100 protein-coding genes, 3 tRNA genes and 1 other RNA gene (1 of these 104 cut by a window edge) are annotated in these 115067 nt (G+C 73.1%); 52 read left to right on the top strand and 52 right to left on the bottom strand.

Annotated elements, in window-relative coordinates; translation table 11 throughout:
* Window positions 1-265, top strand: partial view of a helicase HerA-like domain-containing protein gene (locus ASD06_RS15655; protein ID WP_056679772.1) — the 3' end only. Its footprint begins 1313 nt before the window's first position; 265 of the gene's 1578 nt are visible here — the last part of the coding sequence; the start codon falls outside the window, past its left edge; its stop codon occupies window positions 263-265.
* Window positions 266-403: 138 nt separating this feature from the next.
* Here the strand turns inward: ASD06_RS15655 and ASD06_RS15650 are convergent.
* Window positions 404-492 (bottom strand) — tRNA-Ser (locus tag ASD06_RS15650).
* Window positions 493-590: 98 nt separating this feature from the next.
* Here ASD06_RS15650 and ffs point away from each other — a divergent pair.
* The 7 genes from ffs (at window position 591) to ASD06_RS15620 (ending at window position 8036) form a co-directional block, all read left to right on the top strand.
* Window positions 591-687: signal recognition particle sRNA small type (gene ffs / locus ASD06_RS18625), an RNA gene on the top strand.
* A gap of 44 nt (window positions 688-731) precedes the next feature.
* Window positions 732-2816 carry a DNA polymerase III subunit gamma and tau gene (locus ASD06_RS15645; RefSeq protein WP_056679770.1) on the top strand — a complete coding sequence of 695 codons (2085 nt, stop codon included), beginning with the start codon at window positions 732-734 and terminating at the stop codon, window positions 2814-2816.
* Between the two features lie 68 nt (window positions 2817-2884).
* On the top strand, window positions 2885-3484 hold the full coding sequence (gene recR, locus ASD06_RS15640) for a recombination mediator RecR (protein ID WP_056679767.1): 600 nt from the start codon (window positions 2885-2887) through the stop codon (window positions 3482-3484).
* A complete protein-coding gene (locus tag ASD06_RS15635; protein WP_082538116.1) occupies window positions 3477-4106 on the top strand; it encodes a DUF5063 domain-containing protein in 630 nt (209 codons plus the stop codon). The genes recR and ASD06_RS15635 overlap by 8 nt, the downstream gene beginning before the upstream one ends.
* 170 nt (window positions 4107-4276) lie before the next feature.
* Entirely contained in the window at window positions 4277-5557 is a 1281-nt protein-coding gene (locus ASD06_RS15630) for an aspartate kinase (RefSeq protein ID WP_056679764.1), read from the top strand.
* A 30-nt stretch (window positions 5558-5587) separates the two neighbouring features.
* Window positions 5588-7546, top strand: a complete 1959-nt coding sequence (locus ASD06_RS15625; protein ID WP_056679761.1) for an alpha-amylase family protein — start codon at window positions 5588-5590, stop codon at window positions 7544-7546.
* Between the two features lie 73 nt (window positions 7547-7619).
* Window positions 7620-8036, top strand: a complete 417-nt coding sequence (locus tag ASD06_RS15620; protein ID WP_056679758.1) for a VOC family protein — start codon at window positions 7620-7622, stop codon at window positions 8034-8036.
* A 15-nt stretch (window positions 8037-8051) separates the two neighbouring features.
* Here ASD06_RS15620 and ASD06_RS15615 read toward each other — a convergent pair whose 3' ends face one another.
* On the bottom strand, window positions 8052-9113 hold the full coding sequence (locus ASD06_RS15615; protein WP_200942251.1) for a 5'-3' exonuclease H3TH domain-containing protein: 1062 nt from the start codon (window positions 9111-9113) through the stop codon (window positions 8052-8054).
* 71 nt (window positions 9114-9184) lie between these two features.
* Between ASD06_RS15615 and ASD06_RS15610 the strand changes: the two genes are divergently transcribed.
* Entirely contained in the window at window positions 9185-10228 is a 1044-nt protein-coding gene (locus ASD06_RS15610; protein WP_056679755.1) for a DUF2157 domain-containing protein, read from the top strand.
* Here ASD06_RS15610 and ASD06_RS15605 read toward each other — a convergent pair.
* Window positions 10158-11969, bottom strand: a complete 1812-nt coding sequence (locus ASD06_RS15605; RefSeq protein WP_056679752.1) for a prolyl oligopeptidase family serine peptidase — start codon at window positions 11967-11969, stop codon at window positions 10158-10160. The genes ASD06_RS15610 and ASD06_RS15605 overlap by 71 nt on opposite strands.
* Before the next feature lie 47 nt (window positions 11970-12016).
* A complete protein-coding gene (locus ASD06_RS15600) occupies window positions 12017-12934 on the bottom strand; it encodes a hypothetical protein (protein WP_056679749.1) in 918 nt (305 codons plus the stop codon).
* Between the two features lie 245 nt (window positions 12935-13179).
* Between ASD06_RS15600 and ASD06_RS19190 the strand changes: the two genes are divergently transcribed.
* Window positions 13180-13371: a hypothetical protein gene (locus ASD06_RS19190; RefSeq protein WP_162248092.1), complete on the top strand. Its 192-nt coding sequence runs from the start codon at window positions 13180-13182 to the stop codon at window positions 13369-13371.
* A gap of 60 nt (window positions 13372-13431) precedes the next feature.
* Here ASD06_RS19190 and ASD06_RS15590 read toward each other — a convergent pair.
* Together ASD06_RS15590 and ASD06_RS15585 are read right to left on the bottom strand one after the other, a co-directional pair.
* A tRNA-Pro gene (locus ASD06_RS15590) sits at window positions 13432-13508 on the bottom strand.
* 247 nt (window positions 13509-13755) lie between these two features.
* A complete protein-coding gene (locus ASD06_RS15585; protein WP_056679743.1) occupies window positions 13756-14685 on the bottom strand; it encodes a metallophosphoesterase in 930 nt (309 codons plus the stop codon).
* A 39-nt stretch (window positions 14686-14724) separates the two neighbouring features.
* Between ASD06_RS15585 and ASD06_RS15580 the strand changes: the two genes are divergently transcribed.
* Window positions 14725-15180: a GatB/YqeY domain-containing protein gene (locus tag ASD06_RS15580; RefSeq protein WP_056679740.1), complete on the top strand. Its 456-nt coding sequence runs from the start codon at window positions 14725-14727 to the stop codon at window positions 15178-15180.
* A 10-nt stretch (window positions 15181-15190) separates the two neighbouring features.
* Here ASD06_RS15580 and ASD06_RS15575 read toward each other — a convergent pair whose 3' ends face one another.
* Window positions 15191-17614 carry a transglycosylase domain-containing protein gene (locus ASD06_RS15575; protein WP_056679738.1) on the bottom strand — a complete coding sequence of 808 codons (2424 nt, stop codon included), beginning with the start codon at window positions 17612-17614 and terminating at the stop codon, window positions 15191-15193.
* A 304-nt stretch (window positions 17615-17918) separates the two neighbouring features.
* Between ASD06_RS15575 and ASD06_RS15570 the strand changes: the two genes are divergently transcribed.
* The gene (locus tag ASD06_RS15570; RefSeq protein WP_056681082.1) at window positions 17919-18239 is read left to right on the top strand and encodes a WhiB family transcriptional regulator; all 321 of its coding nucleotides are present in this window, start codon (window positions 17919-17921) and stop codon (window positions 18237-18239) included.
* Between the two features lie 97 nt (window positions 18240-18336).
* Here the strand turns inward: ASD06_RS15570 and ASD06_RS15565 are convergent, their stop codons facing one another.
* Genes ASD06_RS15565 through ASD06_RS15555 form a run of 3 tightly spaced genes read right to left on the bottom strand, consistent with a single transcriptional unit; the run spans window position 18337 to window position 21345 of the window.
* Window positions 18337-19515 (bottom strand): ArsA family ATPase, encoded by a 1179-nt coding sequence (locus tag ASD06_RS15565; RefSeq protein ID WP_056679734.1) that lies wholly within the window; start codon window positions 19513-19515, stop codon window positions 18337-18339.
* Window positions 19512-20525: an ArsA-related P-loop ATPase gene (locus ASD06_RS15560; protein ID WP_056679730.1), complete on the bottom strand. Its 1014-nt coding sequence runs from the start codon at window positions 20523-20525 to the stop codon at window positions 19512-19514. The genes ASD06_RS15565 and ASD06_RS15560 overlap by 4 nt, the downstream gene beginning before the upstream one ends.
* A 10-nt stretch (window positions 20526-20535) precedes the next feature.
* Window positions 20536-21345, bottom strand: a complete 810-nt coding sequence (locus ASD06_RS15555) for a S9 family peptidase (protein WP_056679727.1) — start codon at window positions 21343-21345, stop codon at window positions 20536-20538.
* Window positions 21346-21476: 131 nt separating this feature from the next.
* Here ASD06_RS15555 and ASD06_RS18985 point away from each other — a divergent pair, with 131 nt between their 5' ends.
* The gene (locus ASD06_RS18985; RefSeq protein ID WP_157371755.1) at window positions 21477-21626 is read left to right on the top strand and encodes a DUF4177 domain-containing protein; all 150 of its coding nucleotides are present in this window, start codon (window positions 21477-21479) and stop codon (window positions 21624-21626) included.
* 14 nt (window positions 21627-21640) lie between these two features.
* Complete coding sequence (locus ASD06_RS15550; RefSeq protein ID WP_157371803.1) at window positions 21641-22111, top strand: RidA family protein; 471 nt, start codon at window positions 21641-21643, stop codon at window positions 22109-22111.
* On the opposite strand, the gene ASD06_RS15545 is transcribed toward ASD06_RS15550, so the two are convergent.
* A complete protein-coding gene (locus ASD06_RS15545) occupies window positions 22092-22772 on the bottom strand; it encodes a MerR family transcriptional regulator (protein WP_056679722.1) in 681 nt (226 codons plus the stop codon). The genes ASD06_RS15550 and ASD06_RS15545 overlap by 20 nt on opposite strands.
* A 33-nt stretch (window positions 22773-22805) precedes the next feature.
* On the opposite strand from ASD06_RS15545, the gene ASD06_RS15540 reads away from it, so the two are divergent.
* Window positions 22806-23783, top strand: coding sequence for a hypothetical protein (locus ASD06_RS15540; RefSeq protein ID WP_235502368.1), 978 nt, complete (start codon window positions 22806-22808; stop codon window positions 23781-23783).
* A complete protein-coding gene (locus ASD06_RS15535; protein WP_056679716.1) occupies window positions 23780-24574 on the top strand; it encodes an MBL fold metallo-hydrolase in 795 nt (264 codons plus the stop codon). Before ASD06_RS15540 ends, ASD06_RS15535 begins: the two co-directional genes overlap by 4 nt.
* Here ASD06_RS15535 and ASD06_RS15530 read toward each other — a convergent pair.
* The 4 genes from ASD06_RS15530 to ASD06_RS15515 all read right to left on the bottom strand — a co-directional run bounded on the left by ASD06_RS15530 (window position 24558) and on the right by ASD06_RS15515 (window position 28691).
* On the bottom strand, window positions 24558-25466 hold the full coding sequence (locus ASD06_RS15530; protein WP_056679713.1) for an ABC transporter substrate-binding protein: 909 nt from the start codon (window positions 25464-25466) through the stop codon (window positions 24558-24560). The genes ASD06_RS15535 and ASD06_RS15530 overlap by 17 nt on opposite strands.
* The gene (locus ASD06_RS15525) at window positions 25463-27421 is read right to left on the bottom strand and encodes a bifunctional diguanylate cyclase/phosphodiesterase (protein ID WP_056679710.1); all 1959 of its coding nucleotides are present in this window, start codon (window positions 27419-27421) and stop codon (window positions 25463-25465) included. The genes ASD06_RS15530 and ASD06_RS15525 overlap by 4 nt, the downstream gene beginning before the upstream one ends.
* Window positions 27422-27515: 94 nt before the next feature.
* The gene (locus tag ASD06_RS15520) at window positions 27516-28193 is read right to left on the bottom strand and encodes a Crp/Fnr family transcriptional regulator (RefSeq protein ID WP_056679707.1); all 678 of its coding nucleotides are present in this window, start codon (window positions 28191-28193) and stop codon (window positions 27516-27518) included.
* A 129-nt stretch (window positions 28194-28322) separates the two neighbouring features.
* On the bottom strand, window positions 28323-28691 hold the full coding sequence (locus ASD06_RS15515) for a hypothetical protein (protein ID WP_056679704.1): 369 nt from the start codon (window positions 28689-28691) through the stop codon (window positions 28323-28325).
* Between the two features lie 98 nt (window positions 28692-28789).
* Here ASD06_RS15515 and nth point away from each other — a divergent pair, with 98 nt between their 5' ends.
* From nth to ASD06_RS15500, 3 genes are read left to right on the top strand one after another with little or no spacing between them, the layout of a single operon-like run.
* The gene (nth, locus tag ASD06_RS15510) at window positions 28790-29521 is read left to right on the top strand and encodes an endonuclease III (protein ID WP_369853780.1); all 732 of its coding nucleotides are present in this window, start codon (window positions 28790-28792) and stop codon (window positions 29519-29521) included.
* On the top strand, window positions 29518-30174 hold the full coding sequence (locus ASD06_RS15505) for a CoA pyrophosphatase (RefSeq protein ID WP_056679698.1): 657 nt from the start codon (window positions 29518-29520) through the stop codon (window positions 30172-30174). Before nth ends, ASD06_RS15505 begins: the two co-directional genes overlap by 4 nt.
* Window positions 30171-31364 (top strand): MarP family serine protease, encoded by a 1194-nt coding sequence (locus tag ASD06_RS15500; protein WP_056679695.1) that lies wholly within the window; start codon window positions 30171-30173, stop codon window positions 31362-31364. Before ASD06_RS15505 ends, ASD06_RS15500 begins: the two co-directional genes overlap by 4 nt.
* An 18-nt stretch (window positions 31365-31382) precedes the next feature.
* On the opposite strand, the gene ASD06_RS15495 is transcribed toward ASD06_RS15500, so the two are convergent.
* The 4 genes from ASD06_RS15495 to glpK form a co-directional block, all read right to left on the bottom strand.
* Window positions 31383-32306, bottom strand: coding sequence for an alpha/beta fold hydrolase (locus tag ASD06_RS15495; protein WP_056679692.1), 924 nt, complete (start codon window positions 32304-32306; stop codon window positions 31383-31385).
* A gap of 46 nt (window positions 32307-32352) precedes the next feature.
* A complete protein-coding gene (locus ASD06_RS15490) occupies window positions 32353-32811 on the bottom strand; it encodes a phage holin family protein (RefSeq protein WP_082538111.1) in 459 nt (152 codons plus the stop codon).
* 143 nt (window positions 32812-32954) lie between these two features.
* The gene (gene nhaA, locus ASD06_RS15485; protein ID WP_056681074.1) at window positions 32955-34220 is read right to left on the bottom strand and encodes a Na+/H+ antiporter NhaA; all 1266 of its coding nucleotides are present in this window, start codon (window positions 34218-34220) and stop codon (window positions 32955-32957) included.
* A gap of 136 nt (window positions 34221-34356) precedes the next feature.
* Window positions 34357-35865 (bottom strand): glycerol kinase GlpK, encoded by a 1509-nt coding sequence (gene glpK, locus ASD06_RS15480; RefSeq protein ID WP_056679690.1) that lies wholly within the window; start codon window positions 35863-35865, stop codon window positions 34357-34359.
* Between the two features lie 20 nt (window positions 35866-35885).
* On the opposite strand from glpK, the gene ASD06_RS15475 reads away from it, so the two are divergent.
* On the top strand, window positions 35886-37619 hold the full coding sequence (locus tag ASD06_RS15475; protein ID WP_056679687.1) for a glycerol-3-phosphate dehydrogenase/oxidase: 1734 nt from the start codon (window positions 35886-35888) through the stop codon (window positions 37617-37619).
* Window positions 37620-37745: 126 nt separating this feature from the next.
* Here the strand turns inward: ASD06_RS15475 and ASD06_RS15470 are convergent, their stop codons facing one another.
* The gene (locus ASD06_RS15470) at window positions 37746-39038 is read right to left on the bottom strand and encodes an SLC13 family permease (RefSeq protein WP_056679685.1); all 1293 of its coding nucleotides are present in this window, start codon (window positions 39036-39038) and stop codon (window positions 37746-37748) included.
* Window positions 39035-39601 (bottom strand): CBS domain-containing protein, encoded by a 567-nt coding sequence (locus ASD06_RS15465; protein WP_157371754.1) that lies wholly within the window; start codon window positions 39599-39601, stop codon window positions 39035-39037. The genes ASD06_RS15470 and ASD06_RS15465 overlap by 4 nt, the downstream gene beginning before the upstream one ends.
* 98 nt (window positions 39602-39699) lie before the next feature.
* Here ASD06_RS15465 and ASD06_RS15460 point away from each other — a divergent pair, with 98 nt between their 5' ends.
* The 3 genes from ASD06_RS15460 to ASD06_RS15450 all read left to right on the top strand — a co-directional run bounded on the left by ASD06_RS15460 (window position 39700) and on the right by ASD06_RS15450 (window position 41980).
* Window positions 39700-40242: a SigE family RNA polymerase sigma factor gene (locus ASD06_RS15460; RefSeq protein ID WP_200942249.1), complete on the top strand. Its 543-nt coding sequence runs from the start codon at window positions 39700-39702 to the stop codon at window positions 40240-40242.
* Window positions 40239-41627, top strand: coding sequence for a hypothetical protein (locus tag ASD06_RS15455; RefSeq protein WP_056679676.1), 1389 nt, complete (start codon window positions 40239-40241; stop codon window positions 41625-41627). Before ASD06_RS15460 ends, ASD06_RS15455 begins: the two co-directional genes overlap by 4 nt.
* Window positions 41628-41704: 77 nt before the next feature.
* Window positions 41705-41980 carry a YtxH domain-containing protein gene (locus tag ASD06_RS15450; RefSeq protein ID WP_157371753.1) on the top strand — a complete coding sequence of 92 codons (276 nt, stop codon included), beginning with the start codon at window positions 41705-41707 and terminating at the stop codon, window positions 41978-41980.
* 113 nt (window positions 41981-42093) lie between these two features.
* On the opposite strand, the gene acs is transcribed toward ASD06_RS15450, so the two are convergent.
* The 6 genes from acs to ASD06_RS15420 all read right to left on the bottom strand — a co-directional run bounded on the left by acs (window position 42094) and on the right by ASD06_RS15420 (window position 49343).
* Complete coding sequence (gene acs, locus ASD06_RS15445; protein WP_056679670.1) at window positions 42094-44064, bottom strand: acetate--CoA ligase; 1971 nt, start codon at window positions 44062-44064, stop codon at window positions 42094-42096.
* A gap of 208 nt (window positions 44065-44272) precedes the next feature.
* Window positions 44273-45913 carry a cation acetate symporter gene (locus tag ASD06_RS15440; RefSeq protein WP_056679667.1) on the bottom strand — a complete coding sequence of 547 codons (1641 nt, stop codon included), beginning with the start codon at window positions 45911-45913 and terminating at the stop codon, window positions 44273-44275.
* On the bottom strand, window positions 45913-46230 hold the full coding sequence (locus tag ASD06_RS15435; RefSeq protein WP_056681072.1) for a DUF485 domain-containing protein: 318 nt from the start codon (window positions 46228-46230) through the stop codon (window positions 45913-45915). The genes ASD06_RS15440 and ASD06_RS15435 overlap by 1 nt, the downstream gene beginning before the upstream one ends.
* Before the next feature lie 203 nt (window positions 46231-46433).
* Window positions 46434-48200, bottom strand: a complete 1767-nt coding sequence (locus ASD06_RS15430; RefSeq protein ID WP_200942248.1) for a cation acetate symporter — start codon at window positions 48198-48200, stop codon at window positions 46434-46436.
* A 1-nt stretch (window position 48201) separates the two neighbouring features.
* Window positions 48202-48603, bottom strand: a complete 402-nt coding sequence (locus tag ASD06_RS15425) for a hypothetical protein (protein WP_200942247.1) — start codon at window positions 48601-48603, stop codon at window positions 48202-48204.
* Complete coding sequence (locus tag ASD06_RS15420) at window positions 48600-49343, bottom strand: LytTR family DNA-binding domain-containing protein (RefSeq protein ID WP_056679664.1); 744 nt, start codon at window positions 49341-49343, stop codon at window positions 48600-48602. Before ASD06_RS15420 ends, ASD06_RS15425 begins: the two co-directional genes overlap by 4 nt.
* 122 nt (window positions 49344-49465) lie before the next feature.
* On the opposite strand from ASD06_RS15420, the gene ASD06_RS15415 reads away from it, so the two are divergent.
* The gene (locus tag ASD06_RS15415; RefSeq protein WP_157371752.1) at window positions 49466-49867 is read left to right on the top strand and encodes an ATP-binding protein; all 402 of its coding nucleotides are present in this window, start codon (window positions 49466-49468) and stop codon (window positions 49865-49867) included.
* A gap of 13 nt (window positions 49868-49880) precedes the next feature.
* Here the strand turns inward: ASD06_RS15415 and ASD06_RS15410 are convergent, their stop codons facing one another.
* Entirely contained in the window at window positions 49881-51152 is a 1272-nt protein-coding gene (locus ASD06_RS15410; RefSeq protein ID WP_082538110.1) for a histidine kinase, read from the bottom strand.
* A gap of 52 nt (window positions 51153-51204) precedes the next feature.
* Between ASD06_RS15410 and ASD06_RS15405 the strand changes: the two genes are divergently transcribed.
* A complete protein-coding gene (locus tag ASD06_RS15405; RefSeq protein WP_200942246.1) occupies window positions 51205-52035 on the top strand; it encodes an oxidoreductase in 831 nt (276 codons plus the stop codon).
* A 13-nt stretch (window positions 52036-52048) separates the two neighbouring features.
* Here ASD06_RS15405 and ASD06_RS15400 read toward each other — a convergent pair whose 3' ends face one another.
* Both ASD06_RS15400 and ASD06_RS15395 read right to left on the bottom strand, forming a co-directional pair.
* A complete protein-coding gene (locus ASD06_RS15400; RefSeq protein WP_056679658.1) occupies window positions 52049-53068 on the bottom strand; it encodes a hypothetical protein in 1020 nt (339 codons plus the stop codon).
* Between the two features lie 40 nt (window positions 53069-53108).
* Complete coding sequence (locus tag ASD06_RS15395) at window positions 53109-54134, bottom strand: hypothetical protein (protein ID WP_056679654.1); 1026 nt, start codon at window positions 54132-54134, stop codon at window positions 53109-53111.
* 595 nt (window positions 54135-54729) lie between these two features.
* Here ASD06_RS15395 and ssd point away from each other — a divergent pair.
* The 6 genes from ssd (at window position 54730) to ASD06_RS19460 (ending at window position 59302) form a co-directional block, all read left to right on the top strand.
* Entirely contained in the window at window positions 54730-55842 is a 1113-nt protein-coding gene (gene ssd, locus ASD06_RS15390) for a septum site-determining protein Ssd (protein WP_056679651.1), read from the top strand.
* Window positions 55839-57014 (top strand): TadA family conjugal transfer-associated ATPase, encoded by a 1176-nt coding sequence (locus tag ASD06_RS15385; RefSeq protein ID WP_056679650.1) that lies wholly within the window; start codon window positions 55839-55841, stop codon window positions 57012-57014. Before ssd ends, ASD06_RS15385 begins: the two co-directional genes overlap by 4 nt.
* Window positions 57011-57715 (top strand): type II secretion system F family protein, encoded by a 705-nt coding sequence (locus ASD06_RS18980; protein ID WP_157371751.1) that lies wholly within the window; start codon window positions 57011-57013, stop codon window positions 57713-57715. Before ASD06_RS15385 ends, ASD06_RS18980 begins: the two co-directional genes overlap by 4 nt.
* Entirely contained in the window at window positions 57712-58236 is a 525-nt protein-coding gene (locus ASD06_RS15375) for a hypothetical protein (RefSeq protein WP_056679647.1), read from the top strand. Before ASD06_RS18980 ends, ASD06_RS15375 begins: the two co-directional genes overlap by 4 nt.
* 72 nt (window positions 58237-58308) lie before the next feature.
* On the top strand, window positions 58309-58545 hold the full coding sequence (locus tag ASD06_RS15370; RefSeq protein WP_056679644.1) for a DUF4244 domain-containing protein: 237 nt from the start codon (window positions 58309-58311) through the stop codon (window positions 58543-58545).
* Window positions 58538-59302, top strand: a complete 765-nt coding sequence (locus ASD06_RS19460) for an Rv3654c family TadE-like protein (protein WP_200942245.1) — start codon at window positions 58538-58540, stop codon at window positions 59300-59302. Before ASD06_RS15370 ends, ASD06_RS19460 begins: the two co-directional genes overlap by 8 nt.
* Here ASD06_RS19460 and ASD06_RS15360 read toward each other — a convergent pair.
* Window positions 59287-59823: a hypothetical protein gene (locus ASD06_RS15360; protein WP_056679640.1), complete on the bottom strand. Its 537-nt coding sequence runs from the start codon at window positions 59821-59823 to the stop codon at window positions 59287-59289. The two genes, ASD06_RS19460 and ASD06_RS15360, sit on opposite strands and share 16 nt — an antisense overlap.
* Before the next feature lie 48 nt (window positions 59824-59871).
* Window positions 59872-62226 (bottom strand): DEAD/DEAH box helicase, encoded by a 2355-nt coding sequence (locus tag ASD06_RS15355; protein ID WP_369853778.1) that lies wholly within the window; start codon window positions 62224-62226, stop codon window positions 59872-59874.
* Between the two features lie 160 nt (window positions 62227-62386).
* Between ASD06_RS15355 and ASD06_RS15350 the strand changes: the two genes are divergently transcribed.
* The 10 genes from ASD06_RS15350 to ASD06_RS15305 all read left to right on the top strand — a co-directional run bounded on the left by ASD06_RS15350 (window position 62387) and on the right by ASD06_RS15305 (window position 77552).
* Window positions 62387-62743 (top strand): STAS domain-containing protein, encoded by a 357-nt coding sequence (locus tag ASD06_RS15350; protein ID WP_056679637.1) that lies wholly within the window; start codon window positions 62387-62389, stop codon window positions 62741-62743.
* 61 nt (window positions 62744-62804) lie between these two features.
* Window positions 62805-63200: an ATP-binding protein gene (locus ASD06_RS15345; RefSeq protein ID WP_056679634.1), complete on the top strand. Its 396-nt coding sequence runs from the start codon at window positions 62805-62807 to the stop codon at window positions 63198-63200.
* Between the two features lie 151 nt (window positions 63201-63351).
* A complete protein-coding gene (locus ASD06_RS15340) occupies window positions 63352-65751 on the top strand; it encodes a sodium-translocating pyrophosphatase (protein WP_056679631.1) in 2400 nt (799 codons plus the stop codon).
* 186 nt (window positions 65752-65937) lie between these two features.
* Window positions 65938-67464: a methyltransferase gene (locus tag ASD06_RS15335; protein ID WP_056679628.1), complete on the top strand. Its 1527-nt coding sequence runs from the start codon at window positions 65938-65940 to the stop codon at window positions 67462-67464.
* A gap of 154 nt (window positions 67465-67618) precedes the next feature.
* Window positions 67619-70438: a type I DNA topoisomerase gene (topA, locus tag ASD06_RS15330; RefSeq protein ID WP_056679626.1), complete on the top strand. Its 2820-nt coding sequence runs from the start codon at window positions 67619-67621 to the stop codon at window positions 70436-70438.
* A 165-nt stretch (window positions 70439-70603) separates the two neighbouring features.
* Window positions 70604-73204 (top strand): dTMP kinase, encoded by a 2601-nt coding sequence (gene tmk, locus ASD06_RS15325; protein WP_082538107.1) that lies wholly within the window; start codon window positions 70604-70606, stop codon window positions 73202-73204.
* Window positions 73201-74358 (top strand): DNA polymerase III subunit delta', encoded by a 1158-nt coding sequence (locus ASD06_RS15320; protein ID WP_056679623.1) that lies wholly within the window; start codon window positions 73201-73203, stop codon window positions 74356-74358. Before tmk ends, ASD06_RS15320 begins: the two co-directional genes overlap by 4 nt.
* Window positions 74359-74429: 71 nt before the next feature.
* Window positions 74430-75974 (top strand): alpha/beta hydrolase, encoded by a 1545-nt coding sequence (locus tag ASD06_RS15315; RefSeq protein WP_056679620.1) that lies wholly within the window; start codon window positions 74430-74432, stop codon window positions 75972-75974.
* 90 nt (window positions 75975-76064) lie between these two features.
* Window positions 76065-76141: transfer RNA gene (locus ASD06_RS15310), tRNA-Thr, on the top strand.
* Window positions 76142-76205: 64 nt separating this feature from the next.
* Window positions 76206-77552, top strand: coding sequence for an amidase (locus tag ASD06_RS15305; protein ID WP_056681047.1), 1347 nt, complete (start codon window positions 76206-76208; stop codon window positions 77550-77552).
* Here ASD06_RS15305 and ASD06_RS15300 read toward each other — a convergent pair.
* On the bottom strand, window positions 77546-77953 hold the full coding sequence (locus ASD06_RS15300; protein ID WP_056679617.1) for a hypothetical protein: 408 nt from the start codon (window positions 77951-77953) through the stop codon (window positions 77546-77548). The genes ASD06_RS15305 and ASD06_RS15300 overlap by 7 nt on opposite strands.
* Before the next feature lie 255 nt (window positions 77954-78208).
* Between ASD06_RS15300 and ASD06_RS15295 the strand changes: the two genes are divergently transcribed.
* From ASD06_RS15295 to ASD06_RS15285, 3 genes are all read left to right on the top strand, one after another.
* Window positions 78209-78985: a peptidoglycan-binding protein gene (locus tag ASD06_RS15295; protein WP_056681044.1), complete on the top strand. Its 777-nt coding sequence runs from the start codon at window positions 78209-78211 to the stop codon at window positions 78983-78985.
* Window positions 78986-79040: 55 nt separating this feature from the next.
* The gene (locus ASD06_RS18610) at window positions 79041-80000 is read left to right on the top strand and encodes a peptidase inhibitor family I36 protein (protein ID WP_082538197.1); all 960 of its coding nucleotides are present in this window, start codon (window positions 79041-79043) and stop codon (window positions 79998-80000) included.
* A 153-nt stretch (window positions 80001-80153) separates the two neighbouring features.
* Window positions 80154-81245, top strand: a complete 1092-nt coding sequence (locus ASD06_RS15285) for an NBR1-Ig-like domain-containing protein (protein ID WP_157371750.1) — start codon at window positions 80154-80156, stop codon at window positions 81243-81245.
* Window positions 81246-81310: 65 nt separating this feature from the next.
* Here the strand turns inward: ASD06_RS15285 and mgtA are convergent, their stop codons facing one another.
* The 3 genes from mgtA to ASD06_RS15270 all read right to left on the bottom strand — a co-directional run bounded on the left by mgtA (window position 81311) and on the right by ASD06_RS15270 (window position 87138).
* Window positions 81311-83935, bottom strand: a complete 2625-nt coding sequence (mgtA, locus tag ASD06_RS15280; protein WP_056679611.1) for a magnesium-translocating P-type ATPase — start codon at window positions 83933-83935, stop codon at window positions 81311-81313.
* 53 nt (window positions 83936-83988) lie between these two features.
* Entirely contained in the window at window positions 83989-86589 is a 2601-nt protein-coding gene (locus ASD06_RS15275) for a SpoIIE family protein phosphatase (protein WP_056679607.1), read from the bottom strand.
* A gap of 126 nt (window positions 86590-86715) precedes the next feature.
* Window positions 86716-87138 (bottom strand): ChaB family protein, encoded by a 423-nt coding sequence (locus ASD06_RS15270; RefSeq protein WP_056679604.1) that lies wholly within the window; start codon window positions 87136-87138, stop codon window positions 86716-86718.
* A 134-nt stretch (window positions 87139-87272) separates the two neighbouring features.
* On the opposite strand from ASD06_RS15270, the gene ASD06_RS15265 reads away from it, so the two are divergent.
* Window positions 87273-87710 carry a hypothetical protein gene (locus tag ASD06_RS15265; RefSeq protein ID WP_056679601.1) on the top strand — a complete coding sequence of 146 codons (438 nt, stop codon included), beginning with the start codon at window positions 87273-87275 and terminating at the stop codon, window positions 87708-87710.
* A 78-nt stretch (window positions 87711-87788) separates the two neighbouring features.
* On the top strand, window positions 87789-89402 hold the full coding sequence (locus tag ASD06_RS15260; RefSeq protein WP_082538105.1) for an FAD-binding oxidoreductase: 1614 nt from the start codon (window positions 87789-87791) through the stop codon (window positions 89400-89402).
* On the opposite strand, the gene ASD06_RS15255 is transcribed toward ASD06_RS15260, so the two are convergent.
* The 6 genes from ASD06_RS15255 to ASD06_RS15230 form a co-directional block, all read right to left on the bottom strand.
* Entirely contained in the window at window positions 89393-90442 is a 1050-nt protein-coding gene (locus ASD06_RS15255) for a diguanylate cyclase (RefSeq protein ID WP_056679598.1), read from the bottom strand. The two genes, ASD06_RS15260 and ASD06_RS15255, sit on opposite strands and share 10 nt — an antisense overlap.
* Before the next feature lie 12 nt (window positions 90443-90454).
* Window positions 90455-91852, bottom strand: coding sequence for an aromatic acid exporter family protein (locus tag ASD06_RS15250; RefSeq protein ID WP_157371749.1), 1398 nt, complete (start codon window positions 91850-91852; stop codon window positions 90455-90457).
* Window positions 91853-91922: 70 nt separating this feature from the next.
* Window positions 91923-93035, bottom strand: coding sequence for a ScyD/ScyE family protein (locus tag ASD06_RS15245; protein WP_056679593.1), 1113 nt, complete (start codon window positions 93033-93035; stop codon window positions 91923-91925).
* 220 nt (window positions 93036-93255) lie between these two features.
* Complete coding sequence (locus ASD06_RS15240) at window positions 93256-94533, bottom strand: MFS transporter (RefSeq protein ID WP_056679590.1); 1278 nt, start codon at window positions 94531-94533, stop codon at window positions 93256-93258.
* Between the two features lie 9 nt (window positions 94534-94542).
* The gene (locus tag ASD06_RS15235) at window positions 94543-94806 is read right to left on the bottom strand and encodes a PLD nuclease N-terminal domain-containing protein (protein WP_056679587.1); all 264 of its coding nucleotides are present in this window, start codon (window positions 94804-94806) and stop codon (window positions 94543-94545) included.
* Between the two features lie 13 nt (window positions 94807-94819).
* Window positions 94820-96622, bottom strand: coding sequence for a long-chain fatty acid--CoA ligase (locus ASD06_RS15230; protein ID WP_056679584.1), 1803 nt, complete (start codon window positions 96620-96622; stop codon window positions 94820-94822).
* A gap of 51 nt (window positions 96623-96673) precedes the next feature.
* On the opposite strand from ASD06_RS15230, the gene ASD06_RS15225 reads away from it, so the two are divergent.
* The 3 genes from ASD06_RS15225 (at window position 96674) to ASD06_RS19455 (ending at window position 99390) form a co-directional block, all read left to right on the top strand.
* A complete protein-coding gene (locus ASD06_RS15225; protein WP_056679582.1) occupies window positions 96674-97306 on the top strand; it encodes a hypothetical protein in 633 nt (210 codons plus the stop codon).
* Window positions 97307-97552: 246 nt separating this feature from the next.
* Window positions 97553-99154 carry a metallophosphoesterase gene (locus ASD06_RS15220; RefSeq protein WP_056679579.1) on the top strand — a complete coding sequence of 534 codons (1602 nt, stop codon included), beginning with the start codon at window positions 97553-97555 and terminating at the stop codon, window positions 99152-99154.
* 98 nt (window positions 99155-99252) lie between these two features.
* Complete coding sequence (locus ASD06_RS19455; protein ID WP_200942243.1) at window positions 99253-99390, top strand: hypothetical protein; 138 nt, start codon at window positions 99253-99255, stop codon at window positions 99388-99390.
* 22 nt (window positions 99391-99412) lie between these two features.
* Here ASD06_RS19455 and ASD06_RS15215 read toward each other — a convergent pair whose 3' ends face one another.
* The gene (locus ASD06_RS15215) at window positions 99413-100486 is read right to left on the bottom strand and encodes an ABC transporter permease subunit (RefSeq protein ID WP_056679576.1); all 1074 of its coding nucleotides are present in this window, start codon (window positions 100484-100486) and stop codon (window positions 99413-99415) included.
* Window positions 100483-101454, bottom strand: a complete 972-nt coding sequence (locus ASD06_RS15210; protein ID WP_056679573.1) for an ABC transporter ATP-binding protein — start codon at window positions 101452-101454, stop codon at window positions 100483-100485. Before ASD06_RS15210 ends, ASD06_RS15215 begins: the two co-directional genes overlap by 4 nt.
* A 228-nt stretch (window positions 101455-101682) precedes the next feature.
* Here ASD06_RS15210 and ASD06_RS15205 point away from each other — a divergent pair, with 228 nt between their 5' ends.
* Window positions 101683-102303 (top strand): DUF47 domain-containing protein, encoded by a 621-nt coding sequence (locus tag ASD06_RS15205; RefSeq protein ID WP_056679570.1) that lies wholly within the window; start codon window positions 101683-101685, stop codon window positions 102301-102303.
* A 44-nt stretch (window positions 102304-102347) separates the two neighbouring features.
* Window positions 102348-103307, top strand: a complete 960-nt coding sequence (locus ASD06_RS15200) for an inorganic phosphate transporter (protein WP_056681042.1) — start codon at window positions 102348-102350, stop codon at window positions 103305-103307.
* Between the two features lie 53 nt (window positions 103308-103360).
* Here ASD06_RS15200 and ASD06_RS15195 read toward each other — a convergent pair whose 3' ends face one another.
* The 8 genes from ASD06_RS15195 to mshD all read right to left on the bottom strand — a co-directional run bounded on the left by ASD06_RS15195 (window position 103361) and on the right by mshD (window position 112763).
* Window positions 103361-104389, bottom strand: a complete 1029-nt coding sequence (locus ASD06_RS15195; protein ID WP_056679567.1) for a hypothetical protein — start codon at window positions 104387-104389, stop codon at window positions 103361-103363.
* Window positions 104390-104522: 133 nt separating this feature from the next.
* Window positions 104523-105299 (bottom strand): phosphate ABC transporter ATP-binding protein PstB, encoded by a 777-nt coding sequence (pstB, locus tag ASD06_RS15190; protein WP_056679564.1) that lies wholly within the window; start codon window positions 105297-105299, stop codon window positions 104523-104525.
* Window positions 105300-105331: 32 nt separating this feature from the next.
* Window positions 105332-106246 carry a phosphate ABC transporter permease PstA gene (pstA, locus tag ASD06_RS15185; RefSeq protein WP_369853777.1) on the bottom strand — a complete coding sequence of 305 codons (915 nt, stop codon included), beginning with the start codon at window positions 106244-106246 and terminating at the stop codon, window positions 105332-105334.
* A gap of 5 nt (window positions 106247-106251) precedes the next feature.
* The gene (gene pstC, locus ASD06_RS15180; RefSeq protein ID WP_056679561.1) at window positions 106252-107256 is read right to left on the bottom strand and encodes a phosphate ABC transporter permease subunit PstC; all 1005 of its coding nucleotides are present in this window, start codon (window positions 107254-107256) and stop codon (window positions 106252-106254) included.
* 106 nt (window positions 107257-107362) lie between these two features.
* Window positions 107363-108478: a phosphate ABC transporter substrate-binding protein PstS gene (gene pstS / locus ASD06_RS15175; RefSeq protein WP_157371748.1), complete on the bottom strand. Its 1116-nt coding sequence runs from the start codon at window positions 108476-108478 to the stop codon at window positions 107363-107365.
* 138 nt (window positions 108479-108616) lie between these two features.
* A complete protein-coding gene (locus ASD06_RS15170) occupies window positions 108617-109594 on the bottom strand; it encodes an NUDIX hydrolase (protein ID WP_200942241.1) in 978 nt (325 codons plus the stop codon).
* Complete coding sequence (locus tag ASD06_RS15165; protein ID WP_056679558.1) at window positions 109591-111768, bottom strand: RNA degradosome polyphosphate kinase; 2178 nt, start codon at window positions 111766-111768, stop codon at window positions 109591-109593. Before ASD06_RS15165 ends, ASD06_RS15170 begins: the two co-directional genes overlap by 4 nt.
* Window positions 111765-112763, bottom strand: coding sequence for a mycothiol synthase (mshD, locus tag ASD06_RS15160; protein ID WP_200942240.1), 999 nt, complete (start codon window positions 112761-112763; stop codon window positions 111765-111767). Before mshD ends, ASD06_RS15165 begins: the two co-directional genes overlap by 4 nt.
* Before the next feature lie 163 nt (window positions 112764-112926).
* Here mshD and ASD06_RS15155 point away from each other — a divergent pair, with 163 nt between their 5' ends.
* Window positions 112927-114834 (top strand): bifunctional UDP-sugar hydrolase/5'-nucleotidase, encoded by a 1908-nt coding sequence (locus ASD06_RS15155; RefSeq protein ID WP_056679555.1) that lies wholly within the window; start codon window positions 112927-112929, stop codon window positions 114832-114834.
* The last annotated feature ends 233 nt before the right edge of the window (window positions 114835-115067 follow it).

The raw sequence follows: 115067 nt of genomic DNA, 5'->3' as shown, positions 1-115067 counted from the left end.
CCGCGAGTCGGCCTACGAGCTGCTCAACGCCCGGCTGGCCCAGGCGCCGGCCGCCGATCCCGCTTCACCCGCGCCCGCGCCCGCCCCGACACCCGCGCCGCGCGAGGAGGCGCCCCGTGCACCCCGCCCTCAGGCGCAGGAGGAGTCGATGGTGGAGAAGGTCGTGACGTCGTCCGCCTTCAAGTCGGCGCTGCGCTCGGCCGGCACGGTGCTGGGTCGCGAGATCACCCGCAGCCTCTTCGGCACCGCCCGCCGCCGCCGCTGACGAGAGCAGAGCAGTGGGGCACTGCACGGCCTCGCCGTGCCCCACTTCTCTGCTCTCGGCTTCTCGGCACTCGATTTCTCGGACCTCGGTGCCCGCTGACGCGCGAAGGGCCCGGACGTCGTCCGGGCCCTTCGCGGCTGGCGGAGGATAGGGGATTTGAACCCCTGAGGGTGATTAACCCAACACGATTTCCAATCGTGCGCACTAGGCCACTATGCGAATCCTCCGCGGGCGAGAATACCGGAGCCGCGCGTCACCCTCGACCACGCCGTCTTCACGGCGAGGTCGTGGTCGGAGTGGAGGCCCGGCTCCTTGTAGAGTGGATGCCGACCCCTCGTGCGGCGTCATCTCGCTGAACCCCCCCAGGGCCGGAAGGCAGCAAGGGCAGGCGGGCTCTGGCGGGTGCGCGAGGGGTCGCTGCTGTCCGCCCCTGCTCGCTGTCGGGAGGGCGGGCTAGGGTCGACCCGTGTCGACCGCCCTGTACCGCCGCTACCGGCCTGAGACCTTCGCCGACGTCATCGGGCAGGAGCACGTCACCGAGCCGCTGAGCCAGGCGCTGCGCACCGGCCGGGTGAGCCACGCCTACCTGTTCAGCGGCCCTCGGGGGTGCGGCAAGACGACGTCCGCGCGCATCCTCGCGCGGTGCCTCAACTGCGAGCAGGGCCCCACTGACAACCCGTGCGGCGAGTGCACCTCGTGCGTCGGGCTGGCCCGCGGCGGCCCCGGCACGGTCGACGTCATCGAGATCGACGCCGCGAGCCACGGTGGTGTGGACGACGCCCGCGACCTGCGCGAGAAGGCGTCCTTCGGGCCGGCGGTGAGCCGCTACAAGATCTACATCATCGACGAGGCGCACATGGTGACCTCGGCGGGCTTCAACGCGCTGCTCAAGGTCGTCGAGGAGCCGCCGCCGCACGTGAAGTTCGTCTTCGCGACCACCGAGCCCGAGAAGGTCATCGGCACGATCCGCTCGCGCACGCACCACTACCCGTTCCGGCTCGTACCGCCCGTGCGGTTGCAGGACTACCTGGGCGAGCTGTGCCAGCGCGAGCAGGTGCAGGTGGCCAAGGGCGTGCTGCCGTTGGTGGTGCGGGCAGGTGGTGGGTCGGTGCGCGACTCGCTGTCGGTGCTCGACCAGCTCATCGCGGGCTCGTCCGACGACGGGATCACCTACGAGCGGGCGGTGTCGCTGCTCGGCTACACGGACTCTGCGCTGCTCGACGCCGTGGTCGACGCCTTCGCGGCCGGTGACGGGGCGACGGTGTTCCGGGTGGTCGACCGCGTCATCGAGTCCGGGCACGAGCCGCGCCGCTTCGTCGAGGACCTGCTCGAGCGCTTGCGCGACCTCGTGGTGATCAGCGCGGTGCCCGAGGGCGCGGGTGCGATCTTGCGCGGCACGCCCGAGGACCAGCTCGACCGGATGCGCGACCAGGCCGCCCGGTACGGCGCCGCCGAGCTCTCGCGCGCGGCGGACGTCGTCAACACCGGCCTCACCGAGCTGACCGGGGCGACCGCCCCGCGCCTGCAGCTCGAGCTGCTGTGCGCCCGAGTGCTGCTGCCGGCGGCCGACGGCGCCGCCGGCTACGGCGCGCGGCTCGACCGGATCGAGCGGCGGCTGTCGGTCGCCGCACCGGCACCGGTGCCAGCGGCCGCGGCGCCCGATCGTGGTGCCCCCGCATCACCTGTGATGCCCACGCACCACGCTCAGCCGGTGGCCGCGGCACCCGAGGCCGAGCCGGCGTCCGAGCCCGAGCCCGAGCCGACCCAAGAGCAGCCGCCCGAGCCGGCGCCCGAGCAGTCGCCGGGTCCGCCGGCCAGGCCCACCACACCGCCCGCCCCCGCGCCGACGCCGGGCGCGCTCGACGTCGAGGCGATCCGGCACGCGTGGCCGGACGTCGCCACGCGCCTGTTCAGCATGAAGAAGGTGACCTTCATGATGGTCAAGGACGCCCAGGTGCTGGCGTTCGACGGCCGTCGGGTCACGTTGGGCATCGCCTCCGAGGGAGCCGCCGCGAACTTCCGGGCCGGCGCGCACGGTGAGTTCGTGCGGCAGGCGCTCATCGACGTCCTGGCGCTCGACGCCCAGGTCGAGGCGGTGCACGGCGACACGGTGCCCTCCCGGCCCGGTGCTCAGGCCACCGCACCGAGCGCACCAGCGCCCGCTCGCCCACCCGCCGACGAGTCCGGCGAGCCCGCCGGCTGGGGACGGGCGCCCGCGCCGGCAGCGCCCTCGTCCGAGCGTCCCGCCCAGCAGGCCGCTGCGCCGCCCGCTGGCGAGCGGCCGGCGCCGTCGTCCGAGAGGCCCCAGCGGTCGGACGCCACACCGCCGCAGCGTCCGGCACCCTCCGACGCGCGCGAGGCCGGTGCGCGCCCGCCGCGCGAGGCGCCCAGCCCTCCGGCAGCACCGGCTGCGCCGATCCCTCCCCGGGTCGCGCCGCAGGACGACCATCCCAGCGTCGACGATGACGACGCCGATGACAGCGACCTCGTCGGGCGGCCGGTCGTCGAGCGGCTGCTCGGGGGCGTCGTCATCGACGAGAGCGACGGCTGAGGGCGAGTCACCGCGCGTCGTACGCCGCCGAAGCAACCGCTGTCAGCCCGAGGACGTAGGGTGCTGGTGTGTACGAAGGCGTGGTGCAAGACCTCATCGACGAGCTCGGGCGGCTGCCCGGGGTCGGGCCGAAGAGCGCCCAGCGCATCGCCTTCCACCTGCTCGCGGCCGAGCCCGCCGACGTCCGTCGCCTCGTGCAGGCGCTGACCGAGGTCAAGGAGAAGGTCCGGTTCTGCGCCACCTGCGGCAACGTGTCGCAGGACGAGCTGTGCCGCATCTGCCGCGACCCGCGCCGCGACCTCGCCGTGCTGTGCGTGGTCGAGGAGCCGAAGGACGTCGTGGCGATCGAGAAGACGCGCGAGTTCCGCGGCCGCTACCACGTGCTGGGTGGCGCCATCAGCCCGATCGACGGCGTGGGCCCGGACGACCTGCGCACCCGCGAGCTCATGACGCGGCTCGCCGACGGCGTCGTCACCGAGGTCATCATCGCCACCGACCCCAACCTCGAGGGCGAGGCCACGGCCACCTACCTCGCCCGCCTGCTGCGCCCGATGGGCCTGCGGATCACCCGCATCGCCTCGGGTCTGCCGGTGGGTGGCGACCTCGAGTACGCCGACGAGATCACGCTGGGACGAGCCTTCGAGGGACGGAGACTGCTGGATGTCTGAGCCACCCCGCACCGAGGCAGACGTCGACCTGCGCGACGACGAGAACGCACCTGCGGAGACTGAGCGCCGCGAGCTGGTGCGGCTCGCCGCCGACACCGCGATCGACGTGCGGGCCTACCTCGAGGCGACCACCACGGTGGCCAGCGGCACCAGCCCGGACGTCGCCCTGCCCATCGTCCTGCTGGCCGTGAGCCAGGTGCTCGTGGCCGGCGCGCGGCTGGGGGCCATCGGCGACGTCGTCCCCACCGAGCGCTTCGAGCCCGACCCGGGCCCCGACACCGACGTCGACCCGCTTCACGGGGCGCTGGCCAACGTCCTCGAGGGGCTGGACGACTACGCCGACGTCGTCGACCCCATCGTGTCGGGCGAGGTCGTCTCGGGCTCGCTGTCCGGCGACCTGGCCACGGTGGCCGCCGACCTCTCGCACGGCCTGCGCCATTTCGAGAGCGGGCGGGTCGACGAGGCGCTGTGGTGGTGGCAGTTCTCCTACCTGTCGAGCTGGGGCGCCCGGGCCGCGGCGGCGCTGCGCGTGGTCCAGTCGATCCTCGCCCACCTGCGCCTGGACGCCGACGACGAGATCGTGGCCGACGCCGAGTTCGACGCGCTGCACCCGCCCCGCTGACGCAGGACGCTCCGGACTCTCAGGGCTCGCCGGACGTCGCACCGGCAGCGGCCGCGGCGTCTCGCGATCCGAGCGCCCGCGGTCACCCACCGGACGCTCGGTAGACTCGAGCAGGGAGCGCACGCGGCGTCGCACCGTGCTGGCGCCGTCGCACCCGGAGGAGGGTCACCGTGGGCTTGGTCGTGCAGAAGTACGGGGGTTCCTCCGTCGCGGACGCCGAGAGCATCAAGCGGGTGGCCCGCCGCATCGTCGACACGACGAAGGGCGGCAACCAGGTCGTCGTGGTCGTCTCGGCCATGGGCGACACCACCGACGACCTGCGCGACCTCGCCCAGCAGGTCTCCCCGCTGCCGCCGGCGCGCGAGCTCGACATGCTGCTCACCGCGGGCGAGCGCATCTCGATGGCGCTGCTGGCCATGGCGATCCACGACCTCGGCCACACCGCACGCTCGTACACCGGCAGCCAGGCCGGCGTCATCACCGACTCGGTGCACGGCAAGGCGCGGATCATCGACATCACCCCCGGCCGCATCCGCCAGGCCCTGGACGACGGCGCCATCGCGATCGTCGCGGGCTTCCAGGGCGTGAGTCAGGACACCAAGGAGATCACCACCCTCGGCCGTGGCGCATCCGACACCACGGCGGTCGCCTTGGCGGCGGCGCTCGGCGCCGACGTCTGCGAGATCTACACCGACGTCGACGGCGTCTTCACCGCCGACCCGCGCATCGTGCCCAGCGCCCGCCGCATCGCCCGCATCACCAGCGAGGAGATGCTCGAGATGGCGGCCTGCGGCACCAAGGTGCTGCACCTGCGGTGCGTCGAGTACGCCCGCCGCTACCAGATGCCCGTCCACGTGCGTTCGTCCTTCAGCACGCGCGAGGGCACCTGGGTCATCGACACGCCCCCGGACGACAAGGACGGTCAGACCATGGAGCAGGCCATCATCTCGGGCGTCTCGCACGACCGCAGCGAGGCCAAGATCACCGTCGTCGGCGTCCCCGACCTGCCGGGCAAGGCCGCCGCGATCTTCCAGGCGGTCGCCCGCGCCGAGATCAACATCGACATGATCGTGCAGAACGTCTCGGCCGCGGCCACCGCCCTCACCGACGTGTCGTTCACGCTGCCGAAGACCGACGGCGTCATCGCGATGTCGACGCTCGAGGGCATCAAGGACGCCGTCGGGTTCCAGTCGCTGCAGTACGACGACCAGATCGGCAAGGTGTCGCTCGTCGGCGCCGGCATGCGCACGCACCCGGGTGTCTCGGCCACCTTCTTCGAGGCGCTCGCGGACGCCGGGGTCAACATCGAGATGATCTCGACGTCCGAGATCCGCATCTCGGTCGTGACGCGTGCGGCGGACGTCGACGCCGCCGTCCGCGCGGTGCACACGGCGTTCGGCCTCGACGCCGAGGAGACCGAGGCGGTTGTTTACGGCGGCACCGGCCGCTGAGCCGAACTCGAGCGGCACGAGGGTCGGCTGATGCGCGCGCCGTCCCCGGCAGCGCTCGACGCCGCGGCGAAGGCGCTCGCGGACGTCGACCCTGCGGCGCGTGAGGTCTTCGACGTCCGCGTCGAGCGCTGGTGGGGCGACCTGCACGCCGCGCTGCGCACGGTGTACCCCGCAGGGGCCGACACGTTGGCCGCGCGACTCGTCGGGCTCGCCGCGGCGGCCTATAGCGAACGCGATCCCGACCTGCGCCGGCTCGACCTGGCGCGCACCCTGCGTCCGGGGTGGTTCCAGGACCCCGCCATGCTCGGTTACGCCGCCTACACCGAGCGCTTCGCGGGCGACCTGGCCGGCGTCCGAGAGCGCATCGGCTACCTGCGCGAGCTCGGCGTCACCTACCTGCACCTCATGCCGCTGCTGCTGCCGCGCGACGGTGACAACGACGGTGGCTACGCCGTCGCGGACTACCGCACCGTGCGGCCGGACCTCGGCACCGTTGACGACCTCGCTGCCCTCACCCGCGACCTGCGCGCCCACGGCATCAGCCTCGTGCTCGACCTGGTGCTCAACCACGTCGCCCGCGAGCACCGCTGGGCGGCCGCGGCGCGCCAGGGCGACCCGCGCTACCGCCGCTACTTCCACGTCTTCGCCGACCGCACTGAGCCGGACGCCTACGAGCGCACGCTGCCGGAGGTGTTCCCCGACTTCGCCCCCGGCAGCTTCACCTACGACGACGAGCTCGGCGGGTGGGTCTGGACGACCTTCAACGCCTGGCAGTGGGACCTCGACTGGTCGAACCCCGAGGTGCTGCTGGAGTTCGCGGACATCGTGCTCTACCTCGCCAACCAGGGGGTCGAGGTCTTCCGGCTCGACGCCATCGCGTTCCTGTGGAAGCGCCTGCGCACGACGTGCCAGAACCAGCCCGAGGTGCACGCCATCACCCAGGCCCTGCGTGCGGTGGCCCGGATCGCTTGTCCCGCAGTGGTTTTCAAGGCTGAGGCGATCGTCGGGCCGGACGACCTGCTCGCCTACCTCGGCGAGCGCGAGCACCACGGCAAGGTGAGCGACCTGGCCTACCACAACAGCCTCATGGTGCAGGTGTGGTCGATGCTCGCCGCGCAGGACGTGCGCCTCGCCGCGGCGGCGCTGGGCTCTCTGCCGCCGGCGCCGTCCACCACCGCCTGGATCACGTACGTGCGCTGCCACGACGACATCGGCTGGGCGATCGACGACCGCGACGCCGAGGCTGCCGGCGTCACCGGCCCGGGGCACCGGGCCTTCCTGTCGGACTTCTACGCCGGTGAGTTCCCCGGCTCCACCGCGAGGGGTCTGGTGTTCCAGGCCAACCCGGCCACCGGCGACCGGCGGATCAGCGGGACGGCGGCCAGCCTGGTGGGGCTCGAGGCGGCCCGCGAGGCCGCGCACGACGCCGTCGACGACCCCGCGGTGCGGACGGCGGTGAGCCGGCTGCTGCTCGCCCACGCAGTGGTCCTGGGCTGGGGTGGGATCCCGGTGATCTGGTCGGGCGACGAGCTCGCGCAGCCCAACGACCCGCTCTGGGCCGATGAACCGGGCCACGAGGGCGACAACCGCTGGGCGCACCGGCCCCGGCTCGACTGGGCGGCTGCCGAGCGGCGGCACGACCTGGCCACGGTCGAGGGTCGGGTCTTCGAGGGGCTGCGCCACCTGGCTCGCGTGCGCGCCGGCCTGTCGCACCTGGACGCCGCCGTCCCGGCGGAGGTGATCGACCTCGACGACCCGGTGGTGCTCGCGGTGGTGCGGCGCCATCCGGTCGGCCCGATGGTGGGCCTCTACAACGTCAGCGCGCGGCCGGCGCGGTTCGGTGCCTGGCGCCTGGCCGAGCTGGGTCTGGCGGCCGCCCACGACGCGATCAGCGGGGTCGACGTCCGGCCAGACGCTCACGGTGACCTCTGGCTGAGCCCCTACCAGGCGCTGTGGCTGGTCGAGCCCGGGGCGGGTGAGTCGGCCTGACCGAACTCGGTTGTGCCCCGGCCAGGGCAGGGCCAAGATCGGCGCCATCAGCAGCGAAGAGGGAAGGACCGTCATGGCGACGAAGCTCAACCCGTATCTCAACTTCCAGGGCACCACCCGCGAGGCGATGGAGTTCTACCGCGACGTCTTCGGCGGCGAGCTCACGCTGTCGACGTTCGGCGACTTCCAGGCGAGCCAGGACCCCGCCGAGCAGGACAAGATCATGCACGCCCAGCTCGTGAGCCCCGGTGGCCTCACGCTGATGGCCGCGGACTCGCCGAACGCCATGCCGTACACGCCGGGCAACAACTACTCGGTGTCGCTCAGCGGCGACGACGAGAGCGAGCTGCACGGCTACTGGGGCCGGCTCAGCGATGGCGGCACGGTCGTCATGCCGCTCGACAAGGCCCCCTGGGGTGACGCCTTCGGCATGTGCGTCGATCGCTTCGGCGTCTCCTGGCTCGTCAACATCGCGGGCAGCGCCGCCTGAGCGTGTGCGCGGTGCCTAGAAGAGCGTGAGCTCGGGCTCCGGCTCAAGCGCCTTCTGGGCGGGCACGACCACCGGCTCGACGAGGCGAGCCGGTGGCACGTCGTCCTGCTCGGCGATCGAAGCCCAGCTCTCGCTGCCCGGGGGCGCCGCGCCGGTGAGCGCCCACAGGGAGGGGCCGAGCCGGATGTCGCGCGTGGCCAGTCCGGCGTGCAGCCGCGGCACGTCCATCGGCACGCGCATGCTCATCAGGTCGGGTAGCGGCAGGTCGTGCCGCATCGCCATGAGCCGCAGGTTGCGCTCGACGTTCGCGCGGGCGGCCGGCTCGGCCAGGCGGCGGGTGGCGGCGCGCCCGACGACGGCCTCGACCTCACCGGCCCGGCCGGCGTCGATCGCGGCGTAGACCTCGGCCACGCCGGCGAAGGCGGCCAGCAGCTTGGCGGCCGTCTTGGCGCCGATGCCCCGCGCGCCCGGCAGGTTGTCGGACGTGTCACCGCGCAGCGCCGCGAAGTCGCGGTACTGGCCCGCCGCGACACCACACAGCGCGGGCAGCCGCGCGGGTGTGAGCAGCGGCGAGGCGTCGATGCCTCCGGTGATGAGCCGCAGCACCGCGGTGGAATCGTCGATGAGCGCGAAGGAGTCGCGGTCGCTCGTGACCACCGCGCAGCGCCACCCCGAGCGTCGGGCCAGCGCGGCCGACGAGCACAGCACGTCGTCCGCCTCCCACCCCTCGTGCTGGACGACGGCGAAGCCGGCCTCGCGCAGCAGCCCCGGTGCGCTCGCGAGCTGGTCGACGAGCTCGGGCTCCTTCTCACGGCGTCCGGCCTTGTACTCCGGGTACTCGTCGCGGCGGCGCGAGGCCACGGAGCAGTCGAAGCCGACGACCACGGCGTCCGGCGTGAGTCGAGCCGCCGCACCGGCGATCGAGGTGACCAGGCCGCGCAGGCCCCACACCGGTCGGCCGTCGGGGTCGCGGTGGCCGCTGTAAGCGTGCGCGTGGTGCGCGCGGTGCAGCAGGCTGTTGCCGTCGACCGCGAGCAGCAGCGGCGCTGTGGGCGGCACGGACGGCGCGAAGGTCACCGTCACACGCTAACCCGCGGGGGTGACTTCCGGCCCTGCCGCCCTCCCGGCGTGGCGGTGATCATGACCGCATGGATGACGTCCTGCACCGCGCGCAGCCGACGTCTGCGGCCGCCGAAGAGGTGGCGCTGCTCGAGCGGTGGGTGGCGGCCGGGTACATCAGCCGCAGCCAGGCCGAGCTGATCCGCGAGGCCGAGCGCGGGGAGACGCCGCCGGCCGCCGTCGAGCCGCACCCGTCCGAGCACGCGACGTCCCTGGTGCTGGAGGCGCTTGGCTACCTCGGCGGTGTCCTCATGGTCACGGCGTCCGCGCTGCTGGTGGGGCAGTTCTGGGACGAGCTCTCGCGCGGCGTCCGCACCGGGCTGATGCTCGCCGTGTGGATGGTGCTGGTCGGGGCGGGGCTCGCCGTTCCTCAGTGGCTGGGACGGCAGGGGTCCCGCGTGCGCTCGGTGCTGTGGCTCGCCGGTGCGATCGCGTTGGCCGTCGCGTTCGGTCTGGTCGCCGGCGAGTGGTGGCACTGGGGTGAGTCGAGCGTGGCGTCGTGGGTGGCCTGCGGCGTCACCGGGCAGCTCGCGGTGCTGTGGTGGCGCGAGCGGTCAGCGTTGCTGCAGGCAGGGTTGGTCGTCGGGGTCGTGGCGTCAGTGCTCGCGCTGCTGACGCGGTTCACCACCCTCGAGGGCCCGGGGCTCGGCGTGGCCGTGGGGTTGGTCGGTCTCGCGTGGTGGGTGCTCGGCGCTCGCGGGCTGGTCACCCCCCGGCGCGCCGCGACCGTGCTGGGGCCGGCGGTCACCGTGCTCGGTGCGGTCATGGCCTCGATGGCGGATTGGGGGCTGTGGCTCGGTTTGGCCACCGTCGCCGGCCTGGTCGTGCTTGCCGTCCGCTGGCGCGACCTGTGGCTGCTCGTGATCGCCGGTGCCGGCTCGCTCGAGCTCGTGCCGCGCGTGGTGGAGGAGTGGTTCCCCGGACGGCTCGCGGTGCCGGTGATCCTGCTGGTGACCGGGCTCGTGATGGTGCTGGCCGCCGTCCGGATCGCGCGCCGGGCCGCTACCCCTGCGGCAGGTGTCGCGCCGCGAAGTCGAGCTCGACGCGCATCTGGCGCACGCGCTCGTCGTTGACCAGCGAGCCGTGGCCGGCGTCGTAGCGGTAGACCTCGTGCGGCACCCCGCGTTCGGTCAGCCGCGCGAGGTAGTTCTCGATCTGGCGGATCGGGCAGCGCGGGTCGTTCTCGCCTGCCAGCACCAGCACGGGCACGCTGACCTGGTCGACGTAGGTGATCGGGCTGGAGTCGGCGTAGCGGTCGGGGACGTCGTCCGGTGAGCCGCCGAACAGCGAGCGGTCGAACGCCTTGAGGCCCTCCATCTCGTCCTCGTAGGCGGCGACGTAGTCGGCCACGGGGACGCCGGCGAGCCCGAGGGCCCAGGCGTCGGGCTGGGTGCCGAGGCCGAGCAGCGTGATGAAGCCGCCCCAGGACGCGCCCGCGAGCACGACGCGACGCGGGTCGGCGACGCCGGTGCCGACGAGGTGGTCGCGGACGGCGACGACGTCCTCGAGCTCGACGTGGCCGACGCGTTCCTCCAGGGCGTCGCGCCACGCCGAGCCGTAGCCCGTCGAGCCGCGGTAGTTGACCTGCACGACGGCGAAGCCGTGGTCGACCCAGGCGCTGGGGTAGGCCATGAAGGCGTCGATGTCGTGGTGCGTCGGTCCACCGTGCACCTCGACCACCAGCGGGAGGGGGCCGGGCGCGGCGTCGGCCGGACGGCGCAGCAGGGCGTGGATGCGGCCGCCGCGGCCCTCGACCCAGACGTCCTCGACCGCGACGGACGGCGGCGCCGCCGGCCCGGGCGGGGCCAGCAGCAGCTCGCCCTCGTCGGCGCGGTCAGGGTGCAGCACGCGCACGGACGACGGGCTCGCGGCGGACGACCAGGTGGCCCAGATGCTGCCGTCGTCGCGCACGGTGGCGGACGTGACCGTGCCGGTGGTCGGCCCGAACGGCTGCGTCGCAAGGGTTTCGAGGTCGACACGCACGAGCCGGGTGCGGGCTTCGTGCGACACGGCGACGACGACGGCGGTGGCGTCCGACCACCACTCGGCGTCCTCGACCTCGCCGGGGGCGTCGATGGCCAGTGGCGTCTCGGCGCCCGTGAGCGGGTCCCAGACCAGCAGCGCGGGGACGCCGTCGCGCTCGTGCACCACCAGCAGACGCTGGTCGCCGGCGACGGGGGAGAAGGCGGCGGGGTGCAGGCCCTTGCCCTCGCCGTCCCACAGCTCGGCGACCGTCGAGGCGTCGTCGACGCGCAGCACCCGCAGGGCGGGGTGGCGCGAGTCGCCGTGCTCGCTGTGGGCCAGGACGACGAGCGACTCGTCGCGCGACAGGTCGCCGACGTACGCCTCCTCCTCGTGCTCGTAGAGCAGGCGCGCGGGTGCGTCGGGGCCGGCGTCCGGGTCGACGACGTGCACGCGGACGCCGTAGCCGTCGTCCGTGCTGCCGACGACGGCCGTGCGGACTCCGAGCGCCAGGCCGCTGCTGTAGGCGGCGGGCAGGCTCGTGGCGGTGGTGTGGCTGCCGGGCGCGGAGCCGTACGGCTGGCGGCGCCACACGCCCTTCTCGTCACCCTTGCGGTCGTCGAACCACCACAGCTGCTCGCCGGTGGGGTCGAGCGTGCCGTCGCTGGTGCCCTCGGGGCGGTCGGTGGCCTGGATCAGGCCGTCGGCGCCGACGGTCCACCAGTGCAGCTCGATCGTGCCGTCGTCCGTGGTGGCGACGGCGACGGTGCGCTCGTCGCGGTCGCGGGCGAAGTCGGGCAGGCCGAGGCGGCGGGCGCGAAAGCGCGCCTCCCAGGCGGGCAGGTCGGTCATGGCCGAGAGCCTGCCACGCCAGCCAGACCGGCCGGTGGCCGGATGCCTCAGTGCAAGCCGAACGCGAGGAGGTCAGGGACACCGCCGGACAGCGCGCCGTTGGTCACGAGCATGGTGTCGGCGTCCGGGAAGAGCACCTGGGTCGGGTACGACAGGCCGTCCGAACGACCGGCCAGGTCGGTGAGCCGCCGCGTCGTGAGGTCGACGCGCCACAGGCGGTTGCTGCGGTTGACGGTGACGTACAGGCCGCCGTCCGGGCCGAAGGAGACGCCGTCGGCGCTGGCGAGCTGCTGCTGCTCGACGACCGCCGTGACGGTGCATCCGGTCGCGGTCGTGGTGATGCGCACGACGCGGCCGAAGTCCGACACCACGCCGTACAGGGCGCCGTCCGGGCCGAACGTGATGCCGTTGACGCCGAAGCCGTAATGGCCGGGCTTCAGCAGGTCGTCCGCGCACCAGGTGGCGACCGTGCCGGTGTCCGTCGACACCGTGCGGATCACGCCGGCAGCGGAGTCGGCGACGTAGATGCGACCGCCACGGGCGGCCAGCCCGTTGGGGAACCCGCCGTCGTCGGACAACGTCACCCAGGGCTGCGGCGCGACGTCCGAGGCGGTCACCGGCACGCGGTAGAGGTAGGACGGCCCGCCGGCGAAGGGAGCCCGCGCGACGTAGGCGTACCCGCCGCGAACGACGACGCCCGTGAGCAGCGAGGTGCCCTCGAGGTCGACGGTGGCGACGCTGCTCACCTGGCTGCCCGTCACCCGCACCAGCTCACCGGCGAAGCCGAGGGTGACCAGCTCGCTGCCCCCGGACAGGGCCATGGACTCGGGGAAGGAACCTGGTGCGAACCGGACGAGGGGCCCGGGGCCGTTCGGGCCGCCCGGCACGCCGGCTGCGGCGCCCAGGGGAGCGAGTCCGATGATCGCGGCCGCTACGGCCACCGACCTGAGCGCAGTGCGGAACATGTCGAACCCCCTCGGTGTCGAACTGGTCGTCGACACCCTGCTCTCGTGCGTCCAGCCCGCGACAGGGCCGCAGGTCCCGTGGACGAGTGAACGAGACCTGGCAGGCAGCAGGCGCATCAGCGGCAACCGGCGCGATGGTCGAACGTCTGGTTGGTCGGGGTAACGGTGTCCTGGCTCAGGACGTCTCACGACATCTGCAAGGGCGTGGTCGGTCATGCTCGCACGTGTCGAGAGCGAGGCTGGTCATGACCGCCGTCATCAGCCAGGGCCTGAGCCAGGCCGAGGCCGCCAGGACCTACCGGGTCTCCGAGGCCACGGTCAGCCGGCTGATGGCCCTACCGGCCGACGGCGAAGCCGCGTCGACCCGCGCCCGCGAGCCCCTCCGCGAGCTCACCATCGACACCACCAGGGACTACCAACCCCGAACCCAGAAATGACGAACGCCCGAACCTGCATCCTGCAGGTTCGGGCGTCCGGGATGTCCTGAGACATCACATTGGTCGGGGTGACAGGATTTGAACCTGCGGCCTCTTCGTCCCGAACGAAGCGCGCTACCAAGCTGCGCCACACCCCGTGGCTGCTCGCCGCCGTCCCTGCGGACGGCGAAGCCACGCCATCGTAGCCGAGGCCAGCCGCAAGTCTGAAACCGGATCCCCCGGCACCCACCCCCTCCCGCCACTCAGCCCGCCTTCCGCCGTCCGGGCCGGTTTGGCGCCGCCACATCCGGCCTGAGTAGCGCAAGCCCGTGGTGCCTGCGCCAACCAGACCGCTCCCTGGCCGCGCAAAGCGGCCTGGGTGGCGCAAAGCGATGGCGGGAAGGGTCAGGGGGCGGTGAGGGTGAGCAGGCTGGCCTCGGGGCGGCAGTTGAAGCGCACCGGGGTGTACGGCGAGGTGCCGAGGCCCGCGCTCACGTGCAGCCACGCGGCATCCGGCGGCGGGGGCGCCTGCGGCGGCTGGTGGGCGGCGCCGTCCCACCAGCGGCTGACGCCGCGCGCGCGGTGCCGGTCGAGGTCGCAGTTGGTGACGATCGTGCCGTAGCCGGGCAGGCGCAGCTGGCCGCCGTGCGTGTGCCCGGCGAGCAGCAGCGAGGCGCCGTCGCGCACCATGGCGTCGAGCACCCGCGTGTACGGCGCGTGGCTGACACCGATCGCCAGGGCGGCAGGTGCGGTGTGGTCCGGCGCGGGAAACCGGTCGTACCCGAGGTGCGGGTCGTCGACCCCCACGAACGACAGGTCGACGCCGGCGACGCGCAGCTGCCCGCGGGTGTTGGTGAGATCGAGCCAACCCTGCGCGGTCAGGCCTTCGACGAGCCGGTCGGTGGGCAGGCGGCGGCCGGCGATGCGCCGCCTGCCGCCATCGGGCAGCAGGTAGCGAGCGGGGTTCTTCGGCTTGGGCGCGAAGTAGTCGTTCGAACCCAGCACGAAGGCGCCCGGGCGCTCCAGCAGTGGCTCGAGGGCGCGCAGGACGTTCGGCACCGCGTCGAGGTGCGCGAGGTTGTCGCCGGTGTCGACGACCAGGTCGGGCTCGAGCGCGGCCAGGCCGCGGACCCACTCCCGCTCCAGGCGCTGGCGGTCGGTGAGGTGCAGGTCCGACAGGTGCAGCACCCTCAGCGTGGGCGTCCCCGCGGGGAGCACCGGGAGCTCGAAGCGGCGCAGGGTGTAGGCGCGGCTCTCGACGACGCACCCTGCGACGAACGCGAGGCCGAGGCCGCCGAGGCCCCCGAGTGCGGCGATGGTGCGTGCAGGCCTCATGGTGGTCCATCGTGCCAGGGCCTGACAGACTCGCGATCCATGAGCACCCTCAAGCAGACGCTGCGCGACGACCTCACCACCGCGATCCGCGAGCAGGACGAGGTGCGCGTCGCCACGCTGCGCATGGTGCTCACAGCCATCACGAACGAGGAGGTCGCCGGGGACGTCGCGCGCGAGCTCAGCGACGACGACGTCCAGGCCGTGCTGCGGCGCGAGGCCAAGAAGCGCCGCGAGGCGGCCACGGCGTTCGCGGACGGCGGGCGCCCGGAGCGGGCCGACCGCGAGCGCGCTGAGATGGCCGTGATCGAGGGCTACCTGCCGGCGCAGCTGGACGACGCCGCGCTGGCCGAGCTGGTGAGCGCCGCCATCCGCGACACCGGCGCCGAGGGCATGAAGGCCATGGGGCAGGTCATGAAGGCGGCATCGGCCGCCGTCGCTGGCCGCGCCGAGGGTGGGCGCGTGGCCGCCGAGGTGCGCCGCCAGCTCGCGCAGTAGGCCTCGCGGCCTACCCGCTCTTCGGCTTCTTGGGTGGCTTCGTCTTGCCAGGAGGCGGGGGTGGGGTGGGCGTCGGTGCGGGCGCCGTCGTCGTGGGCTGCGGCGCCGGGGCCGGGCCGCTGCTCGGGTAGATGGTGACCGAGCTTCCGGCACGCACCCGCGAGCCCGGCGACGGGTTGGTGGCGGCGACCAGGCCCTGGGCGATGTTCGAGCTCTGCGGCGAGCCCACCGACACCGAGAAACCCGCGTCCTCGAGCGTCTTGGTCGCATCGGCGATCGACTGGCCCGTCGTGCTCGGCACGCTGACCTTGTCTCCGTACAGAATCTTGTCACTGGGGTTGCCGAAGTTCTCGCGCGGCATGCCCTTGGTGGCGGACTCCATGAAGTCAGCCCACAGCGGTGCAGACAACGTCGCGCCGTACATCTGGCGCGGGTACTTGGCCTTGCCGGTGTCGATGCCCTTCATCTGCTTCGTCTTGTCGGGGTGCCCGAACCAGACGGCCGCGGCGAGCTGCGGCACGTAGCCCGCGAACCACAGGTCGGTGGACCCGTTGGTCGTACCCGTCTTACCGGCTGCCGGGCGCCCGATGCCGTTGCCGCGGGCGGTGCCGCTCGTGATGACCTTCTCGAGGGCCTGCGTGACACCGCGGGCGACGTTCTGGTCGAGGGCCTGGTCGCACTGCTGCTCGGGCAGCTTGATCTTCTTGCCGCCCAGCGCCGTCACGGCGGTGATGGACACCGGCGGGCAGTACAGGCCGTCAGCGGCGAACGTGGCGTACGCCGCGGCCATGGTGAGAGGCGCCACCGGCTCGATGCCGAGCGTGAGCGACTCGTAGGGCCGAAGGGCGGTGCTCATCTTGCCGTCGGCGCGATCCTTCTTGGACGGCGCCGCCAGGTGCATGCCGAGGTTGTCGGCGACGGCCAGCACCTTGCACAGGCCGACCTCGCCCTCGAGCTTGACGAAGGCGGTGTTGACCGACTTGGCGGTGAACTCCAGGAGGGTGCGGGTGCCGTGCTCGTTGCCCTCGCTGTTGCTCACGGGGTAGACCGGCGTGCGCAGGTCAGGGCAGCTGCCGTTGAGCTGGAAGTCGTCCTTCTTGAAGACGTGCCCGCTGACCGGCGCGTTCAAGGTGCTGTTGAGCGACTTGCCCTCCGACAGTGCGGCCGCGAGCGTGAACGCCTTGAAGGTCGAACCGGTCTGGAAGCCGTTGCCGCCGCCGTAGACGTTGTCGACGTTGTAGTTGACGACCGTCTGGCCCTTCTTGGGGTTGCGGCCGTACGGACGGCTCTGGGCCATGGCGCGCACGGCCCCCGTGCCCGGCTCGACCACGGAGATCGCCGCTGCCACGTTGCTCTTGTTGCGCGCGGCCACCTTCTTGGCCACGGCCTTCTCGGCAGCGGCCTGCATCTTCGGGTCGAGCGTGGTCTGGATGGTGAGGCCGCCGCGGAACACCAGCGTGCGGCGCGCCTGCTCGGTGGCGCCGAACGCCTTGTTGGTGAGCACCTGGCGGTACACGTAGTTGCAGAAGAAGGGGTAGCGCGACCCGTCGCAGCCGTTGCCGGCCGGCTTGATCTTCAGGCCCAGCTTGGTCTTCACCGCGGCGTCGTGCTGCTTCTGCGTGATCTTGCCGGTCTGCAGCATGCGCGCGAGCACGACGTTGCGGCGGTTCAGGGCGGACTTGGGATTGCGGCGGGGATCGAACGCGCCCGGCTGCTGCACGAGCCCGGCCAGCAGCGCCGCCTGCGGCAGCGTCAGCTTGGCGGCGGTGGTGGAGAAGAAGTGGCGGGCCGCCGTCTCGACGCCGTAGGCGCCGTCGCCGTAGTACGCGATGTTGAGGTAGCCCTCGAGGATCTGGTCCTTGCTCATCTTCTTCTCGAGCGCGACCGCGTACTTCATCTCCTGGATCTTGCGGGCGAGGTTCTTGTCGACGGCGGCCTTGGCGGCCTCCTCGTCGCCGGCGTAGATCGCGTTCTCCTGCAGCGTGAGCTTCACGTACTGCTGGGTGAGCGTCGACGCGCCCTGCGTGGAGTCACCGGAGGCGTTGTTGAGCGCGGCACGCAGCACGCCCTTGGGGTCGATGCCGCCGTGCTCGCGGAAGCGGGTGTCCTCGATCGCGATCTGCGCCTCGCGCATGATCGGCGCGATCTTCTTCAGCGGCACCACGACGCGGTTCTCGTTGTAGAACGTCGCGATCACGTGGCCGTCGGCATCGAGGATGCGCGACTGCTGCGCGAGCGGGCTCTGCTCGAGCTCGGCCGGCAGCGCGTCGAAGAAGTCGACGCCGGTGCGGGCCGTGGCACCGGCCGCACCCACCGCCGGCATGAACAACCCGGCCCCGACCAGCCCAGCCACCACGGCCGTGCCGATGAGGGCCGAGAGGAGGGTGAGGATGCTGACTATCCCGCTTCCGCGGTCGTCGGCCTGCCTCGTCATCCGTGCTCCTCCGCTGTGACGGACCTCGAACGGCCCTGGTCGCTGCGCGATCCGTGCGCGTGGGACTCCTCAGGGTAACCCGCGGACCTGACAAGGCGGCCAGTCACGCCTTGGGACGAACCCGATCGGGACGAAGGTCACGCCCTGTGACTAGTCACCGGTGGGCCAGGAATGGCCGGAACGGGTCATGGTCGCCACCCCCTCTCACTCCCTACCGTCTGTAGCGGGGAAAGGGTGGCGTCGTCGCACAGCCGGTGCCGGGTCGCCCGACGATTTTCAAGGGTGGAGACCGCCGATGAGCACCATGGCGAGCAACGCAGGGTGGGACCAGGACTGGGCGACGCGGGGGTCGTGCAGCCAGGGGGATCCGGACGACCTGTTCGTCCAGGGCGCGGAGCAGAACCGTGCCAAGGCGGTCTGCATGGGGTGCGTCGTGCGCACCGAGTGCCTGGCCGACGCCCTCGACAACCGCACCGAGTTCGGTGTGTGGGGCGGCATGACCGAGCGTGAGCGCCGGGCCCTGCTGAAGAAGCGGCCCAACGTGACGTCATGGCGGCGCCTGCTCGAGGCCGCCCGCACCGACCACCAGCGCACGGCCACGGACGACGGAGCCATCGCCATCTGAGGCGGCCCCTCGGCGGGCACTTCGGATCCGACGTGCACGCCTGGAGCGGTGGAACCGTGCACGTTGTGTACAAGGTGCACGGTTGGGGCGGTGGGGGTCAGGCGTCGCCGGCGAGGTCGGCGCCGATCTGGCGCAGGCCGGGCAGGTCGTGCACGTCCTGCGCGCAGGCCCGCACCCGGCGTACCGGCACCTCGCGGTGCGCGGCGGTGAAGTGGTCAGCGATCGCCTGCTCGCGCTCGGCGACGCGGACGCGGTCAGCGTGCAGGCGCAGCAGCGCTTGCGTGAGCGGGTGCTCCTTGCGCTCGGCGAGCGTCTCGGCGGCAGCGAGCGCCCGCTCGGCCGAGATGTCGACGTGGTCGGCGTCGTGCACGCGGTTGAGCACGAGGCCCGCGAGCGGCATGCGGTCGCGGTCGAGCCGCTCGACGAAGTAGGCGGCCTCGCGCAGCGCGTCGCGCTCGGGGGCGGCGACCACGACGAACGCGGTGCCGTCCGCCTGCAGCAGGCGGTACGTCGCGTCGGCCCGCTCGCGGAACCCACCGAACATCGTGTCCAGCGCCGCCACGAAGGTCTGCACGTCGCGTAGCACCTGCGCTCCGAGCACCTTGGTGAGCGTGTTGGTCACCACGTTGACGCCGGCACTGAACGCCTTGAGGTACGCCCGACCACCGGCCTTGGCCGGCGCCGCGAGCAGGCGGATGAACCGCCCGTCGAGGAACGAACCGAGGCGCTGCGGCGCGTCGAGGAAGTCCAGGGCCGAGCGAGACGGCGGGGTGTCGACGATGACGAGGTCCCACGTGCCCTCGCGGTCGGCCTGGCGGCGCAGCTGGCCGAGCTTCTCCATGGCCATGTACTCCTGCGTGCCCGCGAACGAGCTCGACAGCGCCTGGTAGAAGGGGTTGGCCAGGATCTGCTGGGCCTTCTCGGGCGAGGAGTGCGCCTCGACGATCTCGTCGAAGGTGCGCTTCATGTCGAGCATCATGGCGTCGAGCCGGCCGCCCGCCGCCTGGTCGACGCCCTTCACCGCGCGCGGGGTGTTGTCGAGCTCGACCAGCCCCATGCTCTGCGCCAGCCGGCGGGCGGGGTCGATCGTGAGCACGACGACCTTGCGGCCCTGCTCGGCCGCGCGCAGGCCGAGGGCCGCGGCGGTGGTCGTCTTGCCCACGCCGCCGGAGCCGCAGCACACCACGATCCGGGTGGCCGGGTCGCGCAGCAGGGCGTCGACGTCGAGGGCGGGTGGGCTGAGCGGCGGCACCTCGTGGCTACGGCGCGGGCTCATGCCATCCCCTGCTCGCGCAGGACGTCACCGAGTCGGCACAGCGCGCTGAGGTCGATGGCTTCGGCGAGGGCGGGCAGCTCGTAGACGGGCCGGTCGAGCGCGTCGATCTCGCCCCGCTCGCGCTGCTGCAGCGCGACGCGCTGGGCGTGCTCCTCGGCCTCGGAGAGCAGGGCGCGCACGGCGGTGTCGGTGTGGGGCAGGCCGGCGTCCGCGAGCCCGCCTGCCACCTCGGCGGCGTCGAGGCGTCCCTTGGCCGCCGCGGTGAGCCGACGGCCGGACAGCACCGGGTCGCGCACGAGGTTGACGACGATCCCACCCACGGGCAGTCCCGCCTCGTGCAGCGCGGCGACGCCGTCGACGGTCTCCTGCACCGGCATCTCCTCGAGCAGCGTCACCAGGTGCACTGCGGTCTGGGGCGAGCGCAGCAGCGTCGTGATGGAGTCCGCCTGGCCGCGGATCGGCCCCACGCGCGCGAGCCCGGCGACCTCGTTGTTGACGCCGAGGAACCGGGTGATGCGGCCGGTGGGCGGAGCGTCGAGCACGACGGCGTCGTAGACCGGACGCCCGTGCGCCCGGCGGCGGACGGCCTCGTAGACCTTGCCGGTGAGCAGCACGTCGCGCACACCCGGGGCGATGGTGGTGGCGAAGTCGATGGCGCCGAAGCGCTCGAGCAACCCGCCCGCGCGGCCCAGCTTGTAGAACATCTGCAGGTACTCCAGCAGCGCCGCCTTGGGCTCCACCGAGAGCCCGAAGACCTCACCGCCGCCAGGCGCCGTCGCGACCCGGTGCTCGTCGTACCCCAGCTGCGGGACGTCGAGCAGCTGGGCGATGCCCTGGCGGTCCTCGACCTCGGTGAGCAGCACCCGCTGGCCGTCGGTCGCGAGCGCGAGCGCGAGCGCGGCGGCGACGGTCGTCTTGCCGGTGCCGCCCTTGCCGGTGACGACGTGCAGGCGCACGCCCTCCCAGTCGCGGTCGCGGCCGGCGCTCGCCGCCCGAGCCGTGGTCGCCATGGTGAGGAGGCTACCGACCGGTACGGCCGGTCGCGTGGGCAAGGTGCTGCAGCACCACGGGCCACGCCGGCGACTGCGGGTCGATCAGGCCGAAGTGCTCGATCGCGGGCAGGACGACGACCGGTTGGCCGGTGCGGTCGGCGTAGGTGAGCGAGAGCGCTGGCGGCACGACGTCGTCGTCAGCGCCGTGCAGCGCGGTCACCGGGATCAGCGGTCGGCCGAGCGCGGTGGGGTCGCACGCGGCGTACAGCTCGGGCACGTCGGCGGGCCCGCCGCCGAGCAGCGCCTCGACCGCCGAGCCGCCCTCACCGGGGTCGAGCCCGAGGGCTGCCGCTTGGGCGAGGTCGAGCACGCCGCCGAGGCTGATCGCCCCGGTGGCTGCCGTGGTGGCCTGGGTGGCGGCCCAGGCCACCAGGTGGCCGCCCGCGCTGTGGCCCAGCAGCACGGTGCGCGCGGTGTCGACGGCGACGCCGGCGTGCTCGGCGGCCTCGGCGACCAGCCCGGGCACGCGCTCGACGGCAGTCGCGACGTCCTCGAGGGTGCCGGGGAAGCCACCGCCGTCCATGCCGGTGCGGCGGTACTCGATGGCGGCGACGGCGTACCCGGCGTCGGCCAGACCGGCGCACTGCGGGCCGGTGTGATGGCGGTCGAACTCGGCGCGCCAGAAGCCACCGTGCACGACCACCACGAGCGGCGCGGCGTCGTCCGAGGGGTTCGTCGGCCAGCGGACGTCGGCCACGTGCACGGGCAGCCGGCCGTACCAGACCGTGGCGTCGGGCGGCGGTGCCGGGCGGTCGAGGACGTCGCGGGGGTTGCTCACGCTGCCATCCTCGCCTGACGTGCGCTGCCGTGCATGATCACGCCCGAGGTAGGCGGCCCCTTCTGGCGTGATCATGCACGCCAGCGCACCCCGGTGGTGGGCGTGCGGCCGGGTGCGGCAGGATGCCAGCCATGGCCAAGTGGGAGTACGCGACGGTTCCGCTCATCGTGCACGCGACCAAGCAGATCCTCGACCAGTGGGGCGAGGACGGCTGGGAGCTCGTGCAGGTCGTCACCGGCGACGCCGGCAACCTGGTCGCCTACCTGAAGCGGGAGAAGTGAGCATGGGGGACGCCGTGGGTCAGGTCGAGCAGCGCCTCGCCGAGCTGGGCCTCAGCGTGCCGGACGTCGCACCGCCCGTCGCGGTGTACGTGCCCGCCGTCCGCGACGGCGACCTGGTGTGGACCTCCGGGCAGCTGCCCATGGTGGGCGGCTCGCTCGCCGCGACAGGCAAGGTCGGCGACGCGGCCGGCTGCGTCAGCCCGGACGACGCCAAGGAGCTCGCGCGCACCTGCGCCCTCAACGCCCTCGCCGCCGTGAAGTCGGTGGTCGGTGACCTCGACCAGGTCGAGCGCGTCGTGAAGGTCGTCGGTTTCGTGGCCAGCGAGCCGGGCTTCACCGGCCAGCCTGGCGTCGTCAACGGCGCCAGCGAGCTGCTGGGTCAGGCCTTCGGCGACGCGGGCATCCACGCGCGCAGCGCTGTGGGCGTCGCGGTGCTGCCCCTGGACGCGCCGGTCGAGGTCGAGATCACGGTTCGGGTTCGCTGATCCTGGCCGCGTCGCGCCGCTCCAGGGCGGCGGAGAGCGCGAGCCGGAACGCCGTCGAAGCCAGCTCCACCGCGCACGCCCGCACGTCAGCGGCGCTGGGCGGCGGGTCGTCGTCCGCGGGGGCGTCGGGCGCGGGCGGGTCGAGCTCGAGGGACGGCAGCCGCTCGGCCAGGGTGTGTGCGCACTGAGCCGTGCGCTCGCTGACGCGCGCGACGTCGAGGTGCGGCAACCCCATGGCCACGAGCAGGTTCGACATCGCCAGGTACGAGGGGTCGGCGGCGAAGCCGTCGTCGGTGCGCCGCCCCAGTCCGAAGTCGGCGAGGCGCCCGAGCAGGCCGGGTTCGGCGCCCTCGAGCACCTCGACCGTCGCGCTCGACACCGGCACCTCGCCACCCGGCGGGAGCTCCTCGCGCACCAGACGCGCCAGCTCGGTGTGGGCGACGCCGCGGTCGACCAGCTGGGCGATCACCGACAGACTCAGGCCGCGGCCCAGCAGGGCCTGGATCAGCCGGAGCTGCGCGAGGTGCTCCTGCGAGTAGTAGCCGACCCGGCCGCGCATGCGCGGCGGCCGGATCAGCCCGCGCGATCGGTAGGCGCGCACGTTCCGCTCGGTCATGCCGACTGCGGCGGCCACCTCGGCGAGGGTGTACTCCCGTCGCACCGTTCGTTCCTCTCGTGAGCCTACGATCGCGGCATGCTGCGTGAATTCCCGCTGAACCCGCGGTTGCTCGACCACGCTACGACGTTTAGCCAGCGCCAAGCGGGAGATCCTGCGCAGCCACGGCGTGCCTCGACGGTGATCTTGCTGCGAGACGGCGGCTCGGGCGGCGGTCCGGACGGCGGGCCGGGCGGCGGTCCGGGCGGCGGTCCGGGCGGCGGTCCGAGCGGCGGGCCGGGCGGCGGTCCGGGCGGCGGTCCGGGCGGCGGGCCGGAGGCGTTCGTCCTGCGCCGGACGTCGTCCATGGCCTTCGCGGCGCACATGCACGTGTTTCCCGGTGGCGGGGTCGACCCGCGCGACTGCGACGACGACGTCGCGTGGGGCGGGCCGAGCCTGACCGAGTGGGCGCGGCGGTTGCGCGTGCCGGCGCCCGAGGCGTCGGGGCTGGTGTGCGCGGCGGTCCGCGAGCTGTTCGAGGAGTGCGGTGTGCTGCTCGCCGGCCCGGCCGGCGGTGAGGTCGTGCGCGACGTCAGCGACGACTCCTGGGAAGCCGACCGCTTGGCGCTGCTCGACCGCTCGCTCGCCCTCTCGGAGCTGCTCGAACGGCGTGGCCTGCAGCTGCGCACCGAGCTGCTCAGCGCGTGGAGCCACTGGTGCACACCGGTGTTCGAGCCGCGCCGCTACGACACGTGGTTCTTCGTCGCGGCCCTGCCGCACGGGCAGGTGGCGCGGCACGTGAGCGGCGAGGCCGACCACTCGACCTGGTTGCCGGTGCGCGAGGCGGCCGAGGGGGGTCGCACGGGCCGCCTGGCCATGCTGCCGCCCACGCTCGTGACGCTCGAGGAGGTCGCGGCCTGCGGTGAGATCGCCGACGTGCTGGCCCAACCTCGCGAGCCGCGGTTGCTCATGCCCTGGCTGGTGCGGCGTCCGGACGGACTCGGCGTGCGCATCGACCTCGACGGCCGAGGCGGCGGAGAGCCCGGGCCGGCGTCGGGCATCGAGGACGCGCCGTGACCGCTGCCTGGCCCGGCGGAGCCGTGGGCCGGCGGGCTCGTTGCGTGCTCGCGCCCAACCCCTCGCCGATGACGCTCGACGGCACCAACACCTGGGTGCTGCTCGAGCCGGGCGCCCAGCGGGCGGTGGTCGTCGACCCCGGCCCGGACGACCCGGCGCACCTGGAGGCGGTGCTGGGCGTCGTCCGGGAGGCCGGGGCCGTCGTCGCGATGACGCTGCTGACCCACGGCCACCTCGACCACAGTGGCGGCGCCCGGCGGTTCCACGAGCTCACCGGCGCGCCCGTGCTCGCGCTGGATCCGTTGCAGCGCCTGGGTTCTGAGGGTCTGGCGCAGGGCCAGCAGCTCGACGTCGACGGCCTGGCGCTCGAGGTGGTGGCCACGCCCGGGCACACGTCCGACTCGCTGTCGTTCCTCCTCCCGGCCGACGCGGCCGTGCTCACCGGCGACACGGTGCTGGGGCGGGGCACCACCGTGGTGGCCCACCCGGACGGGCGGCTCGCCGACTACCTGGAGTCGTTGCGGCGCTTGGGTTCGCTCGCACGCGACGGACGCATCGGGACGGTGCTGCCCGGCCACGGGCCGGCGCTCGATGACGCCACCACCGTCATCGACCGCTACCTCGCCCACCGCGGCCAGCGGCTCGAGCAGGTGCGCGCCGCGGTGGCCGGGGGGGCGACCACCGCGCGGCGCGTGGTCGAGGTGGTGTACGCCGACGTCGACCGCTCGCTGTGGCCCGCGGCCGAGCTGTCGGTGCGCGCCCAGCTGGACTACCTCAGCGACCCGAGTTGACCGCCACCTCGCGCACCTCACCGCTGGCGACGTTCCAGTGGTCCATCACCTGCTGGTACGCCCCCGTGTCGAGCAGCGTCTCGAGTGCTCCCTGCAGCGCGTCGCGCAGCCCTTGCTCGCGCTTCGACACCGCGATGCCGTAGAGGCCGGGCTCGTACTGCGCCGTCGACGCCAGCTGGTAGTGGGCCTTGGTGCGCACGTCGCTCGTGAGGTAGCTCGCGGGTGGGTAGTCGTTGAGCACCGCGACCGCGCGGCCGGTGCGCAGCTGCACCAGCGCGTCGGAGTTGGTGGGGAAGGTCTTGATCCGGATGGGCTGCCCGGCGCAGTTGGCCTGGCTGCGCTTCACGAGGTCGACCTGGGTGGTGCCGTCCTCCACCGCGACGACCTTGCCGCACAGGTCCTTCAGGTCGGTGACGCCGTCGGGGTTGCCGCGCTGGACGACGATCGACGTCCCGGCGTTGAAGTAGTTGACGAAGTCGACCTCCTGCTCGCGCTCGGGGGTGTCGGTCACCGCCGAGATCGCGACGTCCAGCGAGCCGTCGGCGACGTGCGGCAGCAGCTCGGTGAAGTCGACGTTCCGGAACTCCAGGCGCACGCCCAGCACCGCCCCGATCTGCTGCGCCAGATCGGGCTCGATGCCGACGATCGTGCGCCCGTCGGGAGCGAAGAACGACATGGGTGCGTAGGAGGCGTCGGTGCCCACCCGCAGCACGCCGGACGCCTTGACCGCGTCGGGCAGGCGGTCGTGCAGCGCGCGGTCGACCGACACCGTCGGCCCGGCCGACTTCGCCGGCTCGGCGGACGGCGCGTCACCGCACGCGCTCGCGGTGAGCGCGGTGAACCCGAGGACGGCGGCCAGCAGTGCGGCCCGAGCGGAGCGGTGGTGCGTCATGTCAGGGACCTCTCGTGTGCGGCGGAGAACGCGGAGACGACCTCCGTCCAGGGAGCCGGGCGCATCCACAGGTAACCCTGCGCGCGGTCGCACCCGGCGTCCGACAACCAGCGGGCGACGTCCTCGGTCTCGACGCCCTCGGCGGTCACGGTGCAGCCGAGGCTGTGCCCGAGACCGATGACCGAGCCGACGATGGCGCGGTCCTGCTCGCTGCCGGAGAGCCCGGCGACGAACGTGCGGTCGATCTTCACCTCGGCGACGGTGAGCGTGCGCAGCTGCGACAGGCTCGTGAACCCGATGCCGAAGTCGTCGACCGAGATCTGGATGCCCTGCCGGGCGAGCTCGCTGACCACCGCTGCCGCCGTCTCGGGGTCGAAGGCCAGCGCCGTCTCGGTGACCTCCAGGTGCAGCTGCTCGGGCGGCGTGCCAGTCTCCTCGAGCAGGGCCGCGACGGTGCGCGCGAAGTCCAGCGAGCCCAGGTTGCGAGCCGAGACGTTGACCGCGACGGTCCAGGCGACGCCCTGCGCCGTCCAGCGCGCGTGGTCGGCCAGCGCCCGGCGCAGCACCCACACCGTGAGCGGCTCGATGAGCTCGGAGCGCTCGGCCACCGGCAGGAACTGACCGGGCTGCAACAGCCCGCGCTCAGGGTGCTCCCAGCGCACGAGCGCCTCCACGCCGTGCACCTCGCCGCTGCCGAGATCGAGCTTCGGCTGGTAGTGCAGCACCAGCTCGTCGCGCTCCAGGGCCAAGCGCAGCTCCTGCTGCACCACGAGGGAGTGCGTGGGATGGTGCTCGCCCGCGGGCTCGTAGACCACCACCCCGGTGGTGCCGTTCTTGCCCTGGTACATCGCGGCGTCGGCGTGCTGCAGCAGCTCCTCGAGGCTCTGCGCGTCGTCGGGGTAGAAGCAGACGCCGAAGCTGGCCTCGACGCTCAGCCGCACGCCGTGGATGACGATCTCCTCGGCCAGCTGACTGCGCACCCGGGCGAGCAGCGCCACCGTGCCGGTGCGGTCGGTGGCTCGGGGCAGCACGATGCCGAACTCGTCACCGCCCAGGCGCGCGACCGTGTCGTCGGTGCGCAGGGCGCCGTGCAGGCGCTGGGCCACCACCTTCAGCAGCTCGTCACCGGCGTGGTGGCCGAGGGTGTCGTTGACCTCCTTGAAGTGGTCGAGGTCGACCAGCACGAGCGCGCCACCCTCGCCGCGTTGCCCGTCCTGCACCGCGTCGCCGGCGACGCGGCGGAACAGCTCGCGGTTGGCGAGCCCGGTGAGCGGGTCGTGCAGCGCCTGGTGCTCGTGAGCGGCGGCGTGGCGCCGCAGCGCGCGCGTCGTCCACCACGAGATGAGCGCGAGCACCGCATACAGTGCGAGCAGGCTCAGGCCCAGGTGCCAGATGGCCCGGCGCGTCTCGGCCTGCACCTTGGCGGCGATCGCGTCGTAGGGCAGGTACACCTCGAGCACGCCGATCGCCTGGCCGCTCGCGGCGGCGATCACGGGCTGCAGCACGCGCACGGTGGCGCCGGGTGCCTGCTGAGGGTCGTCGACGATCTGGACGTCGGTGCCGCCGGCGGCGGCCGTCCGGAACGCCGGGTCAGTGGGTGAGACGGCGCCGAGCACGCTGCCGTCGTCGGAGAACGCGACTGCGCCGCCGAAGCTGCGCAGCCGCAGCCGCACGACCGAGCCGTGGAAGAGCGCGAGGTCGGTGGCCGAACGCAGCCGCTCGAGCTCGGTGTCGCTCAGCCCGGTGGCGAGGTCGGCGCCGGTGAGGGCGGGTCCGATCGCCATCTCGTCGATGACGGCGGCCTGCGCCCGGCCCTGCTCGCGCCCGCGCTCGAGGGCCTGGTCGTGGTACCCGCGCAGCAGGACGGCGCCGAGCACCGCCACCGGCACGAGGCTCGCGGCAGCGTAGACGACGAACAGGCGCGAGCCGGTGCGTCGTCTGCTGCGTGAGGTCATGCCGTCCTATCGGCACGCCTCCACGCGACATGAACCGCGTCTGTGGCCCGTCCCTGGCCCGTCTCTGGCCGGGCGCGATCAGGGCGCGGTGGGGTCAGCGCGCGCGGCGGCGCAGCCGCTCGACGTCCATGAGGACGACGGCGCGCGCCTCGAGCCGCAGCCAGCCCCGGGTCGCGAAGTCGGCGAGCGCCTTGTTGACGGTCTCGCGCGACGCCCCGACGAGCTGGGCGAGCTCCTCCTGCGTGAGCTCGTGGGCCACCAGGATGCCGTCGTCGGTGGGGCGGCCGAAGCGCGTCGACAGGTCGAGCAGCGCCTTGGCCACGCGGCCGGGGACGTCGGAGAACACCAGGTCGGCGAGCGTCTCGTTGGTCCGGCGCAGCCGGCGGGCCAGGGCGTTGAGCAGCGTGAGCGCGACCTCGGGGTGCTGGACCAGCCACGGCTTCAAGGCGTCGTGGCCGAGTCCGATGAGTCGGGTGTCGCCCACCGAGGTCGCGGTGGCCGTGCGGGGACCGGGGTCGAACAGGCTCAGCTCGCCGAACATCTCCCCGGGGCCGAGGATCGCGAGGAGGTTCTCCCGGCCGTCACTGCTCGTGCGGCCGAGCTTGATCTTGCCTTCGACGATGACGTACAGCCGGTCGCCCTGGTCGCCCTCGGCGAACAGGACCTCCGAGCGGCCGAGGCTGACCTCGAGCATCGAGCGGCGCAATGAGGCGGCCGACTCCTCGTCGAGTGCGGCGAACAGCGGGGCGCTGCGCACGATGTCGTCGTCCACGAGGTCTCCTTCGCCGGGCGGCGCGGAGCCGTCGACGCCCGCGTCCGGGGGAAGTCTGCCCTACCGTGACGTTCGACACTAACCACCGCCCCCCGGTGCAGCCGCACGGGGAGGGGCCGGTCCTGAGGGTCAGAGCCCGAGGCAGCGGGCAGGGTCCTGGGCGAGCTGGTCGAGCAGCTGCTCGGTGGCCTGCGCGAGCTCGGCCCGGGCCTGGTTCCCCGCTACGTCGAGGCCGCGGGCGGTGTCGGACAGCGACCGCAGCAGCTCGGGGCCGCGCACCTCGCCCACGACCAGGGCCGACCGCACGAGCGGGTCGAGCTCGCCGGGGCCGGTCAGCTCGTCGAGGCCGGTGAGCCGGGCGACCTCTAGGTCCGACCGCGCCTGCACCAGCCGACGCAGCCAGGACAGGCGCTGCACCTCACCCAGGAGGCGTCGACGCTCGGTGCGCAGCCGCTCGCACGGGGTGGCGTCGCGCTCGGCTGGCAGGGTGAGGTTCACCCCAGCGATGTCGGAGCGGCGGGAGCGGCGCTTGAGATGCTCCGGCCACGCTCACCCGACCGGATCATCGACCCGAGCTGTCAGCGGCGCCACGTACCCTGAAGGGCGTGTCGACACCGCCCGAAGCGCCACCCACTGCCCTGGTCCGCCGGGCCCGCAAGACCTACCGCGAGCTGCATGAGCTCTACCCGTACGCCCACTGCGAGCTGGACTTCGACAACCCCCTGCAGCTGCTCGTGGCCACGGTGCTGTCGGCGCAGACCACCGACGTCATGGTCAACAAGGTGACCCCGCAGCTCTTCGCCCGTTACCCCGACGCGGCCGCGCTGGCCGCGGCTGACCGCGACGACCTCGAGACGCTGCTCAAGCCGACCGGCTTCTTCCGCGCCAAGACCGACAGCGTCCTGAAGCTGAGCGCGGCGCTCGTCGAGCGGTTCGACGGCCAGGTGCCGCCCCGACTGGCCGACCTCGTCACCCTGCCCGGAGTCGGCCGCAAGACCGCCAACGTGGTGCTGGGTAACGCCTTCGGCATCCCCGGCATCACCGTCGACACGCACTTCGGGCGCCTCGTGCGCCGGTTCGGCTGGACGACGGAGACCGACCCGGTCAAGGTCGAGCACGCCATCGGTGCGCTGTTCTCGCGCAAGGACTGGACGATGCTCTCGCACGTCCTGATCTTCCACGGGCGCCGCACCTGCCACGCCAAGCGCCCGGCCTGCGGTGCCTGCCCGATCCAGCGGCTCTGCCCGGCGTACGGCGAGGGCGAGACCGACCCCGTCAAGGCCCGCAAGCTGCTGAAGTACGAGCGGGCGCAGGAGGCCTCGGCGTGACGCCGGCGCTGCCCAGCGACTGGCTGGACCGCCTGGCGAGCGTGCCGTCGACCGCGCGGCCCGAGCAGCTCTCGCGGTTCCTGCCGCCGGAGTCGGGTGGGCGGCCCTCGGCCGTGCTCATGCTCTTCGGCACCGACGACGCCGGCCAGCCCGACGTCCTGCTGACCCAGCGGTCCAGCTCGATGCGCTCGCACGCCGGCCAGGTGTCGTTCCCCGGCGGCTCGCTCGACCCGGACGACGACGGCCCGGTCGACGCCGCGCTGCGCGAGGCGCACGAGGAGGCCGGCGTCCTACGGGAGGGCGTCGAGGTGCTGGGTGAGCTGCCGTCGCTGTTCCTCCCGCCGAGCGGCTTCGTCGTCACCCCCGTGCTGGCCTGGTGGCGCGAGCCGTCGCCGGTCACCGCCGTCGACCCCGACGAGGTCGCCCGCGTCGAGCGCGTGCCCCTTGCTGACCTGCTCGACCCCGACAACCGCGTGACTGCCCGTCACCCGAGCGGATACCTCGGGCCGGCGTTCACCGTGCGCGGGCTGTTCGTCTGGGGGTTCACCGCCGGGCTGCTGTCGCGGGTGCTCGACCTTGCGGGACTCACGTTCCCCTGGCAGCGTGAGCGCGTGGTCGACCTGCCCGCCGACGTCCTGGCGCTGCTGCAGTGATCGACCTCGTGCTCGCGCTCGTGATCCTGGGGTACGCCGTGTCCGGCTACCGCCAGGGCGCTGTCGTCGGCTTCCTGTCGCTGGCCGGCTTCCTCGGCGGCGGTGCCCTCGCGATGTGGGGGCTGCCGCGCCTGCTCGACCGCTCGCTGGCGATGGACGGCACCGACCTGCGCCGCGTGCTGCTGCTCGTCGTCGGCGTGCTGCTCGCCGCCGCACTGGGGCAGGCGCTCGCCGTGGCGGTGGGCGTCCGGCTGCGCAACCGCGTGACCGCGCGGCCGGCCCGAGTGGTCGACGCCCTGCTGGGAGCCGTGGCCAGCGTCGTCGCGGTCTGCCTCATGGTGTGGCTCATCGCGGCGGCCGTGCGCGGCGGCCCCTCGCAGTCACTGTCGCGGGCCGTCGCGCAGTCGCGGATCGTCACCGCCATCGGCCAGGTCGTCCCGCCCCAGACCGGTCGGGTGTTCGCGGGCTTCCGCTCGCTGCTCGACGCCGAGGGCTTCCCCCGAGTGTTCGAGGGCTTCGGCCCCGAGATCATCCGCCCGGTCGCCCCGCCCGACCCGGCGGTCGTGCAGACCCCCGGTGTGCAGCGGGCGGCCGAGAGCATCGTCAAGATCACCGGCGACGCCAGCTCGTGCGGCCGGTCTCAGGAGGGCAGTGGCTGGGTGCTCGACCGGGGCGTGGTCGTCACGAACGCCCACGTCGTGGCGGGCGTGCGCGAGCCGACGGTGCGCGTGGGCGGCGCGGGCCGCTCGTACACGGCCCGCGTGGTGGTCTTCGACCCTGTGCGCGACCTCGCGGTGCTCGATGTCGACGGGCTGACGGCGCCGGCTCTCACCCGGGCCGACGACCTGTCGCGAGGCGACCAGGCCGTCGTCGCGGGATTCCCGCTCAACGGGCCCTACCGCCTCGACTCGGCGCGCGTCCGCGACGTCATCACCGCCCGCGGTGAGGACATCTACGGCAGCAAGCCCTCGGTGCGCGAGGTCTACTCGCTCTACGCGCGGGTGCAGCCCGGCAACTCGGGCGGACCGCTGCTCGACCCGCAGGGGCACGTGGTCGGCGTGGTCTTCGCCAAGAGCCTCGACGACGACTCCACCGGCTACGCCCTCACGATGGATGAGGCGCGCCCGGTGCTGCAGAGGGGGCTCACGGCCGACCGGACGGTGTCTACCGGCCCCTGCGCCGCCGGCTGAGCCGTCAGCCGGCCGAGGTCACGGCAGCGTGGCGAGCCACTCCAGCAGCAGGGCGGTGACGTCGTCCGCGCGTTCCTCGGGCAGGAAGTGGCCGGCGCCCTCGAGCTCGAAGTAGCGGTAGGAGCCCTGCACCCAACGGGTCGACTCGCGCACGGTCGAGGCGAGCACCGCGGGGTCGCGCGAGCCCTGGATGTGCAGCACCGGCACCGTGACCGGCTGGTCGACCCGCTCGACGAAGCGGCGACCGTCCGAGCGCACCGACGAGCGCACCACCCACCGGTAGTACTCCATGGCCGAGTGGGCGACGAACGGCACCTGCATCGCCTCGGTGTAGGTGCGCACGATGTCGCGGCCCTCGTCGTCGACCCCGGGCCACGACGTGCCGGAGCCCTTGCGCAGCAGCTCCTCCACCGCCGTCCCGCCGCTCGACAGGTGGCGCTCAGGGTGGAACGGCAGCTGGAACGACCAGATGTAGCTGCTCGCGCCGAGCTGGCGGACCGAGCGGCGCAGCGAGCGCTTCATCGCCAGGGGGTGCGGGATCGACAGCGCCGCGACGGCGCGGGTGACGGCCGGCTCGAGGGCCGGCATCGACCAGGCGATCCACCCACCCCAGTCGTGCCCGACGATCACCGCGTCGTCGCTGCCGAGCGAGCGGACGACGGCGGCGACGTCCGCGGCCAGCGTGGGGGTGTCGTAGCCGCGCGGCGGCTTGTCGGACGCGCCGTAGCCGCGCAGGTCCATGGCCGCGACGCGGTAGCCGGCCTCGGCGAGCGCCGGGATCTGGGCGCGCCAGCACCACCACATCTGCGGGAAGCCGTGCAGCAGCACGACCAGGGGGCCCTCACCAGCCTCGGCGACGTGGAAGCGCGCGCCGTTGGCGGCCACGAAGCGGTGGCGCCAGGGCCCGTCGTGCAGGACGTGCGTGGCGTCGACGGCGGTCACGGGGTCAGTCTCACAGATCGCGGCGTCCGCGGCGGACGCCCGGGAGTCAGGGGGTGTGCGGCTTGATGCCCTTGAGGGTGTTGACGGTCTCCTTGGTGGTGCGCACCGTGCGCTCGGGCGGGCCGGCGCGGCCGATCTGCGACTTGCCCACCAGCGCGAGCACACCGGTGATGATCAAAAGCACCACCGCGACGATGAGGAACGCCAGCCACGGCGACAGGCCCGCGGCGACCAGGCCGTACGCCGCTGCGATGAGCAGCAGGATGAGCGCCAGGAACGCCACGACCCCCGCGACGGCGAACATCGCGCCACCGATGGCCGCCGCCTTCACGTCGGCCTTCAGCTCGGCCTTCGCCAGCGCCACCTCGCTGCGCAGGATGCTCGAGAGGTCCGAGGACGCGTCGGCCACGAGCTGGCCGAGGGTGCGACCGCCGTCCACCGCAGGGGGCCGGCCCACCACGGGCGGCGTGGTGGGGGACGGCGTGCTCGCCGTGGCGTCGCTCATGTCGGGCTCCTCCCTGGTGGCGCGTCCGACGTCCGGACCGGTTCGAGCCTAGGGGCAGCGGGCGCACTTCGCCTGCTGCGTGGCGTCCCTGCACCACCAGGTTGTGGCACGGTGACGGGATGGCTGCGGCGTCGCACCGGGGGTCAGGGGGTGGCGTCGGCCTCGGCGAGGCGACGGTAGGCACGGTCGCGCCTGCGGAGCACCAGGGCCGCGAGCGCCGCGGCGAGCAGCGAGCCCGCGAGCACCGCGGCCTTGACGTGGTCGTCGCGCGGGCTCCCCTCACCGAAGGCCAGCTCGCCGATGAGCAGGCTGACCGTGAACCCGATGCCGGCGAGCAGCGACAAGCCCCCCACGTCACCCCACTCCAGCCCCTCGTCGAGCTCGGCGCGCGTGAACCGCGCGGTGAGCCACGTGCCGCCGAACACCCCGACCGCCTTGCCCACCACGAGGGCGACGACGACTCCCCAGGCCACCGGGTCGCGAACCGCCGCGCTCAGGCCGCCGCCGACGAAGGTCACGCCGGCGGCGAAGAACGCGAAGACCGGCACCGCGACGCCGGCGGAGAACGGCCGCACGGCGTGCTCCAGGCGCTCGGCCGGCGACTGCTTCTCGTCGGTCCGCGACCGCACGGGCACGGTGAGGGCGAGCAGCACGCCGGCCACGGTCGCGTGCACACCGGACGCGTGCACCAGACCCCAGGTCGCCAGGCCCAGCGGCAGCAGCAGCCACCACCGGCCGAGGCGTCGCTGCGCGAGCAGGCCGAACCCCAGCAGCGGGACGACGGCGGCGAGCAGCCAGCGCACGTCGAGGTCGGCGGTGTAGAAGACCGCGATGATCGTGATGGCGATGAGGTCGTCGACGACGGCGAGCGTCAGCAGGAACGACCGCAACCCCGACGGCAGGTGCGAGCCCATGACCGCGAGCGCCGCCAGGGCAAAGGCGATGTCGGTGGCCGTGGGTACGGCCCACCCGCGCGCGGCGCCGGCGGTGCCCGCGGTGACCGCCAGGAACAGGGCGGCCGGCACGACCACGCCGGCCACCGCGGCGACCACGGGGAGGACGGCGCGCTGCACGTCGCTGAGGTCGCCCACGATGAGCTCGCGCTTGAGCTCGAGGCCGGCGACGAAGAAGAACACCGCGAGCAGCCCGTCGCTGGCCCAGTGGCTGAGGTCGAGCTGCAGGTGCAGGGACGCCGGCCCGACCGTCAGGTGCTTGAGCGCGTCGTAGGCCTCGCGCCAGGGCGAGTTGGCCCACACCAGCGCGACGCCGGCCGCGACCAGCAGCAGCACGCCGCCGACGGTCTCGGTGCGCAGGGCGTCGGCGACGAACGTCGAGTCGGCGAGGTTGCGCGTGCGGTGCAGCAGGCGGCGGGCAGGTGTCGGCGGGGGGGAGGTGGCGGGGCTGGGCACGGGCGGCTCCTCGTCGGTCGGGCCGCTCCGGGCGCGGCTCACGGGGGCACGACGCGTCAGGTGAGACGTCGCGGCCGACCAGACTTCCCGGCGCTCCGCGTCCAGGGTACCGGCAGCAGGTGCGACCGCCTGCGACTCAGTCCTCGGGCTCGGCCCAGTCGAAGGTGCGCTCGACCGCGCGCGACCAGTCGGTGAGCAGCTGCTGGCGCCGGTCGTCGGCCATGCTCGGCTGCCAGCGGCGGTCCTCGGCCCAGTTGGCGACCAGCTCGTCGGTGCTCGCCCAGAACCCCACCGCGAGACCAGCCGCGTAGGCCGCGCCCAACGCCGTCGTCTCGGCCACCACCGGCCGCACGACGTCGACGCCGAGCAGGTCGGCCTGGAACTGCATGAGCAGGTCGTTGGCCACCATGCCGCCGTCGACCTTCAGCTCGGTGAGGGGGACGCCGGAGTCGGCGTTCATCGCCTGGATCACCTCGTAGGACTGGAATGCGGCCGCCTCCAACGCAGCGCGGGCGAGGTGGCCGCGGTTGACGTACCGCGTGAGGCCCACCACGACACCGCGCGCGTCCGAACGCCAGTGCGGCGCGAACAGGCCCGAGAAGGCAGGCACGATGTAGGCGCCGCCGTTGTCGTCGACACTGCGTGCCACCGCCTCGATCTCGTCGGCCGAGCCGATCAGACCCAGGTTGTCGCGCAGCCACTGCACGAGGGAGCCGGTCACGGCGATCGACCCCTCGAGCGCGTACACCGCTGGTGCGTCGCCGAGCTGGTAGCACACCGTCGTGATGAGCCCGTGCCGGCTCACGACGCGTTCGTGGCCGGTGTTGAGCAGCACGAAGTTGCCTGTGCCGTAAGTGTTCTTGGCCGTTCCGGGCTCGAAGCACACCTGCCCGAAGGTCGCCGCCTGCTGGTCGCCGAGGATCCCGGCGATGGGGACGCCGGCCAGCACCCCACCAGCGCGCACCTGGCCGTAGACCTCGCTCGACGAGCAGATCTCGGGGAGCATCGCCGTCGGGACGCCCATCTCGTGGGCGATCGACTCGTCCCAGGCCAGGCGCTCGAGGTCCATCAGCATGGTCCGCGAGGCGTTGGTGACGTCGGTGACGTGTCGCCCGCCGTCCGGTCCACCGGTCATGTTCCAGACCAGCCAGGAGTCGATGGTGCCGAAGGCCAGCTCGCCAGCCTCGGCGCGCTCGCGGGCGCCGTCGACGTGGTCGAGGATCCAGGCGACCTTGGGTGCCGAGAAGTAGGTGGCGAGCGGCAGACCGACGCGCGCTCGGTAGCGGTCGGCGCCCCCGCCGAGGTCGCCCAGGCGGCGGCAGATGGCGTCGGTGCGAGTGTCCTGCCACACGATGGCAGGGTGGATCGGCTCGCCGGTGGCGCGATCCCAGACGACCGCCGTCTCGCGCTGGTTGGTGATGCCGACGGCCGCGACGTCCGCGGGTTTGAGGTCGGCACGGGCGAGGGCGCCGGCGCACACCTCGCGCGTGTTCTTCCATATCTCCAACGGATCGTGCTCGACCCAGCCGGCGCGCGGGAACGACTGCCGGTGCTCGAGCTGATGACCCGCCACCACCCGACCGTCGTGATCGATGATGAGGCAGCGGGTGCTGGTGGTGCCCTGGTCGATCGCGGCCACGTACATGCCCGCACCATAATCGAGCCATGGCCCACGCACTGGCGTCCTCGACCACCCGACTCGGCCCGCAGGAGCGAGCCGACGCCTGGACGGCCCTCGGCGAGCGCGAGCTCGACGTCCTCGTCGTCGGTGGTGGCGTCACCGGCTCGGGGGCAGCGCTGGACGCAGCCACCCGCGGCCTGCGCACGGGTCTGGTCGAGGCGCGCGACTTCGCCAGCGGCACGTCGTCGCGGTCGAGCAAGCTCTTCCACGGTGGGCTGCGCTACCTCGAGCAGCTGAACTTCGGGCTCGTCGCCGAGGCGCTCAAGGAGCGCGAGCTCATGCTGACGCGCATCGCGCCTCACCTCGTGCGGCCCGTGCCGTTCCTGTACCCGTTGTCGCACAGGGGCTGGGAGCGTCCGTACGTCGCCGCCGGCCTCACCCTCTACGACACCATGGGCGGCGCGCGGTCGGTGCCGCGGCAGAAGCACCTGTCGCGCGGCGGTGCGCTACGGCGCTTCCCCGGCCTGAAGCGCGACGCCCTCGTCGGCGCCGTGCAGTACTACGACGCCCAGGCGGACGACGCCCGGCACACGCTCACAGTCGCCCGAACCGCCGCCCACTACGGCGCCATCGTGCGCAGCTCGACGGAGGTCGTCGAGCTGGTGCGCGAGGCCGACCGGGTGGTCGGTGCCGTCGTCCGAGACGTCGAAACCGGTGCGAAGCAACAGGTTCGGGCTCGCGCGGTGATCAACGCGACGGGAGTGTGGACCGACGACATCCAGCGCATGGCTGGCGGCCGCGGCCGGTTCCGCGTGCGGGCCAGCAAGGGTGTGCACCTCGTCGTGCCGCGCGACCGGATCGCCGGCGAGGTCGGGCTGATCCTGCGCACCGACCGCAGCGTGCTGTTCGTGATCCCGTGGGACCAGCACTGGATCGTCGGCACCACCGACACCGACTGGCAGCTCGACCTCGCGCACCCGGCGGCGACGTCGAGCGACCTCGACTTCATCCTCACCACGGTCAACGAGGTGCTCGCGGTGCCGTTGACGCGATCCGACATCGTGGGCGTGTACGCCGGGCTGCGGCCGCTGCTCGCGGGGGAGAGCGAGGACACCAGCCAGCTCTCGCGCGAGCACGCGGTGGCGCGCCCGCAGCCCGGGCTGGTGTCGATCGCGGGCGGCAAGTACACGACGTACCGCGTGATGGCGGCAGACGCCGTCGACGCCGCGGCGCAGGACCTCGGGCCGATCCGGCCGTCGGTCACCGAGCACGTGCCGCTCGTGGGCGCCGAGGGTTACGCCGCGATGGTGAACCTCGCGCCGCAGATCGGGCGCGAGGTGGGGCTGGCGCCGTGGCGGGTGGAGCACCTGCTCGGGCGCTACGGCTCGCTCGTCGGTGAGGTGCTCGACCTGGCCGACGACGACCCCTCGCTGCTGCAGCCGGTGACGACGGCGCAGCAGTACCTGCGAGTCGAGCTGCGGTACGCCGCCACGCACGAGGGGGCCCTGCACCTCGACGACGTGCTGGCCCGACGCACCCGCATGTCGATCGACACGCCGCACCGGGGTGTGGACGCGGCGCAGGAGGCGGCCGACCTCGTGGCCGACGTCCTCGGGTGGGACGCCGACGCCGTCCGGCACGAGACCGAGGTCTACCGGGGCCGGGTGGAGGCCGAACGCCGGTCGCAGGGCCTCCCCAACGACCCCGCCAGCGAGGCCGCCAGGCTGGAGGCGCCCGAGTCGCGGCCCGGCCTGCGTCGCGTCACCGCCACCCGCTGAGCGGCGCCCGGTTCGGGGAGCGGCGTCCTTCTCGAGGGTTCCGACCGCTTGTCGAGGGGTGCAACCCTCGGCAAGCGGAGTGTCGCCCACTGAACGTGATCAACGGGGGAAGGGCGGCCGGGGCGATCAGAGGTAGTAGCGCAGCCAGAGGTAGGGCAGGCACAGGGTCACGGTGACGGCGGCCACCACGAGGCCGTATTTGGTGAACTCCCAGAACGAGATCGGGTGGCCGTTGCGACCCGCGATGCCCAGCACCACGACGTTGGCGCTGGCGCCGACGGCGGTCGCGTTGCCGCCGAGGTCGGCGCCGAGGGCGAGCGCCCACCACAGCGCGTGCGCGCCGGGCGCGCCGCCCGACGCGTCGACGAGCCCCTTCACCAGCGGCGCCATCGTGGCGACGTACGGGATGTTGTCGACGATGCCCGACAGCGCGGCCGAGCCGAAGAGCAGCCCGACGCCCGCGGCGAGGTAGTGGTCACCGACGGCGCTCGTGGCGGCCTGGCCGAGCTGTTCGATCACCCCGAGGTTCACCAGCGACCCGACCATGACGAACAGGCCCATGAAGAAGACGAGCGTCTCCCACTCGACGTCGGCCAGGTAGGTCTGCGAGGACTGGCCCGACACCAGCACCATCGCCCCGGCGCCCAGCAGGGCCACGATCGCCGGCTCGAGGTGCACCACCGAGTGCAGGGCGAACGCGGAGATGACGACGGCGAGCACGAACAGCCCGCGGCGCATGAGCTTGGCGTCCTGGATCACCTCGCGCTCCTCGAGCGCCATCACCTTGGCCGCCCGCTCGGGGTCGGCGACGAAGGCGTGCCGGAACAGCCAACGGCACAGCCCCACGAACACCACCAGCAGCACCACGATGATCGGTGCGAGGTTCGCCGCCATCTCGTTGAAGCTCAGGCCGCCGCGGCTCGCGATGATGATGTTGGGCGGGTCGCCGATGAGCGTCGCGGTGCCGCCGATGTTGCTGGCCATGGCCTCGGCGATCAGGTACGGCACGGGCTGGACGCCGAGCCGCTCGCAGACCAGCAGGGTCACCGGCGCGACGAGCAGCACGGTCGTGACGTTGTCGAGCAGCGCTGACGCGACCGCCGTGATGACCACCAGCAGCGCCATGACCCGAAAAGGCTTGGCCCGCGCGCGTTTGGCCGCCCAGATGGCGAGGTACTCGAACAGGCCGGTCTGACGCAGCACGCCGACGATGATCATCATGCCGAGCAGCAGGAAGATGACGTTCCAGTCGACGCCCGTCTCCTCGCTGAAGAACGCGACGTGCGAGCCGGTGGCGCCGATGAGCACCATGAGCGCCGCGCCGCCGACCGCAGCGGCCACGCGGTGCACCCACTCCGTTGCGATCAGGACGTAGGCGCCCGCGAAGACGACGATCGCCAGGGTGGCCTGCACCGTCACGCGTCGTCCTCCGCGTCGGCGTCGGGAGCCGCGAGAGGGGCGTGGGGGCTGTCGAGGTCGGCGAGGTCGTGCGCCAGCGTGTGGGCCACGCGTTCGTCCTCGCGGCCCGCGGCGCGCAGCACCGCCGCCATCACCCGGGGGAGCGTCACGACACCCGACGACGCGCCGTCCTCGTCGCGCACCACCACCAGCGAGGAGCTCTCGCGCACCATCACCGACGCGATCTCGACGAGCGTGTCGTCCGGCCGTACCTGGGGCAGCTCGCGTGCGGTCACCTCGTCGTCGTCCAGCAGGTCGCCGACCGTGCGTCGTCCGAGCCCGGCACACAGCTCGTCGGCGCCTGCCTCGTCGTAGGCGTGCGCGAGCCGAGGGTCCTCCCGCACGTAGCGGGGGACGACGATCCGCAGCACCTGGGAGCCCTGCAGCAGCGCGACAGGCTCGCCTCGGGCGTCGGCCACCACCACTCCGGCGAGGCGCAGCGAGGCGATGAGCCGGGCGACCTCCATGGCGTTGTCGCTCCGCCGGACGACCGGCACCTGCTCCGCGAGGTCTCTGGCCAGCATGTCGGCCACCCTAGTCAGCCGCCTCCACCCGGATCGGCCCCCTGGAACGTGTAGACAGTGACCGCGGGATGCGGCAGGACGGCGAGCGAGGGGGTGACGTGGGCCAGACGGACGTGGGCACGTCGTTCGAGGCGTTCGTGGGCGAACGGGGCCCGGCGCTGCTGCGGCTCGCGTGGCTGCTGTGCGCCGACGCGGACGCCGCCGAGGACCTGGTGCAGGAGGCGTTGGTGAAGGTGCTGCCGCGCTGGCGGCGCATCGTCGCCGGTGGCGCACCCGAGCCGTACGTGCGCTCGGTGATCCGCACGACGTTCATCGACGGCTGGCGGCGCCGCAGGCTGCGCGAGGTGCTGGTGGACGACGACGTCCACTTCGGCGACGAGCGCGCCGCCGTCGACCCGGCCGGCGACGCGGCGGTGCGGCTCACCGTGCAGGCAGCCCTCATGCGGCTCACCGCCCGCCAGCGGGCCGTGCTCGTCCTGCGGTTCTACGAGGACCTCACCGAGGCTGCGGCGGCCCGCGAGCTCGGCTGCTCGGTGTCGACGGTGAAGTCGCAGACCCGTCACGCCATCGCCCGCCTGCGGGTGCTGGCGCCTGAGCTCGCCGACCTGTTCGACCACCCCCAACCCGAGGAGGTCCGATGAGCGTGCACGAGCTGCTCGACCGCGCGGCCGACGAGGCGGTGGCGGGGCGCAGGATCAGTGCCTTCGACGTCCGGCTGTTGCGGGCCGAGCGGCGCCGCCGGACAGCCCGCCGGGGGCTGCTCGGCGTCGCCGCGTGCCTGGCGATCCTGATCCCGCTCGCCCTGCTCGTGGCGGGTGGGTGGTCGCCGACGACGCGGGCCGAGCCGGCCGGTCGCGACGGGGCGTTCGTCGTCCCGGCGCGGGTCGACGACCTCACCGGCGCGCGGCCGCTCGTGGACGAGTCCGGCGAGGTGACGGCGCGCCGGTTGTCGATGGCGTTCCTCGGCACGCTGCGCGGGCAGCTCACGCCGGTGGGGCTGGACGCGGTCACAGGCCGCGTGGTGCTGCTGCCCGAGCTCGGCACGGACGTGCCAGGGCTCGACGCCGCTGCCCTGGCTGAGGTCTCGGAGTCGGCAGTGCCTGTGCTCGTCGCCTTGAGCCCCGACGGCAGAACGGTCGTCGTCAGCTACCAGAACCCTTGGGACGCCTGGGATCTGGTGTTCGATCTCGCGCAGGGCCGGGCGATGCTGGTGCACCAGAAGGCGCCCCCCGGGCCTGACGGCGCGAACCTGCTCACCGTGGCGGCGCTGGACGGCGGGCGGTACGCCCTGCCCTCCGACGACCTGTCGGGGCTGCGGATCGGTCAGGTCGGCCTGGGCGAGCGCACCGTCGCGCTGCCGGAGCTGGACGCCGGTGCCGGGCTCGTCGTCGAGGCCGACGGTGGCGGCGCGGCGCTCGTCACGGCCGAACGAGGCGGCCGGCCGTGGATGTGGCGGCTCGACAGCGCCACTGGGCAGGTCGCCAGCGGCGCGGCACCGTGGGTGGCGACGTCCGGCTGGGCGGCCTCGCGGCCCGACGACACCGGACGCCTGGTCACCCTGGACGACGGCCGGTTGGTCGCGCACGACCTGCGCACCGGCGCCTCCGCACCGGTCGGCGTGGTGCAGCCGGACGCCCAGGCGCGCGAGCTGCGGGTGGTCAGTGCCGCCGGTGGGCGCGTCGTGGTCACCGACGACGGTCGCCAGCGTACGGCGCGGCTCGTCAGCGGTGCCGAGCCGCGCCGGCTGATGGCCGTGGGTTCGACCGGTGAGCTGCGGACGCTGACGACGTTCGCCTTGCCCCGCAGCGACTCCGGGCCGGCGACGTCGGCGCTGGCGGTGGCGTCGTCCGTGCTCGCCACTGCCGAGCCCAGGGCGGTCGACCTCGGGAGCGGGTCGGCGTCTGGCTGGTGGTGGCTGCTCCTCGTGCCCGCCGCTCTGGCGGCCGGCGCGTTCTGGCTGCGCTCGGCGCGCTCCGGCGCCACCAACCTGCCGTGGCAGCACTCCGGGCCGCCGACCCTGGGCTGAGGGACGACCGAGATGCGCGTCGGTGAGTTCACTGGTGGGCTGGTGGCCAGGAACACCGACGAGAGCAGGTGGTGGACGTGAAGGGCAAGCTGATCCTCGGCGCCGGGGTGGCGATCGGGTACGTGCTGGGCTCGCGCAGCGGGCGGCAGAGCTACGAGCGGCTCAAGGCGCGCAGCAAGGACGTCTGGAGCAGCCCGGCCGTGCAGCAGCAGGTGTCGCACGCGCAGGAGGCCGTGAAGGCGCAGGCGCCCGTGGTGGCCGAGCAGGTGGTGCACGCGGCCAAGCAGGTGGCCGACAAGGCGACGCACCGCGGCGACGACCGACAGCTCGAGAACGCCGGCAGCGGCATCTGACCCGCTGCCCCTCTCCTCCCCGCCCGTGATCATGCACGCCAGCGCACTCCGAGTGCGCTGGCGTGCATGATCACGCCGGAGGTGGGGGGCGGAAGTGGGGCGGTGCTGGGGGGTCAGCTCTCGGTGGAGGTCGACATCCCGGACTTGATGAGGTCCATGACCGTGGTGTCCGCGAGCGTGGTGACGTCGCCGACCTCGCGCTTCTCGGCGACGTCGCGCAGCAACCGCCGCATGATCTTGCCCGAGCGCGTCTTGGGCAGCTCGGCCACCACCATGATCTGCCGCGGCTTGGCGATCGGCCCGATCTCCTGCGCCACGTGGTTGCGCAGCTCGGTGACGATGTCGTCGCCCTGCTCCGCGCCGCCGCGCAGGATGACGAACGCGCAGGGAGCCTGACCCGTCGTGTCGTCGGTCGCACCGACGACGGCGGCCTCTGCCACCTTCGGGTGCGACACCAGCGCCGACTCGATCTCGGTCGTCGAGAGCCGGTGGCCCGACACGTTCATGACGTCGTCGACCCGGCCGAGCAGCCAGATGTCGCCGTCGTCGTCCTTCTTGGCGCCGTCGCCGGCGAAGTACATGCCGGGGAACCGCGACCAGTACGTCTCCTGGTAACGCTCGTCGTCGCCCCAGATGCCACGCAGCATCGACGGCCACGGCTCGGTGAGCACCAGGTAGCCGCCGCCGCCGTCCGGCACCGAGTGCGCCTCGTCGTCCAGGACGTCGGCGCTGATGCCGGGCAGCGGCACCTGGGCCGAGCCGGGCTTGGCCGCCGTGACGCCGGGCAGCGGGCTGATCATGATCGCGCCGGTCTCGGTCTGCCACCACGTGTCGACGACGGGCGTGCGGTCGCCGCCGATGACGCGGCGGTACCACACCCACGCCTCGGGGTTGATCGGCTCGCCGACGCTGCCGAGGACGCGCAGGGACGACAGGTCGAACTTCGCGGGGATGTCCTCGCCCCACTTCATGAAGGTGCGGATCGCTGTCGGCGCCGTGTAGAGGATGGTGACGCCGTACTTCTGCACGATCTCCCAGAACCGGCCCTGGTGCGGGGTGTCGGGCGTGCCCTCGTAGATCACCTGCGTCGCGCCGTTCGCCAGCGGGCCGTAGACGATGTAGCTGTGCCCGGTGACCCAGCCGATGTCGGCGGTGCACCAGTAGACGTCGGTGTCGCGGTGCAGGTCGAAGACGTTCTTGTGCGTGTAGGCGCACTGGGTGAGGTAGCCGCCGCTGGTGTGCAGGATGCCCTTCGGCTTCCCTGTGGTGCCTGAGGTGTAGAGGATGAAGAGCGGGTGCTCGGCGTCCATCGGTTGGGCCGTGTGCTCCGGCGCTGCGGCGGCCAGGGCGTCGTCCCACCAGACGTCGCGGGCGTCGTCCCACTCGACGTCCTGCCCGGTGCGCTTCACGACCAGCACGTGCTTGACGCTGGGGGCGCCCTTGGCGAGGGCCGCGTCGACCGCCGGCTTGAGCGCGGACGGCTTGCCGCGGCGGTAGCCGCCGTCGGAGGTGATGACGAGCTTGGCCTGGGCGTCCTCGATGCGGCTGTGCAGCGCCTCGGCGCTGAAGCCGCCGAACACCACGCTGTGCGGGGCGCCCAGGCGCGCGCAGGCGAGCATCGCGATCACGGCCTCGGGGATCATCGGCAGGTAGATGGCGACCCGGTCGCCCTTGCTGATCCCCAAGTCCTGCAACGCGTTCGCGGCGCGCTTCACGGCGGCGGTGAGCTCGGCGTAGGTGTAGCTGCGGGTGTCACCCGGCTCGCCCTCGAAGTGCAGGGCGACGCGGTCGCCGTGGCCGGCCTCGACGTGGCGGTCGGTGCAGTTGTAGGCCACGTTGAGCTCGCCGCCCACGAACCACCTCGCGAACGGCGCCTTGCTCCAGTCGAGCGTCTGGGTGAAGTCGGTGCTCCACGTGAGCAGGTCGCGAGCCTGCTCGGCCCAGAAGCCCTCACGGTCGGCTGCGGCCCGGTCGTAGAGGTCGGCCGTGGCGATCGCGCCTGCGGCGAACTCCTCGCTCGGCGGGAAGCGGCGCTCCTCGCGGCTCAGGTTCTCCAGGCTCGTGGTGGGGGTCTCGCTCGACATGAGGCATCCTCCGCGCGTCGCTGACGTCGTCCCTTGGACCCTAGTCAAGCGATCGCAGCCGCGACAGTGGTGGTCGGCGCGCTCCGCTCAGCGGTGCCTCCGCCTCGCCCAGCGGTCCCGAACGACGAATTCCCCGGAACTCGCACGCCTGGAGGGGTTCCAGGCGACGAGTTCCGGGGAATTTGCCGTCAGTGCGTCGGGGGTGGGGTTAGTGGACGACGGCCTTCTCGGCGCCGGCGCCCGTGAGCGAGCGAACCTCCATCTCGGCGAACTTCTCCCGGCTCGAGCTCTCCTTGCTCGTGACCGTGCCGAGCCAGCCCAGCAGGAACGCCAGCGGGATCGACACCAGCCCCGGGTTGTCGAGCGGGAACCAGTGGAAGTCGATCGACGCGTCGGTGATCATCGACGCGCTCTTGCCCGTCACCGGGTCGGCCGGCTTGCCCGACACCACGGGCGAGAACACGATCAGCGTCACGCAGACGATCAGGCCGCCGTACATGCTCCAGAGGGCACCGCGGGTGTTGAACCGCTTCCAGAACAGCGAGTACAGGATCGTGGGCAGGTTCGAGCTCGCCGCGACGGCGAACGCGAGGGCCACGAGGAACGCGATGTTCTGCCCGTTGGCGAAGATCCCGCCCACGATGGCGACCGCACCGATGACGAGCGCCGTCCGGCGGGCGACGCGCACCTCCTGCTGAGCCGTGACGTTCCCGTCCTTGATGACGTTCGTGTACACGTCGTGGGCGAAGGACGCGCTGGCGGTGATGGTGAGTCCCGCGACCACCGCGAGGATCGTCGCGAACGCCACCGCCGAGATGATGCCCAGCAGCACCGTGCCACCTAGCTCGTAGGCCAGCAGCGGTGCGGCGGAGTTGGCCTTTCCTGGTGCGGCTGCGATGGTCTTCGGCCCGACGAGCGCGGCGGCGCCGTACCCGAGCACGAGGGTGAACAGGTAGAAGATGCCGATGATCCAGATGGCCCACACGACGCTGCGGCGGGCCTCCTTCGCCGAGGGCACCGTGTAGAAGCGCATCAGCACGTGCGGCAGCCCGGCCGTGCCGAGCACCAGTGCGAGCGACAGCGAGATGAAGTCGAGCTTGGTGGCGTCGCTCTTGCCGTACTGCACGCCCGGGCCGAGGATGCTCTCGCCCTTGGCGCTGCCCTCGACCGCCTTGCCGAGCAGGTCGGACAGGTTCAGCCCGTACTTGCCGAGCACCCACAGGGTCATGATGCCGGCGCCGATGACGAGCAGCACGGCCTTGACGATCTGCACCCAGGTGGTGCCCTTCATGCCGCCGATCAGCACGTACAGCACCATGAGCACGCCCACGACGGCGATGACGACGCTCTGCCCCACCTTGCCGTTGACGCCGAGCAGCAGGGCGACCAGACCGCCCGCGCCGGCCATCTGCGCCAGCAGGTAGAAGAAGCTCACGACGAGCGTGGTGATGGCCGCCGCGGTGCGGACGGGCTTCTGCTGCAACCGGAACGACAGGACGTCGGCCATGGTGAACCGGCCCGTGTTTCGCAGCAGCTCGGCCACCAGGAGCAGCGCGACGAGCCAGGCCACGAGGAAGCCGATCGAGTACAGGAAGCCGTCGTAGCCGTTGATGGCGATCGCGCCGGCGATGCCGAGGAAGCTCGCGGCCGACAGGTAGTCGCCGGAGATCGCGATGCCGTTCTGCGGCCCCGTGAAGTTGCGGCCACCGGCGTAGTAGTCGGCGGTGGTGCGGTTGGTGCGCGAGGCCCGGAACACGATGCCCAGCGTCACGAGCACGAAGGCCGCGAAGATGGCGATGTTGACGCCGGGGCTGCCGACGGTCTCCGCGGCCTGCATGGCTGCGCTCATCAGATGCCTCCGTCAGGGCGGTGTCCGGGGTGGGAGAGCACGCGCTCGGCGAGGTGCTCGGCGGCGGGGTCGAAGCTGCGGTCGGCCCAGCGGGCGTAGATCATCGTGATCGCGAACGTCGAGACGAACTGCAGCAGGCCGAAGACGAGGCCGGTGGTGATGTTGCCCGCCAGCTTGTGCGCCATGAACTCCGGCGCGTACGTCGAGAGCAGGACGTAGAGGAAGTACCAGACCAGGAACAGGGCGGTCAGGGGGAACACGAAGCGGCGGAAGCGGCGCCGCAGCGCCACGAACTCCGGCAGGTCCTGCACGTGCATGTAGCCGGTGGTGGCCGTGCCTCCGGGGTCTTCGCCCCGGATCTCGTCGGTGGTGCTCACGCGGGTCCTCCCAGGTGGGACGGCTGTGACGCCGGTCACTCTGCTCGCGCCGCCCGCGGGGCCGGAAGCGTCAGGGGCCCGCTCGTCGCTCGGCGGTGCGTTGCGGCGTCCGGCGGTGCGCTCACGTACGCCGAGTGGCGGCCTCAGCGCGACGAACGGTCGACGTCGACGTCCTCGGGCGTGTGCAGGCGCACCATGGTGCGGGCGACGTGCGGCGGCAGGGTGCGAGGCGTCAGCAACGACACGCCCACGCTGACGGCGAAGGCGATCGGAACGGTCCAGGCTGCCGGCTGCGCCAGCAGCGAGCCCACCCAGCCCTGCCGGACGCCCGTGAGCATGGTGACGAGCACGGCCGCGCTCGCCAGCGCCCCGCCCACCGCCAGCCCGGCGAGCGCGCCGGCCCGAGTGAGCCGGCGCCACCAGATGCCGAGCACCAGCAAGGGGCAGAACGTCGAGGCGGCGACGGCGAAGGCCAGGCCCACGGTGTCGGCGAGGCTGAGCCGACCGGCGAACAGCGACAGCACGAAGGGCACGGACACCGACACGAGGGTGGCGCTGCGGAAGCCGCGCATGGTGTCGGGCATCTGGCGCAGTGCGGTGCGCCGTCGCCAGATCAGCAGGTCCTGGTGCAGCACACCGGATACCGACATCACCAGGCCGGACGACGTCGACAGGAACGCCGCGAACGCGCCGGCCGTGGTGAGGGCGCTCAGCAGCTCCCCGCCGAGCCCTGGGACGACCCGGCTCGGCAGCAGCAGCACCACCGTGTCGGCGCGGGAGCTGATGAGCAGGTCACCGGCGTAGACGCGGCCGAGCGCGCCGTACAGCGGGGGGAAGAGGTAGAAGGCGCCGAGCAGCGCGATCACGGTGAGGGTCGTGCGGCGCGCCGCGCGGCCGTCCGGGTTGGTGTAGAAGCGCACGAGCACGTGCGGCAGGCCCATCGTGCCGAAGAACAGCGCCAGCACGATGGAGTACGTCGAGTACACCGGGTGCGAGCGCCCGGACGCCCCGCTGAGCGGGCGCAGCCAGCTCTCGCCGTCGCTCGCCGCGGCGTCCACCGGCCGCGGAACGGCCTCGCCCTGCGGCACGGTGACGCGGCTGCCCGCTGCGATCTGCACCCGCTGCTGCGGCGCGACGGGCACCGCGTCGTGAACGGCCCCGCCGTCGACCCGCCCGTCGACGACGACCTGCGTGGCCACGTCGGACGTGATGGTGACCGTGCGCGCGAGCGTGGTCGTGAGGTCGACCTGCGCGCGCGGGGCGCCGGGCGCGGCGGGCGAGGGCGCGCCGGCCGACTGCCACACCAGCAGGATGAAGAACATGGGGACGGCGATCGCCGTGAGCTTCAGCCAGTACTGGAACGCCTGCACGAACGTGATCGAGCGCATGCCGCCGGCCACGACGTTGAGCACGACGACGAGGGCGACGAGCGCGCCGCCCATCCAGGTCGGGGCGCCGGTGACCGCCCGCAGCGCGATCCCGGCGCCCTGCAGCTGGGGCACGAGGTAGAGCCAGCCGATGCCCACCACCAGCACGGACGCCGCCACCCGTGCGCGCCCTGACTCCAGCCGCGCCTCGGCGAAGTCGGGCAGCGTGTAGGCGCCGGAGCGGCGCAGCGGTGCGGCGACGAGCACCAGCAGCACCAGGTAGCCCGCGGTGTAGCCGACGGGGAACCACAGCATGTCGGTGCCCGAGGCGAGCACCAGCCCGGCGACGCCGAGGAAGCTCGCCGCCGACAGGTACTCACCGCCGATCGCCGAGGCGTTCCAGCGCGGTGACACGGCGCGGCTGGCGACGTAGAAGTCGCTCGTGGTGCGCGACAACCGCAGCCCGTACGAGCCGATCGCGATCGTGGCGACCGTCACCAGGACGACGGCCACCACCGCTGCGAGCTGTGGGTCGCGTCCCACGTCAGTGTCGCTTGAGGACGTCGGTGAAGTCGTCCTCGTTCCGTTCGGCCTGCCGCACGTAGTACCGCGCGGCGAGCCAGAGCATCGGGTAGGCGAGCGCGCCGAGCAGCAGCCAGGGCAACGGCAGGCCCACGAGGTGCGCCTGCGCGACGGAGGGCGCGACGACGAAGAGCACGGGCAGCCCGCCGATCAGCACGGCAGTGGCGGCCAGGACGCTGAGTGCGAGCCGCAGCTGGCTGCGCAGCAGCGAGCGCATGTAGACCTCGCCGAGACCGGTCTGCTCGTCGATCTCGCGCGTGGCCGGGCGGTGCGGCACGCGGCGCGCGGCACCCATGAGCGGGCTGGTGACCCGCACCCGCCGGGGCCGGTCAGGTGGCGTGGCGCCGGCCCGCTGCTGGCTCACGGCCGGCCCGGTCGCGCGGAGCGGATCAACCGGTCGCGCAGCTCGCGGGTGTGCCGCCGGCTCACCACGAGCTCGTCGTCGCCCAGCCGCACGGTGAAGCGCCCGGCGTCCGAACGCACCTCGTCGACGTGCCGCAACGCGACGAGGGTGCTTCGGTGGATGCGCACGAAACCGGCTGCGCCCCAACGCTCTTCGAGCGTAGCGAGCGGGATGCGCACGAGGTGGCTCTCGGTGGCCGTGTGCAGGCGCGCGTAGTCGCCCTGAGCCTCGACGTACCGCACCTGCGAGCGCTGCACGAACCGCGTCACGCCACCCAGCTCGACGGCGATGGTCTCGTCGTCGGAGGCCGTGTCGGGGCCGCCGTCCCTCGACTCGACGGCGCGCCGCACCGCCTCGCTGAGCCGTTCGGCGCGCACCGGCTTCATGACGTAGTCGGTGGCCTGCAGCTCGAAGGCGTCGACGGCGTGCTGGTCGTAGGCGGTGACGAAGACGACCTGGGGTCGCCGGGCGAACCGCGCCAGCACGCGAGCGAGGTCGAGTCCGTCGAGGCCGGGCATGGCGATGTCGCAGAAGACGACGTCGACCGGCTCCTGCTCGAGCACCTTCAGGGCCTGCGGGCCACCGCTGGCGGTGACCACCCGGCCGATCCGCTCGTCGCGGCCGAGCAGGTAGGTGAGCTCGGCGAGCGCGGGTTCCTCGTCGTCGACGACGAGCACGCTGAGCGGCGGTGCGTCGGCCATGCGCGGAGCCTACGACGTGGTGCCCTCGCATCGCCGGTGATGCGGGGCCACCACGGTCATCGTGGGCCGCGGTGGTTGGCAGGGAGCCGGGCCAGCGCGTCGAGCGAGCGGGATCGGCCCGAATGCCCGATGATCTGAGCATGTGCTCCGTGACGCCGCCCGCTGAGCTCACCCTGCCTGTAGACCAACGGGCCCCGGGTGTTGCCCGCAAGTTCCTGCGTGAGACGTCGTGCCAGACGCACCACGCACGGGTCATGGACGAGGCGGAGCTGCTCGTCAGCGAGCTCGTCACGAACGCCGTCGTGCACGGGGCCCCGCCGATCACGGTGAACGTCGAGTGCGACGGCACCCAGGGCCTGCGCGTGGCCGTCACCGACGGCAGCGACCACACCCCGGTGCCGCGCGAGGCGGCCGAGGACGACGAGTCCGGCCGCGGCATCTACCTCGTCGACGTCATCAGCGACCGCTGGGGAGTGGCGCCGAGCCGTGGGCGCGGCAAGGCCGTCTGGTTCATGCTGACCTAGGGCCCGGCGCAGCTCAGCGGGCCGTGACGCCCGGCGCGTACTTCGGCACGCGGAAGCTGACCCGGGTGCCGGCGCCGGGTGCCGTCTCGACGACGAGCCCGTGGGCGTCGCCGTAGACCTGGCGCAGCCGGGCATCGACGTTGCCCAGGCCCACCGAGTCGGCCGACGACTCGCCCGACAGGGCCGCGCGCACGACGTCGGGGTCGGAGCCGACGCCGTCGTCCTCCACGGCCAGCAGGGCCTCGGCGCCGGCGTCCTCGGCGGTGATGGTGACGTGCCCCGTGCCGACGCGTCCCTCGAGCCCGTGCCGGACGGCGTTCTCCACCAACGGCTGGACGACGAGGAACGGCACCGCTACCGACAGCACCTCGGGCGCGACGAGCAGCGAGATCTGCAGCCGCTCGCCGAAGCGCGCCTTCTCCAGGCGCAGGTAGCGCTCGACGTTCGACAGCTCGTCGGCCAGCGTCGTGAACTCGCCTCCGCGCCGGAAGGCGTAGCGCGTGAAGTCGGCGAACTCCAGCAGCAGCTCGCGGGCGCGCTCGGGGTCGGTACGCACGAAGGACGCGATCGCCGCGAGCGAGTTGTAGATGAAGTGCGGGCTGATCTGGGCTCGCAGGGCCCGCAGCTCGGCCTCCATGGCGCGGGTGCGGGAGCGGTCGACCTCGGCCAGCTCCACTTGCGACGAGACGAACCGCGCGACCTCGTCGGTGGCCCGGACGAGCCCCGCTGAGGGCAGGCCGCCGTACGCCAGCAGCGCCCCCACGACCGTGTCGCCGCTCACCACGGGGGCCACCACCACGGCCCGCAGCGGGCAGGTGAGGTCGTCGCAGCGGGCCGTGGCGCCCGGCGCGACGGCATCACCGGAGACCACGGCCGAGCGTCCGGTGGCGAGCACACCCGCAGCGTGGGCGTGGGCGTCAGCGGCGTGCCGCGCGCCGAGGCCGTCCCAGGCCAGGCAGCGTCCCGCGGCGTCGGTGAGCGCGATCGCGGGTGTGCCCAGCAGGGCGCGCAGGTGCCTGGCGGCGCGCTGCGCGCCCGACTCGGTGAGGCCCTCCCTGAAGCTCGGGCCGGCCAGCGAGGCCGTGTGCAGCGTCTCGAAGGTGGCGCGGTCGGCCGACGAGCCGAAGTCGCGGCGGCGGCGCCCGAAGCGCGCGGCGAGTCCGGCGACCAGCACGCCTCCGGCGGTCAGGGCCGCGAAGGGGAGCAGGTTGGTGCCCGAGGCCCCAGCCGCCGCCGGTGCGCGGAGCAGGTCGTCGTGCTGCCCGACCGCCGCCAGCAGGCCCATGAGGTGCACCGTCGTGACAGTAGTCGGCGCGCGGCGCGTAGGGTCGCCGATCGTGGACGACGCCTTGCACCAGCTCGCGACGCTGCCCGGCGTCGAGGACGCCGTGACGGCCGCGCGCGAGGCCTGCACCGAGCTGCGCTGGCACCAGGCGCTGCGCCGGCGCACCGCCGAGGCGCGTGCCGAGACGGCGGCCCGGGCGGCGCGGGCGAGTGCGGCGCTCGATGGCGCGGAGCTTCCGGTCGACGTCGTGCGCGACGTCCTGCGTGGAGCGCGGCCGGCGCCGGACGACGCCGTGGGGCGCGTCGTGGCGAGCGCCATCCGCGTGACGGTGGAGGCCCACCAGCTGGGCGACGTGGTGCGCAGCGCACCCCTGCAGGCGATCGCCCGGCTGCACACCGCAGCCGCCGCCGGGCTGCTGCCCGCCGACGAGGTCGGGCGTCCCCGGCAGGGTGCGGAGGAGCCGCGTGACCTGCCCGGCCCCGGCCCCGCGCCGCGTGGTGGCGAGCTCGGCGACCGCGTCGAGGCCCTGGCCTCGCTGCTGCGGGCACCGGGCGACGTCCCGGCCCTCGTGGTGGCGGCGCTGGCGCACGGCGAGGTGATGGCGGCCCGCCCGTTCGTGGCCGGCAACGGTCTCGTGGCGCGCGCGCTGTTCCGCGCCGTCGTGATCGACCGCGGCCTCGACCCGACGGGCGTCGCGATCCCCGAGAGCGCCTGCCTCGCAACGGGTCTGCCCGCGTATGTGGACGCACTGAAGGACTACGTGGCCGGTACGCCCGAGGGCGTGTCCGCGTGGCTGGTGTACTGCGCCGACCTGGTGCGGCGAGGCGCTGCGGACGGCCGCGCCGTCGCTGACGCGGTGCTGGCCGGGCGCCTGCCGCGCTGACGCCCTCGGCCACTCAGCGGCACGAGCGCTCGAGCGCGGCACCCACGAGCGCGCTGACGTCGACGCCCACCTGACTCAGCTCGTTCGGGCTCTCGACGTTGAGACCGAAGTACCCCATGCCGCCGTCGGTGAGTCGGCCGAGGTCGCGGTGGCACCCCTGCACGTCGAGTCGCAGGGTGAGCCGGCGGGTGGCGCCGGCTGCGACGGTGACCGGCAGGCCGGGCTTGGTCGTCACCGAGAGGTACTGGCTCGCCGCCTGGGTCAGCGGCGAACCCGAGTCGAGGCTCACGGTGACCGGGTGCTCGGTGGAGTTCGCGAGCTCGAGCGCCGGCTGGGCCAGCGTCCCGATGAGCTGCACCGACATCGGCTCGACCTGCGACGACTGGGCGCAGATCGCCTGGGGTGTCTGGCTCAGCATCCCCTGGTCGGAGTCGCGGACGGTGAGCTCGTGCAGCGTGCCGTCCTCGCTGCGCACGGGCACTGAGAGACGGACCGCCTCGGGGGAGTCGCATCGCAGATGGACCCTCACCCGCACGAGGGCGTCCTGCCCGGGCTGGACGACGCCGTCGCCCGTGGCCACGGTGACGCGCGAGCTCGTGTCGACGAGCGCGCCGGCGCCCTTGGCGGCGGCGATCGTCAGGGGACGGCTGCCGACGTTGAAGACCCTGACGCTCACGGGCAGCTGCACCTGCCCCGACTCACCGGTCGTGCCACCGTCGAAGCCCACGGCGAGCGCGAACGCCGAGACGGCGGCGCGGGCTGCCGACTCCTGCGTCGCAGCAGCTCGGCGATGCGCCACCCACGCGCCGGCGGCTCCACCCGCCACCAGTGCCCCCACGAGCACGATCGCGAGCACGGGCGAGATGCGCGCGGCGGCCTGCCGCACCCAGTGGGGGAGCCGGGGCGGTCCGGGTGGCCGTCCGGCGTGCTCGTGCGGATCGGGGAGGTCGTCGAGCGAGACGACGTCGATCGGGCCGAGGCCTGCGCCCCCGCCGTCGCTCGTGCGCCCCGAGTCGAGCACCTCGTACCCCATCCGCGCATTGTGTCCTGTGGGCGTCGCGCGCGGGAGGGGTTCAGGAGCAGGTTCGCGCCAGCGCCACGCCCCACAGGGTGCTGAGGTCGACGCCGACGCGGTCCTGCGCCAGGCTGCCGGTACCCGGGAAGCCGCTCACCAGCACGATGTACGGCGAGACCTGCGAGCTCAGGATCACGGACAGACCCTGCGGGCACGACCACGGCACGAGCGTCACGGCGAGGTCGACGCTGCCCCCGGCGAGCACCACCTGCGGCAGGTCGGGCTTCAGGCGCAGCACCGAGAAGTTCTTCGTCTGGGCCACGAACGGCGAGCTGTCGAGGTCGAGCCGCACGAGCAACGCGCGGTGGGTGGTGTTGCTCAGCCGCAGCAGCGGGTGGTCGAGCGTGCCCTCGACGGACGCGTCGATCGACGGGAACCCCTGGCTGCACGCCGACCCGCCGTACACACCAGAGCTGGCCGTCTCGCCGTCGTCCGACACCGGTACGCGGTGCACGACGCCGTCCGCCGTGCGCAACGGCACCCGCAGCGCCGCCTGGACGTCCTGCGGGCCGGTGCAGTCGACGCCGAGACGCAGGCTCGCGTAGAGCGTGCCGCCAGCGGGCACGACGGCGGCTCCGCCGAGTGGCCGGACGACCGGCGTCGTCGTCGTGGCGCGGTCGTCGTCGGCCGACAGCACCACCGAGACCGGTAGCGGTCCGGCGTTCTGCAGGCGCACCGTGAAGTCGGCCACCTGGCGTCCTGGCACGGTGTCGACGCTGCTCACCGTCGCCACCACCGCGAGCCGAGAGGCGCGCTCGGCGGCGCGCACCCGGTCGGCGTGCCGAGAGGCCACGCTGCCTCCGACGCCCCAGCCCACGAGCAGCAGCACGACCGCGGCCGACACCACGGGGAAGAGGCCGAAACGGGTGACGGGCCAGGGGTTGAGCCGTCCCGACCAGGGGTTCGAGGCTGGCTGCGGGTCGACCGGCGTGAGCGCGTCGTAGGCCACGACCTCGGGCGGGGTCTCCGGCGACGAGGGATCCTCGTGTCGGGCCCCGCCGGTGTCGAGCACCTCGTAGCCCACGTCTGCCAGTGTCACCCGGCCGCCAGGGGTTGGGTAGCGCTTCGACGCACGGACGTGCACACGATGACGGCGCCCCGCCAACGGGACGCCGTCACGTGCACGGTCACCGGCTACCAAGCGTGCTGTGCGTCGTCGCAGCGGGACAAGCCCGCCACGACCGGTCCATCAGTGGACTGCCCGCACGTGGGTACCGGGAGGGCCGTGCTGGGTCGCCGTTCTCCGGCGGCTCACCACTTGTCTACTCCTCCCCGGCGGTGAAGTGAAGCCTTGACATTCGCGGCTGGCCGGAGGACGAATCGGGCGCCCACCCAGTCCGCGAAGGACGTTGCGCCGACCTGGGTGCGGGTCCACACTGAGGCTGCCGGTCCACGGACCGTGCAGGTGCCGCGGGTTCATCCCCCCCGAACCGGTGGCGCCAGGTGACCCCCGTCGTCCCCCCGGCGGGGGTCGCCGCGCGCCCGGCGTCGGGCGAGAGCCGGCGTCGTCCACAGGCCGAGCCGCGCGTCGAGTTGTCCACAGGCCGGCGTGCGCTGGATGCGCGCTGTGGCCGCCGTCGCCGACGCTGAGAGCCCGACCCCCCCAGGAGGGCTTCTCGATGGTCTCCCCTTCAGCTCGAACCGACCAGGCCGCGCCGGCCGACCCCGCCGGTGCGGTGACCGCGCTGACTGCCGACCCGGCCCTCGCGGACGAGCTGCAGCGGTTGGCGGCGGCCGCCGCGGTGCGGCTGACCGTGCGCGCCCAGCTGCCCGCCCCAGGCCGCTGGCCGCGCGGGTTGGTGCTCGTGGGAGCCGACCTCGCGCCGGCGCTGGCTGGGCGTCGAGCGGTCACGCACGAGGTGCTTGTCGTGGCCCTCGACCCTGCCGGCGGGCGGTGGTGGGGCGACGAGGGGCAGCTCTGGCAGCACGCCGTCGCGGTCGGCGCGGAGCAGGTGGTGCCGCTGCCGCAGGCGACCGAGTGGCTGCTCGCCCGGCTGGCGCGGGTCTGCGCGCCGACCACCTCCGCGCGGGTGCTCGCGGTCGTCGGTGGCTGCGGCGGAGCGGGGGCCAGCGTGTTCGCCGCGGCGCTCGCGGTGGTCGCGGCCGGCCAGGGACGGCGCACGCTGCTGGTCGACGCCGACACGCTGGGCGGGGGGATCGACCTGCTCGTCGGGCTCGACGACGTCGCCGGCCTGCGCTGGCCGGATCTGGCGACGGCCCGCGGCCGGCTGCCTGGCCTGAACCTGCACGCCTCGTTGCCGCGAGCCGGCGCGATGGCCGTCCTCGGCTGGGGACGCGGTGGCCCCGTCGACCTGCCGCCGGCCGCAGTCGAGTCGGTGCTCGACGCCGCCTGCGGGGCGCACGACCTCGTGGTGGTCGACCTGCCGAGGGCACTCGACACCGTCACCCAGGCCGCACTGGAGCGCAGCGACGAGCTGCTCGTCGTGCTGCCCGCTCAGCTGCGTGCGGTCGCCGCAGCCAGCCAGGTGGTGGCCGCCTTCGGCGGGAACGGTGTGGCGACGTCGGCCGTCGTGCGCACGGGCCAGGGGCGGTGGAGTGGCCGGCAGGTGGCCGAGAGCCTGGGGCTCGCCCTGGCCGCTCAGCTCCGCGACGACCCGCACCTCGACACCGACCTGAGCGAGGGTCTGCTGCCGGCGCAGCGCCCGCGCAGCCACCTGCACCGCGCCGCGGCTCACTGCCTCGACCGCGCGGCGCAGCCGGCCGCGGCGTGAGGGGCCTCGACCCGGGCCTGGTCGAACGGGTCCGCACCGAGCTCGGCAGTCGCCCCGGCGCGGTGACGCGCGGCCGGGTGGCGCAGGCCGTGCGAGACACCGGCGGGGTGCTCGGCGACCAGGCCGTGCTCGCCGCGGCCACGGTCGTGCAGGCCGAGCTGGTCGGAGCCGGTCCGCTCGAGGGGCTGCTCGCCGACCCCTGCATCACGGACATCATGGTCAACGGCGCGGCCGGGGTGTGGGTCGACCGCGGGCGTGGTGTCGAGCAGGTGCGCGTCGACGTCGGGCCCGAACCCGCCGTCCGGGCGCTCGCGGTGCGGCTCGCCGCCGCGGCCGGACGCCGGCTCGACGACGCCGCGCCCTTCGTGGACGCCCGGCTGCCGGGCGGTGTGCGCCTGCACGTGGCGCTCCCGCCGCTCGTCGAGGGCGGCACGCACCTGTGCCTGCGCGTCCCCGCCCGTCGGGCGATGACCGTGGCCGAGCTGGTCGAGTGCGGCACGATCCCGGCCGACTGGGCGCAGGTCATCACGGCGGTGGTCGAGCAGCGGCTGGCGTTCCTGGTCTGCGGTGGCACGGGCGCAGGCAAGACGACCGTGCTCGCAGCGCTGCTCGCGCGGGTGCCTGCGAACGAGCGGATCGTCGTCGTCGAGGACTGCGCGGAGGTGCGCATCGACCACCCGCACGTCGTCCGCCTCGAGTCACGGGCACCGAACGTCGAGGGGCGTGGTCGGATCGACCTCACCGAGCTGGTGCGGCAGGCGCTGCGCATGCGGCCCGACCGGCTCGTCGTCGGTGAGGTGCGCGGGGCGGAGGTGCGCGAGCTCCTGGCCGCCCTCAACACCGGCCACGAGGGTGGCTGCGGCACCGTGCACGCCAACGACGCGACGGAGGTGCCCGCCCGCCTCGAGGCGCTGGGCGCGCTGGCGGGACTCGGTCGGGCCGCCGTTCACGCCCAGCTGGCTGGGGCCGTGCAGGTGGTACTGCACCTCACCCGGCGCGGCGCCCGCCGGCAGCTGACGCAGGTAGGTGTCGTGCGCCGTGCCGACGCCGCGGCCGACGGTCGCGTCGAGGTGGTGCCGGCGCTCGTGCGCGCTGTCGAAGGCTCCGCGCCCGGCGGCGCGCGAGCCGAGGGCTGGCCGGTGCTGCAGCGCATGCTGCAGGAGCGGGCGTGATGATCGCGTGGTCAGCCGCCGGGCTGGCCCTCGCCGTCCTGTGCTGGCCGGTGAGGCGCACGCCGGCCAGGATCGCTCGGCCGCGGCCTGCGGCGCGCGACGGCGAGTGTCGCGCCCGCCCGCGCGGACGCTGGCGGGCGCCGACACCGGCCGACCAGGTGCTGCAGGTGCTCGACATGGTGGCGGCCCAGGTGCGCGCGGGCGCGGCGCCGGTGGAGGCTTGGCAGGCGGCGCTGGACGTCGTCGACGTGCCACGGACGACGGCGACGGCCGAGCCGGTGGCTGACCTGCTGCGCTGGGCTGGTGGTACCGGCGGTGCGAGCGGGGATCCCGCAGCCCAGGCCGCAGCAGCCGCCTGGCGGTTGGCCGAGCGCACCGGAGCGCCGCTGGCCGACCTGCTCGACAGCGTCTGCGCGACCGTTCGCGCCGAGCGCGCGGACCGTGCTGCCGTCGAGGCCGCGCTGGCCGGCCCACGAGCCACCAGCCGCCTGCTGCTGGCGCTACCCGTCGCCGGAATCGGGCTCGGTGAGCTCATCGGTGCCGCACCCGTGCACGTCCTGTGGGCGACGCCGGCCGGTCGGGCGTGCGCTCTCACCGGTTCGGCGCTGCTCCTGGCGGGGCGGTTCTGGATGCGTCGGCAGGTGGGCTCGGTCGAGGCGCTGGCCCGACCCCGGGCCGACGTCGCCGCGGCGGCGTCGTGAGCACCACCCTCACGACCGGCCTGAGCGCGGTGCTCGCCGGCGCAGCGTGGCTGTGCCGGCCGGTACCTCGCCACCGGGCGGCACGGCAGGTGAGCGCCAGCCGCCAGGTCGGCGCGCCACCTGCGGCCGACGCCGACGTCGGTGTCCCCGACGTGGTGCTCGTCGACCTCGTGGTGGCAGCGCTCGTGGCCGGCCTGCCCGCGGCGTCGGCGGTGGCGGCCGCGCGCCGCGCGGCCGCGCCGGAGTCGCCGGACGCGCCCGACGGCGGCCTGCACGAGCTACCAGAAGCTGTTCATCGGGCCTTCGCGCTCGCCGAGCGCACTGGTGCGTCCGCAGCCGAGCTGCTGCGTCGCGCGGCCTCGGACGAGCGGGCTGCCCGGCGGGCGGCAGTGGCCGTGGCGGCCAGCCGGCTCGGCGTCCGCCTCGTCGTCCCGCTGGGTCTGGCCGTGCTGCCCGCGTTCGTGCTGCTCGGTGTCGTCCCCGTGGTCATCGGGCTTGCGCAGCAGCTGCTGTCCGCCTGACCAGCACCGCCGACCTCGATTCGGCCCTCATCGTGTTGCGCCGCAACGCGTTCCCCCACAGAAGGAGATCACATGGGTTCTGCGCTCCATCGCCTGCATCGCCTGCATCGCCTGCGCCGGCTGCATCCCCTGCGCCGGATGCATCGCCTGCGCCGGCTCGCCGACCACGGCATGACCACCGCTGAGTACGCCATCGGCACGTTGGCGGCCTGTGGGTTCGCCGCGCTGCTCGTCACGATCCTGCGCGGCTCGGCCGTGCGGGCCCTGCTGCTCGGCGTGATCACGAAGGCGCTGGCTCTGGGTGGCTGATCGGCGGTGGCCCCCACGCCGACGTCCGGCGACCAGCCGCGACCGGGGTGTCGTCACCGCCGAGCTGGCAGTGGCGTTGCCCGCCGTCGCGCTCTCGGCAGCCGCCGTCGTCGCGGTGGGGCAGGCCGCCGTCGCCCAGGTCAGCTGCGTGGACGCCGCCCGGGCTGGTGCCCGGGCGGCGGCCCGCGGCGACAGCGCCTCGCGCGTGCAGCAGGTGACCCGGGAGGCCGCCGGCGGCGCCGGCGCCGTGGTGGACGTCGCGACGTCCTCGGCCAGTGTCACTGTGGCCGTGCACCGGCGCGTGCACCTGGTGCTACCGCACGGCCCGGTGGTCACGGTCGGCGCCCGGGCGTCGGCCGAGACCGAGGCAGGCGTGGGCGTCGCCGCCGATCGCGGCAGCGCCACCGTGCTCGCCACGGCGCTGGTCGCGCTCGCGGCCGCGCTGGCCGTGCTGCTCGCCGGACTCACCAGCGCCGTGGTGGCCCGTCACCGAGCGGCGAGCGCGGCCGACCTGGCGGCACTCGCCGCCGCGTCGACGCTCAGCCGGTCACCGGACGCCGCGTGCACCGCGGCCGAGCGCGTCGCGCAGCGCAACGGGGCCCGGATCAGCCAGTGCGCGGTGGGTGAGACGTCGGTCGACGTGAGCGTGCGGGTGCGACCGGCCGGCCCGGCCGGTCGGCTGGGTGCGGCGATCGGGCGGGCTCGTGCTGGTCACGGGCCGCGCGGTACGGGCGGCGGCAGTCAGGGCTGGCGGTGACGGGCGGGCTCGTCGAGCTGGATCGCCGAATCCGACGCGCTGTGGTTCGACCCCTCGGTGCTCGACTCAGCGGTGCTCGACTCAGCGGTGCTCGAGCGCAGGTGCTCGCCGGCCTCGGGGTCGTAGTGCTCGGCGCGCGGCTCGCGCACCAGGTGGCGGTCCGGCTCGTCGTAGCCGTCCCGGGCCGCGGCGCGGGTGGTGTGTGCGGCGGCGGGCGTGTCGGCGGTCTCGACGGCCCGCTCTTCGGTGCGACGCTGTGCGGCCTGCTCCTTCTCGACCCGGCGCAGCCGCTTCATCTCGCGGCGGCGGGCGACTTGGCGGCGCGTCCCCCGGCCGATCGCGGCGAAGCCCAGCAGGGCCAGCAGCGTGGCGACCACGCCGGCGACGAAGATCCAGACGGGCTGGGTCGTGAACGTACCGACCGAGGAGTCGAACAGCACCTGCTGCGACGTCCCCGTGACGACGATGCCTACAACCAGGGCCGCGGCGAGCAGCAGCAGGATGAGAGCGAGGGCGATCATGAGGACCTCCGTCCGGTCCGGCGCCTGGGCCGCCGGATCATCTCGACCCTAGTGCGCGGTGCCCGAGTCGTCCTGTTGAGCAAGCGAGTCCGGGGCGACTCCGAGCAGTGCGCGCACCACCCGCAGGGCCGCCGCCTTGTCGAGCGGCTCGTTGCCGTTGCCGCACTTGGGCGACTGGACGCACGAGGGGCAGCCCGCCGGGCACGCGCAGGTGCCCAGCGTCTCGGCCGTCGCGCGCAGCCACGCCTGCAGGGCCGTGTACCCCCGCTCGGCGAAGCCCGCGCCGCCGGGATGACCGTCGTGCACGACGACCGTGGGTTGGCCGGTGTCGGGGTGCAGGGCGGTCGAGACGCCGCCGACGTCCCACCGGTCGCAGGTCGCGAGCAGCGGCAGCAGCCCGATCGCCGTGTGCTCGGCGGCGTGGAGCGCGCCCGGCAGGTCGGCCGGCGCCACCCCGGCGCGGGTGAAGAATGCCTCGGGAGCGGTCCACCACACGGCCTTGGTGCGCAGGTCGCGCGGGGGCAGGTCGAGCGGCTCCTCGCCGAGCACCTCGCCGGTGACCAGACGACGGCGCAGGAACGACACCACCTGACCGGTCACCTGCACGGTCCCGAAGGCCACGGTCACCGGCCCCCACCGCTGCTGCCGCGACGTCTGCAGGATCCGGACGTCGGTGACCGTGCGCGCCTGCGTCGTCCACGGCGGCGCCTCGCGCTCGACGAGTGCCACGTGCCCGGCGAGGTCGAGCCGTCTCACCACGTAGCTGTCGCCCTGGTGCACGTACACCGCGCCTTCGTGCACCGTGCGATCGGCCGACGCGGAGTCGACCGTGCCCAGCACCCGACCGCTGTGCTCCTCCACGACCTCGAACACCGGGCCGCCGGTGCCGCGCAGGTCGACGTGCGCCGCCGCGCGGTCGCTGCGCGCCCAGTACCAGCCGCTGCGGCGCCGACGCAGCACGCCTCGAGCGACCAGCACATCGAGCAGCTCGCGGGTCGGCTCGCCGAAGAGCGTGAGGTCGTCGTCGGTGAGGGGCAGCTCGGCTGCCGCTGCCGCCAGGTGAGGACCGAGGACGTACGGGTTGTGCTCGTCCAGCACGGTCGCTTCCACGGCGCTGCCGAACACTGCCTCGGGGTGCGTGACGAGATACGTGTCGAGCGGGTCGTCGGCCGCCACCAGCACCGCGACGGCGTCCTGCCCTTCGCGACCGGCCCGCCCGGCCTGCTGCCACAGCGACGAGCGTCGTCCGGGCCAGCCAGCCAGCAGCACGGCGTCCAGCCCGGTGACGTCGACGCCCAGCTCGAGCGCGTTGGTGGCCGCCACCGCCAGCAGGTCCCCGTTGCGCAGCCGGCGTTCCAGCGCGCGTCGCTCCTCGGGCAGGTACCCGCCGCGGTAGGCCGCCACGCGGGGCGCGAGGTCGGGATCGACCTCGGCCAGCAGGCGGCGGGCGGTCGCCGCGACGTGCTCGGCCCCGCGCCGCGACCGCACGAACGCCAGGCTGCGGACGCCGGCGCAGGCGAGGTCGGCCAGGAGGTCGGCCGTTTCCGCAGCGGCACCGCGACGGGTCGGGGCGTCGTGCTCGCCGCCACCCGGCAGCAGCGGCGGCTCCCAGAGCACGACGTCGAGCTGGCCGCGGGGCGAGGCGTCGTCCGTCACGGGCGTGACGGTCAGCCCGGTGAGCCGCCCGGCGTGTTCAGCCGGCGCCGACACCGTGGCCGAAGCCAGGACGAACGTCGGCGACGCGCCGTACCGCGCCGCGATCCGCCGCAGCCGCCGCACCACAGCGGCCACGTGAGCGCCGAACACGCCGCGGTAGTGGTGGCACTCGTCGATGACGACGACCTCGAGTCCGCGCAGGAACCGCGCCCAGCGCTCGTGTCCCGGCAGCAGGGAGTGGTGCAGCAGGTCGGGATTGGTCAGCACGAACGAGGCGTGGTCGCGGATCCAGCGCCGCTCGTCAGGCGCCGTGTCGCCGTCGTACGTCGCGGCCCGCACGCCCGGCAGCCGCAGGGACTCCACGCGCGCCAGCTGGTCGGCGGCCAGCGCCTTGGTCGGAGCGAGGTACAAGGCCGTGGGCCGCCGCGCCCCGAGCCCCGTCCCACGCTCGCGGCGCACCGCAGTGAGTGCGGGCAGCAGGTAGGCGAGCGACTTCCCGCTGGCCGTGCCCGTGGCGAGCACCACGTGCTCGCCGGCGTGCACGAGGTCCGCGGCTCGGGCCTGGTGCTCCCAGGGCTGCTCGATCCCCTGCCCCCGCAGCGCCTCCACCACCTCGGCGTCGGCCCACGCGGGCCAGGCCGACCGGCGTCCCGCGCGGGCCGCGAGCCGCTCCACGTGCCGCACCCGGTCGTCGCGCCGACCGGCGCCGCGCACGAGCCCGAGCAGGCGTGAGTCACCTGGGGGCACGACGGCAGGCGGGGTGGCGGGCACTCGTCTATGGTCGCTCCTGCGGCGACCCGCGGACGACCTGCCGGGGGCGCGGTGAGGCGGGCGCCGGTCCGCCGGTGGGCGGTAGCGCGCTGCAGTGGTTAGATGGCGCGCAGTGACGATCGGCTCTGGAGGAACTGTGGATCTGTCGGTGGGTACGCGTGAGCAGGGCGGCCGCATGATCGTCGAGGTCAGCGGCGAGATCGACGTGTACAGCGCTCCCGCGCTGCGCGACCAGCTCAACACCCTCGTCGCCGCCGGGCACCATCACCTGGTGGTCGACATGCAGGGCGTGGAGTTCCTGGACTCCACCGGCCTGGGCGTGCTCGTCGGCGGCCTGAAGCGGGTGCGCACCCAGGGTGGCTCGCTGCACCTGGTCTGCTCCCAGGAGCGCGTGCTGAAGGTCTTCCGCATCACCGGTCTCACCAAGGTCTTCGCGATCCACGACTCGGTCGACGAGGCGCTGGCCTCGCAGCCGTCTGACGCCGGCGCCTGAGCCCGACGGCGCGCCGCCCCACACGGAGCGGGGTGTCGTCGCGCCCCAGGGAGGGGGGACCGTGGCCGAGACGGCCGAACCGCAGGGCACCACGGTGCGCCTGTCGTTCCAGCCGTTGCCCGTGCACGTGCGCACGGCACGACTGGTTGCCGTCACGGTGGCCCGCCGCGCCGGCTGGGCTGAGGAGCAGGTCGAGTCGGTCCGCCAGGCCGTCGGCGAGGCGTGCGCTCTGGCCCTGCGAGCTGCGGCCGGACGCGACGCCGTGACCCTCGAGCTCGACGACGCCGACCCCGCCGGTGACCTGGTGGCCTGGGTCGCGCCGGTGACCGACGTCCCGAGGTCCTCTGACGTCGGCGAGGACGCGCTGCTGCGCGCCGTCCTGGCGGGTCTGACGCACGACGTGAGCGTCGTCCCGCGGCGAGGACGCCCCGCCCTGCGCCTGGTGTGGTCGCGCTGATCCGTGACGTCGTTGCAGATCCGCGCCCCGGATCGCTTCCGCCACGTAGTCCCCACCGATACAGTCCGTCACGAACGTCCCCCCGTGCGGCGTGTCGAGAGCGTGCGCGCCGACCCGCGAAGGGGACGTCCCCACGTCTAGGAGGACGCGAATGCGCGGGCTGACCCAGGCCGCTACGGGTGCCACCATCTCTGGCTCCAACCTGACCTACGTCGTCGTCGTCGCGGTGATCGCGGTGCTGGCGCTCGTCGTCTCAGTGACCTTCCGTCGCCAGGTGCTCGCCGCGAGCGAAGGCACCGAGCGGATGCAGGAGATCGGGCGCGCGGTGCAGGAGGGCGCCTCGGCGTACCTCGCGCGGCAGTTCAAGACGCTCGCGGCGTTCGTCGTCGTGGTGTTCTTCCTGCTGCTGGCGCTGCCGGCCGACAGCTCCGGAGTGCGGTTCGGCCGCTCCGGGTTCTTCGTGCTCGGCGCGCTGTTCTCGGCGGCGATCGGCTACCTCGGCATGTCCCTCGCGGTGCGCGCCAACGTGCGCGTCGCCGAGGCGGCCCGCCACGGTGACCGCGACGGCGGCATGCGGGTCGCCTTCCGCACCGGCGGCACGGTGGGCATGGCCACGGTCGGCCTCGGCCTGCTGGGCGCCTCGATCGTCGTCCTGATCTACAAGGGCGACGCACCCAAGGTGCTCGAGGGCTTCGGCTTCGGCGCCGCGCTGCTCGCGATGTTCATGCGGGTCGGCGGCGGCATCTTCACCAAGGCCGCGGACGTCGGCGCCGACCTGGTCGGCAAGGTCGAGCAGAACATCCCCGAGGACGACCCGCGCAACGCCGCCACGATCGCCGACAACGTCGGTGACAACGTCGGCGACTGCGCGGGCATGGCCGCCGACCTGTTCGAGTCCTACGCCGTGACGCTCGTCGCGGCGCTGATCCTCGGCAAGGCGGCCTTTGGCGACGCCGGTCTGGTCTTCCCCCTCATCGTGCCGGCCATCGGCGCGCTCACCGCGGTGCTCGGCGTCTTCATCGTCAAGCCGCGCGCCGGCGAGAGCGGCCTGACGGCCATCAACCGCGGCTTCTACATCTCCGCGGCGATCTCGGCGGTGCTCTGCGGCATCGCGGCGTTCCTCTACCTGCCGTCGTCGTTCGCGGAGCTGACGAACGCCGGCGACACCGTCACGACGCTGCAGGGCGACCCGCGCCTGGTCGCCACCGCCGCCGTCGCGCTCGGCATCGTGCTCGCCGGCATCATCTTGTGGCTCACCGGCTACTTCACCGGCACCGAGGACCGCCCCACCAAGGACGTCGCCCGCACGTCGCTCACCGGTGCGGCCACCGTCGTGCTGTCGGGCATCGGCGTCGGCCTGGAGTCCGCGGTCTACACCGCCGTCATCATCGGCGGCGCGGTCTACCTGGCCTTCGTGCTCGGTGGCAGCACCGTGATCCTGTCGCTGTTCCTCATCGCGCTCGCGGGCTGCGGCCTGCTCACCACCGTCGGCGTCATCGTCGCGATGGACACCTTCGGCCCGGTGAGCGACAACGCTCAGGGCATCGCCGAGATGTCCGGCGACGTGCACGACGAGGGCGCGCAGATCCTCACCGAGCTCGACGCCGTCGGCAACACCACCAAGGCGATCACCAAGGGCATCGCGATCGCCACGGCGGTGCTCGCGGCCACGGCGCTGTTCGGCAGCTACACGGACGCCGCCAGCACCGCGATCCAGGACGCCGGCGTCAGCCCGGAGCAGCTCACCACCGCCGCCCGCGTGGCGCTGCTGGACTTCCAGGTCATCACGCCGTCGAACCTGTTCGGCGTGATCCTCGGTGCGGCCGTGGTGTTCATGTTCTCCGGCCTGGCGATCAACGCGGTCACCCGCGCGGCCGGCGCGATCGTCTTCGAGGTGCGCCGCCAGTTCCGCGAGCACCCCGGGATCATGGCGGGCACCGAGCGTCCGGAGTACGGGCGCGTCGTCGACATCTGCACCCGCGACTCGCTGCGCGAGCTGGCCACGCCCGGCCTCATGGCGGCGATGGCGCCCATCGCCGTCGGCTTCGGTCTCGGCATCGGCCCGCTCGCCGGCTACCTCGCCGGTGCGATCGCGGCGGGCGTGCTCATGGCGGTGTTCCTGGCCAACTCCGGTGGTGCCTGGGACAACGCGAAGAAGATCGTCGAGGACGGCAACTTCGGCGGCAAGGGCTCTGACGCGCACGCCGCCACGGTGATCGGTGACACGGTCGGCGACCCGTTCAAGGACACCGCTGGTCCCGCGATCAACCCGCTCATCAAGGTGATGAACCTGGTGTCGGTGCTCATCGCCCCCGCCATCGTGCAGCTCACGGTGGGCCAGCACGCGAGCGGCCCGATCCGCTACGCGATCGCCGGGGTGGCAGCGCTGATCATCGTCGTGATGGTGGCGATCTCCAAGCGCCGCGACATCTCCTTCGGTGACGACTCCACGGACGGCGGCGACGACGTCCCGCAGGTCGACGACGAGGGCACGGCGAGCACCGGCCCCGGCGAGGCCGTCGAGGACCAGGTGAGCACGACCACCCGCTGACGACCCACCTGCTCCACCTGCTCCACCCAGCGCCCCCGGCCCCCGCCGGGGGCGCTGGCCTTTNCCCCGTTGATCACGTTCAGTGGGTGACACTCCGCTTGCCGAGGGGTGCACCCCTCGACAAGCGAGCGCAAGCCTCGAGATGCGCGGGCGGCCAGCTGCCGGCGTCCGGCTAGCCTCGCCGTCGTGACCGCCCCACCCCGCCTGGACGTCGCCACCGCCCGCGACCTCGCCGCCGACCTCGCGCCGTTCACGGTCGAGGCGGTCGACGCGCTGCTCGGCCCCGTGGCCGCTGCGGCGCTGCACCGCGAGCAGCCGACCGCCGCTCGCCGGGTGCTGGCCACGCGCCCGTCGCCGCTCGCCACGCTCGTGCGCCTCTTCGTCCTCGGCGACACCGCCACCGTGGCCGAGCTCGACGCCGCTCTGCCGCTCACCGGCAGCGCGGGCGCTCAGGGGTGCGGCCTGGTGGCCGCCGCCGGCAGCGCACCGGACGACGCCGTGCGCCCCCTGGTCGACCTGCGCCCCTACGCCGCCGACGACGCCGCGTGGTGGTTGGCCTCCGACCTCAGTGAGCTGGCGACCGGCGGTCCGCTGCAGCCCGACCACGTGCTCGGCGTCGGCGGCGCGTCGGCCACGCTCGCCCAGTGGACGCCCCGCCAGCCGGTCGGGCGCGCCCTGGACGTCGGCACCGGCTGCGGGGTGCAGGCGTTCCACGCCGCGCGCCACGCGTCGTCCGTCGTGGCCACCGACGTCTCGGCGCGGGCGCTCGCGTTCGCCACCTTCAACGCCGCGCTCAACGCCGCCGCCGACGGCCCCTTCGCGGGACGTTCCCTCGACCTGCGCCACGGCAGCCTGCTCGAGCCGCTGGCCGCGGACGCCGGCACGTTCGACCTCGTCGTCAGCAACCCGCCCTTCGTGATCACGCCGCGCGTCGAGGGCGTCCCGGTGTTCGAGTACCGCGACGGCGGCCTGGCGGGCGACGCGGTGGTGCAGCGCCTGGTGAGCGACGTCGGCGCCCTGCTGCGCGACGGCGGCGTGGCCCAGCTGCTCGGCAACTGGGAGCACCACGCCGGCGTGCCGTGGCAGGAGCGCGTGGCGGGGTGCCTGCCCGACGACGTGCAGGCGTGGGTGGTGCAGCGCGAGGTGCAGGACCCTGCGCAGTACGCCGAGACCTGGGCCCGCGACGGCGGCCACCACCCCGGCACGCCGGCCTACGACGCGCTGGTCGCCGCCTGGCTCGAGGACTTCGAGCAGCGGGGCGTCGAGGCGGTCGGCTTCGGCGTCGTCACCCTGCGCCGGTCGCCCGCCCCGTGGCAGCGGCTCGAGGAGGTGCACGGCCCCCTGCGCGGCCCCATGGGCCCGGTCGTCAGCGCCGTCCTGGACGCCGAGACCTGGCTGCGCGCGACGCCGGACGACGCCCTGCTGGCCGAGCGGCTCGTCGTCGCGCCGGACGTCACCGAGGAGCGCCACGGCCGCCCCGGCGAGCCCGACCCCACCGTGATCCTGCTGCGCCAGGGCGGCGGCCTGCAGCGGGCGGTGCGCGCCGACACCGCGCTGGCCGGCCTCGTGGGCGCGTGCGACGGCGAGCTCGCCGTCGGGCAGATCGTCGGGGTGCTCGCGGTGCTGCTCGACGAGCCCGAGGCCGAGCTGCGCGGTCGGCTGCTGGCCGACGTCCGGCACCTGGTGGCCGACGGCCTGCTGACCCGCTCATGACGGCGATCCGACCGTCGACACGCGGGGTCCGGGGACCCCGGATTGCCTATCACCGGCCACGCGGCGTTACCGTCGTGCCCGGTCGACCCTGTTCGCGGTCGGCTGCATCGTGCTCCTGCGCACCTCGCGCCGGGAGCAGAAGGTAAGGAGAAGCGTGGCCACGTCGTCGAGCTCCACTCGCCGCAGGCTCGTGATCGTCGAGTCCCCGGCCAAGGCCAAGACCATCGCCGGCTACCTCGGCGAGGGCTACGACGTCGAGGCCAGCGTCGGCCACATCCGCGACCTCCCACAGCCGTCGGAGCTGCCGTCGGACATGAAGAAGGGCCCGTTCGGCAAGTTCGCGGTCGACGTCGACCACGGCTTCGAGCCCTACTACGTCGTCGACAGCGACAAGAAGAAGAAGGTCGCTGAGCTCAAGCGGCTGCTGAAGGACGCGGACGAGCTCTACCTCGCCACCGATGAGGACCGCGAGGGTGAGGCCATCGCGTGGCACCTGCTGGAGGCCTTGCAGCCCAAGGTGCCGGTCAAGCGCATGGTGTTCCACGAGATCACCCGCGAAGCGCTGCAGCGTGCCCTCGAGACGACGCGCGACATCGACGACCGGCTCGTCGACGCCCAGGAGACCCGGCGGATCCTCGACCGCCTCTACGGGTACGAGGTCTCGCCGGTGCTGTGGCGCAAGGTGCGGCGCAACCTGTCGGCCGGCCGGGTGCAGTCGGTCGCGACCCGCTTGGTGGTCGAGCGCGAGCGCGAGCGCATGGCGTTCCGGGCAGCGTCCTACTGGGACCTGCTCGGCAACTTCGCCCCCGCAGTGGACGCCGAGGCCTCCGCCTTCACGGCCCGGCTCACCGCCGTCGACGGCGCGCGGGTGGCCACGGGCAAGGACTTCGACGACCTGGGTCGGCTCAAGGACTCCGCCCGCGCCGTCGTCCACCTCGACGAGTCCGCCGCACGCAGCCTGGTCGGCGCGCTCGAGAGCGCGCCCGTCACGGTGCGCAGCGTCGAGGAGAAGCCTTACACACGTCGTCCGGCCGCGCCGTTCACGACGTCGACGCTGCAGCAGGAGGCCAGCCGCAAGCTGCGGTTCTCGTCGCGCCAGGCCATGCGCGTCGCGCAGTCGTTGTACGAGAACGGCTACATCACCTACATGCGTACCGACTCCACCGTGCTGTCGAACGAGGCGCTGACGGCGGCGCGCTCGCAGGCGGCCGACCTGTACGGCCCCGAGTACGTGCCGGACAAGCCGCGCGTCTACGCCAGCAAGTCGAAGAACGCGCAGGAGGCGCACGAGGCGATCCGCCCCGCCGGCGACCGGTTCCGCACTCCCGCACAGGTTTCGGGGCAGCTTCGCGGTGACGAGTTCCGCCTCTACGAGCTCATCTGGAAGCGCACGGTCGCCAGCCAGATGGCCGATGCGCGCGGGTCGACGGCGTCCGTGCGGTTGGCGGCGACGGCGTCGGACGGCCGCGAGGCGGAGTTCAGCGCCAGCGGCACGGTCATCACGTTCCGCGGGTTCCTCGCGGCGTACGAGGAGGGCCGCGACGAGCAGCGCGGGGACGACGAGCGCGACGCCGAGCGGCGCCTGCCGCAGCTGGCCCAGGGCGACGCCGTCACCTCGCGCGACCTCGAGGCCGTCGGCCACGAGACCAGCCCGCCGCCCCGCTACACCGAGGCGAGCCTGGTGAAGGCGTTGGAGGAGAGGGGGATCGGCCGCCCTTCGACGTACGCCTCGACGATCTCGACCATCATCGACCGCGGCTACGTGTGGCAGCGCGGCAACGCGCTCGTGCCCTCGTGGGTCGCGTTCGCCGTCACGCGGCTGATGGAGGAGCACTTCGGCCGCCTCGTCGACTACGACTTCACCGCGGCGATGGAGAGCGACCTCGACCGCATCGCCGACGGCGAGGAGCAGCGCTCGGCGTGGCTGCAGCGCTTCTACTTCGGGGACGCCGACTCCGCTCTCGAGGGTCTGCGCGACCTCGCGGGTGACCTCGACGAGATCGACGCCCGCGAGATCAGCACCGTCCCGATCGGCGAGGGCGTCGTGCTGCGCGTGGGCCGGTACGGCCCGTACGTCGAGGTGACCGGTGAGGACGGCGAGCCGCGCCGCGCGACGGTGCCGGACGACGTCCCGCCGGACGAGCTGACCGTCGAGATGGCCCGCGAGCTGCTCACCATGGGCGGCGACGAGGGTCGCGTGCTGGGCGACGACCCGGCGTCCGGCCGCACGATCGTCGTCAAGGCCGGCCGGTACGGCCCCTACGTCACCGAGCTGGTGGAGGACGACGAGGAGCCGCAGGCGCAGGAAGCCGTCGAGGGCGACACGCAGGAGCCGGAGAAGCCGGCGAAGAAGGCGGCCAAGAAGACCGCGAAGAAGGCGGCCGCCAAGCCGCGCGGCCGCACGGCGAGCCTGTTCAAGGACATGTCGCCCGAGACGGTGACGCTCGAGGACGCGCTGCGCCTGCTGTCGCTGCCGCGCGTCGTGGGTGTCGACCCGGAGTCCGGTGAGGAGATCACGGCCCAGAACGGCCGCTACGGGCCCTACCTGAAGAAGGGCACGGACTCGCGCTCGCTCGCCTCGGAGTCCCAGCTGTTCGACCTCACCCTCGCCGAAGCGCTGGCGATCTACGCCCAGCCCAAGCGCGGGCGGGGGCAGGCGGCCACCGCGCCGTTGCGCGAGCTGGGCGACGACCCGGTGTCGGGCGGCCCGGTCGTGGTCAAGGAGGGCCGCTTCGGCCCCTACGTCACCGACGGCGAGGTCAACGCCACGCTGCGCAAGGACGACGACCCGGAGTCCATCACCCTCGAGCGCGCCGCCGAGCTGCTCGCCGACAAGCGCGCCCGCGGCCCGGTGAAGAAGCGCGGCACCAAGAAGGCCGCCGCCAAGAAGACCACCGCCAAGAAGGCGACGGCCAAGAAGACGACCGCCAAGAAGACGACCGCCAAGAAGACGACGGCGAAGAAATCCACCTGAGCCCTCTCCCGTCTTTTGGCGCGGGGGCACCCCGTCGCCTTCCTATGGCAGCAGGGTGCCCCAGTGGTCACGCACGAATGCAGTGATCCTCCCCACGAGGAGGCCCGCACCGCTGAGGGCGTGAGCGGTGTCGGCTGCCTCCCGTAGGCTTCCGACGTGGCGGACATGAGCGCGAGCACCCCCTCCGAGCCCCTGGGCGCGGGGGCCTCCGGTGCGCCGGCCGACCCCCCGGCCGACCCCGTGCCCGACCACGACGTGCGCGCGGTGCTGGCCATCACGCCGTTCCGCCGCCTGTGGCTCGCGCTGGGCCTGTCGAGCTTCGGCGACTGGCTCGGCCTGCTCGCCACCACCGCGCTGGCCGCCGCGCTCCCGCAGACGCCCGCGGCCAAGCTGCTCGCCGTCTCCGGCGTCTTCATCCTGCGCCTGGCCCCAGCCGTGTTCTTCGGCCCCCTCGCGGGCGTGGTGGCCGACCGCCTGCCGCGCCGCTGGACGCTCGTGTACGGCGACGTGCTGCGCTTCCTGCTCTTCTGCTCCATCCCCCTCGTGGGCACGCTGTGGTGGCTGTACGTCGCTACGGTGCTGGTCGAGGTCGTTGGCCTGTTCTGGATGCCGGCCAAGGACGCCACGGTGCCCAACCTGGTGCCGCGACGCCGGCTCGAGGCCGCCAACCAGCTGAGCCTGGTGGTCACGTACGGTTCGGCCCCGCTGGCCGCCGTCGCCTTCTCCGGCCTGTCGCTGGTGAGCGGCATGGTGGACGGCGTCGTGCCGCACTTCCAGGGCCACCCGACCTACCTGGCGCTGTACGTCGACGCGCTGACCTACCTGGTGTCCGCCGCGGTGATCTGGCGCCTGGACTTCCCTGAGAAGGTGTCGCACGCCGAGCGTCAGGAGTCGATCCTGCGCACGGCCGTCGAAGGCTGGAGGTACATCGGCAGCACGCCGCTCGTCCGCGGCCTGGTGCTCGGCATGCTCGGTGCGTTCGCTGCGGGCGGCTTCGTCATCGGCCTGGCCCAGAGCTTCGTCGGCGCGCTCGGTGCCGGGCCGCCGGGCTACGGCGTCCTGTTCGGGGCGGTGTTCGTGGGCATGGCGGCGGGCATGTGGATCGCACCGCGGCTGCTCGCGGAGTTCTCGCGCCGGCGGCTCTTCGGCCTGTCGATCGGTGCAGCCGGTGGCTGGCTGGTGCTGATGTCGCTGGTGCCGAACATCGCGCTGGCGGTGTTCTTCACCCTGGGCCTGGGAGCCTGTGCCGGCGCGGCGTGGGTCACGGGCTACACGCTGCTCGGGCTGGAGGTTGGCGACGACGTCCGCGGCCGCACGTTCGCGTTCGTGCAGTCGATGGTGCGCGTCGTGCTCATCTCCGTGCTGGCCATCGGCCCGGTCGTGGCGGCGGGGTTCTCGAAGGGCCTGGGCCTGCCCCACACCGTGCACCTCACCGACGACGTCAGCCTGACCTACACCGGGGTGATGGCCACGTTCCTGCTGGCCGGGCTGATCGCGATGGCCATCGGCCTGGTGGCGTTCCGCCAGATGGACGACCGGCCGGGTGTCTCGTTGGTCACTGACCTGGTGCAGGCGATGCGGCAGCGTCACCTGCACCACCCGCCGGCCCGGCGCGACCCCTATCCGGGGCGCTTCGTGGTCTTCGAGGGTGGCGACGGCGCCGGCAAGTCCACCCAGGTGCGGCTGCTGGGTGAGTGGCTCCACGAGCAGGGCTACCGCGCGCGGCTCACGCACGAGCCCGGCGCCACGCCCGTCGGCCACCGGCTGCGCGAGGTGCTGCTGCACGGCGAGCCGCTGACCGCCCGAGCCGAGGCGCTGCTGTTCGCCGCCGACCGCGCCCACCACGTCGAGAGCGTCGTGCGCCCCGCGCTCGAGGACGGCGAGATCGTCGTCAGCGACCGGTTCGTCGACTCCTCCGTGGCCTACCAGGGCAGCGGTCGTGACCTCGGGACGGCCGAGGTGGCGCAGCTGTCGCGCTGGGCGACCCAGGGCCTGACGCCCGACCTCACCGTCGTGCTGGACGTCGAGCCGCACGAGGGCCGCAGCCGGCGCGGTGACGAGCACGACCGGCTGGAGTCGGAGTCCGACGAGTTCCACGGCCGCATCCGCGAGCGGTTCCTCGAGCTGGCCCGCCGTGCGCCGTCGCGGTATCTCGTGCTCGACGCGGCGCTGGACCCGCAACACCTTCACGAGCAGGTCGTGGCGCGGTTGCAGGGCGTGCTGCCCGAGTCGCCGGTGGCGCGCGCGGCCCGCGAGGAGCGCGAGGCGCGTGAGGCCGCGGAGCGGGCTGAGCGAGCGGCCCGCGAGGCTGCCGAGCGAGAAGAACGCGAGCGGCGCGAGGCGCAGGAGCGGGAGCAGGTTGAGCGCCTGCGCGCGGAGCAGGAGGCCCGCGAGCAGGCGGAGCGCGCCGCGCGCGAGGCCGTCGAGCGGCAAGAGCGCGAGCGGCGCGAGGCGCAGGAGCGGGCGCGCGCCGAGCAGCAGGCAGCCGAGCTGGCCGCTCAACAGGCAGCCGACGCCGCGCGTCGACGCGCCGAGGAGCGCAGCCAGGCCGCGCAACCGCTCGATCGAGCACCCGACCAGGCCGCCGATCGGCTCGATCAGACGATCGTGCAGGCGCCGGTCGACGTCACGGCGCCCTTGCCCAAGGTCACGGCGCCGCCGGCGTCGACCCCGGCGAGGAAGCCGCGGCGCCGCTCGCGCCGCGATCCGGACGTCGTCGCGCTCGAGGACGAGATCTTCGGTCTCGGGGAGCAGGACGACCGGTGAGCGTCTGGGACGAGGTCGTCGGCCAGCAGCCGACGGTCGAGGTGTTGACCCGTGCAGTGCAGTCGGCCCGCACCGACGGCGCCGCGATGACGCACGCCTGGCTGTTCACCGGCCCCCCGGGGTCGGGTCGCTCGATCGCCGCCCGGGCGTTCGCCGCCGCGTTGCTGTGCCAGGAGAACGAGGCGGGTTGTGGCCGGTGCCACGCCTGTCACACCGTGCTCGCGGGCAGCCACGCCGACGTGACGACGCTGCGCACCGAGGGCGTCATCATCAACCGGCAGCAGGCCCTCGACCTCATCTCGGTGGCTCAGCGCAGCCCGTCCGTGGGCCGGTGGCGCGTCATCGTCGTCGAGGACGCCGACCGGCTCACGGAGCACTCCGGCAACGCGCTGCTCAAGGCCATCGAGGAGCCGACCGCCCGCACGGTGTGGCTGCTGTGCGCGCCGAGCGCCGACGACGTTCTGGTCACCATTCGCAGCCGCTGCCGCCACGTCGGCCTGCGCACGCCGCCGCCGGAGGCCGTGGCCGCGCTGCTCGTGGAGCGCGACGGCGTCGACCCGCAGATGGCGGTGTTCGCCGCCCGGGCCGCGCAGAGCCACATCGGTATGGCGCGTCGCCTGGCCACCGACGAGCAGTCGCGGATCCGGCGGCGCGAGGTGCTGCAGGTGCCCTTGCGGCTGCGCAGCGTGGGCGAGGCCGTGCTGCACGCGGCCCAGCTGCTCGACACCGCGAAGGCCGAGGCCGAGGACGCCACGACCGAGCGCGACGCCCGCGAGCGCACCGACCTGCTCCGGGCTCTGGGCGCCGACCCCGACGCGCGCACCCAACCACTGCACGTGCGAGCTCAGCTCAAGACCCTCGCTGACAACCAGAAGCGTCGGGCGACGCGCTTCGTGCGCGACATGATCGATCGCTCGCTGCTCGACCTTCTCTCGCTCTACCGAGACGTCCTGGTGGTGCACGCCGATCCGGCCGCCGAGCTGGTCAACGCCGAGATGCGCCCGGACGTCGAGCGGCTGGCTCAGCGACTGAGCCCGGCGCAGGCGGTGCAGTGCATGGATGCCATCCGCGACGCCCGCGAACGCATCGGCGCCAACGTCGCGCCGCTGCTGGCGCTCGAGGCGATGGCCGTGCGTCTGCGGCTGCCGGCGTGAGCGCGAGGTACGGTCTGGTGACGGGCGAGCGGTCCGGTGGCCGAGGTGCCCCGGCGAGGGGACGGGCAACCATGGTGCGAGGCAAGCGCAGGGTCTTCGCAGCCCTCGTCACCGCTGCGGCGCTGGGCCTCGCGGCCTGCTCAGGCGGCGACGCCGAGTCCGCCGACCCGTCGCGCAACCCCAACGCCGCGACGGTGTCGGCCGCGCCCGTGCCGAGCGGCCTCGACCGTTTCTACAGCCAGAAGCTGTCGTGGCGCGGGTGCGGCGGCGACTTCGAGTGCACGAAGCTCACGGTGCCGGTCGACTACGCCGACCCGGGCGGCGCGACGATCGAGCTGGCCGTCATCCGGCTTCCGGCCGGCAAGTCCGACCAGCGGCTCGGCTCGCTGGTGATCAACCCGGGCGGCCCGGGTGGCTCGGGCGTCGACTACGCGCGGGCCGCCCGAGCCGTCATCAGCGACGCCGCCCGGCGCAGCTTCGACGTCGTCGGGTTCGACCCGCGCGGCGTCGGCGAGAGCGCACCGCTGAAGTGCCTCACCGACGCCCAGACCGACCAGCTGCTCGCCGCAGACCCGACGCCCGACACGTCCGCGGAGATCTCCAGCACCGTCGACCTCTTCAAGCAGCTCGCCCAGCGCTGTGAGGCCGGCGGGGGAGAGCTGCTCGCCCACGTGAGCACGCCGGAGGCCGCGCGCGACATCGACATCCTGCGCGCCGCGCTCGGTGACAAGCGGCTGTTCTACCTCGGCAAGTCGTACGGCACGTTCCTGGGCGCGACGTACGCGCAGCTGTTCCCGCGCAACGTCGGCCGCATGGTGCTGGACGGCGCGATCGACCCGTCGCTCACCGCAGACGAGGTCAACCTCGGCCAGGCGAAGGGTTTCGAGCAGGCCACGCGGGCATTCGTCGCCGACTGCGTGAAGCAGCGCGGCTGCCCGGTGGGCACCGACGTCGACCGCGGCATGCAACGGCTGCGCGACCTGCTGTCGTCGCTCGACGCGCAGCCGCTGCCCACGGGCGACCCCGGGCGGCCCCTCACGGAGGGTTGGGGGAGCCTCGGCATCGCCGTCGCGATGTACGACCAGGGCTACTGGCCGACGCTGCGCGCGGCGCTCGACCAGGCGTTCGGCGGCAGCGGCGCGGCGCTGCTGCAGCTCGCGGACGCGTACGCCGACCGCAGTGGTGACGGTCACTACACGTCCAACCAGAACACCGTGATCTACGCCGTCAACTGCCTCGACCGGCCCGACCGCGGCGGCCTGGCCGGCGTCGAGCAGTCGCTGCCGCGTTACGAGAAGGCCGCGCCCACCTGGGGTGCCTTCCTCGACTGGAGCCAGCTGCCGTGCGCGTACTGGCCGGTGGAGGGTGACGGCCACCCCGAGAAGATCGCCGCCCCCGGCAGCCCGCCGATCGTCGTCGTCGGCACGACGCGCGACCCCGCCACGCCGTACGAGTGGGCGCAGGGCCTGGCCCAGCAGCTGTCCGACGGTCATCTGGTGACCTACGAGGGCGACGGCCACACCGCCTACATGCGGGGCAGCCGGTGCGTCGACAAGGCCGTCGACGCCTACCTGCTGCGCGGCACGGTGCCGGACGACGGGCTGCGCTGCTCCTGAGGCCGTCGCCCGCGAGGCGCACGTCGGGCCTGGTCCGCGCGAGGCGCCCGCGCCCCCTATACTCGATGCTCGTGCCCCCCTGGGGGCGCTGCCGCCTTAGCTCAGTCGGCCAGAGCGACGCACTCGTAATGCGTAGGTCAAGGGTTCGATTCCCTTAGGCGGCTCCATCCGAGCCCGGCCCTCCTCGACGGAGGGCCGGGCCCGCGCCGTCCCGCCCCGTACGCTCCCCTCGTGAGCACCCACCGCACCGCAGCCGAGATCGCCGACGACGTGCGCGCCGGGCGGCTGACGCCCGAGGCCGCCGTCGGGGCGGCGCTCGACCGGATCGCCCGGCACGACGCCGCACTCGGGGCGTTCCAGGTCGTCCGCGGTGAACGAGCACTCGCTGAGGCCCGGGCTGTGGCGCAGCGCCCCGACCTGGCCGACCTGCCCCTGGCCGGTGTGCCGGTGGCGGTCAAGGACAACGTGCCGGTGGCCGGCGAGCCGATGCGCGCCGGCAGCCTCGCCAGCCCCGAGACGCCACAGGCCGCCGATCACCCGGTGGTGCGCAGGCTGCGCGACGCCGGAGCCGTCGTCGTCGGCCTCACCCGCACGCCCGAGCTGTGCGTCTTCGGCGCCACGGACTCCGCGTTCGGCATCACCCGCAACCCGTGGGCCCCCGACCGGACGGCCGGTGGCTCGTCGGGGGGCACCGCGGCTGCGGTGGCGGCCGGTCTGGTGCCGGTGGGTCACGGCAACGACGGCATGGGGTCGATCCGGATCCCGGCCGCCTGCTGCGGCCTCGTCGGCATCAAGCCGGGCACCGGCGTCGTCCCGGCGGGTATCGGCGCGAACGACTGGTACGGCATGGCCGAGAACGGCCCGCTCACCACCACGGTGCGCGACGCCGCCCTGCTGCTGTCGGTGATGGCCGGGCGGCCGGACCTCGCGGACGTCGACGAGCCGGCGACGGCGCTGCGCGTGGCCGTGTCGACGACCTCGCCGGTGACGGGTGCGCGGCGCGACCGGCAGCACGTGGCGGCGGTCGAGCGGATTGCGGGCCAGCTCGCTGCCCAGGGGCACCAGGTGCGCCGCGACGACCCGCCCTACCCCGCCAACCCGCTGCCGGTGCTCGCGCGGTGGGTCGGCGGTGCCTCGTACGACGCGGACGGCCTCGACCGGTCACGGCTCGACCCGGCCGTCCGTGGCCACGCGGCGTGGGGTGACGTGGTGCGCCGGCGCGGACTCGTGCGGCCCGAGCAGCGGGCGGCCTTCCGCTCCCGGCTGGCGGACTTCTTCGCACGCACGGACGTCCTGGTGACACCGGCCCTGGCGACGCCGCCCATCGCGGCAGCCCGGTGGGGGCGGCGGGGCTGGCCCCGGGTGTTCGCCGCGAACGTCCGCTACGCGCCGTACGCCGCGCCGTGGAACTTCGCCGGCTACCCCGCGATGACCGTGCCTGCGGGGATCCACCCGCGCACCGGTACACCGCTCGCGGTCCAGCTCGTCGGCCCGGACGGCGCGGAGCCGCTGCTGCTCGCACTCGCCGCGCAGCTCGAGCGGCTCGCGCCCTGGCCACGCACGGCGCCCGGCTACTGAGGCCCGCTGGGGGCGCGGCGCACGAACCACCACGCCAGGGCACTCACCGCAGCCACGCCGAGCGTGACGGCGGGGCGGACGGCGGGCGCCGCGTCGCGGTGTGACCGTCGCGTCCGGACGCCGCCCTGCGACTGGCTCGACAGCACGGAGCCGCCCGACTGGTGCGACAACAGCGAGTGGTTGGACTGGTAGCTCGCCAGTGACCCGAACGACATCCACGCGCCCGCGCTCAGGGCGGATGCCACCGAGCACACGCTGCCCGCCGAGGCGATCGAGCCGAGGCTGCCGATCGAGAGCACCGAGCCGTGCGAGGCGATCGACAGCAGCGAGCCGCGCGAGGCGATCGACAGCACGCTGTCGGTCGACCACGACGGCCAGTGCGACCGGAAGGGCCAGGGCACCTGCTGATCCTGCCCGACCCGCTGCGCGCTGTCAGGCAAGCGGCACGGCGAATCTGACAACGCGGCCGTCTGCGCAGGTCAGCGGCCCATCTGACGCGCCTTCGCGGGCACGTCCCTGCCGGACACCGCCGACGGCAGCCCAGAGTCGCTCCCGCCGGACCACGCCCCTCGGCGTCCGGCCCGTCGACTCCAGGAGGACCCGTGAAGATCCCCGCCCTGCTCGCTGTGCTGGCGCTCGCTGCGGGCGTCCCGGCAATGGCCGCGAGCACGCCGGCGGCCGCCAGCGACCTGCCCACCGTGAACATGGAGGCCACGGTGAAGGCCGCCCAGATCGACCCGCGCCGCGCCGACGACACCCTCACCTCGGGGGCGAGGGCCAGCGTGCTCGCCGTCGAGCAGGCGCTGCAGGCGAGACACCTGCTCGACGCCACCTGGGTTGACGGCTACTTCGGCAGCAAGACGGTCGAGGCCTACGGCAAGTACCAGCAGTCGTTGGGCTTCACGGGTCTCGACGCCAACGGGCTGCCCGGCAAGACCTCGCTGACGTCGCTCGGCACCGGGCGCTTCACGGTGACGCACCCCATCGCGCCCGGAGGCCGGGTGGCCCGTGACGGGTACGTCGTCGACGCCCGCACCGACGCGATGCTCAAGGAGGCGGAGTCCCTGCTCGGTCGCCGGCTGCGCCTCGACCAGGGCTCGTACAACCCGGGCGGCGACCCGACGTCCGCCGGTACGCACGATGGTGGCGGTGTCGTCGACATCAACGTCGACGGCATGACCTCGACCAGGCGCCGCACCGTCGCGAAGGCGTTGCGGCAGGTTGGTTTCGCCGCTTGGGTGCGCAGTCCGAGCCAGGGCAACTGGCCGTGGCACATCCACGCCGTGGCGATCAGTGACACCGACCTGTCGACGCCGGCCCAGCACCAGGTGGGCGACTACTACCTCGGCCTCAACGGCCTCGCCAACCGCGCGGCGGACGACGGCCCGCGCGTGGCGATCCACACCTGGGAGGAGTACCTGCGACTGCAGTGACCGCACCCGCTGAGCAGCACCACCAGCAGCACCCAGCACCTACGGAGGAACAGTGATGCACCACAGCACGCCACGGGCGGCCGTCCGCGGGCTCCAGCGCGCGCTCGCGCTCGTCGTCAGTCTCGTCGCCGTGGCGAGCGGGGCGGTCGCGTTCGCCTCGCCGGCGAGCGCGGCGGCTCGCGACGGCGCCTGCAACAGCGGCGAGTTCTGCTACTACTTCAACAGCAACGAAGCCGGCTCGATCTCGGACTTCACCGACTCCCTCGACGACTACGGCGCCACCCAGCCGTCGTGCTACGAGTTCAAGGGCGCCGGCAACGGTCAGGGCCTGTGCGTCAAGAACAACGCCGCCTCGGTGTGGAACCGCACGGGCAAGACGGTGCGCGTGTACTACAACAGCAACTTCGCGGGAGCCCACCAGGACTTCGCGCCGGGTGCGAAGGGCAACCTCAACGCGACGCTGAAGAACAACAACGCCTCGCACGAGCTGCTGTCGTCGGCGCCCACCGGCTGCAAGACGGACGGCACGAACACCACGCTGCCGAGCTCGATCCTCGTCTACCGCGTCAACCTGGGCCGGGTCGACCGCGTGGCGTTCAAGACCTACGTCAAGAACGTGCTGCCCAACGAGTGGGTCTCCAGCTGGCCGCAGGCGTCGTTGCGCTCCGGGGCCATGGCGGTCAAGAGCTACGGCTGGTACTGGGCCCTGCACTCGACGCGGCAGACCGCGTGGGGCGCCTGCTACGACGTCCGCGACACCACGAGCGACCAGGTCTACCAGCCGGGCTCCGCGGTGACGTCGACCAGCAACGCCGTCGATGCAACGTGGGGCACGCGGATGACCCGCAGCGGCAACATCCTGCAGGCGCACTACTGCTCGACGACGACCGCTTGCGGCGCCTGGGTCGACGGCAACTGGATGTCGCAGTACGGCTCGCGCGACCTGGCGAACGCGGGCAAGAGCTGGAGCACGATCCTGAAGCACTACTACAGCGGCATCACGCTCACGTCGTGAGCCCGGGGTAGCACGGACGTCGGCGGGGAGCGCTCCCGGATGGGGAGTGCTCCCCGTCGACGGCTCTATCCACGACGCCGATGTGCCGGTAACGTCCGGTTTGGTCTCACTCAGCGGGACCGAACGGACACGGAACGGCACCGAGGAGTGGTCGTGGGGGAGTCAGCTGCAGCGCGACGGGCGCGAGCGATCGAGGGTTTCGCCGCCGTGCTCGCCGAGCTGCGGGAGTCCGTGGGGACACCGTCGTTTCGCACCATGTCGGGGCAGTCGCACGCCATCTCGCACACGACCTTGCACGAGGCGGTGAAGGGCAACCGGCTGCCGAGCTGGGCGACCACCGTCGAGTTCGTCAGGGCCTGCGGCGGCAACCCGGCCGACTACCGCGACCGCTGGGAGGTGGCCAGTGCCGCCGTCGGGTGCGCCCAGGCCGGCCAGGCCAGCGCCCGGCGGGCCGTGGCGGTGGCGCACGGGCCGGCGCGGGCTCGGGCGCAGGTGGCCGCCACCGCGCGGGCGGGGGTGGGGGCCGGCGTCACCGTCGCGGTCCAGCCGCCTCCCGGGGAGCCACCGCAGCCGCCGTTGCCGGGCGAGCCGATGCCGCAACCGGAGCCCATGCCGCAGCCGGAGCCGATGCCGCAGCCGGAGCCCATGCCGCAGCCGGAACCCATGCCGCAGCCGGAACCCATGCCGCAGCCGGAGCCGCCTCCTGCGAGCCGCACGGGCCATCGCCGCAAGGGCGTGCTCGCCGGGGCGGCAGCCGGTATGGCGGTGCTGGTGGGTGTCGGGGTCGTCGCCCTGACCCAGCACGACGCGCCCGCTGCGCCGGCGGCGTCCGGCCCGACGGCTGCTGACTGCCCGGTGCGGCAACAGAACCCACCGCCCGCACCGCCGTTGCGCAGTGGCGATCGCGCTGCGTACGTGGCCGACCTGACGCTGCCGGACTGCTCGCACGTCGCCCACGGCCAGACCGTGCGCAAGGTGTGGCGGTTCAAGAACGCCGGGTCGGTGCCGTGGCGCGGCTACTCGCTGCATCGGGTCGACCTGCCGCAGCAACGCGGGCAGTGCCAGACCATCCCGAACGTCCCGGTGCCGTCCGCGGCTCCCGGAGAGCTCGTCGACATCAGCGTCGACGTGGCGACGCCGCCGTCCGCGGGCTTCTGCTTCGTGCGGTTCAAGATGGTCGACTCCGCCGGGCGGGTGGCGTTCCCGGGCAGCCGTCCGGTCAACTTCCAGGTGATCGTCGACTGAACCGCCCCCGCCACCCAGGCCGCTGCGGGGCCGCGCAAACCGGCCTGGGCGGCGGACTGGGGTGGTCAGTGCGCAGTGAGGCGGGCGCCGTGGCTGAACCGCCCGGCGCGGCGGTGGATGCGGTGGGGCCGACCGCGGCGGGGGACGACGGTCGGGCGCTCCACCTCTGCCTCGAGCAGCCGCTTGGCCGCGTCCACGAGCAGCAGGTACCCGACGACCATGGCGGCCATCACGGCCAGCAGCGTCGGCGGCGGGGCCACCAGACCCACCAGGTCGCTGAACGGCAGGTAGGGCAGCAGCACCGCCGCGGCGACGACCGCCACGCACGCCCCGGCCAGTGATCGACTGGGAGTGCTGCGCCAGAAGGGGTTTCGTCGGGTGCGGATCACGAAGACGACGAGCACCTGCGTGGCCATCGACTCGATGAACCACCCGGTGCGAAACAGTGGCGGCGCCGCTTGGAACAGCCCGAGGAGCACCGCGAAGGTGGCGAAGTCGAACAGCGAGCTGAGTGGCCCGAACAGCAGCATGAAGCGCCGGATCTGGGTCATGTCCCAGTGGGCCGGCCGAAGCAGCTGCTCGGCGTCGACGCGGTCGGTGGGGATCGAGAGCTGACCGGTGTCGTAGAGCAGGTTGTTCAGCAGGATCTGCGCCGGCAGCATCGGGAGGAACGGCAGGACGGCGGACGCCGCGGCCGCGCTGAACATGTTGCCGAAGTTGCTGGACGTGCCCATCAGCACGTACTTCATCGTGTTGGCGAAGATCCGCCGGCCACCCGCGATGCCGTCGGCGAGCACGTCGAGGTCCTTCTCCAGCAGGATGATGTCAGCCGCGTCCTGCGCGACGTCGGTGCCGCTGTCGACCGAGATGCCGACGTCGGCCGCGTGCAGGGCGAGGGCGTCGTTGACGCCGTCGCCGAGGAAGCCCACGGCCTGCCCCTGCTCGCGCAGCGACCGCACGATCCGCGCCTTCTGCTCGGGGGTCACGCGCGCGAAGACGTTGGCCTCGCGCACGGTGCTCGCCAACGCTGCGTCGTCCAGGGCGTCGAGGTCGGCGCCCGTCACCGCGACCGGGGACGGCAGGCCGACCTGCTCGCACACGCTCTGGGCCACCAGCGGGTTGTCACCGGTGACGACCTTCACCGTGAGCCCCAGGTCGGCCAGCCGGTGCAGGGCGGTGGACGCAGTGGCCTTGGGCTGGTCGAGGAACACCAGGAAGCCGTCGAGCCGCAGGTCTCGCTCGTCGTCCTCGCGCAGCGCGGTGGTGCGCTCGGCGGGTCGCGACGCCACGGCGACGAGGCGGTCACCAGCACGAAACCGTTGCTCCACGGTCGTTCTCGCGTCGGGTGGCAGCTCGACGCACCGCGTCAGCACCGTCTCGGGCGCCCCCTTGGTCACCAGCCGGACCTCACCGGCCTGCTCGATCAGGACGCTGGTCATCCGGCGCTCGTGGTCGAACGGCAGGTCCGCCAGCCGCACCGCGTCCGGGGCCGGGGCCGCCGCCGCGCACAGGGCGGCGTCCAGGGCGTCGACCGTGCCTGCGGCCGCTGCGCCCTCATCGGTCGTGACGCACAGCCGACCGCGGCGCAGGGCCACCTCACCCGAGTGCTCGTCCCCGTCCGCTCCGAGCGCGGCGACGAACGAGATCCGGCCGTCGGTGAGCGTGCCGGTCTTGTCCGTCAGCAGCACCTCGATGTCACCCAGGTCCTCGATGCACACCAGGCGCTTCACCAGCACCCGCAGCTGCTCGAGCTGCCGCGCGCCCATGGCCAGGCTCGTGCTGACGACGGCAGGCAGCAGCTGCGGCGTCATGCCGACCGCGATGGCGAGGGAGAACAGCACGGCCTCGATCAACGGGCGGTGCAGCGCCAGGTTGGCGATGAGGATCATCACCGTCAGGACGCCGGCCACGCGCAGCAGTAAGCCGGAGAAGTGCCGCAGTCCCAGCTGGAACGCCGTCTCGGGCTGGGCGTCCCCGAGGTCGAGGGCGATCCGGCCGAACTCGGTGCGGGCCGCCGTCGCGACCACCACCCCGGTCCCTGAGCCCGCGTGGACGACGGTGCCCATGAGAGCGCAGGAGCGGACGGCGACCAGCTGGCTCTCGCGCACGGCCGCCACCTGCTTGGTCACCGGCATCGACTCGCCGGTCACCAGGCTCTCGTCGCACTCGAGGTTGTCGACCGCGAGCAGCCGCAGGTCGGCTGGTACCACCTGGCCCATCGACAGGCGCACCACGTCGCCCGGGACGAGCGCCGTGACGTCGACCTGGGCCAGCGCGCCGTCGCGCAGCACGGGGGAGGTGTGGCGCATGCGCTCGTGGAGCGCTTCGGCGGCCCGGGCCGCGCGGTACTCGTTGGCGAACCCGAGCCCGATGCTGGCCAGCAGGATCAGCGCGATGATCGCCGCCTCGGTCGTGCTACCGAGCAGCGCGGCGACGGCGGCGGTGCCGGCCAGCAGGGCCAGGAGCGCGCTGCGCAGCTGGCGGCCGAGCACCTGCCACCAGGCGACCCGGTGGGTGCGCACCGCGTTGGGGCCGTAGCGGATGAGCCGGGCGGCGGCCTCGGCGCCGGTCAGCCCACCCTCCCGCGAGTCCAGCTCGCGCAGCACCTCGTCGACGGGAGCGCGGGCGGCGTCGAGCGCGGTCAGGGCACGCTGGTCCGCGCCCGCCGAGCTCTGCTGGGCGACGCTCACGCACCCATCGTCGGAGGACGCGCGACGAGCGAGCCCGGACCTTGGTCCTGCGGTCAGGGCAGGCGAGCCAGCAGCAGCGTGACGTCGTCGTCCTCGGCCGCTTCCATGGCGTCGACCAGCGCGGGCGCCTCTTCGTCGAGGTTGCCCAGCGGCAGGTGCGACTGCACGACCGATCGCCACAGCCGCAGCCGGGCGTCGATCGACTCCGTCCGCGTCTCGACGAGCCCGTCGGAGCACAGGGCGATCACCGACCCGGACGCCATCTCGACGCGCACCCCCGCCGGGCGCAGACCCTGCGAGCTCCAGCCCACCCCCAGCGGCGGCACCTGCGGCGCCGTCACCAGCTGCACCTCACCCACCCACGGCGCGACGAGGGCCGGAAGGTGCCCGGCGCTGTAGAGCTCGAACGCGGTGGCTGCGGGGTCGACCACGGCGAGCGCCGCCGTGGCGAGCGGGTCCCCGGGAGTGGCGAGCAGCATGCGGTCGAGGTCGCTCAGCAGCTGGGCGGGGTCGCTCTCGTGCAGGGCGAGCGTCGACAGCGCGGTGCGCAACCGGCCCATGGTGGCGGCGGCCTGGATGCCGCTGCCCATGACGTCCCCGACCACCAGGCAGACCCGCCCGTCGGCGAGCGTGAAGGCATCGGCCCAGTCGCCACCGACCTGGGCTCCGATCCCGGCCGCGCGGTAGTGCAGCCCGATGCTGACGCCACCCACGTGCCGGGGCACCTCGGGAGCCAGTGCACGCTGCAGCGTGAGCGAGGTGAGCCGCTCGGCGTCGTACAGGCGGGCGCGGGCGAGGGCGGCGGAGTGCTGCGCGGCGATGGCGACCAGCGTGGCCTGGTCGGAGGCGTCGAACGACTGGGTCTCGGTCCAGCCGAACCGCACGACGCCGAGCAGGTCGGTGCCGTAGCGCAGCGGGAGGTAGGCCCAGCTGACCTCACCGGCGTCCAGCGACGCCTTCACTTGTGCCGCAGCGGGTTCGCTGCCCACCTGCTCGTCGAAGTCGTCGGTGGAGGTGATGAAGGTCGCCGCGCCTGTCTCGAGGACGTGGCGCACGGCCGGCCAGGCGGTGGCCGGCTCGCTGAGTGGCTCGGACCACCGGGACTGCAGGCCCTCGTAGCCGCGCTGGTAGACCTCGAACGTGCGGTCCTCGACGAGGGCCACGACGGAGCCGCGGGCCTTGAGCGACCGGGCCGCGACCACCTGCAGCGACGTCAGGACCTGCTGGACGTCGAGCGCCCTCGCGAGCGCCTCGGCGCAGTCGCGCAGCGCCTCGGTGCGGGTGCGGCTCGTGACCTCCGCGGTGACGTCGGCCACGGAGCCGATCCACTCGAGCACCGGGGACGTCGGGTCGCCCGGGCTCTCGTGCACGGCGGCGGCACGGGCCTCGACCCAGCGCCATCCGATGCCGCTGCGCAGCCGGTAGGTGCAGTCGTACGGCGCGCCGCTGTGGACGCTGGCGAGCCAGCTCTGGCGCACCCGCTCCCGGTCGCCCGGGTGGATGTCGTCGAGCCAGACCCACCCGAACGTCGAGGCCGACCCGGTGAGCCGGCGCCACTGCACCATGTCGGTGATGACCTCGCCGCCCGCGTCGGCGCGGAAGACGTCGAGGCTGCCGGTCTCGACCAGCGTGCGGTAGCGCGCCTCCGACAGCGTGAGGTCGGCGGCCACGCGCTCGCGTTCGGCGTGCAGCCGGGCCTTGGCGACGGCCGAGCCGGCCCGGCGGCCCAGCTCGACGGCGAGCTCGACGTCCTCCGCGGTGAGCTGACGGCCGTGGGTCGCCACGAGGGTGAGGACGCCGAACGCGCGGCCCTCCGCCTGCAGCGGGACGGCGATCGCGGACGACATGCCGAGGCTGCGCAGGATGTGCAGGTGCTCGGCGTCACGGGCGGAGTCACGCAGGAGGTCGTCACCGATCTCGGTGAGGTGCATGACGGCGAGGTCGTCGATGATGTGTGCGCGCGCGGGGTCGTCGGAAGGCTGGGGGTAGCGGTCCTGCAGCTCGCGGGCCAGCGCCACCATGGCCCGGTCGCGGTGCGCCACGGCGACCTGCCGCGGGCGGCCCTCGTCGGTCTGCAGGTCGACGGCGCACCAGTCGGCGAGCTCGCCGATGGCCAGGTCGGCCACCTGCTGCAGCACGGCCTCGAGGTCGAGCGGGGTGTCGATCAGGGTCGAGACGCGCGCCAGCAGCTCCAGCCGTCGCTGCGAGGCCCGCGCCGCCTGGCGGGCGACGTTCTCGGCGGCCCGAGCGGCGTCGGACTCCAGCTCGGCGACACGTCGCTCGGAGACGTCCTGCACCACGCCGACGACCACGCGGCCGTCGTCGGTGTCGACGACGTTGCCGTAGGCGTGCATCCACCGCAGCGCGCCGTCGTCGCGCCGGCGGATGCGGTACTCGTGCTCGAAGGGCCGGCCGTCGTCGATGGCCCGCTCGAAGGCCTCGCGCAGGGCCGGGGCGTCGTTGTCGTCGACGACTCCGTGGAACCCCTCGACCTCGGCGGCGCCGCCCGGCTCGTAGCCCAGCAGCTCCAGGAGGTTGGCGTCGCAGTCGGCTCGGCGGCGGGCCGGGTCGTAGACGTAGGTGCCGAGATGGGCGGAGCGCAGGGCGAGGTCGGCCCGCACGTCGTGCGAGGGCAAGCGGCCACGCTGCTCCATGCCCATCCTTCCTCGTGACCCCTGGACACGACACGGCGTGCGAGTCGAACCCTAGTCGTCCCGAGGCTGGTACGGCGAAAGGGCGCGAGGCTTTCACCCGCGCGGGCGGACCCTCGTCACACCGTGCTAGCTGCTGCGCGACCGCCGCGTCTCGCGGTCGTTGGCCTTCTCGATGGCGTCGACCAGCTCGGACTTGCTCATCGACGAGCGCCCGGGCACGTCCAGGCGCTTCGCGAGGTCGTACAGGTGGGCCTTGGTGGCGTTCGCGTCGACGCCGCCCTTCGACGTCCCGCCGCCGGTGCGCCCGTGGGCGGCCCGGCTGTCGGAGGGCCCGTGGTGGTCCTTGGGCTCCCAGTGGTCGCCGACCTTCTCGTGCGTGTGCTTGAGCGCCGAGTAGGCCACGCGGTGCGCGCGCTCGCCGTCGCCGTACTCCTCGGCGGCGCAGTCGTGGGCCTGAGCGAAGGTGCGCTTGGCCTTGTCGTCCGATCGCTGCAGGGTGCTGGGCAGCTCGCTCTGCTTGGCTTTGCCGCTCTGGGTCGCCTTCGGCATGAGTCCTCCTCGACAGCGGGGTTCTTCCACTGTGGCCGCGCCGGAGAGCGGGCGCATCCGGGGCGGCCTTGACAGGGCCGCTGAGCAGGCGTTGAGTTAACACGAGAATGTTCGTGAAAACTAGGGAGAAGACCATGCCCACTGCCGCCCGCACCACCGCCACGACACCGGAGTCCATCGCCCGCGACCGGGCAGCCGTGCTGCGGCTGCCGACCTTGCAGCGGCGACTCGACGTCGCTCTCAGCGCCTTGCACGCGGCCTGCCACGACACCCCGGCCGACCAGGCGCGAGCCCGGTTCACCGCCGTCACCCAGGCGTACGACGAGCTCGTGGCCGCCACGGAGGCGGGCTACCGCGTCGCCGTCGGACCCACGGCGGGGCACGCCCGGGCGAGCGTCGTGCGGGCCCGCGAGGGGGTCGAACCCGGGCGGTGGCAGCGCGAGACGCAGCGCCTGCGCACCGAGCGCCAGCGCCACCTCATGCGGCCGTGCCTCGTCGTGCGCGAGCCCGTCACCCTGACCGCCCCGTCCTACCAGGCGTTCGGACCGCGGATCGCGGGCATGGTGTCGTGACGCAGCGCTGACCGGCTCAACCGACGGCTTCACCGAAACCCGGTGCGCGCAGCCGGGGTGCAGGAGCACCCTGTCGGCATGTCCGAGATCGCCGGGGCCGCCCAACCTGCCCAGCCCGCCCAGCCCGCCCAGCCCGCCCAGCCCGCCCAGCCCGCCCAGCCCAGCGCGCCGCGCCGTGCGAGCCGTTGTGACCCGGCGGTGGTGCGACGGCTGCGGACGGCGGTGCACGGCCCGGTGCTCGTGCGCGACGCCGACGACGACGCCGCGCTGCAGCTCGAGGCGGCCGCGTGGAACCTCGCGACGACCCACCGCCCCACGGTCGTCGTCGGCGCCACGTGCGCGGCCGACGTCGTGGCCGCCGTCCGGTTCGCGCGCGCCGAGGGCCTCGCGGTGGCCGTGCAGGGCACCGGCCACGGCGCGTCGTCGCCGTTCTGCGACGGCGTGCTGGTGACGACGCGCCGGATGGCCGAGGTCACCGTCGACGCCGAGCGCCGCACGGCCCGCGTCGGAGCCGGTGCGGTGTGGCGCGACGTCGTGGCCGCTGCGGCGCCGCACGGGCTGGCGCCACTCAGCGGGTCGGCGTCCGGTGTGGGTGTCGCCGGCTTCACCCTCGGCGGCGGCATCGGCCTGTTGAGCCGCAAGCACGGTTTCGCCGCCGACCACGTGCGCTCGCTCGACGTCGTCACCGCCGACGCGCGGCTGCGCCACGTCGACGCGCGCACCGAGCCCGACCTGTTCTGGGCGCTGCGCGGCGGCAAGGGCTCGTTCGGGGTGGTGACCGCGCTCGAGCTCGACCTCGTCGAGCTGCCCGAGCTCACGGCCGGCGCCATCGTCTACGCCGGCGAGCACGCCGCCACCGTGCTGCACACCTGGCGCGAGTGGTGCGGCAGCCTCACCGACGACACCTCGACGTCGGTGGCGCTGCTGCGGCTGCCGGACGCGCCGATGGTGCCCGAGCAGCTGCGCGGCGTGCTCACCCTGCACGTGCGCGTCGCCCACCTCGGTGCGCAGGCGGAGGCCGACCGCCTGCTCGAGCCGCTGCGCTCGTGCGCCCCCTCGCTCGTCGACGACGTCGTCGCCCGGCCCTACACCGACGCCGACGCGGTGCACCGCGACCCCGTCGACCCCTCGCCGTCCTGGGAGCTCGGAGCGGGCCTGACGGCCCTCGACCGCGACGCCGTCGACGCGCTGCTCGCGGTGGCGGGCCCAACCGCCCGGCTGCCGCTGGTGGTGGTCGAGCTGCGACTCATGGGCGGTGCGATGGGTCGTGAGCCGGAGCGCCCGAACGCCGTCGCCGGCCGCGACACGGCGTTCAGCCTCATGACGATCGGCCCGGGGGTGCCGGCCCTGCGCGACGCGGTGCCGGCGGCTGCCCGGGCGGTGCACGAGGCGCTCAGCCCCTGGCGCTCGCGGACGACGCTCACCAACTGGCTCGGTCACCTCGATGACCGCGAGGCCGTCTGCGCCAGCTGGACGTTCGACCAGCAGGCGCGCCTGCGCGCGACCAAGACGCTCGTCGACCCGTGGGACGTCTTCAGCCACGGTCACAGCGTCCTGCCGAGCGTGAGCGCGGCCGACCTCGCCGACACCGAGCTGCTCGGCGAGCCCGACCGGCTGGGTGCACCCACTGCGGTCGGCGCCCGCTACTGGGACGTCCACCAAGCGCGCTGGGCGCGCCGGCGTCAGCGCTGAGCCAGCAGCCGCTGCGCCTTGCCCTGCTTGTCGACGTACATCGCGGCGTCCGCGCGCTCGATGAGCTCCTCGAGTGACACCCCGGAGCCCGGGTCGCGGCGCGCCGCGCCGACGGACACGCCGAAGATCGGCCGCCCCGCGACGTCGTCGAGGGTCGCGCGCAAGCGGTCGGCCAGCACGCGGACGTCGGGCAGCGCGTCGGGCATCAGGACGCAGAACTCGTCGCCGCCGAGGCGCGCGCACACGTCGGACTCCCGGACGCTGAGGCGCAGCGCCTGGGCGGTCTGCTGCAGGGCGAGGTCCCCGGCGGCGTGCCCCAGCTGGTCGTTGACCTGCTTCATCCCGTCGACGTCGACGAAGACCACCGTGACCGCGCGCCCGGCGCGGTCGGCGGTGAGCACGGCGTTCTCGCCGAGGTGGAGCAGCCCGCGGCGGTTGTGCAGGTGGGTCAGGGGATCGACCAGCGCGAGGTCACGCAGCTCGGCCCGTGCGCTGGCCAGCTGCAGCAGCTGCCGGCGCCGCACGAACAGCACGAGGTTGCTCAGCGCGGTGGCCGACAGCAACGCGAAGGCGAAGTGCACCCACTCCTCGTTCGTGCCCGGCGTCGCCTGCGAGACGGCGACGGCCACCCACCCCGCCAGGGCGGCTGCCTCCAGCAGCAGGGCCCACGGCCACGACAGCATGAGCACGCCCACGCCCACGACGACGAGCATGACGTTCGTGGTCTGCCGAGCCTCGCCGGTCTGCGCCAGCAACCCCACCGTGTTGTAGATGACCACCGAGCACGCCAGGGCCCCCGTCGCGTGCGGACGCCGGCTCGACCACCGCCAGCGCGGCGCACCCCACGCGAGCGCCGCGAGCATGCCGCTCGAGACCAGGCAGTCGGCGGCGTTCGTGAGGTCGTGCGCACCGTCAGCCGAGAACAGGAACGCCATGCCGTACACGGCGTAGAGCGTCGCCAGGGTCAGCGCCACGGGCCGCAGCGAGCGCACCACGACACCACCGAGCGAGTCGTCGGTGTCGAGAGCGGCAGCGGTCACACCTTCGTATCGTCAGGGTGGCCCGCCGGTTGAGCCTCGCGGCGGTAGCCGATGCGGCGGCTGGTGCCGTTCCAGGCTCGCGCTGTGGCGTCGCTCGACCGCCCGACGCCGGCTCGCGGCGGCCCGAGCGCGCACGGCGGCCACCCGGTGCGAGCGGCGTTGCTCGGCCTCGCGCAGCTGCTGGCGGCGACGGCGCGCCCGCTCCTCGACGTCCAGCTCGACCAGCACGCGCTCGACGGCGGCCAGCAGCGATCCGCGCAGCTGCCACAGCGACGGGTCGCTCGCGGCGTCGACCAGCAGCAGCTCGGTGACGCGGGCGCGGGTCTCGCGCAGCGCCTCGAGCGCAGTGCGCAGCGGCGCCTCGCCGGTGCTGCCCGCGCCGTCGGCGTCTGCGGCGACGCTGAGCGTGGGGTTGGTCTCGATGGCGTCGGCCTCGGCGCACACCAGCCGGCCGAAGGCCCGTACCGCCTCGGCGAGGTCCGACAGCAGCACCGCGAAAGCCGCCCGAAGTGGTGCGTCGTAACCGCTCGGCCCCTCGTGGTGCGGGTCGTGCTGCGGGTCGTGCTGCGGGTCGTGCTGGGTCGCTGCGTCGTCCGTGGCGGACTGCTGCTCGGGCAGGCCGTCGGCGATCGACCGGAACAGCGCGCGCAGCGAGACGGTGCTGTGCTCGAGCGCGTCGAGGCCGCTGCGCAGCACCGGCATCGTGTCGACCGTGCCGACGGCCCGGGGGTTGAGGCGACGGCTGTCGCCGGCGGCCTGCAGCGCGCGGTCGGCCTCCTCGACGTAGCGGTTGAGGCCACGAAAGTCGCTGAGCCACCCGCGGGCCTGCTCGGCCGTGACGCCCTCGGGGAGCTCGTCGGCCACGCGGTCGAGCAGGTCCGCCGCCCGTTCAGCGACTCGCTCGACGCTGTCGGCCGCGGTGCGAGTGCGCAGGTTCGGCGGCAGGACGACGTTCACCAGCACCCCCACCCCCGCACCCACCAGCGTCTCGGCGATGCGCGAGAAGCCGGCGGTCTCGGCGGACGTGACGCTCAGCACGAGCATCGCGCTGATCGGCACCTCGAGCAGGTGGTCACCGAGCCGCAGCAGCTGCCCGATCACGATGGCCGCCGCGATGGCACCGCCGAGGCTCCACCAGGTGAGCCCGACGACGCTCGACAGCACGACGGCCACCAGCACCCCCGCCACGACGCTCAGCACGCGCCGTACGCCCGTGGTGAGCGTGGAGAACAGCGTGGCCTGCACCACCAGCAGGGCGGTCAGCGGGCCGGTCAGCGGCTGGGGTGTGTCGAACACCGCCCGCGCCACGAGGTACGACAGCACCGCGGCGACGGTGAGCCGCGACGTCCGCATGACGATCGGGCGGGCCCGGCGCCGGAGGGCGTGCAGCGAGTCGGGGCGGACGCGCATGATCAGCACAGTACGGAGGGTGCGAGCCTCCCGCCATCACACGCGTCCGCCCCGACTCAGGCGCAGGTGGTCACCGCCGGTCGATGCGCACCACCGAGCCGTGACCGGTCGGGGTGCCCTGGTCGTCCATGGGCGCCATGGTGGAGGCGTACAGGTGACCGTGGCCCCACTCGACGGCGAGCGCACCCGGCAGGTCGAGGTACGGCCTCACGTGGCCGTCTCGCACCATCGAGATGCGTCCGGCGAACAGCTCGGCCACGTAGATGGTGTGGTCGGGACCGAGCGCGAGGTTGGTCGCGCCGAGGAAGCCGCCGGCCACCTTGGTGCTGTGCCCGCTGCGCGGCCAGACGCGGTAGACGCTGCCCCGGGCACCCAGTGACGGGTCCTCCGGGCCGCCGGGGAGCAGCGACACGTACAGCTGGCCGTGCGGCCCGACCTCGACGTCCGTGGGCACCGGCTCGAAGTTGTACGTCACGCCGGCGACGCAGTCGGGCAGCCCGAGACCGGCCGCGATCTGCGCGGTGATCACGGTGGGCTGGCGCGGCAGCACCGCGATGAGCGAGACGTGCCCCTTGGCATCGACCTTCAGCAGGTCGTTGCCTCCGGCGTCCGCGACGACCCACGCGCCGTGGCCGAGACTCGCGACCGCGTACGGGTGGGAGTCGACCCCGCCCTTCATGGTGGCGCCCCCGAGCGGCTCGAACGCCTGCTTCACGCAGTCGCTCGGGTCGTCGATGCCGTAGCTGACGTCGGCGTCAGGGTTGTACTCCTGCTCGAACTGCGACAGGTTGACGACCATCTGCTTGTCGCCGGTCTTCACGACCAGGTGCGTGGAGCCGTCGCTGTAGTCGGTGGACGTGTAGGCCATCGAGCGGCCCGAGGCGTCGAAGGCGACGCCGGCCACCTCGCCGGGCTGCGGCCCGCTGGCGACGGTGGTCAGCCCACCGTCGCGCCCGATGCGTGAGACCTGCGACGTGCCTCCGTCGGCGACGTAGACGTGGTGGCGCGACAGAGCGAGCTGGAACGGTGCGACGACTCCGTCGCTGATGACCGTGGCGCGCGGTGCGTGCTCGTGGTCGTGATGCCGCTCGTCGTGGGCGGATGCGGTGACCGGTGTGGTGACGACGAGTGCGGTGGCCGCGGCGGCGGCGGTGACTGCGCTGGCGAAGATGCGACGTCTCATGGGTGCCCCTTGTTCCCCGAGTCCCTGGCTGCCGTCACGACGGCGGCAGTGGTGGGAGACTGGCACCGCCGGAGCGGGCTGGGAAGAGCCTCCGGCGGACTTTCGACGCACCGCGACCGCCCGGCTCCGCAGGGTGCTCGGCGAACCGCTGGGTACCTCGACAAATCGCCCGATACGTTGTGCAGCACGGGTTTCGGACCTCACGCGCGGATCCGGCAGGTCAGTAGCGCAGCCGGTAGTGCCAGAAGTCACGGAAGGTCGCGGCGACCACCACGATGCCCACGACGACGAGCGCGCCGCCCCAGACCACCGCGGCTCGAGCGCCGATGACGTCGCCCATGGTGCCGTGCAGCAGGTCGGCCAACCGCGGACCGCCTGCGACGACGATGAAGTACACGCCTTGCATGCGTCCGCGCATGGCGTCGGTCGCGACGGTCTGCAGCATCGCGCTGCGAAACACCATGCTCACCAGGTCGGCGGCACCGCCGATGGCGAGCATGAGCGCGGCCAGCCACAGCGAGCGGCTGAGCCCGAAGCCCACCATCGCCAGCCCCCACGCGGCCACGGCGACGGTGACCGCGGCGCCTTGACGCCGCAGCCGGGTGAACGTGCCCGACAGCAGGCCTGCGACGAACGACCCCGCCGGGATCGCGGCGAACAGCACGCCGAGCGCGAGGCCGGGACGGTCGCCGGGGAACGCGTTCTGCGCCAGCTCGGGGAACAGCGCCCGCGGCATGCCGAGCACCATCGCGATGACGTCGGCGAGGAACGACACCAGCAGCACCTGGTGCAGCGAGATGTACCGCAGGCCCTCCACCACGGACCGCACACCGCTGGCGCGCCGGACGCCGTCGTCCGACGACGCGGGCAGCGGCGGCAGGCGGAACACCGCGTAGAGCGCGGCGAGCAGCAGCACGCTGTCGATGAGGTAGAGCCGGGGCAGCCCGATCACCGGGATCAGCGCGCCGGCCAGCAGGGGACCCATCACCGCGCCGAGGCCGAACACCGTCGAGCTGAGGGCGTTCGCGGCCGGCAGCTCCTCCGCAGGCACCAGACGCGGCACCGTGGCGCCGCGCGCCGGGCTGTTGAGGCCGAAGAACGCCTGCTGCACCGCGAGCAGCACCAGCACCACCCAGACCTGCCGGTTGCCCATGGCGGACTGGACGAACAGCGCCAGCGACGTCAGCGCGATGCCGCTGTTCGTGAGCAGCAGCATCCGGCGGCGGTCGACGGCGTCGGCGATGCTGCCACCCCACAGGGCGAAGAACGCGAGCGGCACCAGGGCCACCGCGCCGCTCAGGCCGACGTACGACGACGACCCGGTGTCGTCGTAGATCTGCTTGGGCACCGCCACGGCCGTGAGCTGGGCGCCGACCGTCGTGACGACGGTCGACAGCCAGAGGCGCCGGAAGTGCCGGTGGCGCAACGGCGCCGTGTCGACGACGAGACGTCGCCACCGGCCACCCGCGGCCGTGCCGGTGCCTGGCTCGCTACTCACCCGCCGACGTCACAGGCCGCGCAGGAAGTCGGGATCGTCGTCCGGGCCGCGCGGCGGCTGCGGGCCACGACGGCCCGCCCCGTCGCGCCCCATGGCCTCGGGGCGCCCGGCGAGCAGCCAGGCGACGCCACCGATCAGCGGGATCACGAGGATGAGCAGCACCCACACCGGCTTGGGCAGCAAACGCACCCGCTCGCGGTCGGCCTGCCACAGGTCGATGAGGCAGTACACGACGAGCACCAGCTCGACGATGAAGGGCAGCACACGCACCATGGCAGGTCGGCCGTCAGACCCGCGCGGCGTAGAGCGACTCGACCTCGCGCCCGAAGTCCTCGAGCACCTTGCCCCGCTTCAGCTTCATCGTGGGCGTGAGGTGACCGGAGTCCTCGGTCCAGGCGACCGGCAGGATCGCGAACCGGCGGATCTGCTCGGCGCTCGACACGGTGGCGTTGGCTGCGTCGACGGCGGTCTGCACCGCAGCGCGCACCTGGTCGTCGTGCGTCAGCTCGGCGGCCGGCCGCGCTTCGCGCCCCTGGTCGCGAAGCCACTGGTCGAGCGACTCCTGGTCGAGGGTCACCAGCGCCGCGACGAAGCTGCGCTGGTCGCCGACCACCATCGCCTGCGCGACGATCGGGTGGGCCCGGATGACGTCCTCGAGCTGGGCCGGCGCGACGTTCTTGCCACCGGCGGTGACGATGATCTCCTTCAGCCGCCCCGTGATGGTGAGGAAGCCGTCGGCGTCGAGGGTTCCGAGGTCTCCGGTGTGCAGCCAGCCCTCGGCGTCCAGAACGGCCGAAGTCGCCTCCGCTGCGTCCCAGTAGCCGCCGAACACGTGGCCGCCACGCAGCAGCACCTCGCCCTGGGCGCCGATGCGGATCTCGAACCCGTCGAGGGCGCGGCCCACCGTGCCGATGCGCTGCTCGGTCACGGTGTTGACCGCCGCCGCGGCCGTGGTCTCGGTGAGCCCGTAGCCCTCGAGCACCGTGACGCCGATGCCGCGGAAGAAGTGCGCGAGCCGCTCGCCGAGGGGCGCACCACCGGAGATCGCGAGCTCGGCGCGGCCGCCGAACGCCGCGCGCAGCTTGGTGTAGACCAGCCGGTCGAAGATCGCGTGGCGCAACGACAGCAGCGGCCCCGGCCGGCCCTGGTCGAGCGCGCGGCTGTAGTCGACCGCCGTCTGGGCCGCCTTCTCGAAGATGGCGCCCTTGCCGTCGGCTGTGGCCTTGCGGCGCGCCGTCTCGTAGATCTTCTCGAACACCTGCGGCACCGAGAGCACGAACGTCGGCTGGACGACCGCGAGGTCCTTCACCAGGCGCGCGGGGTCGCTGTGCGAGAGCTTCGCGCCCTTCATGACCATCGCCACCTGGATCATCCGACCGAACACGTGCGCGAGCGGCAGGAACAGCAGCGTCGAGGCGTCGCCCTCGAACAGCTCGGGCAGCGTGCGCAGCGCGCTCGAGCACTCGGCCACGAAGTTGCCGTGCGTGAGCATGCAGCCCTTGGGCCGCCCCGTGGTGCCGGAGGTGTAGATCAGCGTGGCGATGACGTTCGGCGCGAGCGCGGCCTGGCGGCGGGCGAGCTCGTCGTCGGGCACGTCGGCCCCCGCCTGCTTCAGCTGCTCGATCGCCCCCGGCCCCTTGGCGTCCTCGATCTGCCACAGGTGCTTCACCGACGGCACGCGATCGCGCACCACACCGAGCCGCCACGCGTGCGCCTTGGTCTCGACGACGCAGCCGACCGCCTGCGAGTCGGCCAGGATCCACTCGACCTGGTCGACGCTCGAGGTCTCGTAGATGGGCACCGGGATCGCGGCGAGCGACCACAGCGCGAAGTCGCACAGCGTCCACTCGTAGCGCGTCTTCGACATGATGCCGACCCGGTCGCCGACGCCGACGCCGGCCGCGACGAAGCCCTTGGCGACGGCGTCGACCTCGGCGCGGAACTGCGCCGCGGACACGTCGACCCAGCCACCGCCCTCGCGGCGACCGAACAGCGGGCGCTGCGGGTCGCGCTGGGCGGAGGCGTGCAGCACCTCGACGAGGTGGGCGGGCGTGGCAGGGGTGGGGCGAGCGGCACTGGTGTCGGTCACGGCGCACAGCGTACGGCTCGCGCCCGTGAGGCGGGGTGCGAGAATGCCGCGGTGAGTCGATCGGACGACAGCCGCCCGCGTCGGCCGGCGCTGTTCGGGCCGGCCGCGCTCGACACGTTCGCCTCCGGCACCGACCCGCAGGCGCTCGCCGAGGCCGCCCACGCGACCGCTGCGGCCATCGTCGACGCCGGGCGTCGCTCGGACGACCCTGACCTCACCGCCCGGCTCGTCCGCCTCGTCGACGACCACGGCCTCGACACCATCGCCGACCTGTGGGCCGACCGCCCGGCGCGCTCGCTGCCCGGCGCCCTCTGGCGGCTGTACGTCGTGCGCGAGTGGGTGCGCCGCGACGCCGACGCCGCGGCGCGCGACTACCGCGCGGGCTGTCGGCTCGCCGAGGTGTCGGACGTCGTCGCCGGGGTCGCCCACCCGCCCGGCCCCGACGAGGTGCGTACCCTCGTCGACGCGGTGCTCACGGGCGTCTACCGCGGTGAGCTCGACGTCGCGCTCGAGCGGGCGGCGGCCTTCTGCCGCGTCGTGGCGTCCGGGCGAGCCGTGCGCGCCGACGACGTCGACGACGAGGGCCTGGCCGCCCAGGTGACGCGCCGGGCCGCGTCGCTGCAGCAGACCGCCGACGACCTCGACGGTGCCGCCCGCGCGTGGCGGGTCAGCGACCTGACGTGAGCGCGCACGACGAGATCGACACGATCGGACACGCCGGGGAACATGCGCGAGGGCCCCACCGTTGTGCACACTCGTGGTGTCCCTTCGGGGTCACCCGGGCGTCGGGCTGCGGTAGCCCCGGGTCCCACATGAAGCCGCTACGAGCGGCCACGCGCCGTGAGGCGCTCCCAGCCCGACGCCCACCCCACCACCCTCACCGCCCGTGATCATGCGCGTCAGCCCAGGTCAGGGCACAGTGGTGGCGCCATGAGACTCCCGAGCGCCGACGCGCTGCGCCTGCGGCCCCTGACCTCGCCGCAGGGCCGGCGCGCCGTCCGGCGTGTGGGGCTCGTGCTCCTGGCCCTGCTCGGCGCCTTCGCCGGCGCCCTGCTGGCCCCCGCCGCCCACACGAACGTCGGCCCGCTGGCCGTCGACGTGCACGTCCGGCCCAGCCTGCACCCGGGGGCGAGCGTCGATCTGCCGCCCGTGGGCTCGGTGCGGTTCGACACCCACCTGGCGCCGGTGCTGGTCAGCGCCTCGATCCGGTCGGTCGACATCGAGGCCGCCCAGCGGGTGATCGACACGCCGGCGCTGCTCGACGACCTCATGGCCAACGCTCCCGACAAGGTCAAGGGCGCCGCGGCCCGGGCGCTGGGGTGGTCGCTGCTCTTCGCCTTCGGCGGCGCCCTGCTGCTCACCGGCCTGGCCACCCGCACGCGCAAGGGCGTCGCGATGGGGCTGGCCACGGTCACGGCCACCACGGGTCTGCTGGCCCTGGCCACCGCGCTCACCTTCGACGGCACCAAGTTCTCGCAGCCTCAGTTCACCGGCCTGCTCAGCAGCGCGCCGTACCTGCAACGCCGCACCGAGACGCTGGCCGCCCGGCTCGAGGGCTACCGCAGCGGCCTCGCCGACTTCGTGCAGTCGGTGACCACCCTGTACGCCGTGGGGCAGCGGCTGCCCAAGCCGGGCAGCGGCCTCGACGGCGAGGTCACCACGGTGCTGCACATCTCCGACCTGCACCTCAACCCGATCGGCTACGACCTCGCCGACCGGCTGGTCGAGCAGTTCGACGTCGACGCCGTGGTCGACTCCGGCGATTTGAGCACGTGGGGCACCGGCGCCGAGGAGGCGTTCGTCAACCGGATCGGCAGCCTGAAGGTGCCGTACGTGTTCGTCCGGGGCAACCACGACAGTCCGCAGATCGCCGAGGCGGTCGCCCGCCAGCCCAACGCCGTGGTGCTCGACGGCCAGGTGGAGAAGGTCGCCGGGCTGACGTTCGCCGGCATCGCCGACCCGCGCGACCTGCCGCAGGAGGGCAAGAAGGAGAACACCGGCAAGGACCGCGTCGCCGCCTCGGTCGCGCTGCTCTCGAGCATCATCGAGAACTACGACAGCGAGCATCCCGACGCGCCCGTGCAGATCGCCGTCGTGCACGACCCGACCCGTCTCGACGCCCTGCGGGGCGAGGTGCCCCTCGTGCTGTCGGGCCACCTGCACGAGCGCGACGTCAGCTTCGACGGCGGCACCCGCGTGATGGTCGAGGGCTCCACCGGTGGGGCGGGTCTGACCGCCAACGGCCTGCAGCGCCTCACCGACGGCGAGCCCGTGCCGCTCGAGGCGACGCTGCTGTACTTCGCGTCGTCCGGCCCGGACGCCGGCCGGCTGCTCGCCTACGACGAGGTCACCGTGGGCGGCCTCGGGTTGACGTCGGTGAGCATCGACCGCACCCTCGTGCCGAAGAAGGAGGTCAACCCGCCCACGCCGACGCCGTCGGGTACGGCTACGGCTACGGCTACGGCGAAGCCCACCGACACCGCCGCGCCGACCGGCTCGGGGTCGCCGGCGAGCACGAGACCCACCAGCTAGGTCATGAGCTAGGTCACGAGCTAGGTAATGAGTTGGTCAAGATCGGCAGATGGCGGCCCCACCACGCCTAGGCTGGCAGGCGGCTCCAGGAGGGACCGATGACGGACAGCCAGGACTCGCTGCGCGACGCGCCGCTCGAGGACGAGATCACCCTCGTCGGCGAGCTGGTCGTGGCCGCCACCGCGCACGAGCGGCCGCTCACCCAGGAGGAGATCGACAAGGCGCTCGGTCTCTGACGCCGGGCCCGGTCGCGGCGCCTCACAGGTCGCGACGTCGCAGCAGCACCCCCGCGAGCACGAGCGCGACCGCCGTCAGCACGCCGAGGTAGAGCAGCGCGTCGAGGTTCGACACCAGCACGGTGCGGCCCCCCTCGTCCGGGCCCATGCTGCTGCCGCTGCCCGCCGCGGGCGAGCCGACCATCATCTGCTGGCCACCGGGGCTGAGGAACGCCACGACGTTCTCGGTCACCAGCCACCGGGCCCAGCCGCGCTGGCTGAACACGATCCGGACGGCGTTCTCGGCCACCGCGAACCACGCGAACGCGATGCCGAGGGTGCCGCCGGTGTGTCGGGTGACGGTGGTCAGCGCCGCAGCCAGGACGGCGACCACCACCATGAGCACCACGCCGCGCACCTCGAGCGACACCAGGTCTCGCCAGAAGTGGGCCGGCCCGATGAGCGCGACTCCGGCCGACTGCCCCCACGTACCGCGGGTGGACACGGTGAGCGCGCCGAGACCCAACCCGATCGCTTGGGCGACCACGCCGATCGCGGCCACCGCCAGGGCGATGGCCAGGTGGCGCCGGGCGAGCAGGCGGATGCGACGCGGCTCCCAGGTGAGCAGCGTGATGATCGTGCGGCTCGACCAGTCGGCACCGACGCCGGTGGCGCCGATGAGGGCGGCCACCAACGCGCCGCCCACGGCCACGCCGATCGCGATGGCCGGCAGGCCGACGTCAGCGCGCAGGCGCGGGTCCTGGTAGAGATCCTGCGCCGTGGGGCCACCGCCCTCAGGCCCGCACGCGCCGTTCTCCTTGTCGGCCTGGGGGATGCTGGGGTCGGCGAGGCACTCCTGGCGGTATCGCGCCTGGTCGCTGGCTGCCTGCTGGGCCGCCACGGTGGCTTTCGCGCGCGCGGCGGCGAGGTCGTTGTTGTGGGTGAGGAACACGATGACCATGGCCGCGACCAGGGCGAGGAAGCCCAGACCCACCACGAGCTGCACCAGCCGGCGATGCCGTAGCCGGCCCAGCTCCGAGCGCAGGGGGTGGGGGCGGCCGGTGGCCGCGCGGGGGGCGGCGTCCAGCTCGGCAGCGGTGGTCGTCGTGGCGCTCACGCGGCGCTCCCCTCGGTGGCGGCGGGGGCGTCGTCCAGACCCTGCCCGCGGGTGATCTCGAGGAACGCCGACTCCAGGTCGGCGGCGATGGGGCTGAGCTCGCTCACCCAGATGCCGCGCTCACCGAGCAGGCGGGTGATGGCGGCGGGGTCGTCGACCTGGCGTCCGGTGGTGCCCACCTGCAGCCGGCCGTCGGGAAGCGCGTAGGCGTCGAGGCCGGCCTCCCGCAGCACCTGGTAGGCGGCGGTGGCGTCCGGCACACCCACCACCACGCCGTGACGGCCGTGCGCGGCGAGCACCTCGCTCACCGGCCCCTGCACCAGGCAGCGGCCCTTCGACAGGATCGCCACCCGGTCGCACACCTGCTGCACCTCACCGAGCAGGTGCGATGACAAGAACACCGTCCGGCCGTCGGAGCCCAGCTCGCGCACGAGGTCGCGCATCTCCTTCATGCCGGCGGGGTCGAGGCCGTTGCTCGGCTCGTCGAGGATGAGCAGCAGGGGGTCCTTGAGCAGGGCCGCCGCGATGCCGAGGCGCTGGCGCATGCCGAGGGAGTAGCCCTTGACGCGGTCGTCGGCGCGGTCGCGCAGGCGCACCTTCTCGAGCACCTCCTCCACGCGCGTGCGGGGGACGCCCACCGACTCGGCCAGCAGCCGCAGCTGCACGCGGCCGCTGAGCCCCGGCAGGAAGAGCGGGTTCTCCACGAGCGCGCCCACGTGGCCGATGACGTCCGGCAGCGCGTCGGGCACGGTGCGGCCGAGCACGCGGGCGGTGCCGCCGTCCGCCGCGGCGAGGCCGAGCAGCACGCGGATCGTCGTCGTCTTGCCCGAGCCGTTCGGGCCGAGGAACCCGTGCACGCCCCCGGCCTCGACGTGCAGGTCGAGGCCGTCGAGCGCCCGCTCGGGCGGGCGACCGCGTCGGCGATAGGTCTTGCGCAGGCCCTCGATCTCGATCGCGGGTACGGCCACGTGGAACCCCCAAGGTCGTGGTGTGCGCCACACCCTAGGGGCAACCGACAGGCGCGCGGGTGATCTTGGCGGCAGGCTGTGGACGAACGCCGGGCGTCTCCCGGGTGACACGGAGGTGCCCTGACCGCCTACCATCGTGCGGGGCCGCCTCGCGGCCACCGCTCGAACCGACCCGCAGGCAGCCCCCACTCCTCGTGCCTGCCCGCCGATCTGCCCCGGAGCAGCACCGTGAGATTCCGCCTCACCCCGCAGGACAACAGCTTCTACGACCTGTTCTCCCAGCAGTCCGCCCACCTGGTCACCGGCTCGGCCGTGCTCACGCGCGTGCTCGGCGCCGACATGGCCGGGCGCGAGGAGCTGGCCAAGGAGATGAAGGAGATCGAGCACGCGGCCGACGAGTCCACGCACGAGATCCTGCGCAAGGTGAACTCCTCGTTCATCACGCCGTTCGACCGCGAGGACATCTACAAGCTGGCCTCGACGCTCGACGACTGCATGGACCACATGGAGTCCGCGGTCGACTGCATCACGCTCTACCGGATCAACCAGCTGCCGGACGGCGTGGCCAGCCAGGTCGAGGTGCTGGTGCGCATGTCCGAGCTCACGGCCGATGCGATGCCGCGCCTGCGCTCGATGAAGGACCTCGCCGAGTACTGGATCGAGATCAACCGGCTCGAGAACCAGGGCGACCAGGTCTACCGGCGCCTGCTGGCCGAGCTCTTCGACGGCGACCTCAAGGCCACCGCCATCCTCAAGCTCAAGGACGTCGTCGAGGGCCTCGAGGCCGCGATCGACGCCTTCGAGACGGTGGCGCACACGGTCGAGAGCATCGCGGTCAAGGAGTCCTGACCCTCGTGGAGCTCTTCACCGTCGTCCTGGTGATCGTGCTTGCCATGGTGTTCAACTACACCAACGGGTTCCACGACGCGGCGAACGCCATCGCGACGTCGGTCTCGACCCGGGCGCTCACGCCGCGCATCGCCCTGGGCCTGGCTGCCGTCGGCAACCTCGTCGGTTCGTTCTTCGGTGCCAAGGTCGCCAAGACCGTGGGCGAGGGGATCATCGACGTCTCGGCGACGTCCTCGCTCAACGGCCTCGCGATCGTCGGTGCCGCGCTGGTCGGCGCCATCGGCTGGAACCTGCTCACCTGGTGGTTCGGGCTGCCGTCGTCGTCGTCCCACGCGCTCATCGGGGGCTTGGGCGGCGCGGCGATCGCGGCTGGCGCCACCGTGCTGTGGGCCGGGATCTTCCACAAGGTGGTCATCCCGATGGTCATCTCGCCCGTCGTCGGCGTGGTGCTCGGCTACCTGGTGATGCTGACGATCCTGTGGCTGTTCCGCGGCGCCAACCCCGGCCGCGTCAGCCGTGGGTTCCGCAGCGCGCAGACCCTCTCGGCGGCCGCGATGGCTCTCGGCCACGGCCTCCAGGACGCCGCCAAGACCATGGGCGTCATCGTGCTCGCCCTCAACGTCGGCAACTTCCACACCGGCACCGACATCCCGCTGTGGGTGTACTTCACCACCGCCGCGGTGATGGCCGCCGGCACCTACGCCGGCGGCTGGCGCATCATGCGCACGCTCGGACGCCGGATCATCCACCTCGACCCGCCGCAGGGCTTCGCGGCCGAGACCACGGCGTCGGCGGTGCTGTACGTCGCCGGCATCGGCTTCGGAGCGCCGATCTCCACGACCCACACGATCACCTCCTCGATCATGGGCGTGGGCGCCACCAAGCGGCTGTCGGCCGTGCGCTGGGGCGTCGCCGGCAACATCGTGGGCGCCTGGATCCTCACCTTCCCCGGCGCCGGACTGGTCGCCGCCGCCTGCTACCTCATCACCCGCCTCTTCGCCTGACCTCCTCCCGCAGATACCCGCCTTCTTCCGGTGGATCCGGCCCAAAATGGGCCCTAGGAGCCGGAAGACGGCGGGTATCTGCGCAGGTCGACCAGGTCGGTGGGTGAGGAGCTCCAGCGCAGCTGCCCCGTGAACCTGGTCAGGCCGCCCCGCGCCAGGGCCGACCGCACCGTGGTCGCCAGGTCATCCAACCGGTGGCGCACCTCGTACGTGCCCCATCGGACGACGCCCAGCCCGGTGCTGCGCAGCGCGTCCTCCCGCGCCTTCTCCCGCAGGATCTGACGGCGAGCCTCGACCGGGTCGAGCCGCCCGATGACGTCCAGGTCGTACTTCGACCGGCCATCGCACTCCCCGACGACCCCTTCTGGCAGCCACAGCCCGTCGACGATTCCCACGAAGCGCCCGGCGGCGTCGTACACGTGCACCTGGCTGAGCGGCGGCAGGATGCCGCGGCTGGCCAGCAGCGCGAACGACGACGACTCCAGGTAGCTGTCGCGTCGTGGATCCAGCCACTCCCGGGCCAGACGTGCCCGCGGGACGTGCGTCCAGCCGGCCTGCCGCCGCAGCACCTCGTCGATGGCCGCACGCGACGTCTGCCCCAGGCGTAGAGCGACGTCGACCATGGCCACGGACTCGGACGCCGGAAGGTGGCGCAGCACGTCCGCAGCCGTGCGCGCAGGGCTGGTGACCCGCAGCCCCTCCCGAGCGACGACGTCCGGTGCGGCCAGAGGCGCCGCGCGCACCAGTCGGTGAGCCGAGCGCAGGTTCTTGCCGTTCGCGCGCCCGTCGGTGAACGTCGCGAGTGAGTAGCCGGCCCAAGGCACCGGCCAGCCGTGCACGGCGGCTGCTGACTCGTGGCTGATGACCAGCCCCTCGTCGTACCGGCTCTCGGCGAGCACGTGCAGCACGTGCCGGCTGCGGGCGTCCGCGGCGTCCCACTGCTGCTGCAGGCAGAAGGCGCCTCGGCCGATGGTGCGCCAGCGGCACGTGGCGAGCCGGTGGGCCACCGCGTGGCGGGTGAGGCCGGCGGCCAGAGCGTCGGAGCGGGTGAAGATCCGCGGCAGCGGGGGGTCGGTGGGCACCGGTCCAGCCTGTCAAGATCGCGGCCCCCGCTGCCGCGACCCTGTGGACAACGCAGATACCCACCTTCTTCCGGCGATCGAACCCCGAAACGGGGGTTCGGAACCGGAAGAAGGCGGGTATCTGCGGGAGAACTCAGCCGAAGCGGCCGGAGATGTAGTCCTCGGTGGCCTGCTCGGTGGGGTTGCTGAAGATCCGCGCGGTGTCGCCGATCTCGATCAGGCGGCCCGGCTCGCCGGTGGCCGCGAGGTTGAAGAACGCCGTGCGGTCGGACACCCGCGCCGCCTGCTGCATGTTGTGGGTGACGATCACGATCGTGTACTTCGCCTTCAGCGTCGTGATGAGGTCCTCGATGGCGAGGGTCGAGATGGGGTCGAGCGCCGAGCACGGCTCGTCCATGAGCAGCACCTGCGGCTCGACGGCGATCGCGCGCGCGATGCAGAGGCGCTGCTGCTGCCCGCCCGACAGGCCCGCGCCGGGCTTGTCGAGCCGGTCCTTGACCTCGTTCCACAGGTTCGCGCCCCGCAGCGAGCCCTCGACGACCTCGGCCACCTTCCGCTTGTCGCGCATGCCGTTCAGCCGCAGCCCGGCTGCCACGTTGTCGAAGATCGACATCGTGGGGAAGGGGTTGGGCCGCTGGAACACCATGCCCACGGTGCGGCGTACGGCGACGGGGTCGACCTCGCGGGCGTACAGGTCGCGGTCGTCGAGCCGGATCGAGCCCTCGACGCGCGCGCCGGGCACGACCTCGTGCATGCGGTTGAGGGTGCGCAGGAACGTCGACTTGCCGCAGCCGGACGGCCCGATGAAGGCCGTGACCGACCGCGGTTCGACGGTCATGGTGACGTCCTCGACCGCCTTGAAACCGCCGTAGTAGGCGTTGAGGTCCTTGATGTCGATGCGCTTGGCCATGTGCGTTGTTCCCAGCTTCCCGGCGTCTGCCGCTACTTCTTGACCGAGCCGAGGCGGGCCACGACCCGGCCGGCGAGGTTGAGGACGAGGATGAGGAGCACGAGCGTGAGTGCGGTCGCCCAGACCCGCTCGACGGCGGGGGCGAGCAGCTCGGTGCGGTCCTGGTTGATCATGGTCGGCAGCGCGGCCATGAACCCGTTGAACAGGTCGGTGTTGATCGACTTCGAGTACGGCCCGAGGATCAGCAGCGGCGCCGTCTCGCCCATGACGCGCGCGAGGCCCAGCAGGACGCCGGTCATGATGCCGCTGAAGGCCGTGGGCAGCACGACCTTCACCACCGTCCGCCACTTCGGGACGCCGAGCGCGTACGACGCCTCGCGCAGCTCGTTCGGCACGAGCTTGAGCATCTCCTCGGTCGAGCGCACCACCACCGGCACCATGAGCAGCACGAGCGACAGCGACACCGCGAACGCGACCCGGTCGAAGCCCAGCGTGGTGACCCACAGCGCGTACACGAACAGCGCCGCCACGATCGACGGGATGCCGGTGAGGATGTCGACCATGAAGCTCACGGCCCGCGCGAAGCGCCCGCGGCCGTACTCGACGAGGTAGACGGCGGTCATGACGGCGATCGGCACCGAGATCAGCGCGGTGACGAGGCCCTGCAACAGCGTGCCGATGATCGCGTGGTACGCGCCGCCGCCCTGCACGCGTGCGGTGATGCCGCGCTGGGAGTTCAGCCACCAGTGCTGGTCGAGCAGCAGCTGGTAGCCCCGGCTGGCGACGGTCCACAGGATCCAGGCGAGCGGCACGATGGCGACGACGAAGGCGGCGGTGACGAGCACTCGGGCAGCGACGTCCTTGACCGCGCGCCCGCGCGAGTGCCGGCTCAGCACGTCGACGGCGGACGACGGCGACGCGGCCGCGGCGGATGACGGTGACAGCACGGTGCTCACTCCGAGAACGCCTTCCTGCGCTCGATGATGATCCGGGCGATCGCGTTGACGACGAAGGTCAGCACGAAGAGCACCAGGCCCGCGGCGATGAACGCCCCGGCCTTGGTGGGCGAGTCGAACTCGGCGGCGTTGTTGGCGATCCGGCTGGCGAACGTCTCGCCGCCGTTGAAGAGGGAGAACGACCAGTCGGTGCCCTGGGCCAGGGTGCTGACGATGATGGTGACGGCGATCGTCTCCCCGAGGGCGCGCCCGAGGCCGAGCATGGCCGCCGAGATGACCCCCGGCCGGCCGAACGGCAGCACCGTCGTCCGGATCACCTCCCAGCGGGTGGCGCCCAGCGCCAGCGCGCCCTCCTGGTGCCCGAGCGGCGTCTGCGCGAACACCTCGCGCGACAGCGCCGTGACGATGGGCAGGATCATGATGGCCAGCACGATGGAGGCGAGGAAGATCGTGCCGGTCGAGGTGATCGTGGTGTCGCCGGAGAACAGCGGGATCCAGCCGAGGTACTGCTCCAGCCATCCCTGCAGGCTCTTCACGTGCGGCCCGAGCACCTTGATGCCCCACAGGCCGTAGACGATCGACGGGACGGCGGCCAGCAGGTCGACGAGGGCCGCGAACGGGCGGGCGAGCCGGCGGGGCGCGTACTGCGTGAGGAAGAGCGCGACCCCCACGCTCACCGGCACCGCGATGAGCATCGCGATGGCCGACGAGATCACCGTCACCCACAGCAGGTCGGCGATGCCGAAGCGCAGGTCGCTTCCGCTGACGTCCCACACGCGGGAGGTCAGGAAGTTCACGTGGTCCTGGGCCAGCGACGGCACGGCCCGGCTCACCAGGAAGGCGCCGACCAGCACCACCATGACGATGACCAGCACGCCGGCGCCGAGGGCGGCGCCGCCGAAGATGCGGTCGCCGAGGCGCCCGGTGCCGGCGCGGTCACCGCGCCCGGATGGCTCCGGGCCTTCGTCCAGGACGTCGACGGGCGGCGTCACGGCCGTCATCGCGGGCTCCTCGCGTGGGTCGCAGGTGCAGGGTGGGGAACGCGGCGGGCCCTTCCCGTGACTGCCCCGGTCACGGGAAGGGCTGCGCCGTAACGACTTTCGATGATCAGCTGATGGCCTCGATGGCGGTGGTCACCTTGGTGCGCACCGAGTCCGGCAGCGGCGCGTAGCCGATGTCGGGCAGCGTCTTCTGGAAGTCCTCGCTCGCGAAGTGGGTCAGGAAGGACTTGACGAGCTTGGTCTTGTCGGCGTCGAGGCCCTTGCTGCAGACGATCTCGTAGGTCACGAGGATCACGGGGTAGGCGCCGGGCTCCTTGGTGGCGTAGTCGAGCTTGAGCGCCAGGTCGTTGCCCGAGCCCTTCTGCGTCGCCGTGGCGACCGACTTGGCCACCGTCTCGGGGGTCAGCTCGACCGGGCCGCCGCCGTTGTCGATCTGGGCGACTCCGAGCTTGGCGTCCCGGGCGTACGACCACTCGGTGTAGGTGATGCCGCCCTCGGAGCTGTTGACCGCCGAGGTGACGCCGGCCGACTTCTCCTTGCCCTCACCCTTGCCGGTCCAGGACTTACCGGGCTCGGCGGTCCAGACCGTGGGGGCGCTGGCGGAGAGCCACTTGGTGAAGTTCTCCGTGGTGCCCGACTCGTCGGAGCGGAAGAACGGCTTGATGGCCTCCTTCGGCAGCGTCACGCCGGGGTTGATCTTGGCGATGGCCGGGTCGTCCCAGCTCGTGATCTGGCCGAGGAAGATCTTGGCCGCCACGTCGGGGGTCAGCACCAGCTTGTCGACGCCCTTGAGCTTGTAGGCGACGGCGATCGGGCCGGTGACCATCGGCAGGTTCCAGGCGGGGTTGCCCTGGCAGCGCTTGGCGGCCTCCTCGGCCTCGACCTTGCCGTCCTTCGGCTCGGTCTTGAGCGCGGAGTCGGAGCCGGCGAAGTCGACCTGCCCGGCGATGAACTGCTTGATGCCCGATCCGGAACCGGTGGGGTTGTAGTTCACGGTCACGTCGGGGCAGATGCTGCCGTAGGAGGCGATGGCCTCGTCGATGGCGTTCTTCTGGGCCGACGAGCCTTCAGCGTTCAGGGTGCCGGTCGGGCAGTCGCTGCTGGCGCTCGAGGTGGAGCCGGCGTTCGTGGTGCCCGTGTTGTTGTCCGAGCCACAGGCCGTGAGGGCGAGGGCTCCGACGAGGGCGACGCCGGCGAGCTGGCCCATCCGCTTCATCGTCACAGTGATGTCCGTCTTCCGTGCAAGGTTCGTGGGCGCTGCGGGTGCGGCGCCACGGCCGACGTTAAGGAGCCCGGGTGACGGGGTGGTCGGTCGTAGGTGAACGCAGGGTGAACGGATGCGGGCGGGTCGTCGAGCGGCTCAGCAGGGGGTGTGCCGCTCCACGGCGACGACCTGCGCCAAGTCGCCCCTGCCGCTCACGTGCGCCACCAGGACCTCGCCCTTGAGCAGCCCGGCGGACGCCGAGTCGCGCAGGGCGGCACGCAGGAGCGGGTCGTCCGTGCGCTTGGCCAGGTCGCGCAGCAGCGCGGGCAGCAAGGGGCGGTGGGTGCAGAGGGCGGCGGCCTCACCGCGCGCTACCGCCTTGTCGAGCTGCCGCACCGCGCGCGAGGGGTCGTCGTCGAACCCCTCCTCAGACAGTGAGTGCCGCCCCAGCAGCCGCTGCCCGGTGAGCTGCGCGAACGGCGCAACCGTTGCGGCACAACGCTCTGCGTCTGACGTCAGCACGCGGCGTACACCGAAGGCCTGCAGCACCGGCACGAGCCGCTTCGCCTGGTCGTGGCCGGCGTCGTCGAGCGGTCGCTGCGCGTCGTCACCGCGCCAGCGCCGTCGGGGCACGGTGCGGGCGTGCCGCACGAGCACCAGGGGCCAGGTGTCGATCCGCCCGGCGCGGTGGCTGCGAGCCAGCGCCTTCAGCTGCTCGCGGTCGCGCCGGTAGTGCAACCGCTCGCGCGCCTCGTCGACCGTGAGCCAGGCCACCTCGTCGACCTCGTTCGCCAGCTCGCCGTCGCCGGCCACCTGGCGGGCCGCCCAGTACTGCACGACCTTGGGGCGCGTCGTGCCACCTGCACCGACGTCGTAGACCGCTTGCGGCAGAGGCACTCCGAGCTCGCAGTGCAGCCCGGTCTCCTCCAGCACCTCTCGGACGGCGGCTCCGGGCCACGTCTCGCCCTCGTCGAGCTTGCCCTTCGGCCACGACCAGTCGTCGTACTTGGGGCGGTGCACCAGGAGCACCTGCAGGTCACCGTGATGCGTGCGCCACAGCAGCGCCCCGGCGGCCCGCACGGTGCCCGGTCGCACCTCGGGTGGCGTGCGCAGCGCCGGCGCCGCCCGGCTCACCGCCGGCGAGCCTTGCGCCGCTGCTTGGCGAGCCGCTCGGCGACGGCGGTCTGCAGGTCGCGCAGGGGCGTGCCGTCGTCTGCCCGGTGGTGGCGGATCCACGTGCCGGCGGAGCCGAGGTGGAACGACGACGTGCCGTCGTCCATGGCGATGTCGATCAGCCCCCGCAGCTCGGCGACGTGGGCGGGGTCCTCGATCTTCACGAGCGCCTCGACCCGCCGGTCGAGGTTGCGGTGCATCATGTCGGCGCTCCCGATCCAGCACGCGGTGTCGGCGAGCTCGCGCTCCGGGCCCCCGAAGAGGAACACCCGCGAGTGCTCGAGGAACCGCCCGAGGATGCTGCGCACGCGGATGTTCTCCGACAGGCCAGGCACGCCGGGCCGGATCGCGCAGATACCGCGGACGACGACGTCGACGGGCACACCGGCCTGCGACGCCCGGTACAGCGCGTCGATCACCGTCTCGTCGACGATCGAGTTGAGCTTCAGCCGCACGGACGCCGGACGCCCGGCCAGCGCGTGCGCGATCTCGCCCTCGATCTGCTCGATCAGCCCGGCGCGCAACGACCGGGGCGCCACCAGCAGCCGCTTGAACCGCGTGCGCGGCGCGTAGCCGGACAGCTGGTTGAACAGGCGCGTGAGGTCCTCGCCGACGCGCTCGTCGGTGGTGAGCAGCCCGAGGTCCTCGTAGAGGCGCGCCGTCTTGGGGTTGTAGTTGCCCGTGCCGATGTGGCAGTAGCGCCGTAGCCCGTCGGCCTCCTGGCGCACCACCAGGGCGAGCTTCGCGTGCGTCTTCAGGCCGACGATGCCGTAGACGACGTGGACGCCGGCCTGCTCGAGCTTGCGGGCCCAGCTGATGTTGGCCTGCTCGTCGAAGCGGGCCTTGATCTCGACGATCGCGAGCACCTGCTTGCCGGCCTCGGCGGCGTCGATGAGCGCGTCGACGATCGGGGAGTCACCGCTCGTGCGGTACAGCGTCTGCTTGATCGCGAGCACCCGCGGGTCGGCGGCGGCCTGCTCGAGAAAGGCCTGCACCGACGTCGAGAACGAGTCGTACGGGTGGTGCAGCAGCACGTCGCGCACGCGCATCGCGGCGAGGATGTCGCCGGGCTTGCTGGTCTCGACCCCCTCGGTGAGGTCGCGGTGCGTGGAGGTCACGAATGGCGGGTAGCGCAGCTCGCTGCGCGCGAGGTCGGCCACCAGGTCGAGCCCGCGCAGGTCGAGCGGCGCGGGCAGCCGGTAGACCTCGCTGTCGGTGACGCCGAGCTCGCGCACCAGCAGGTCGAGGACGTGGTCGTCCGTGTCCTCGGCGACCTCGAGCCGCACGGGCGGCCCGAAGCGGCGGCGCATGAGCTCCTTCTCGAGCGCCTGCAGGAGGTTCTCGGCGTCGTCCTCCTCGACCTCGAGGTCCTCGTTGCGCGTCACCCGGAAGCTGTGGTGCTGCAACACCTCCATGCCCGGGAAGAGCTGGTCGAGGTGCGCGGCGATGATGTCCTCGATCGGCACGAACCGGGACTTGTACGGGTCGGCCAGCGAGGGGTCGATGCCTGCCGAGACGCCGTCCACCTCGTCGACGGTGATGAACCGCGGCAGCAGCGGTGGCACCTTGACGCGAGCGAAGTGCTCCTTCTCCGTCTTGGGGTTGCGCACGATCACCGCGAGGTTGAGCGACAGCCCGGAGATGTAGGGGAACGGGTGGGCCGGGTCGACCGCGAGCGGTGTCAGCACCGGGAAGATCTGCTCGCGGAACATCTCCTGCAGCCGCTGCTGCTCGTGGGCGCTGAGCTCGTCCCAGCGGATCACCGTGATGCCCTCGCCGGCCAGCAGCGGTCGCACGCTCTCGTGGAAGACGCGGGCGTGTCGTGCCATCAGCTCGTGGGCGAGCACCCCGATCTGGTCGAGCACCTCACGCGGCTCGAGCCCGGACGCCGACCGCACCGCGATCCCGGTGGCGATCCGGCGCTTGAGCCCGGCCACGCGCACCATGAAGAACTCGTCGAGGTTGCTGGCGAAGATGGCGAGGAAGCGCGCCCGCTCCAGCAGGGGCTGGGAGTCGTCCTCGGCGAGCTGCAGCACCCGCTCGTTGAACTGCAGCCAGCTGGTCTCGCGGTCGAGGAAGCGGCTTGCGGCCTCGGCGGGGTGCGGATCGCGCACCGGTTCGGTCGCCAGGCTCATGACTGCGATGGTGGCACGCCGCCCCGCGAGCGGGCGAGGGGGCGGGAGAACTGCACGTCGACGTCCCAGCGGGTGAACCCGAGGCTGGTGTAGGTGCGTACGGCCGAGGTGTTGTCGGCGTCGACGTAGAGCATGGCCTGGCTGAGCCCGAGCGAGCGCAGGTGGCGCAGGCCGGCCACGGTCAGCGCTCGGCCCAGACCGCGACCCTGGTGATCGGGCGAGACACCGACGACGTACACCTCGCCGATGGGCTCGTGACCGTGGGCGGTGGCGCCGTCGTCGCAGGTGCTGGTGCCGCCGTGCACCTTCGTCCAGTGGAAACCGGCCATGGCGCCGTCCGGGCCCTCGAGCACGAGGAATCCCTGCGGGTCGAACCACTCCTCGGCCATGCGGTGGTGCAGGTCGGCGGGGGTCCACGCACCCTGCTCGGGGTGGTCGGCGAAGGCCTTCGCGTTGACGTCGAGCCAGGCGCCGTCGTCCTCGCCGGGCCGGAAGCTGCGCAGCCGGTAGCCGGGGGGCAGCTCGGTCTGCGGCAGCGCGGCCCGCAGCGAGCGCCGCATCTGCCACAGCTCGCGGCTCGAGACGTAGCCGAGGGACTCGGCGAGGGCTCGAGCGGGCGACTGCTGGCCGTGGGCCCACAGCCGCAGGCGGCCGTCGGGACTCAGCTGCTCGAGGTGCTGCACGACGAGCCGGCCGATGCCGTGCCCGCGCACGTCGGGGTGCACGACCACCTCCGCGCTCGCGCCCTCGACGACGTCCGTGGGGTCGAGGTGCGCGTACCCGCCGAGCCGCTCGGCGCCGTCCGACGAGACGAAGACGAGCAGGTGGCGGTCGGGCCCGGGGGTGGTGAGCGGCAGGTGCAGCATCACGTGCTCACTGAGGGGGTGCAGCCCGTCCGCCTCGGTGGCAGCCGACACGACGGACGTCACCTCACCGAGGTCGTCGGCCGACAGGGTGTCGAGCACCTCGACGCGGGCATCGATGTCGGACGGCACACGCCGAGCCTACGGGCCGGCCGGTGGCCTCTCTCGGCGAGTTGGCACCTGTTGGTCACCTGACGTTGGGGATTCGTGACGTTTGGAGCATGTCCGCTGTCGCCGGCGGCGGCTACGGTGCCTGAGCGCACACGCAGCGCCTCACCCAACGACAGGGAGTCCCATGTCCACGCCTCGCACTCGGCGGCTCGCGCGCGCCCTGGCCGTCACCTCGGCCGCCGCGCTCGCCGTCACGATGTCCTCGGGGTCCGCGCTGGCCGGCGGTCACGGCCACGGCCACGGCCACGGTCACGGCAAGCCCGACCACCGGCCGCCCTTCACCCAGATCCAGCTGCTGTCGTTCAACGACTTCCACGGCAACCTCGAGGCGCCGTCGGGGTCCGGCGGGCGTCTGACCACCGGGTACACCGAGACCCAGGACCCCAAGACGCTCCAGTACTCGGCCAAGGCCCAGACCGTCGACGCCGGCGGGGTCGAGTACCTCGCCACGCACCTCAAGCAGGCCCGTCAGGGTCACGCGAACACCGTCACGGTGGCGGCCGGTGACCTCATCGGCGCCTCCCCGCTGCTCTCTGCGGCCTTCCACGACGAGCCCACCATCGAGGCGATGAACGCCCTCGGGCTCGACGCCTCGGCCGTGGGCAACCACGAGTTCGACGAGGGCTACAAGGAGCTGCAGCGCATGCAGTCCGGCGGCTGCATCGACGACGGCACGGGCGCAAACAACCAGAACTCCTGCGCCGACCACGAGTTCGAGGGCGCCGACTTCACCTACCTGGCGGCCAACGTCAAGTACTCCGGCACCAACAAGACGATCCTGCCGCCGTACTGGATCAAGACGTTCGCTGACGGCGCCAAGGTCGGCTTCATCGGCATGACGCTCAAGGACACGCCGACCATCGTCACCAAGTCGGGGGTCGAGGGGCTCACCTTCACCGACGAGGCCCAGACCGCCAACGCCCTCGTCCCGGTGCTGCGCCGCCAGGGTGTGAAGGCCATCGTGGTGCTGATCCACCAGGGCGGTACTCCGGCGACCACCACGTACACCGCCGAGCACGGCACCTACAACGTCGCGCCGCCGTTCGACGCGACCTGCTCCACCGAGACGAAGGACGGGGTCAAGGGAGCCCAGCTCACCGACGACAGCCCGATCCTCGACATCACGCGCAAGCTCGACCCGCAGATCGACATGGTGATCTCGGGTCACACTCACCAGCCGTACATCTGCAGCCAGCTCGACCCGTCCGGCGAGCTGCGGCTGATCACCAGCGCGTCGTCGTTCGGCCGCCTGTTCACGCAGACGAACCTCACCTACAACCTGCGCAGCGGTGACATCCAGCGCTCGTCGGTCGAGGGCACCAACGTGGTCGTCACCCGCGACGTCGTGAAGGACCCGCAGGAGACCTCGATCATCAGCACGTACAACACGCTGGTGCAGCCCATCGCCAACAAGGTGATCGGCAACGTCGCCGGTGGCGTCACGCTGGCGAAGACCTCCTCGCTCGACCCCGAGACCGCGCTCGGACGGCTGATCGCCGACGCGCAGAAGAACGACGCCTCGCTCACCGCGGGTGGTGGGGCGCCGGCGCAGATCGCCTTCATGAACCCGGGCGGCATCCGCACCGACCTGGTGCCGCTGGCGAACGGCGACGTCACGTTCGGCGCGGCGTTCTCGGTGCAGCCGTTCAACAACTACGTCGTGGCGATGGACATGACGGGTCAGCAGATCCTCGACCTGCTCGAGCAGCAGTGGTCGGGCGGCAACGCCACGTCGCCGAAGATCCTGCAGGTCAGCGAGGGCTTCACCTACAGCTGGAGCGCCTCGGCGCCGGCGGGCTCCAAGGTCGACCCAGCTTCGGTGAAGCTGAACGGCACCGTGATCGACCCGGCCGCGACGTACCGGGTCGCGGCCAACTCGTTCCTGTCCGACGGTGGCGACAACTTCCCGTCGTTCGCCGCGGCGACGAACAAGTACATCGGTGGCCTCGACATCGACGCCTTCGCGAGCTACCTGACCGCGAAGTCGCCGTACCAGCCGATCGCGACCGACCGCATCACCCAGACGCCGTGACCTCACGCGCCTGACGCACCGGCGGCGGCCCGGGTCCCTGTGGGGGCCCGGGCCGTTCGCCGTCCCGCCCCTCCTCGCCCGTGATCATGCACGCCACCCCCACACGACCTCTCCCCGTTGTTGGCGCGGTGGCACCCCGTCGCCTTCCTATGGCAGCTGGGTGCCCCAGTTGCACTCCCGGAGTGCAGTGATCCTCCCCAGGCATGGGCTGGCGTGCATGATCACGGGCGACC

It is taken from the genome of Angustibacter sp. Root456, assembly GCF_001426435.1.
GTDB lineage: Bacteria > Actinomycetota > Actinomycetes > Actinomycetales > Angustibacteraceae > Angustibacter.
This window is presented reverse-complemented; position numbering and strand designations above follow the sequence as displayed.

Bases quoted from the DNA above. Each gene is read 5' to 3' on its own strand.
- ASD06_RS15275 (WP_056679607.1), bottom strand. From the start codon at position 86,589: ATGGAGCAGCGTGGCCGCTTGCCCTCGCACGACGTGCGGGCCGACCTC.
- ASD06_RS15420 (WP_056679664.1), bottom strand. From the start codon at position 49,343: ATGGCCGACGCACCGCCGCTCAGCGTGCTCGTCGTCGACGACGAGGAA.
- ASD06_RS15295 (WP_056681044.1), top strand. From the start codon at position 78,209: ATGGCCGCGAGCACGCCGGCGGCCGCCAGCGACCTGCCCACCGTGAAC.
- ASD06_RS15265 (WP_056679601.1), top strand. From the start codon at position 87,273: ATGCCCACTGCCGCCCGCACCACCGCCACGACACCGGAGTCCATCGCC.
- ASD06_RS15200 (WP_056681042.1), top strand. From the start codon at position 102,348: ATGGTGTTCAACTACACCAACGGGTTCCACGACGCGGCGAACGCCATC.
- tmk (WP_082538107.1), top strand. From the start codon at position 70,604: ATGAGCGCGAGCACCCCCTCCGAGCCCCTGGGCGCGGGGGCCTCCGGT.
- ASD06_RS15315 (WP_056679620.1), top strand. From the start codon at position 74,430: ATGGTGCGAGGCAAGCGCAGGGTCTTCGCAGCCCTCGTCACCGCTGCG.
- pstC (WP_056679561.1), bottom strand. From the start codon at position 107,256: ATGACGGCCGTGACGCCGCCCGTCGACGTCCTGGACGAAGGCCCGGAG.
- ASD06_RS15575 (WP_056679738.1), bottom strand. From the start codon at position 17,614: ATGACGAGGCAGGCCGACGACCGCGGAAGCGGGATAGTCAGCATCCTC.
- ASD06_RS15560 (WP_056679730.1), bottom strand. From the start codon at position 20,525: ATGGCGACCACGGCTCGGGCGGCGAGCGCCGGCCGCGACCGCGACTGG.
- ASD06_RS15605 (WP_056679752.1), bottom strand. From the start codon at position 11,969: ATGACCGACCTGCCCGCCTGGGAGGCGCGCTTTCGCGCCCGCCGCCTC.
- ASD06_RS15525 (WP_056679710.1), bottom strand. From the start codon at position 27,421: ATGACCTCACGCAGCAGACGACGCACCGGCTCGCGCCTGTTCGTCGTC.
- ASD06_RS15625 (WP_056679761.1), top strand. From the start codon at position 5,588: ATGCGCGCGCCGTCCCCGGCAGCGCTCGACGCCGCGGCGAAGGCGCTC.
- ASD06_RS19455 (WP_200942243.1), top strand. From the start codon at position 99,253: ATGACGGACAGCCAGGACTCGCTGCGCGACGCGCCGCTCGAGGACGAG.
- ASD06_RS18985 (WP_157371755.1), top strand. From the start codon at position 21,477: ATGGCCAAGTGGGAGTACGCGACGGTTCCGCTCATCGTGCACGCGACC.
- ASD06_RS15155 (WP_056679555.1), top strand. From the start codon at position 112,927: ATGTCCACGCCTCGCACTCGGCGGCTCGCGCGCGCCCTGGCCGTCACC.
- ASD06_RS15635 (WP_082538116.1), top strand. From the start codon at position 3,477: ATGTCTGAGCCACCCCGCACCGAGGCAGACGTCGACCTGCGCGACGAC.
- ASD06_RS15600 (WP_056679749.1), bottom strand. From the start codon at position 12,934: ATGTTCCGCACTGCGCTCAGGTCGGTGGCCGTAGCGGCCGCGATCATC.
- ASD06_RS15250 (WP_157371749.1), bottom strand. From the start codon at position 91,852: ATGCGCGTCCGCCCCGACTCGCTGCACGCCCTCCGGCGCCGGGCCCGC.
- ASD06_RS15370 (WP_056679644.1), top strand. From the start codon at position 58,309: ATGGGTTCTGCGCTCCATCGCCTGCATCGCCTGCATCGCCTGCGCCGG.
- ASD06_RS15340 (WP_056679631.1), top strand. From the start codon at position 63,352: ATGCGCGGGCTGACCCAGGCCGCTACGGGTGCCACCATCTCTGGCTCC.
- ASD06_RS15530 (WP_056679713.1), bottom strand. From the start codon at position 25,466: ATGACGCACCACCGCTCCGCTCGGGCCGCACTGCTGGCCGCCGTCCTC.
- ASD06_RS15475 (WP_056679687.1), top strand. From the start codon at position 35,886: ATGGCCCACGCACTGGCGTCCTCGACCACCCGACTCGGCCCGCAGGAG.
- ASD06_RS15435 (WP_056681072.1), bottom strand. From the start codon at position 46,230: ATGCACGTGCAGGACCTGCCGGAGTTCGTGGCGCTGCGGCGCCGCTTC.
- ASD06_RS15490 (WP_082538111.1), bottom strand. From the start codon at position 32,811: ATGAGCGACGCCACGGCGAGCACGCCGTCCCCCACCACGCCGCCCGTG.
- ASD06_RS15565 (WP_056679734.1), bottom strand. From the start codon at position 19,515: ATGAGCCCGCGCCGTAGCCACGAGGTGCCGCCGCTCAGCCCACCCGCC.
- ASD06_RS15260 (WP_082538105.1), top strand. From the start codon at position 87,789: ATGTCCGAGATCGCCGGGGCCGCCCAACCTGCCCAGCCCGCCCAGCCC.
- ASD06_RS19190 (WP_162248092.1), top strand. From the start codon at position 13,180: ATGACCGCCGTCATCAGCCAGGGCCTGAGCCAGGCCGAGGCCGCCAGG.
- pstB (WP_056679564.1), bottom strand. From the start codon at position 105,299: ATGGCCAAGCGCATCGACATCAAGGACCTCAACGCCTACTACGGCGGT.
- ASD06_RS15245 (WP_056679593.1), bottom strand. From the start codon at position 93,035: ATGAGACGTCGCATCTTCGCCAGCGCAGTCACCGCCGCCGCCGCGGCC.
- ASD06_RS15570 (WP_056681082.1), top strand. From the start codon at position 17,919: ATGGCGAGCAACGCAGGGTGGGACCAGGACTGGGCGACGCGGGGGTCG.
- ASD06_RS15585 (WP_056679743.1), bottom strand. From the start codon at position 14,685: ATGAGGCCTGCACGCACCATCGCCGCACTCGGGGGCCTCGGCGGCCTC.
- ASD06_RS15165 (WP_056679558.1), bottom strand. From the start codon at position 111,768: ATGAGCCTGGCGACCGAACCGGTGCGCGATCCGCACCCCGCCGAGGCC.
- ASD06_RS15610 (WP_056679755.1), top strand. From the start codon at position 9,185: ATGGATGACGTCCTGCACCGCGCGCAGCCGACGTCTGCGGCCGCCGAA.
- ASD06_RS18610 (WP_082538197.1), top strand. From the start codon at position 79,041: ATGCACCACAGCACGCCACGGGCGGCCGTCCGCGGGCTCCAGCGCGCG.
- ASD06_RS15410 (WP_082538110.1), bottom strand. From the start codon at position 51,152: ATGGGCCTGCTGGCGGCGGTCGGGCAGCACGACGACCTGCTCCGCGCA.
- ASD06_RS15415 (WP_157371752.1), top strand. From the start codon at position 49,466: ATGCCCGATGATCTGAGCATGTGCTCCGTGACGCCGCCCGCTGAGCTC.
- ASD06_RS15455 (WP_056679676.1), top strand. From the start codon at position 40,239: ATGAGCGTGCACGAGCTGCTCGACCGCGCGGCCGACGAGGCGGTGGCG.
- ASD06_RS15540 (WP_235502368.1), top strand. From the start codon at position 22,806: ATGCTGCGTGAATTCCCGCTGAACCCGCGGTTGCTCGACCACGCTACG.
- ASD06_RS15440 (WP_056679667.1), bottom strand. From the start codon at position 45,913: ATGAGCGCAGCCATGCAGGCCGCGGAGACCGTCGGCAGCCCCGGCGTC.
- ASD06_RS15235 (WP_056679587.1), bottom strand. From the start codon at position 94,806: ATGGTGCGTGTGCTGCCCTTCATCGTCGAGCTGGTGCTCGTCGTGTAC.
- ASD06_RS15360 (WP_056679640.1), bottom strand. From the start codon at position 59,823: ATGATCGCCCTCGCTCTCATCCTGCTGCTGCTCGCCGCGGCCCTGGTT.
- ssd (WP_056679651.1), top strand. From the start codon at position 54,730: ATGGTCTCCCCTTCAGCTCGAACCGACCAGGCCGCGCCGGCCGACCCC.
- ASD06_RS15465 (WP_157371754.1), bottom strand. From the start codon at position 39,601: ATGCTGGCCAGAGACCTCGCGGAGCAGGTGCCGGTCGTCCGGCGGAGC.
- ASD06_RS15580 (WP_056679740.1), top strand. From the start codon at position 14,725: ATGAGCACCCTCAAGCAGACGCTGCGCGACGACCTCACCACCGCGATC.
- ASD06_RS15270 (WP_056679604.1), bottom strand. From the start codon at position 87,138: ATGCCGAAGGCGACCCAGAGCGGCAAAGCCAAGCAGAGCGAGCTGCCC.
- ASD06_RS15220 (WP_056679579.1), top strand. From the start codon at position 97,553: ATGAGACTCCCGAGCGCCGACGCGCTGCGCCTGCGGCCCCTGACCTCG.
- ASD06_RS15620 (WP_056679758.1), top strand. From the start codon at position 7,620: ATGGCGACGAAGCTCAACCCGTATCTCAACTTCCAGGGCACCACCCGC.
- glpK (WP_056679690.1), bottom strand. From the start codon at position 35,865: ATGTACGTGGCCGCGATCGACCAGGGCACCACCAGCACCCGCTGCCTC.
- ASD06_RS15400 (WP_056679658.1), bottom strand. From the start codon at position 53,068: ATGGGGTACGAGGTGCTCGACTCGGGGCGCACGAGCGACGGCGGGGGC.
- acs (WP_056679670.1), bottom strand. From the start codon at position 44,064: ATGTCGAGCGAGACCCCCACCACGAGCCTGGAGAACCTGAGCCGCGAG.